Raw genomic sequence first — 115,343 nt, 5'->3', positions numbered from 1 at the left:
GCATTCCTGGCAAAATCATTAGCATATAACGCACACCGAATTGGATTAAAAGAAGTTGTATTCCTGGATAATTCAGAAGAAAACCTGAAAACATTTGGTGAGATTGCCCGTTATATCTTTAATACGATTCGCCCGGATATTGCTTTTTCATTAAGTACCGACCCGGTAACGGCGCTGAAAAACGCGAATTACGTTATCACTACGCTACGTGTTGGCGGTGATGAAAGCCGTATTGGCGATGAACGTATCGCGCTGGATCATAATACCCTGGGGCAGGAAACCACTGGAGCAGGTGGCTTTGCAATGGCGATGCGCTCGATTCCCGCCATTCTGGGCTATTGCCGTCTAATTGAAGAACATGCGGCTGACGATGCCATTCTGTTCAACTTTACTAACCCATCAGGGCTTGTGACCGAAGCCATCATCAAATCTGGTTTCAAACGCCGCGTGTATGGTATTTGCGATGCACCTTCCGAACTGATTCGCGAGTTACCGGCTATTTTGGGATGCGATGAGCAAGATCTGAAAGTCGAATGCTACGGTTTAAACCACTTCTCATGGTTCACTCACTTCACCGTGTGTGGGGAAGACGTTACTGACCGCCTGGTTGCCAGCCCAGAACTGTACAGCAAAACAGCGATGCAATACTTCTCGCCAGAGCTGGTACAGCTATGCGACAAGCAGTTACTGAATGAATACCTCTATTATTACTACTACAAAGAAGAGGCATTGAAGGCGATTCAGGATTCAGGGATCACACGCGGAGAGCAAATTGCTCACATCAACCATGATATGCGTGAAGAACTGAAAACCATTGATGTTAAAGCCAACCCAGAAAAAGCGTTTGATATCTGGATGAAGCACTATCTGCGTCGCGAAAATAGCTATATGCAAAATGAGTCGCAGCAGGAGAAATTCCACACCCGCACGCCACTCACGCTCACACAGTTCATCGAGGAGCCGGATACTGGCGGTTACGCGGGCGTTGCGCTTGATATTCTTGAGGCTGTGAACAGCACCACAACCAAACGCATTGTGGTTTCGATTTCCAACAATGGCACATTAGACTTCCTGCACCCGGATGATGTTATCGAAATTAGCTGCGACCTAAGCAAAGATGGTCTGAAACCGGTAACACCCGTGCATGTGCCAACTGCGCAGAAAAACATGATTTCTTGTGTGAAAGAGTATGAAAGACTGGCGGTGGACGCGATTCTCAAGCAGGACAAAACGTTGGCCGTGCGTGCGCTTATGGCGCATCCGCTGATCGGCTCCTGGTCGCTGGCTGATAAGCTGATTAAGGCCTACTGGAAGTAACCATTACAGGGCGGATGATTCCCATCCGCCCTGCTTTATTTCTGCATAAACCATTGCTTGAGGAGATGTTCAAAACCCAAAATGCAGTAGCCAAAAAACGGATTAGACCAGTAGATATCATCATCAAATTTCTGCGGGTCGTGGATGATAAACGATGTATTTGCCTCCTGCGCCAGAGGGCTTTGGTAATCCCCGGTAAAACAGACGAGGTCGATATCCTTGTTTTCCAGAGCTTTAACCCAGCTCAAAGCGGAACTGCTGCGCCCGGACTTAGAAATAATCCAGATGGAATCAAATTTAGCTGCTGTCTTTTGTTCAAGGATTTCATAGTCAGGCCATAGAGCCAAGCTAGCATTAACGCCAATCACCAGGAATTTGTTATAAATATATTGAGCAATGAGTTGAGAAAAACCACTACCGTGAATAAGAATGCGATCGTGCTGTAGGCTTTTTAATAACGGTTCGAGCTGTTCTTCGGGTTGGATTTTCATAAAATCGACATCATTGGTCACATCTAATTTAGGCATGGTGATGTTAAATTTAATGAAATAGACCATTTCCAGCCAGCCGCTAAATTTCAGTTTCTTAGCTAACCTGACTAACGATGAAGGATTGCTGTAGCAACGTTCTGCTACAGTACGAACGCCTTCGCGAATGCATTGCTCGGGATCATTCTGAATATACTGAAGCACCGTTATTTCTGTTTTGGTTAGTTTTACATCACGGAAAAGATTTTTTAAGTCCATCATTCACTCCTCACACAATATGATGACTTTATCATCTATCCAGGTTTCTGTTTGCGCGTCAGGTCACTTTAGATAAATAACAGGGAAGAAAGACAGGGAAATGAATAAGAATTTAACTACGCTAGGAATGGTCTTCTTTTTGTGGGGGAATATCACCTCGATTAACAGTACACTGATTTTATTTTTTTATCAGTATTTTAAAATATCCTGGCAACAGGCGATTTTAATTAACGTATTATTTTATCTCGCCCCTTTTATCACTTGCCTACCGTGCTCGGCACTCATTTCCCGCTGGGGTTATCGCACCGTGCTACGTGCCTCACTATTCACCACCGCTGTGGGTAGCATGGCGTTAGGTTTTGCGTTGCAAGGCTACTCATTTTCATACTCTTTGCTGGCCGTTTTCGTAGTGGCGGCAGGTGTCTCTGCCATGCAGGTCGTCACTAACCCTTATCTAACGCTGCTTAGTAAGCCGAATAAACGGATAGGTAACCTTAGCCTGGCATCAGCGGTTAATTCTCTGGGTACCACTCTGGCACCTATTGTTATCGCTCTTTTACTGCAACATTATCCGATTGATTTTTCCGCTCACAAAGAACCTATTAGTAGCTTATGGATGGTATTGTCTTTATTTTCAGCGATGCTTATTCTTATTAGCTGTTTCATTAATCTACCAGATCCTAAACACCCAACTCGCTACCATCAGAAATTTTCAGACCTATGGAAACATAAAGGATTCAGATTTAGCGTTACTGCTATTTTCACCTATGTTGGCGTTGAAGTGGCTATTGCCACCAGCGCAGTAAAATATCTCACTACTATCGGCCTGTGGCAAACTGATCAGGCAATATCTTTAGTCTCGATTTACTGGGGTGGAGCATTAATTGGGCGTTTATTGTTTGGTTTATTCGCGCATAAAATAAATACTTACCATGCATTTCTTAGCGCCACATTATTTTGTTCATGCTGTGTAATCCTCGCTTTACTGCTCAACAACTCAGTCGGCGGGGTTTTATTATTACTAACAGGATTAGGTAACGCTATTATGTATCCGGTTATTTTCAGCCGTAGCCTCAGCAAGTTGCCTCATTTAGCTAATATCGCCGCAGCAGTGTTGGTCATGGCTGGGATAGGTGGCGCTATCATCCCATACTTACAGGCAATAATTATCGACGGGGTAGGCCTGCGCTTGAGTTTTATCTTACCGATGGTGTTGTATTTTGTTCTAGCCGTATGGGGGAAATGCAGTTTACGAGAGAGCTGAAAGATATCCTCACACTGGAGGGGCTGCCCCCTCCAAAGAAACTATTATTTGCCCCACAAGCGTCGAGAATTATCTTCGATCTTCCCCAACAGCCGCCGTTTCTGCATCGTCCGCGTCCAGCTGACCGATAGCCCCGCAGCAGAAAGCAACCGGTGATATTGCTCATCATCAAATGGCATATGCCAGGCCGTGGCAATCGCTTCTGCAACCGTCACATCACTGACGCGCGAAACCAGCTCCAGTGGTACTTCAGTCGAAACATTACCCGCCATCACGACCCGATAAAGCCAGCCGCAATAACCCGTTTCCTGCATCAAAGACGACATATCGCTAATGCCAAAATGGTAATTCAGCTTGAAGCACGGCGAACGTGGCTGAGTGACCTGGATAAGCGCCTCACCCCAACGGAAAATATCACCGATATAAACATTTTTTTCCGTCAGGCCTTCGGTCGATAAGTTTTCGCCGTACGCCGGAGCGGTAAACAGTTCTGCCTGTTCAGGGAATTCGCGTTCCCAGTGAGCATAATGTTCACGGGGGTAATGGCATAACGCACGATCAGGCCCGCCATGAATGATTTTTTCAGCCTGGTGGTCGCCTTCCAAACCTAGCTCGGTCAGTCGCATCTCGCCATCCACCTGAACTTTGGCGATTGCACTCGGCCTGCTGCCCACGTATTCGCGGACTTTGCCAATATAAACGTTTAGCGGATAGTGCATCTGATCCTCCCTGCAACAGACATAAAAAAAGCGAGCCATCAGGCTCGCCTCTCAGCAGTTGTAATGCAACTTATTTTTTAGTGGCAAAACGTGCTGCTGCTTCGTCCCAGTTAACAACATCCCAGAATGCTTTGATGTAGTCAGGGCGACGGTTTTGGAATTTCAGGTAGTAAGCGTGTTCCCACACATCCAGGCCCACAATTGGGAAACCGGATACGCCAGAAACAGCTTCGCCCATCAGTGGGCTGTCCTGGTTTGCAGTAGAAACTACAGCCAGTTTGTCGCCTTTCAGAACCAGCCACGCCCAGCCGGAGCCAAAGCGAGTTGCTGCTGCTTTCTCAAATTCTGCTTTGAAGCTGTCAACGCTACCGAAGTCACGCTCGATGGCTGCTTTCAGGTCACCTTGCAGGGTGGTACCCGTTTTCAGGCCTTTCCAGAAGAAGCTGTGGTTAGCGTGGCCGCCAGCGTTGTTACGCAGAACAGTTTTTTTGTCAGCTGGCAGTTGATCGAGTTTAGCGATCAGCTCTTCAACTGGCAGGCTTGCGAACTCTGGCAGAGATTCCAGCGCTGCATTCGCGTTATTCACGTACGCCTGGTGGTGTTTGCTGTGATGGATTTCCATCGTTTGTTTGTCGAAATGTGGTTCCAGGGCGTCGTATGCGTAAGGCAGGGATGGCAGTGTATAACTCATATTCATCATCTCCATTATTATCGAACGGCGAACAAGCTGTTAACGCCGGGTAATCAGTTGGTTCATTATAGTTAATTAAATGATATTGAAAATGATTATCAATGCCGCACTTTTAATAAGGTTATAACTTTTAGTGATGATGGTGAAAATGTGAACGTTGTCAGGTGGATAAATTGTTTTTTGCCACCCACTACAAAATTTGGCATTACCGCAAAGGTAGCACGGTGCAATTCAGGTGATAGTCGGCGCTTCTTTCTACCTGGAGCACCATCATGTCGCTTAATGTCGCCCTTTTCGGTATCGGGCTTGATACTTATTGGCCGCAGTTTTCCGGCCTGGAACAACGCTTAACGGGTTATTTGCATCAGATAGACCAGCGCCTCACGCAGCTTGATGTGTCGGTCATTAATGGCGGCCTCATTGATAGCGTCGCTAAAGCCGATACCTTTACCACTCAACTTCAGAAACAACCCATTGATGCCATCGTGCTTTACATCAGCACCTACGCCCTGAGTTCTACCGTTCTGCCGTTGGTACAAAAGATTAACAAACCAGTGATTATTCTCGCGCTTCAGCCGGAACGCGGCCTGCCCTATGGCAAAATCCGCGATATGACCGATCGCGGCGAACGTACCGGTGAGTGGCTCGCCCATTGCCAGGCGTGCAGCGCACCAGAACTGGCGAACGTGTTTAATCGAGCAGGGATTCGTTACCAACTTCTTGTCGGCGCATTACAAGGCGATGACTATGTCTGGCAGCAAACAGAACAATGGCTACAAGCGCTCGAAGTGCAGAAAGGGCTGGCGGCCTGCCAGGTGGGTGTTCTGGGCCACTATTACGACGGAATGGTGGATGTTTACAGCAACATGACCAACCTAAGCGCCAAACTCGGCGTACGCTTCAAGCCACTGGAAATGTGCGAACTGACTGAATATCGCGAGCAGGTCACTCCGGCCACTAGCGCGCAAAAATGGCAGGATGTAGAAGCGTCTTTGCAAATTGACCCTACCTGTGAAAAAGCGGAGCTTGCTCGTGCAGTGCAAACCGCTTGCGCCATGGATAAGCTTATCGAAAAAAATCACCTCGGTGCGCTGGCCTATTACTACGAAGGGCGCAATGGCAACGCCTACGAAAACATCATTACGTCGATAATTCTCGGTAATACATTGCTGACTCAGCGCGGTATTCCGGTCGCGGGCGAGTACGAGATCAAAAACGTGCTGGCGATGAAAATCCAGCAGCTTCTTGGCGCAGGTGGCTCGTTCTCCGAGCCATACGGTATTGAGTTTGCTGATGACGTTGTGCTCTGGGGACACGATGGCCCGGCGCATCCGTTAATGGCGCAAGGTCACGTTCACCTCGTTCCGCTGCCGGTTTACCACGGCAAGCCAGGTAAAGGAGTGTCGATTCAGATGACGGTCAAACCTGGCCCCGTCACGTTCCTTTCCATTGTTGAAGACGCGCAAAATGGTGTGTGTTTACAGTATGCCGAAGGGGAAGCCGTTCCTGGCGAGGTATTGGATATTGGCAACACGAACAGCCGTTATCGTTTTCCGCTTTCAGCCCGTGACTTCACTACTCAATGGTGCCTCGGCGGGCCTGCTCACCATTGCGCGATTGGTCTCGGGCATCAGGGGGCTGTTTTGGAAAAACTCGCCTGGCTGCTTGGCGTGAAAACCTCGAAAATCTGTTAATTAAAAAGTGACTGTCGCTGATGCTATTACACCCTACCACGGCATTTCGTGGGTTGGATTAGCGTCAGCGGTATCCGACACAATGCAAAAATCTCGATATAAAGAACTGTGACCCGCGTCAATCACACCCCCTGAATTTTGCCAGTTTTACCCTCGTCACGGCAGCACATGGAAGGTTAGATCTTCGCTCACTCTTTAGACTCTGTGGCATTGGGGTAACTGGCTGTAGCCCCTGCGTTCTTTAGTTAAAACAGAGGGATGGATAATGAGTAACGCAATAACAATGGGGATAATTTGGCATCTGGTAGGCGCCGCCAGCGCCGCCTGTTTTTACGCCCCTTTTAAGAAAGTACAGCAGTGGTCATGGGAAACTATGTGGGCAATTGGCGGTTTCGTCTCCTGGATAATCTTGCCATGGCTGGTTAGCTACATTCTGCTTCCTGATTTTTGGGCTTACTACGGTTCGTTTAACGCTTCCACCTTGCTGCCAGTATTTTTATTTGGCGCGATGTGGGGTATCGGAAACATTAACTACGGCCTGACAATGCGCTATTTGGGTATGTCGATGGGTATCGGTATCGCGATTGGCATCACGCTGATTGTCGGCACGCTAATGACACCAATTATTGCCGGGAAATTTGACGTGCTAATCGGCACGCCAGGTGGGCGCATGACGCTGCTGGGCGTGCTGGTCGCGCTGGTTGGTGTGGCGATTGTTACCCGCGCAGGCCAACTTAAAGAGCGCAAAATGGGCATCAGAGCCGAAGAGTTCAGCCTGAAAAAAGGGCTGATACTGGCAGTGATGTGCGGCATTTTCTCAGCGGGTATGTCTTTTGCGATGGACGCAGCAAAACCTATGCATGAAGCAGCCGCAGCGCTGGGGGTAGATCCTCTCTACGTTGCCTTGCCAAGCTACGTGATTATCATGGGTGGCGGTGCCGTAATAAACCTGGGTTATTGCTTCATTCGTCTGGCAAAACTCAAGAACCTGTCGATAAAAGCCGACTTCTCGCTGGCAAAACCACTTATCATCAGCAACGTGCTGTTTGCCGCACTCGCCGGTTTGATGTGGTATCTGCAGTTCTTCTTCTACGCCTGGGGCCACGCCAAAATTCCTGCGCAATATGACTACATGAGCTGGATGCTGCACATGAGTTTCTATGTGCTGTGTGGTGGGCTGGTTGGTTTGATTATGAAAGAGTGGAAAGCGGCAGGCACCCGACCGGTTGGTGTACTGAGTGTGGGTTGTGTGGTGATTATTATTGCCGCAAATATTGTCGGTTTAGGTATGGCGAACTAATTAAGTTTCTATCGCGTACCGTTGACGCCACATTCGTGGCGTCATTCCCGTTTCTTTGGTGAACACCACCGAAAAATAGTTACTGTCCTCAAAGCCGCAGCGCGTGGCGATATCACCAATCAGCATCTCACTGTGGCGCAATAGATCCTGCGCCTGGCAAATCCTTAACTGACGCAAATACTGGCTGATAGACATGCCAGTTTGCTGGCGAAAAAGCTGGCGTAAATAGCGGTCTACGACCTTATTTTGCTGACAAAAATGCTGCAAATCGAACGGTGCATGGAAGCTATTCCCAAGCGTTGCCAGTAACAGATCCAGCGTTTCACCACTATCGGGTGCCCCAGTTTCGTGCGGCTGATAACGGTGGCGACGCAGGAGAATACAAAGTTGCAGGAATAGGCTTTCAGTCAGACACAACGACAACGCGTCCGATTTCACACTTTCGTGTTCCAGTTGGCCAATGAGCTGACGCGCTTGCGCCATGCCGTGGCTGCTAAGGCGCCAACGCGGATCTTTTCCCGAAGCCCCAGCACTTTGCAGTAAATCACGCCAGTCTACATTGAGTTTCAGGCGTTCCGGACAGTAGATAATGTTATGCAGGACCAGGTCGTTGACTGATTCGTAACTGTGGCGGTCTTCAGCACGGATGTAAAACAGATCACCGCAGGTAATGCGGTACGGGCGGTCGTTGAGTATATGCAATCCATTGCCGCGCCACACCAGCACCAGCTCGCAAAAATCGTGGGTATGTTCGGCAAAAACGTTTTGCGGATAGCGGTCTGCCACCGCCACAGGTTGCGTGGCAGATGCGAAGAAATCTGTTTTTTTGAGAATTAAATGGTTAGCCACCGCAAGTGCCTCAAAACCAGAACAGTCGGAAATTATTGGCTTTTTCGGCGCAAAAAACGGTGATTGCCTTCGCGATTACTGAAGTTGCGTATCACGCCCCTGGCGAATCTCACGCGGTGACCAGGAAAATTCACGCTTAAAAAGCGTCGAAAAATGGTTACTGTCGCCAAAACCACACTGGAAGGCGATATCCGTGACGCTCTCTTCGCCATGACGCAGTAAGTGGCGGGCTTTCATCAAGCGTAAACGGTTAAGATAACGCTGCGGTGTCATACCGGTTTGCTGTTTTAACTGGCGATGCAGAGTACGTAATGAAAGTGTGAATTGCGAAGCCAGTTGCTCCCAGCAAATATCCTCGGCGAAATGATCTTCAAGCCACGCCATTAGCTGATTCAAGCGCCCTTCTGAGTGTGCCGCTCCTTCCATCATGCTGCCTTTACGCAGCAACACGAGTAACTGCATAAACAGAATTTCGCGGTTGGCGACGGTATGGGTATCAGCCGCTTCGCCAATCTGCTCAAACTGGTCGATTAACCCGCGCACTTGCTGCAACACTGACTGATTTACACGCCAGTGCGACGGATATTTACCGTCCTGTTCCTGCGGCAGCAGCTTATCCAGCCCGGACAAAAAACAAAACGCATCCGGTGCACGGTAAAGAATATTAGTCAGGCAGAGGTTTTCGGTGTGCTCGTACAAATGGCGGTCGTGATCGCGAACAAAACAGACCGAACCACCGCTTAATGTGTAGGGATGCCCGTTAAAAACATGCGTACCTGTGCCATGCTCAACAATAACAATTTCATAAAAATCATGATTATGCTCAGGGAATGCAGCCTGGGGCAAACGAGGTTCAATCGCTACAGATGCGTTTCCCGAGGGGAAAAAATCAAAACCATGTAATACCGTCATCATTACCCCCAAGCGTCATTAACTGTTGCCTGATAGTAGGTAACGATTCTCATCTGCACCTTAAACTTTCGACACAAAATCCATTAAAAACGGTTCATTTTTTAAGAAACAGTCGGAATTATCAGGAAATGCGGGAAGCGTCACAAGCCGGGTTTTTGGGTGATAAACATGGATTTGTGACATGACTCACGTTCATCTTTGCTTCTTTGCCAGCGGCAGATACGCGTTGTCAGTATCAAGAAGGTGGCCGACAGCGTTACTTTTTAGAGTGGGGTCAATTAATTTAGCAAGGACCCCCAAAATGACTTTACGCCATAGTGTTGCGGTAGACCTCGGCGCATCAAGCGGTCGTGTCATGCTGGCGCGCTTTGAACGTGATTCCCGCAGCATCTGCCTGCGAGAAATTCATCGTTTCACCAACGGATTAAAACAGGTAGATGGCTCGACCGTCTGGGATGTAGATGCGCTGGAGCATGAAATTCGCACCGGCCTGCAAAAAGCCTGCGATGAAGGCATCGCCATCGACAGTATCGGCATCGACACCTGGGGTGTTGATTATGTGCTGATTGGCCGCGGCGGTAATCGCGTTGGGCTGCCTGTTTCTTACCGTGACAGCCGTACCGACGGTGTAATGGATACTGCTTTTAACCAGCTAGGCCGTGAAGAAATTTACCGCCGCACCGGCATTCAATTCCTGCCTTTCAACACACTTTACCAACTCCGTGCCCTGATTGAACAACAGCCCGAATTGGTTGATAACGTTGAACACGCGCTGCTGATCCCAGACTATTTTTGCTACCGCCTGACCGGTGTTCTGAACTGGGAATACACCAACGCCACTACCACACAGTTGGTCAATATCAACAGCGACAACTGGGATGAAACGCTGCTCGACTGGGCGGGCGTACCACACAAATGGTTCGGTAAACCGACTCATCCAGGCAGTGTTATCGGCCAGTGGATATGCCGCGAAGGTAACAAAATCCCTGTGGTTTCGGTTGCTACTCACGACACCGCAAGCGCGGTGATTGGCGCGCCACTCCAGGACAAAGACGCTGCATATCTTTCTTCCGGCACCTGGTCGCTTATGGGTTTTGAAAGCAAAACACCGTACGCCAGCTGCGCAGCATTAACCGCCAACATCACCAATGAAGGCGGTGCAGAAGGCCGTTATCGAGTGCTGAAAAATATTATGGGGCTGTGGCTGTTGCAACGTGTCACCAAAGAACTTGGCATTACTGACTTGCCCGACCTTATCGAACGCACCCAAAACACTCCCGCCTGTCGTTTTGTCATTAACCCAAATGACGATCGTTTTATTAACCCTGAAAGCATGAGCCGTGAGATTCAGGCTGCTTGCCGCGAAAGCAACCAGCCCGTTCCGTTCACCGATAACGAACTTGCTCGCTGCATTTTCGACAGCCTGGCGCTGCTGTATGCCAAAACGCTCGAAGAACTGGCTGTCGTTCGTGGTCGTCCATTTAGCTGTCTGCACATTGTGGGCGGCGGTAGCCAGAACGAATTGCTCAACCAGCTTTGTGCCGACGCCTGCGGTGTTCCAGTGCTTGCCGGGCCAATTGAAGCGTCAACGCTTGGCAATATCGGCTGCCAGTTGATGGCACTGGACGAAATCACCGACGTCGACGACTTCCGCAAAATAGTCGCCGCCAGCTACGAACTGAAATCTTTTACGCCCCATTCCGAAAGCGAAATTGCTCGTTATATCGCGCAATTTCCGTTCAATATTCAAACACGTAAGGAGTTTTGCGCATGACCACATCTCTTGAACAAGCCTGGGAACTGGCGAAACAGCGCTTTGCTGCTGTCGGTGTTGATGTTGAAGCCGCACTGCAACAACTAGACCGCCTGCCGGTTTCTATGCACTGCTGGCAAGGTGATGACGTTGCCGGATTTGAAAACCCGGAAGGTGCACTGAGCGGTGGGATTCAGGCTACGGGGAATTATCCGGGTAAAGCACGCAACGCTTCTGAATTACGTTCTGACCTGGAACGCGCACTCAGCCTGATTCCCGGGCCAAAACGCCTGAATCTTCATGCTATTTATCTTGAATCAGAACAACCTGTTGCACGTGACAAAATCAAACCAGAACACTTTAAAAACTGGGTTGAGTGGGCGAAAACTAACAAGTTAGGGCTGGATTTTAACCCGTCTTGCTTCTCACACCCGCTAAGCGCCGACGGCTTTACGCTCTCGCACACCGACGATGAAATCCGACAGTTCTGGATTGACCACGTTAAAGCCAGCCGTAAAGTTTCCGCATACTTTGGCGAGCAGCTTGGCACCCCGTCGGTCATGAACATCTGGATCCCGGATGGCATGAAAGACATCACGGTTGACCGCCTGGCTCCGCGCCAGCGCCTGATGGCGGCACTGGATGAAGCGATGAGCGAAAAACTCAACCCGCAACACCATATCGATGCAGTAGAAAGCAAACTGTTTGGCATTGGTGCGGAAAGCTACACCGTGGGTTCCAACGAGTTCTATTTCGGTTACGCCACCAGCCGCCAGACCGCCTTGTGCCTGGATGCAGGCCACTTCCATCCGACCGAAGTTATCTCCGACAAAATCTCCAGCGCCATGCTGTATGTACCGCGCCTGCTGTTGCACGTAAGCCGCCCGGTTCGTTGGGACAGTGACCATGTGGTGCTGCTTGATGACGAAACTCAAGCGATTGCCAGCGAAATTATCCGTCACGACCTGTTCGACCGCGTTCACATCGGCCTGGATTTCTTCGACGCCTCAATTAACCGCATCGCAGCGTGGGTTATCGGCACACGCAACATGAAGAAAGCCCTGCTGCGTGCACTGCTGGAACCTACCGAAACCCTGCGCCAGCTGGAACGTGAGGGTGATTACACCGCGCGTCTGGCATTGCTGGAAGAACAAAAATCGCTGCCGTGGGCGGCTGTCTGGGAAATGTATTGCCAGCGTAACGACACACCGGTTGATGCCCAGTGGCTGAAAACGGTACGGACATATGAACAAGACGTTTTGAACAAACGCGGGTAACCACCCACATCCCAACCTTCTCCCTAAAGGAGAAGGTGAAAAATGGAAACAGGAACACAAGAATATGCAGAACATCCTCAAAGCCTGGTTTGTAGAAGGCATGATCAAAGCAACAAGCGATGCCTGGCTGAAAGGCTGGGACGAGCGTAACGGCGGTAATATCACCATGCGCCTGGATGAAGCCGATATCACGCCATTCCAGGCTGATTTCCATGCCGCACCGCGCTATATCGCATTAAGCCAACCGATGCCTGAACTGGCGAACACGCCGTTTATTGTCACAGGTTCCGGCAAGTTCTTCCGCAACGTACAACTCGACCCAGCTGCAAATATCGGCGTGGTGAAAGTGGACAACCGCGGTACGGGCTACCACATTTTGTGGGGGCTGGAGAACGAAGCGGTACCAACATCTGAACTTGCGGCACACTTCCAGTCGCATAGTGTTCGTATCAAAACTACTGGTGGCCGCGATCGCGTGATCATGCACTGCCACGCCACCAACCTGATTGCCCTGACTTACGTGCTGGAAAACACCACGGATGTCATTACCCGCAAATTGTGGGAAGGCAGTACCGAATGTCTGGTCGTATTCCCGGATGGCGTCGGTATTTTGCCGTGGATGGTGCCAGGTACCGATGAAATTGGAACAGCAACCGCTGGCGAGATGCAAAAACACTCGCTGGTGCTGTGGCCGTTCCACGGGGTGTTCGGTAGCGGCCCAACGCTTGATGAAGCGTTTGGTCTTATCGATACCGCCGAGAAGTCTGCTGAAGTGTTGGTAAAAGTCATTTCGATGGGCGGCATGAAACAAACCATCAGTCGTGACGAACTTATCGCGCTCGGTAAACGTTTCGGCGTGACCCCATTAGCCAGTGCTTTAGAGCTCTAAGTCGAATGGTTTTGGTGGGTGTCGCTAACGCTAACCCACCCTACACAACATCCGACAAAAAAATAAAAAAACACCTGCAAACTGAACCCTACATACATCGGAGTACAAGCAATGAAAACTAAAGCAATATTAGGTTGTACGCTTACCGTTGTTGCACTAGCACTGTCCAGCTCTGCTCTTGCTGAAGTGAAAATCGCCCTGGTAGCAAAATCACTTGGCAATGGATTCTTTGAAGCCGCGAACGTGGGCGCTCAGGAAGCCGCCAAAGAGCTAGGAGATGTGAAGGTCATTTATACCGGCCCAACCACGACTACCGCTGAAGCACAAATTGAAGTTCTCAACGGCTTGATCGCTCAAGGTGTTGATGCCATTGCTATTTCTGCTAATGACCCTGACGCGCTGGTTCCGGTGCTGAAAAAGGCTATGCAGCGCGGCATTAAAGTCGTGTCATGGGATTCAGGCGTGGCCAAAGAAGGCCGACAAATTCACCTTAACCCGTCCAATAACGCGTTGATTGGCGAAACCAACGTCAAACTGGCTGCTGATGCGCTAAAAGCCATGAACCTCGAAAAAGGTGATGTGGCAATTCTCAGCGCAACACCGACTTCAACCAACCAGAACACCTGGATTGCGGAGATGAAAAAGGTGCTGCCAAAGTACCCTTCCATCAATCTGGTGACCGTCGCTTATGGCGATGATCTTTCTGATAAAAGCTACCGTGAAACCGTAGGCTTGCTGAAATCTTATCCTGATCTAAAGGTCATCATTTCACCTTCCTCTGTCGGTATTGTCGCGGCGGCTCAGGCAGTGAAAGACCAGGGAAAAATTGGCAAAGTTTACGTGACTGGTCTCGGCCTGCCGTCTGAAATGGCGGGCGCAGTGAAATCGGGTGCATCGAAAAGCTTCGCCATCTGGAACCCAATCGATCTGGGCTATGCCGCAACTTATCTTGCTGATGATTTAGTGAAAGGTACAGCGACTAAAGACGAAGCCAGCATGGGTAAACTGGGCAAAGTGAAACTGGATGCTGACGGCAGCGGCGCAATGGCTGAGCCGTTTGTTTACGATGCCAGCAACATTGATAAATTCTCCAAAATATTCTGATTTGGTTTTTGGTAACACCCTCACCCTGATTCATCTTTCTCCCTTTCCTGGGGGAGAGGCTCGGGGTGAGGGCGACCCGATCGAACGAAAAAAACCATGGGGAATTTATCATGAGCACTACACCCTTGCTGTCCCTGAAGGGGATAACGAAAGTCTTCCCCGGCGTTCGCGCCCTCGAAAATGTCCACCTTGATTTGTGGCCGGGAAAAGTCACGGCGCTGATCGGCGAAAACGGCGCAGGTAAATCCACACTGGTTAAAGTCATGACCGGGATTTATCAGCCGGAAGAAGGGGAACTGCTTTATAAAGCGATTCCGATTACGCTGCCCAACCCGGAAGCGGCGCACAAAGTCGGGATCACGGCGATTCATCAGGAAACGGTTCTGTTCGATGAACTGACTGTTACCGAAAATATTTTTGTCGGCCACTATCTGTATCGCGGCTTTTTCAAAAAGCTCGACTGGCCTGCCATGCACCAAAAAGCGCTGGAAATCCTCACGCGTCTTGAAGTTCAGATTAATCCACGTTCCACACTCAAAACGCTCAGCATTGCCCAACGTCATATGGTGGCGATTGCCCGCGCGCTGTCGTTCGAAGCCCAGGTAGTGATTCTGGATGAACCAACCGCCGCACTCTCGCAACATGAAATTATCGAGTTTTATCAAATCGTTGAACGTCTGAAAAGCGAAGGAAAAGCGATTCTATTTATCTCGCACAAATTCGACGAGATCTTTGCCATTGCCGATCACTACACCATTCTGCGCGACGGGGTGTACATCAGCTCTGGGCAGATTAACGAGATAACCGCAGAACGCATGGTCACCATGATGGTAGGGCGAGAAATCACGCACGCATTCCCGAAAGTGAGCTGCGAGCTCGGCGACGTGGTGCTAGAGGTGAAAGATCTCTGCCATCCAACCGAATTTGCCCATATCGATTTCACGCTTCGGAAAGGGGAAATCCTTGGGTTTTATGGCCTGGTCGGTGCCGGGCGCACCGAACTCATGCAGGCATTATCTGGCGTCTCGCGCCCGTCACACGGTGAGATTCTATTGAATGGCCAGACGGTGCAATTCCGCCAGCCTGCCGATGCAATTAAAGCTGGAATTGTCTGCGTACCCGAAGAGCGCCAGAAACAGGGCGCGATCATCGAACTGCCTATCTCTCAAAATATTAGTTTGCCGCAACTCAGCCGGCTCAATCCCCGTGGTGTTTTAAACGATGCGCGTGAATGGGCGCTGGCCGACGAATACGCCAAACGTTTGCAAGTGAAAGCCTTTAGCTGGAAACAACCGGTTGAAACACTGTCAGGTGGCAACCAGCAGAAAGTGGTGATCGGCAAATGGCTGGCGACACAACCTGACGTCATCATCCTCGATGAGCCGACCAAAGGTATTGATATCGGCTCGAAAGCGGCTGTGCATCAGTTTATGTCCGAGTTGGTCAGCCACGGCCTGGCGGTGATTATAGTGTCGTCAGAATTACCGGAAGTCATGGGCATGGCCGACCGCATCATCGTGATGCACGAAGGGCTGATAGTTGCTGAATATAACGCAGGCGCTGCCAGTGCAGAAATGATCGTTAGTGCCGCCAGCGGTTCACGTGAGGAGGCAGCATAATGTGGCAAACACTGCTGAAACATCGTGAGTTTCTTCTCGGTGGCGTCATCTTATTGATGGTGCTGGCGATTGGCAGCCGCGTGCCGTCATTCCTGGCACCAGGCAATCTGGTTGAGATGTTCAACGACACCTCGATTCTTGTCATTCTCGCCCTCGGACAGATGATGGTGCTACTCACTAAAGGCATTGATTTGTCGATGGCGGCGAACCTTGCACTCACCGGTATGATTGTCGCGTTACTTAATTTCCACTACCCGCAAATCCCTGTCTGGGCTCTGCTTTTACTGGCAACCGTGCTTGGCCTGGTGATGGGTGTGATCAACGGTTTGCTGGTCTGGAAACTCGGTATTCCGGCGATTGTTGTCACGCTGGGCACCATGAGTATTTATCGCGGCATCATCTTCCTGCTTTCTAACGGTGGCTGGATTAACGCCCATCAGATGAGCGACAGCTTCCTGGGTTTGCCGCGAACGGTCGTTCTGGGCATGCCGTTGTTGAGCTGGTGCGCCGTTGCCGCACTCTTACTGGTCGGTTATTTCTTGCGCTATAGCCGCACCGGACGGGCGATGTACACCGCTGGCGGCAACGCCACAGCCGCTTATTACACCGGAATTAACACCGGAAAAATGCAGTTCATCAGTTTTAGCCTTTCAGGTGCGCTGGCAGGGTTCTGCGGTTATCTGTGGATTTCACGTTTTGCCGTTGCGTATGTCGACGTGGCTAACGGTTTTGAGCTGCAAATCGTCGCAGCCTGTGTGATTGGCGGAATCAGCACCATGGGCGGTATCGGGCGCGTGCTCGGTTGCCTGCTGGGTGCGCTGTTCCTGGGCGTAATCAACAACGCGCTGCCGGTGATTGGCGTTTCGCCGTTCTGGCAAATGGCGATTTCTGGCGCGGTAATTGTGATAGCCGTATTGCTGAACGAACGCGGCAACAAACGTAAAGGGCGGCTGATTCTGCGCGATGTTGCGCTCTCCAGACAAAAGGAGGTAGTGAGCCATGAATAAAACGCTGATTTCTGAATCTGTGCCACCGCAAATCACTACACCTCCACTGTTGCGCCGCTTGCTGTGCTGGGAGTCGTTTTTACTGGCCGTGACGCTGGTCGTCTTTGTAGTCAACTCGCTGGCTTCACCCTACTTCCTGAACATCTGGAACTTGTCGGACGCAACATTCAACTTCACCGAAAAAGCGATCATCGTGCTGCCAATGGCGATGCTGATTATCGCCCGTGAAATTGACCTGTCTGTGGCATCGACCATTGAGCTCAGCTCAACTGTAATGGGCTTTTGTGCTCAGGCAGGCGTCGATACCGCAGGGCTTGTGTGTGTAGGATTGGGCGTTGGGTTGCTATGCGGCTTATTCAACGGCCTGCTGGTTACCCGCTTCAACCTTTCGTCGATTGTAATCACTATCGGCACCATGAGTTTGTACCGCGGTATCACCTACATTTTGCTCGGCGATCAGGCACTAAACCATTATCCGGAAAGCTTCTCCTGGTTTGGCCAGGGTTATGTCTGGGGCGCGCTATCGTTTGAATTTGCGCTGTTTATTGTGTTGGCGGCGGTATTTGCTTTCTTGCTGCACAAAACCAACTTTGGCCGCCGAACTTACGCCATCGGCAATAACCCAACGGGTGCCTGGTATTCCGGCATCAACGTGAAACGCCATAACTTGCTGTTGTTTGTGCTGGTCGGTGTGATGGCGGGGCTTGCGTCGGTGTTATTGACCTCACGTCTTGGTAGTACGCGCCCCACTATCGCAATGGGTTGGGAATTAAGCGTGGTAACCATGGCGGTGCTCGGAGGCGTCAATATTCTTGGCGGTTCTGGAAGCATGGCAGGTGTGATTATCGCTGCTTTCCTGATGGGGCTAGTCACTTTCGGCCTGAGTCTGCTGAATGTGCCGGGTATCGTAATGTCGATTATCGTGGGCGCGATGCTGATTACCGTAATTTCTCTACCCATTATTACCCGCCGCATTATGCAACGGACACGGCGCTGAATACCGAGGCGGTGGCCGGGTGGCCATCGTCGTAATATTAAGGAGCATGACGATGAGTTTTATGTTGGCCTTACCAAAAATTAGCCTTCACGGCGCAGGTGCAATCGGCGATATGGTGAAATTGATTGCGGCTAAACCCTGGGGAAAAGCATTAGTTATCACTGATGGGCAGCTCGTGAAAATGGGGCTGCTGGACAGCCTGTTTAAGGCACTCGATGAGCATCAACTTTCTTACGAACTGTTTGATGAAGTGTTCCCGAATCCGACAGAAGAATTGGTGCAAAAAGGTTTCGCCGCATATCAGGCGGCCGATTGTGACTACCTGATTGCTTTTGGCGGCGGCAGCCCGATTGATACTGCCAAAGCAGTAAAAATCCTCACCGCGAACCCTGGACCATCAACGGCTTATTCCGGCGTTGGCAAAGTCACCAATCCAGGCGTTCCGCTAGTGGCGATTAACACCACTGCAGGCACCGCAGCAGAGATGACCAGCAACGCGGTTATCACCGACTCCGTGCGCCATGTTAAAGAAGTCATTATCGATACCAATCTGATTCCGGATATTGCCGTGGATGACGCGAGCGTGATGCTGGATATTCCGGCCAGCGTCACCGCTGCCACGGGCATGGACGCGCTGACTCACGCCATCGAAGCCTACGTTTCCGTCGCTGCACATCCGCTGACCGATGCCAACGCGTTGGAATCTATCCGCTTGATTAGCCAGTGGTTACCAAAAGCAGTCGACGACGGACATAACCTTGAAGCGCGTGAAATGATGGCTTACGGGCAATATCTGGCAGGCATGGCGTTCAACAGTGCCGGGCTTGGCCTGGTGCATGCGCTGGCACACCAACCGGGAGCCACGCACAACCTGCCACACGGTGTCTGCAATGCCATTTTATTACCCGTTATCGAAGCGTTTAATCGCCCGAATGCGGTGGCGCGTTTTGCAAGTGTTGCCGCAGCTATGGGCGTAAATACCCTGGACATGGGCGAAGAGGAAGCCAGCTTCCAGGCAATCCTCGCCATTCGCACCCTTTCTACTCGCGTAGGCATTCCATCAGGCTTTAGCCAGCTTGGTATTAAAACTGCGGACATCGAAGGCTGGCTGGATAACGCGCTTGCCGACCCATGCGCGCCATGCAACCCACGCGTTGCCTCGCGTGAAGAGGTACGCGAGCTTTACCTGGAGGCACTATGATCCGCAAAGCCTTTGTGATGCAGGTGAACCCTGAAGCACATGAAGAATACCAACGTCGTCATACGCCGATTTGGCCAGAGCTGGAAGCCGTGCTTAAACAGCACGGTGCTCATCACTACGCTATTTATCTTGATGAAGCGCGCCATCTGCTTTTTGCCACGGTAGAAATTGAGTCCGAAGCGCGCTGGAACGCAGTGGCACAAACAGAAGTTTGCCAACGCTGGTGGAAGCATATGAGCGACATTATGCCAGGCAATGCCGACAACAGCCCGGTGAGTACCGAATTGAAAGAGGTGTTTTATTTAGAGTAAGACTGAGAGCGGGTGGCATTGAGCTACCCGCCTTTTTTGAACCTAACCGAATAACTAAAGCACCGCTCCATCCAAAGCTTTATGAATCACCTGGGAAAGCTCCTTCACATCAAACTTCGCGACATAACCATTCGCACCCACTTTACGCACGTGGTCTTCATTGGCGCTGCCTGATAAAGACGAGTGAATCACTACTGGAATCTGCTTTAACACGATATCCGATTTGATATTTCGCGTCAGGGTAAATCCGTCCATTTCCGGCATTTCAATGTCGGTTAACACCATTCCAATACGGTCGGTGATGGGCTGACCTGCGGCTTTAGCTTCTGCAGCAATAACTTTGATTTTCTCCCAGGCTTCGAGACCCGTGGAATGCATCATCACCGGGATACCCATACCTTTCAGGCCTTGCTCAAGCATCTGGCGGGCGACTCTTGAATCTTCCGCAACAATGGCAACCGCGCCGGGTTTGAGTGGGTTCGTTGTGCTTTCAATGGCTGCCACATCGACATTGCGACCGGAAGGAATAATGTCGTAAAGGATCTGCTCAACATCGAGGACCAGCGCAAGCTCGCCTTTGTATTCGTCACTATTAAGCGAAGCGATGCTTGTGATATTGCGGCTACTTACCCCGGACTCGGCTGCGTGAACCTGGCTCCAGTCTAGACGGATAATATTTTCCACCGACTCCACCGCAAATGCCTGCGTGCTGCGGGCATATTCGGTGATCAATAAAAGATTTAAGCCCGTTTTTGGGGTACAGCCGGTAACGGCAGGCAGGTCGATAACCGGAATAAACTGGTCGCGAATATTTGCCATGCCCAATAGAGGCGACATCATTCCTGCCGCGCGATTAATTTTCGGCATGGGTACAATTTCACGCAGTTTAAAGACGTTGATGCCGTACAGCTCAGACTTATCACCGTGCTGGCCTTTACCTAAGCGAAACAATAACAGCTCAAATTTGTTGGATAACGCCAGGTTAGCCCTTTCATCAATATCTTTTTGAAAATTATCCATTTTAACCTCTGGTTATAACCCGGCGGGTCATCGTTGCCCTATTTCCTGTTTACGTTATCGGCAGATGGGACAAAAAGTGGAGTCTGTCAGGAGGAAGAAAATCCTCCTTTGCTTCACCCGACGCCTTGCCCTACTATTAACCCCTTGTAGGGACGGGATAGAAAAATGAAAAAGCCGCTAACAATCAAGGATATTGCTGAACTGGCCAATGTATCTATTGCGACAGTTTCCCGTGTTCTGAATAACAACAGCTGGGTGGCGGATAAAACCCGCGCCAGGGTCGAGAAAGTTATTCAGGAACAGCAATTCAGCCCAAATTTGTTGGCGCGAGGCATGATCTCCAAGAAAACCCAGACGTTGGCGATTGTCGTTTCCGATATCAGTAATCCTTATTTTGTAATGCTGGTTGCGCAGATCGAAAATGAAAGTTTGCGTGCTGGTTATAAAGTCACACTCTACGATACGCAGTCTGCGAATAAATCCTCCTCGCAGGGTGAAATTATTCCCGAAGAAAATATTTTTAACTCGATTACCGATAGCCAGATTGACGGCGTTATTATTCTCGGCGGTAATATTGACTATAACAATGTGCCTGACTCTTATTTGCAGGAATTAAAAAAACTCTGCGCGGCAATCCCGGTGATTGTGGTTGGCCGTCAACTGGCAGATGTAGATTATTCCTGTGTAGAACGCGATCAATCTGGTTGTGTTGCGCTTGCAACTAATCATCTGATAAGCAAGGGTTATAAAACCATCGGATTTATTGGTGGTTCTAAAAGTGTTTATATCACCCAGCAACGTATCGACGCCTTTAAAAAAACACTCCAGCAAGCAAATATAACAGTTGAAGATAATCATATCGTATTAAATAACTTCTACTTGCAACATGGCTATGAAGCGGTAGAGAAATTACTCTCGCAGAGTGAAGAATTACCCGAAGCTATTGTGGCAATTAATGACCATGTAGCAAAAGGCGCTATCAGGGCGTTAAAAGACCGGCAGATTTCTGTACCTGATAATATTGCGATTGTCAGCTGTGAATATTTCCCCGGCAGCGAGTATTTTATCCCACGCATTACCACCGTAAACCACCACAATGAACTTATCGGCAAAACGGTCATGCAGGCTTTAATGACTTTGCTGAAAGATGAAGCGCAAGCAGTCACCCCTGAAAAAATCCGACTGAGCCTGATGCCAGGTGAGTCCTGCTAATCCCATTTCGTTCTTAACGCCTGGCTTATAACGCCAAAAATCCCAACTTACGATATTTTTTGATCCCCGCCACAATTGCTGAAAACTGGATTGACAACTCCACTCATGCTCCTCTAGCCTAAAACCTGAAAACGTTTTCAGGTTTTGATTTCAGGAGGGCCAATGAAGCCGACAATGATGACTTACATTCACGAAGAGCAAGCGACACTTTCAGCAATGCTTGATCGTTATCCACATGATCTACCGAAGATTAAAGGAAAGAGCACGTGGTTGATTTTGGCTACTGGTTCAAGTATTAACGCCATCAAAAGCGCGAAATACTACGTTGAAAACCTGGCGAACGTGCGCATTACCGTGGAAGAACCATTCCACTTCCAGCACTATGAAAAAATGGATACTTCAATCGATTTGGTGCTCGGTGTTTCGCAAAGTGGCGAAAGCACCTCGACCATCAACGCGATAAAACATATCGGCAAAAGTTTCCCGGTTGCCACCTATGGCTTAACCAGCAAACTTTCCAGCGAACTGGCGCAAACTGTTGACCACGCCATCGATATTGAAATTGGCGAAGAACGCGTGGGTTATGTCACTAAAGGTTATGTAGCGACTATTTTTAAATTCATGCTGTTAGGCGTTTATACCGCACGTTGCAATGGCTTAATTAGCGAAGCTCAGGAAGTTGAAGAACTGGCGAAACTGGCAACAGCGGTGAAATCTATTCCTGATATTATTAATACGACTGAAGTTTTCTTCGAAAAATGGAAAGATGAGTTAACCGCTTCTCCACGATTCACCGCTATTGGCTATGGACCAAGCGTAGGTGTAATTAAAGAAATGGAGACCAAATTCGCGGAGACTATACGCGTACCGTCTCAAGGGGTAGAGCTAGAAACTTTTATGCACGGCCCTTATTTTGAAGTGAACGGCAACCACCGTATGTTTTTTCTGGACACACCGGGTGAGGCTCGCGAGCGTTTATTACTGCTTAAAGCCTATGAACAAAAATATACTGATTATATTTATACCGTGAAGTTAGGTAAAAGTGATGACGAGCGAACCTTATCCATTAATACTGATACAGACATTTTTATCGCACCGTTATTGATGGTTATTCCATTCCAGATTCTGGCTCATCATATTGCAGAAGAAAAAGGCAACAATTTACCACAGCGTATTTTTACTGACTTTGGCATTTCCGTTAAAAGCAAAACAAAACCTGGCAATTACGCCTGATTATTACTTTATAACTGAATTACCCTACTGCGTTGCCTGATTTCCTTATCGGGCAATAAATATAGCGCAAACCTTGAAACTAAGGAAATACCATGACGACATATAGTCAGCTTGCTCAGCAGATAATTAAACATGTTGGTAAGCCCGGGAATATTGCACATATTACTCATTGCGCAACACGTTTACGTTTCACGCTGAAAGATAAAAATAAAGTGAATCAGGATGCGTTATATGAACTTCCTGAAGTCGTAAAATTGGTTGATAACCCGAGCCAATTCCAGATTGTTATTGGCCCGAAAGTTGACCAGGTTTTCGCTGCTATTAAAGAGATCCTTGGCGAGCAGACAGTAGCGCCTGAGGAAACAGTGCCACAAGGCTCATGGGCAAACCGCTTGCTGGCAACGCTATCCGCCATTTTCACGCCTTACATCGGCGTGCTGGCGGGTGTCGGTGTCGTAAAAGGGATTGTGGTTCTGTTGCAAACTATGAACCTGGTGGATACGCATTCGTATGTTTTCACTGTATTTAATGCACTTTCGAGTGGCGTGTTCGTCATGCTGCCGCTGTTTATTGCGGTAACAGCCGCTGAAAGATTCAAAGCGAATAAATTTACCGCACTGGCGCTCACCGCCGCGATGATATTCCCATTAACCGATGCCAGCGTTCCGGGCGCATTCCATATTATGGGGCTGGCGCTAAACGTGAAAATATACGGTGGTGCGGTCATTCCAGCGGTATTTGCCGTGTTGTTCCTGAGTTATGTCGAACGTTGGCTGAAAAAGATAGTCCCGGAACTCGCCGCATTCGTCTTCGTCCCTTGCTTATCACTCATCATCTGCGGATTCGTGGTATTCACTTTTATCGGCCCCATTGCGGATTACGTTGGCGTAGGCATTGCTAACGGTTACGCATGGCTCTACAACCTCAGCCCGGTAATTTCTGGCGCATTACTGGCAGGTATCGGCCAACTGTTTGTGGTATTCGGTGTGCATTGGGGCATCATCCCGCTGGCGCTGATTAACATTCAGGTCAATGGTTATGACACAATCATGGCGATGTTTATGTCAGCAGTTATGGGCCAATTTGGTGCGGCATTCGGCGCTATCTTTATTGCCCGCAACATCAAAGATAAACAAATTGCGATTTCTGCCTCCATTTCTGCTTTCTTTGGCATCACCGAACCTGCGCTTTACGGTGTGAATCTGAAATATAGAATGTTGTTTGTCTTCGGCTGCATCGGTGCAGCATTGGGCGGTGGCATTACCGGTTTGCTGGGCGTTAAAACCTACAGCTTCCTTCCAGTGTTGAACGTCTTCGAATTAGGTTTATTCAGCGGCCCAGATTCAAAAATGATTTATGAAGTGTTTGCGATAATCGTCGCATTTACCGTCCCAGCTGTGCTGACCATTATTTATGGCAAGACTCGCAAATTGGTTGCTTCACCCGCTTCTTGACTGTTGACCAGACGCCCTCTCGGATAGAGAGGGCATTTTGCTAAGCGGTGATTTCTCGCAGCACCCGGCAAGGCGCTCTTCTGATAGTTCTCCACAGTTTCTATGTACAGCCTGCCAAATTCAGACCGGCACAGAAATAGAAAATATTTTGTTGTTGGGAAAATTACTTAATCGCAGTGATGAGAATACTTCGGAATTACGCGAGGTTTATGGCTTTACTTTAGTGAAAAAAACACCCGGCAAGCCGGGTGTTTTTAATAATGAGGATGCTCAGATTGCAGACTTACGCAGCTGGTTTAACCGCTGGTTTTGCTGCTGGCGCTACTGGGGTAGCCGCTTTTTTGTGGTGCTTTTTGGCAGCCTGGGCTTTCTGAGGAGCAGCCGGGGTTGCTGATGTAGTTGCTTTTTTGTGGTGCTTTTTAGCCGCTTGCGCTTTCTGGGCTACAGGGGCTGCTTTGTGGTGTTTCTTATGGTGCGTAGTAGTGGTGTGTTTTGCTGGAGCAGGCGCTGCGGTGGTATCAGCGGCGAAAGCGACAGAAGACAGACCCATTACAGCGACAGCAATCAGAGTTAATACTTTTTTCATTTTAATAGTCTCGTATTTGTTTATGAGTGGCCGGTCGGCCCGTTGAAATAACTCTATTCCAATAAACAAATACCTTCCGTGAGTGATTGGTGTCGGCACGTAACGATATGTACAAAGCGTGTATTTTTACGCTTTCAACCGCTCCGGATGCGTATAAACCGTCGCACGGCCAGGTTTACTAAAGCCCACCAGCGTCAGATTGCAGCGCTGTGCGACTTCTACCGCAAGCGTTGTAGCCGCAGAAACAGCAAACAAAATTTCTACACCGCACTGGGCCGATTTTTGCACCATCTCATAGCTTGCGCGGCTTGAGACTAAGACCGCACCGTTATGCCAGCCACTGCGGGCTCGCGCCCCGAGCAGTTTATCCAACGCCACATGGCGGCCAATGTCTTCTTTGCCATCCAGAATAGTGCCGTTTTCGTTAAGCCAAAGTGCGGCATGCGTACAACCGGTGAGTTGCCCAACCGGCTGGTAATCACGCATCTGGATTAAGGCTTCATCCAATTTGTTCAAATCAAAAGTTTGTGTGAAAGGCAAAGGTGTAATAGGGCGGCCAATATCATTGAGTTGTTCAACGCCACACACGCCGCAACCGGTACGGCCAGCAAGTGAGCGGCGGCGTTCTTTCAGCCCCATAAAGCGACGGCTCGAAAGCTCGATGTGTACTTCTAAGCCGTTACAAACGGCCGAGACATCAATACCGTAAATGTCTGCGGGGGATTCAATGATTCCTTCAGATAAGGAAAAACCTAACGCAAACAGTTCCAGATCTTTAGGCGAGGCCATCATGACCACATGCGAAATACCGTTGTAGACCAACGCCACCGGGACTTCTTCAGCCAGCCAGTCGCCTTTAGCCTGGAGTAAATCGTGGCGCTGCCACAACTCTATTGTCCGCGCGCCAGTGACGGCGTTCACAATTTTGTCCTGATTTGGGTCTGATTTGTTCACTTTGTCTTAACCTGATTGGAACAGCCTTAATTCTAATGTGGTATTCTGAAGCACTACCCCTTTGGGATGAGGGGTTATTACCAGTTTCGCTTTGATTGTGAACCTTTGCGGCATAGACCGCAAAAAATACACCAAAATAAGTCATGTGAAAAATGTCGAAAAAAGGAGCACCCATGCAGGTCAGCAGAAGGCAGTTCTTTAAGATCTGTGCTGGCGGTATGGCAGGGACTACGGCAGCGGCTCTGGGTTTTGCCCCAGGCGTTGCGCTTGCGGAAACTCGGCAGTACAAACTACTGCGAACCCGTGAAACCCGTAACACCTGCACATACTGTTCCGTCGGTTGTGGGCTATTAATGTACAGCCTCGGTGACGGCGCGAAAAATGCCAAAGCATCCATCTTCCATATCGAGGGCGACCCGGACCATCCGGTAAACCGCGGTGCACTTTGCCCTAAAGGCGCTGGTCTTGTGGATTTCATTCACAGCGAAAGCCGCCTGAAATTCCCGTCATACCGTGCGGCCGGATCCGATAAATGGCAGCAAATCAGTTGGGAAGATGCCTTTGACCGCATCGCCAAACTGATGAAAGCAGACCGCGACGCTAACTTTATTGCCCAGAACGAACAGGGAACCACGGTAAACCGCTGGCTCTCTACCGGCATGTTGTGCGCCTCTGCATCCAGTAATGAAACCGGCTATTTAACCCAGAAATTTTCCCGCGCCCTCGGCATGCTTGCCGTGGATAACCAGGCGCGTGTCTGACACGGACCAACGGTAGCAAGTCTTGCTCCAACATTTGGCCGCGGTGCGATGACCAACCACTGGGTTGATATTAAGAACGCCGATCTTGTTATTGTCATGGGTGGGAACGCAGCTGAAGCGCATCCAGTCGGATTCCGCTGGGCGATGGAAGCCAAAATCCACAATGGCGCGAAGCTGATTGTTATCGATCCGCGCTTTACGCGTACCGCTTCGGTGGCGGATTTCTATACTCCAATTCGCTCCGGTTCTGACATTGCCTTCTTGTCAGGCGTACTGCTGTACCTGATAAACAACAATAAATTCAACCGCGAATACGTTGAGGCTTACACCAACGCCAATCTGATTGTGCGTGGGGATTACAGCTTCGACGACGGTCTGTTCTCAGGCTACGACGCGGCGAACCGTAAATATGACAAAACTACCTGGAACTATGAGCTGGATGAGAAGGGCTTCGCCAAACGCGACCTGACCCTGAGCCATCCACGTTGCGTGTGGAATCTGCTAAAAGAGCACGTTTCCCGCTACACACCAGACGTAGTTTCCAATATTTGCGGCACCCCAAAAGACGATTTCCTGAAAGTTTGTGAATACATCGCAGAAACCAGCGCAAAAAATAAAACTGCGTCGTTCTTGTATGCACTGGGCTGGACGCAGCACTCCGTGGGTTCGCAAAACATTCGCACCATGGCGATGATTCAATTGCTGCTCGGCAACATGGGAATGGCAGGCGGTGGCGTAAACGCCCTGCGCGGTCACTCTAACATTCAGGGGCTGACCGACCTCGGCTTGTTGTCACAAAGCCTGCCTGGCTACTTGACGCTGCCAAGCGAAAAACAGCCAGATCTCCAGACTTATCTTGCCGCCAACACGCCAAAACCGCTGCTGGAAGGCCAGGTAAACTACTGGGGTAACTACCCGAAATTCTTCGTTTCGATGATGAAAGCCTTCTACGGCGACAAATCCACAGCAGAAAACAGCTGGGGTTATGACTGGTTGCCGAAGTGGGACAAGGGCTACGACGTCCTGCAATATTTCGAGATGATGAACCAGGGCAAAGTGAACGGCTACCTGTGCCAGGGCTTTAACCCTGTTGCATCGTTCCCGAACAAAAACAAAGTCATTGCGTCACTGTCGAAGCTGAAATTCCTCGTGACCATCGACCCGCTGAACACAGAAACCGCGAACTTCTGGCAAAACCACGGCGAGTTTAACGATGTTGACCCGTCGAAAATCCAGACCGAAGTGTTCCGCTTACCATCGACCTGTTTCGCCGAAGAAAACGGTTCTATCGTTAACTCCGGCCGCTGGTTGCAGTGGCACTGGAAAGGTGCGGACGCTCCAGGGGAAGCGCTGAACGACGGCGAAATTCTCTCCGGTATCTTTACCCGTCTGCGTCATATGTACCTGAGCGAGGGTGGTGCAGCACCTGAGCAAGTGCTGAGCATGTCCTGGAATTATCTGACACCCGATAACCCAGCGCCAGAAGAAGTGGCCATGGAGAGCAACGGTAAAGCGTTGCAAGACGTGGTTGATCAGGCAACCGGCGCGGTGCTGGTGAAAAAAGGTCAGCAGCTTAGTTCGTTCGCCCAACTGCGCGATGATGGCACAACCTCAAGTGGCTGCTGGATTTTCGCCGGTAGCTGGACGCCAGAAGGCAACCAAATGGCCCGTCGTGATAACGCCGATCCGTCTGGTCTTGGCAACACGCTGGGCTGGGCCTGGGCGTGGCCGCTCAACCGTCGCATTCTGTATAACCGTGCTTCCGCTGACCCTCAGGGTAAACCGTGGGATGAAAAACGCCGCCTGATTTCCTGGGATGGCGCGAAGTGGAGCGGTGCGGATATTGCAGACTATAGCACTGCGGCACCGGGCACCGACGTTGGGCCGTTCATCATGCAGCCAGAAGGTTTAGGGCGTCTGTTCGCTATCGACAAAATGGCAGAAGGGCCGTTCCCGGAACACTACGAGCCGTTTGAAACGCCGCTGGGTACCAACCCGTTGCACCCGAATGTGGTTTCCAACCCGGCTGCACGCGTGTTTAAAGGTGATCTGGAAGCGATGGGCAAGCCGGACTTATTCCCATATGTCGGCACCACTTATCGTCTGACCGAGCATTTCCACTACTGGACCAAACACGCGGTGTTAAACGCCATCGCGCAGCCAGAGCAGTTTATCGAGATTGGCGAAAAGCTCGCGAACTCACTCGGTATTGCTCACGGCGATACGGTGAAAGTCTCCTCCAACCGCGGCTTTATCAAAGCCAAAGCAGTGGTGACCAAACGTATTCGCCAGCTTGATGTGAACGGCCAGAAAGTGGATACCATCGGGATCCCAATTCACTGGGGTTACGAGGGTGTTGCGAAGAAAGGCTTTATCGCCAACACTTTGACGCCGTTTGTCGGTGATGCCAACACGCAAACGCCTGAATTTAAGGCGTTCCTGGTCAACGTGGAAAAGGTATAACGGAGACGAATTATGGCTTATCAATCTCAGGATATTATCCGTCGTTCCGCCACCAACGGCCTTACTCCCGCGCCTCAGGCGCGGGATCACCAGGAAGATGTCGCGAAACTTATCGACGTCACCACCTGCATTGGCTGCAAAGCTTGCCAGGTGGCGTGCTCGGAGTGGAACGATCTACGCGATGAAATCGGCAGCAACGTCGGGGTGTATGACAACCCGGCGGATTTAACCGCCAAATCATGGACGGTAATGCGATTCTCGGAAGTCGAACAGAACGACAAACTGGAATGGCTTATCCGCAAAGACGGCTGTATGCACTGCGCAGATCCAGGCTGCCTGAAGGCGTGTCCGGCTGAAGGCGCAATCATTCAGTACGCTAACGGCATTGTCGATTTCCAATCAGAACAGTGCATCGGCTGCGGTTACTGCATCGCCGGTTGCCCGTTCGACGTACCGCGCCTGAACCCGGAGGATAACCGTGTCTACAAATGCACTTTGTGTGTAGACCGTGTGAATGTCGGCCAGGAGCCAGCATGCGTGAAAACTTGCCCAACAGGTGCCATTCATTTCGGCTCGAAAGAGGATATGAAAAACCTGGCAGGCGAACGCGTTGCTGAACTGAAAACTCGCGGTTACGACAACGCTGGGTTGTACGATCCGGAAGGTGTTGGCGGTACACACGTTATGTATGTGCTGCATCATGCGGACAAGCCGACGTTGTATCACGGCCTGCCGGAGAATCCGTCCATCAGCCCAACCGTGAAATTCTGGAAAGGTGTCTGGAAGCCGCTGGCCGCTATCGGCTTTGCTGCAACCTTTGCCGCCAGCGTGTTCCACTATGTTGGTGTCGGTCCGAACCGTGCCGATGAAGAGGACGATAACCTGCACCATGACGATGACGAGGTGCGCAAGCCATGAAAAAACAAGTGACCATTCAGCGTTATAGCGCGCCTGAACGTATCAACCACTGGATTACCGCTTTCTGTTTTGTGCTGGCGGCGGTAAGCGGGCTGGGCTTCTTCTTCCCATCCTTCAACTGGTTGATGAACATTCTTGGCACGCCGCAGCTGGCGCGCATCCTCCACCCGTTCGTCGGTGTGGTGATGTTTGCATCGTTTATCATCATGTTTTTCCGTTACTGGCACCATAACCTAATCAATCGGGATGATATCTTTTGGGCGAAGAATATTCGTAAGATCGTCGTCAACGAGGAAGTGGGTGATACCGGGCGTTATAACTTCGGCCAGAAATGCGTATTCTGGGCGGCGATTATTTTCCTGGTGCTGTTGTTAGTGAGTGGCGTGGTTATCTGGCGTCCTTACTTCGCGCCTGCTTTCCCAATCCCGTTGATTCGTGTCGCCCTGATGGTGCATTCATTTGCCGCAGTGGCATTGATTGTGGTTATTATGGTCCACATCTACGCCGCCCTTTGGGTGAAAGGCACGATTACTGCGATGGTGGAAGGCTGGGTCACAACGTCCTGGGCGAAGAAACACCATCCGAAATGGTATCGTGAAGTTCGCCAGAAACAGGAAAAACGATCGGAATGAGTATTCGCATAATCCCGCAAGACCAGCTTGCGACGAGCGATAAACGTACGGCGGAGATGATCCCGCCGTTATTGTTCCCCCGGCTGAAAAATCTCTACAACCGCCGCGCAGAACGCCTGCGCGAGCTGGCTACCGATAATCCTCTGGGCGATTTTTTGCGTTTTGCCGCACTTATCGCCCACGCGCAGGAAGTGGTGCTGTACGACCACCCGCTGCAAATGGATTTAACCGGGCTGATTCAGAAATCCTCTGAAACCGGCAAGCCACCGTTGGATATTCACGTTCTGCCGCGCGATCCGCACTGGCAGCGCCTGCTCAATTCGCTAATTGCCGAGCTGAAACCAGAAATGGACGGCCAGGCGCTGGCAGTTATCGAGAACCTCGAAAAAGCGTCTTCGTTTGAGCTCGAAGAGATGGCAACCGCTCTGTTCAACGCAGATTTTGCGTTAGTAAGCAGCGATAAAGCGCCATTCATTTGGGCTGCGCTGTCGCTCTACTGGGCGCAAATGGCAAGCATGATCCCAGGTAAAGCGAAAGCAGAATACGGTGAACAACGCCAGTTCTGCCCGGTTTGCGGATCGATCCCGGTTTCCAGCGTTGTGCAAATTGGCGGCACCAGTGGCCTGCGTTATTTGCACTGCAACCTGTGCGAAACCGAATGGCACGTTGTGCGTGTGAAATGCAGCAACTGCGAGCAAACCCGCGATTTGAACTACTGGTCGCTGGACAGCGAGCAGTCAGCGATTAAAGCGGAAAGCTGTGGCGACTGCGGCACTTACCTGAAGATTTTATATCAGGAAAAAGATGCCAAAGTGGAAGCCGTAGCCGACGATTTAGCCTCGCTGGTACTGGACGCACGCATGGAACAAGAAGGCTTTGCCCGTAGTAGCATCAACCCTTTCCTGTTCCCAGGTGAAGGGGAGTAAGTTATTAGCGGTGGATGTCGCTTGCGCTAATCCACCCTACAATTTCGGCTTTGTAGGTCGGATTAGCGTTAGCGACATCCGACATTTACATGACGTTCAAGCCAGTAGCTACTCAGTCTCTTTACCTATAGCGTTATATTCAAAGGAATCATCCCGGTCGAATTCCGCACAAACCAAATGCACTATCCCTGGCGGTTTTAGCTGACTCTTCTTTCGACAAATTTCGTTCCATGGCATCTCCTGTTAGAGCTATCAAATAGCATCCCTGGTTTTAATTCCGTCTAAATTTCAACCTCACCTCGCCCCAAAGAATACATCTATCACTCGAAATTAAAATGGTTTGATTTACCAACATTTCATTTCTTCGAGGCTCTTTCCAGAATCTTCAATTGGTGAAAAAACCAGCTTCACCAGGTGCTGAAATCGGCGTATAACTGGTTATTCATACAGTAAAAGGAATTCATTATGGCACTCGAACCTGCTATTGCCGACTTGGTAGAAAAGTTTATCGCCGCCGGACGTTCTTCTTCACGAGAACAGTCTATGGACGAGCGCCGTGCTGGATATATCGCCAGTGCCGTATTGGCTGGAGGCGCAGAACAACGCGTTAATGTCGAAGAACGAGAACTCGAAGGTATAACGTTGCGAGTGGTTTCGCCGTTAAAGGCTAGAGGGATATTACCGACCGTTATTTATTATCACGGCGGCTGTTTTGTCAGTGGTGGCTTTGCCACGCATGAAAAGCAACTACGCCAGCTGTCGTTTTTCAGCGGCTGCCGGGTGATTGCGGTGCAGTACCGTCTGGCACCCGAACATATTTACCCAGCAGCACACAACGATGCGGAACTAGCCGCAAATGCTATCTGGCAGCACGCTCAATTGTTGGGTGTCGATCGCGAAAAGGTGACATTGGCTGGCGACAGCGCAGGCGGTCATATTGCACTGGTTACGGCACTGCGCCTAAAAGCTGCCGGGAACTGGCGGCCTGCAAACCTGATGCTGATTTACCCAATGCTGGATGCCAGTGCACAATCGGCTAGTTATCAGCAACATGGTGATGACTATGTGATTACACGGGACACGCTCTTGAGCGGGTTTGAAGCCTATTTACCGCACGTGGATAAACTACACCCAGAAGCCAGCCCGTTATGGCGTGAAGATTTTTCCGGGCTTCCACCCGTTCACATCATCACAGCCGAGTACGACCCGCTGAGAGATGAGGGTGAGTTGCTTTATAACCGGTTGACACATCAAGGCGTGCCTTGCACCTGCCAGCGTTACCTCGGCGTAATTCATGGTTTCTTTCAATTAGGTGGCATCAGCCAAACAGCGCGGGATGCTATGCGGGATATTGCGTGGCGAGCAAGTCATTCTGAAGAGTGATTCCAGCCAACATACGCTGGCTGGTATTTTAGCAGGAAGAGTCAGTCTTTCTTAATCATATGCATGATTTCATTGCTGTTGATCTGCCGCTCATTACCTTGTTCATCAGTGTAGCTCGTCATACCCGTGTCTTTGTCTATTTCCGGTTTACCCTGGGTAACAATCATGTCGCCACGTTTGGTGGACATAATGTAGCTACTTGAACAAGCTGTGGTCGTCAGCGCAACGGCGGCTAGCAGCAGTATGGATAAGATTTTTTTCATAGTATTACATCCCTTTTTTAATGGGCGGGATTGTATCTCTTTGAAGCAAGACAGATTGTTAATGAGTATTGCGAGGAGTAATGACAAGTATTTGGCTCCCCCCTGAATGGAAAGGAGCCTGGGGATAAATATTACAGCTCAATCACCAAACGCGATTCGTGCGAATCTGGTGCAATCACCACTCCCTGCTCACCCACAATGCTGCGGCCTTGCTTAACGCTCTGCACCTTGCCGATATTGCGCAAGCACAGCGTCCAGTTTTTCGCCTGGCCTTCACCTTGCACCGTCAGTGAGTTGCCTTCTCGCTTAACTTTCAGCGTGTAGATAATTGAACCGTCTGTTGCCGGGACTTCGCAGATAGCCTCGCGTCCATTGTCCAAATTAAACAACTGGAAGGCGGTACCTTCGTGCCATGCGTAATCCGGTTTTTGGTCGTTGTTGCCCAACGCTAACAGCGTGTTGTCACGCACGTACACTGGCAGGCTTTGGAAATCATGTTTCTCTTTATGCCAGCGGCTGCCTTGTGCCTCAGCATTGTTGAACAGATGCGTCCAGCGGCCTTCTGGTAGATAAAATTGCACATCGCCCGCTTCAGTGAACACCGGTGCAACCATCACCGAATCGCCCAGCATGTACTGGCGGTCGAGATAATCGCAACCAGGATCGTCCGGGAACTCCAGCATCATGGCACGCATCATCGGCGTACCGAATTCTGCTGCTTGTGCCGCCTGGCGATACAGATACGGCATCATGCGTGATTTCCACTGCGTGAAGTGGCGCACCACATCGCAAGCTTCATCGTCATACGCCCATGGCACACGGTACGATTTACTACCATGCAGACGGCTATGGCTGGAGAGCAGCCCAAACGCACACCAGCGTTTATAGACATGGGCTGGTGCAGTATTTTCAAAGCCGCCGATGTCGTGGCTCCAGAATCCGAAACCAGACATCCCCAGTGACAACCCACCGCGCAGGCTTTCCGCCATGGATTCATAGTTGGCGTAGCAGTCACCGCCCCAGTGAACTGGGAATTGTTGCGCGCCAACCGAAGCCGAACGAGCAAACAGTACCGCTTCTTCGTCGCCAAGTTCTTGTTTGAGCACGTTCCACACCAGTTCGTTATAGATGAACGCATAATGGTTGTGCATTTTCTGTGGGTCGCTGCCGTCGTGCCACACCACATTCGTTGGGATGCGCTCACCGAAGTCGGTTTTAAAGCAATCCACACCCATGCGTACCAGGCGTTTCAAGTGTCCTGCATACCATTCGCACGCCGCCGGATTAGTGAAATCAACAATCCCCTGCCCTGGCTGCCATTTATCCCACTGCCACACCGCGCCGTTCGGGCGTTTGAGCAGATAACCTTTTTCCATGCCTTCGCGGAATAGTGGGGATTTTTGGCCAATATACGGGTTAATCCACACGCAAATTTTCAGACCACGCGCTTTCAGGCGTTTCAACATGCCTTCCGGGTCCGGGAAAGTCACCGGATCCCACTCAAAATCGCACCACTGGAAGGCTTTCATCCAGAAGCAGTCGAAGTGGAAGACGTGCAGCGGCAAATTACGCTCGGCCATGCCGTCGATAAAGCTGTTTACCGTCGCTTCGTCGTAATTGGTGGTAAATGAAGTGGTGAGCCACAGGCCAAAAGACCACGCTGGCGGCAATGCCGGGCGGCCAGTGAAGCGGGTATAACGGTCAAGCACCGCTTTTGGTGTCGGCCCGTCAATCACAAAGTATTCGAGGTATTCGCCTTCCACACTGAACTGCACTTTGGAAACTTTTTCGGAACCCACTTCAAAGGAAACACATTCGGGATGATTAACCAGCACACCGTAACCACGGTTGGTGAGGTAGAACGGGATGTTTTTGTAGGATTGCTCAGTGCTAGTACCACCGTCGCGGTTCCAGGTTTCTACCGTTTGGCCGTTTTTCACCAGTGCAGTAAAACGTTCGCCGAGGCCATAAACAGTTTCGCCAACACCTAAATCCAGGCGCTCGAACATATGCGTATTACCGCTGTTACCGTCCTGTACGTAGCCGTTGTTTTTGAATGCACTACCAGTGATGCGCACGCCGTCACGCAGGAAATCCAGCGCCCAGTCGTTGCCCTTGGTCACACGCACAGCCAGGTTGCCACTTTTCAGCTCAGCGAACTCAGCGGTGTTTTGCATTGTGACTTTCACGTCTTGCAAGACGTTGAGCGGGTAATGTGGGCCGTTATTCACCGCCCCCTGGAAGTGTTCAATACGCACACCGACAATACCTTCCTGCGGTGAGAGGAAGCGCAACGTAAACAGTGGTGTATCAAGCTGATTGCCACGTTCGCTGACATCTTTCGTGCCCGCATACACCACCATCTCGTTGCCGTTTTGCTCCACGTCGAACACCTGAATCGGGTGAATCAACGCAAGCCCAGGCTGGATGAGCCAGTTACCGTCACTAATTTTCATTATGCAGTCCTTTAAATGCTGAAATTCTTTGGAGGTGGCGGGCCAACTGAGCGGATAACCGGCTGGCGCGGCACACCTGGCAAGAATGAGCGTGATATTTTGATGTATGCCCTAACTCATTCGACCTGCATCGCGGCGGCAAATGAACGATTCCCGATAAGCTTACATAGGTAAGTGATTCGGGTGAGTGAGTGCAGCCAACTAAGATGCAGCTCGAATGAGGACGGGCATAACGGTTGTAAAGCATCAGGAGAAAGGTCGGAATTCTAATTTCTGGTTATCAGATTACGTTTCTTGATAAGTGTGAGCGGAGTCGCTCTCTTTGCAGGCTAAGATTTGCTAAACGAGTGGTTTGTGAACGATTTAATTGATCCGGCTAATAGTATTGGAGGAATCATTGGGGAAACGGGAAAGCATTGTTTGGTAAGCGCAAAAAACTCGGTATACTGCGCACCGCCTCCATGTAGCAATCGAGGCTAGGAAGATCGTCGTCTCCGGTGAGGCGGCTGGACTTCAAATCCAGTTGGTGCCGCCAGCGGTGCCGGGCAGGTTCAACTCCTGTGATCTTCCGCCATTTTGTTAGCAGCGCTTCAATTACCGGTCAAATAGCATACCAGGAGAAATTATCAGTGCATCCAAATAGGATATATGCAATTTTAATTGCATAATGTCTGAAGCTACTTACCAGGATGACACCCTTCATTAGTAATATTATCTATATCTAATTAAAAGTTCATTTGTAGTTATGCTAATTACCCCCAATCTTTATCTATAAATAAACCTAACTTGCTACAACTATAAATTTTATTATCAATAAATATTAAAAAACAATAAATATTACAAAAAAGACTATAGCACCCCATAAATACCTACTAATAATTATATTAGCTCATGATTTAGCTAATAATAAAACAACCATTAGTCAGCGTTCAAAACTCACATCGGCGGCGTCAATCCGTCTTTGCCAACCGAAACACCGCGGGCGACCAGTTTGCCGTTATCGTCTTTCACCGTGTGCAGCACGACTTTAGCTCCCGCCTTCAATAGCGATTTATCACCTGGGGTAATCAGCACCACCGGTACGTCATCCGGCACGATCACCGTTTTCTCCTGGTCTTTAACCTTCACTGTCATGGTACGGCCCTTGCTGTTCACCAGTTTACCGACAGTACCGTTGGTCATGGTGTTCACGTTGCCATCAGCCGACTCAAAGGGGTTGAACCCTTCACCAGAGCCACGCAGGCTTGGTGCAAACACATGAACTTCCAGCGCTTTTAGCGTGCCATCAGACTGCACTACAGCCGCGGTTCCAATAAAACTATCAGGCTTGATGTCACTCATTTTCGCCTGGCTGACGCTATTCACTTTCGTGCTGTCTGTAAGCCCAACAGAAAGCTTTTCACCCTGCCGCGTGGTGATTTCGAGCGAATTGCTAGTCACGGCATCAATGGTGCCGCGTGTCGGTTTAATCACATTATCAGGTGCAGCCATGGCCCCAACGCTCAGCAACAGCGCGCTCAGTAACAAGGCGGAAAAACGATGCTTAATCATGTTTCTCTCCAGGATTCAGTTCACGAATGATTAGCAAGCTCATTAAGGGTAATCCGCAAATGAAAGCTCGCGAGAAAAGTGGTTGGAAAGAGTGTGTTTAAACATTTCGTCGAATTGAGTTGCGGCATACAGTCGCAGGAATATTTTCCGTGCTACGCTGCATATTCACCGTCTTCAATCGCGCTGTTTCAGGAAGAAATATGGCTTACAAATATGCTCTGATGTTGCTTATCCCGCTCGCTATTTCCGGCTGTTCTTCGGATACCTCAGGTTACGACGGGCATCGCACACATAGCCCATCTGAAGCAGACGACGCGTTTATCCGCACACAACACCCTGATCCCTACTACAACCGCGAAAATTTAACCACAGAACAGCGTCGGGCAATAAGTGAGCAAATGCGCGCGGATAGGTTGGAAGCCAGAGGACGCATGGATAACAGCACCGACAGCGGCGATGGTTTTGGGCAGTCAGTTCCACACGGCTATTTTAATTAGCGCAACGGCTGGCAATTCAGCGCCCTTTTTCCAATAAACTCGAAATATCTCCTGAAACGATATCTTTCAGATGCTGGCTAATTTTTTCGACCGGCCAGTCCCACCAGGCTAATGCTTCTAGCCCTTCAATATCTTGCTGCGGGAAGCGCGTCTTAATCACTTTCGCTGGGTTGCCACCCACAATACTGTAAGCCGGTACATCAGCTGTGACTACCGCTCGGGAAGAGATGATTGCACCATTGCCAATTTTCACGCCCGGCATAATCAGCGCTTCGTAGCCAATCCACACGTCATTGCCAATCACCGTGTCGCCTTTGTAGGGCAAGTCATCCGGCGCGGGCATGACCTGTTCCCAGCCATTGCCAAATATTTGAAACGGATAAGTAGAAATGCCGGAAAGCTTATGGTTCGCGCCATTCATAATGAACTGTACACCTCTAGCGATGGCGCAGAATTTGCCAATGATCAGTTTGTCGCCAAGAAAGGGGAAGTGATAGAGCACATTGCGCTCAAAATTTTCTGAATCTTGCAGATCATCATAATAGGTGTAATCGCCGACGATGATGTTCGGATTGGTGATCGTATTTTTAATAAAACAAACCTGCGGAAAACCTTCCATTGGATGCTTATTTTTAGGATCGGGTCCGTGCATTCAATGCTCCTGTTCAGAAAATTTAATATCCAATTTATATACAGCGAACGATGTGCAGTTTCTGCGAGGCAGGCACAAAAACAAAAAACCCCGCTGGTGAGGCGAGGTCTTTTGTTTTACTGCAAAGTGCCGGTTTCTGCATTGCACATCTAGAAACATCAACCCCCAAAATATACGACGAAACCCACAGCGGTGCAAATACTTGCTGCTATTGTGAGCAAATCATAAATATTCTGCTTGCGAAGTTGTTCGCACTTTCATCATTATACTGTTTATTTATACAGCATAATGAGTATACTGATGATGTTGATAGAGATGTGACTTGAGGCCGCAATCCGCCGCGAAATACAAGTCCTGGCTGAAACGGGTGGTGCCGTCAGTGCCTTAACCTCAGAGAGCACATCTAGAAATATCAACAAATTCAGCGGACTACAGGCAGCGGAAAGGCGCGTACGTTGAAAGTGCTCCTGGCCACAGGAGAAAACGTATGGGATTGATGGAACTGGCTATTTTGTTTCTGAAACTCATGGTTGCGTTGTTGCAACTGCTTGAAGTCGCCATGAAATACTTCAGGTAATTCATCTTCTTTAAGTCGTACCAAAGGAAGGCGGGAAACCGCCTTCCTTTAATAAACCGCTACTGCCGTTTCGCTGGCAACAAAAATTGCCGATCATGCTTTACATGCTGCCATTTTATCCCTCGATCAAAAAGCATTACGCCATAGGGTTACCTCTCTGGATATGGTAGATTCCTCTCGATTTTTTGGCGTAGTCAGTTTTATACACTGACGATTGGCATCTAAATCCCTACAACACACCTGAGAAAATGAAAAAATTAGCCCATATTCATCTGTTGATGATGTTAATTTTGCTGGTTGCCGTCGGGCAGATGACGCAAACCATTTATATTCCCTCGATTCCTGATATGGCTCACGACTTTGGTGTGCGCAGTGGCGCAATTCAGAGTGTGATGGCCGCCTATCTGCTGACCTACGGCATATCGCAACTTTTCTACGGGCCGATTTCAGACCGCATTGGCCGCCGTCCGGTGATTCTGGCGGGTATGAGCATTTTTATTCTCGCCACAATTTGGGCGCTGTTTACCACGAGCCTGTCGGCGCTGGTAATTGCCAGTGCGTTACAGGGAATGGGAACCGGCGTTGCAGGCGTGATGGCGCGAACCATGCCACGCGACCTTTACGAAGGCACATCGCTTCGTTATGCCAATAGTTTGTTGAATATGGGGATTTTGGTCAGCCCACTGCTGGCTCCGGTGATTGGCGGGATGCTCGATTCAGTATGGGGCTGGCGTGCTTGTTACGGTTTCCTGCTGGTGCTGTGTGCCATTGTAGCCTTCTGCATGCTGCGCTGGCTGCCGGAAACTCGCCCGGTCCAGGCTAAACCTCAGCGTCTGGTGGCGAGCTATAAAACATTGCTCGGCAATGGTTCATTTAACTGCTATTTGCTGATGTTGGTCGGCGGGCTTGCGGGCGTTGCGGTGTTTGAAGCCTGCTCCGGTGTGTTGATGGGCGGCGTGCTGGGGCTAAATGGCGTGGTGGTGAGTATTCTGTTTATTCTGCCAATTCCTGCGGCGTTCTTTGGTTCCTGGTATGCCGCCCGCCAGAGCGTACGGTTTTCATCGCTGATGTGGCAGGCTGTGTTGAGTTGCCTGTTTGCTGGCATTTTAATGTGGATCCCAGGTTGGTTCGGCGTGATGAATATCTGGACCCTTCTGGTGCCTGCCGCGCTGTTTTTCTTCGGTGCCGGAATGCTGTTCCCACTGGCAACCAGCGGTGCAATGGAACCGTTTCCGTTCCTTGCAGGTACTGCGGGCGCGTTGGTTGGCGGGCTGCAAAATATTGGTTCAGGGGCGATGGCCTGGTTTTCCGCGTTGCTGCCGCAAACCGGGCAATTCAGCTTAGGTATGTTGATGACGGCAATGGGCGTGTTGATTTTATTCTGCTGGCTGCCGCTGTCGCATAAGTTTCAGCAGTATGAAGAAGCGGTTTAATTTTTACCTTCATCCTCTCCCTAAAAGGGAGAGGATGAAGGGGGTGTACAGGGCTAAAGCACCTTACTCAAAAACTCTTTAGTACGTGGGTTGGTCGGGTTACTGAATAGCTGCGACGGTGGTCCCTGTTCCTGAATCACGCCCTGGTCTATAAACACCACGCGGTCAGCGACTTCACGGGCAAAACCCATTTCGTGCGTCACGATAACCATCGTCATGCCTTCCAGTGCCAGCTGCTTCATTACTGCCAACACTTCACCCACCAGCTCCGGGTCTAAGGCAGAAGTCGGCTCATCAAACAAAATGATCGACGGTTCCATTGCCAACGCTCGGGCAATCGCAACTCGCTGCTGTTGCCCCCCAGAAAGACTCGACGGCCAGGCATCGATTTTGTCTATCAGACCAACTTTTTGCAGCAGTTTTTCCGCGCGCGTTACGGCTTCGGCTTTCGACAAACCTTTAAGCGACATTGGTGCCATCGTCAGGTTTTCAAGTACCGTCATATGCGGGAATAAGTTAAAGCGCTGGAACACCATGCCCACGCCAGCACGCAGCGTATTCAGGTTGGTTTTCGGATCGTGAACCGCAAAACCGTTCACCAAAACTTCACCGCCATCTGGCTTTTCTAGCGCGTTTAAACAGCGCAGAAAGGTACTTTTACCGGAGCCAGATGGGCCAATCACACACACGACTTCCTGCGGCGCGACATCACATGAAATGCCACGCAGGACATGGGTTTTACCGAACTGTTTCTGTAAATCCTTAACGTGAATCACTTTTGCCAAACCTCTTTTCCATGTGTTGTACCATCAGCGAAAGCATGAACGTCAGCACCCAGTAAACCAGTGAAATCGTCAGGTACGGTTCCCAATAGGTAGCATAAGCGCCCGAAACGGTACGTGCTGCGTAAACCAGGTCAGCCAGACCAATCGCCGAAGCTAGCGAGGAATCTTTTACAATGGCAATAGCGTTATTGCCCAGCGGCGGCAGAATGCGGCGGAACGCCTGCGGCAAAATCACTTTACGCATCGTTTTGCCCCAACCCATACCCAGCGCACGGGAAGCTTCCATTTGGCCTTTGTCGATAGACTGAATGCCCGCACGGAAGATTTCCGAAACGTAAGCCCCCGCGTTAAGCGTAATCGCCACTACGCATGAGAGAAACGCGCCGTATTCAGAGCGGAGTTCGCGGGCAAAATCTGTCGACATCAACCCACTAGTCACCAACATGCCATCTCGCGGGTTGATAAACAGTGGCACCAGTGCGAAGTGAACCACCATAATTTGTACAAACAGCGGTGTGCCACGGAATGCACTCACGTAAACGCGCACCGGCCACTGCACGGCAAAGCGCAATACATGTTTCCATGGGCCATCTTCGGCGTGAGCCATACGACCCAACCCGAGCAGCAAGCCCCAGGTCGTACCTAAAATAACGCAAATGATGGTGCACTTGATGGTCATGAGCGCGCCCTGCATAAAAAGGGGCGCGTATTCTGAGATTATCTCCCAGCGAAATCCGGTCATACCTGTCCTTGTTGGGGCCGAAACGGCCCCAAGTCATACGAAATTATTCAGCGGGGAGGGTTGGAACGTTGCTATCAAACCAGGTGGAATAGATTTTTGCGTAAGTCCCGTCAGCAACGATTTTCTTCAGGCCTGCGTTGATTTTACCCAGCAGCTCCTGGTTGTCTTTCGCCACTGCGATACCGAAATACTGGCGTTCAAATTTATTGTCTTTAACCGCTTTCAGCGCTTTTTCCGGATGGGATTTGATGTAGTACTTCACGACGCCTACATCGCCCACTGCTGCATTAATACCGTCTTCGGCCAGCTCTTGCAGCATCAACGGTGTGTTATCAAAACGTTTGATGTCGGTACTGTTTTTACCTAGCGTGTCGGAAACCACAGTGTCGCCAGCGCTTGAGTTCACCACGCCCACTTTCAGGCCTTTGAGCGCGTCAACGGAATCTACTTTGGAATCGTTCGGCACCACGATGGACTGCTCTGCTGGGAAATAGGGTGCCGAGAAATCGACCATCGCTTTACGTTTATCGGTGATTGTGATGCCAGAAATGATGATGTCGCGGTCACCGGAATTCAGCGTGGCGAAAATACCTTCCCATGGCGTGTTAACCAGTTTGATGTCAAAACCTTCTGCTTTAGCGATGGCTTTGATGATGTCGATATCAAAACCTTCCAGTTGCTTCTGGCTGTTTTCAAATTCAAACGGGCGGTAAGTCCCACCTGATCCCACAACATAGGTTTGTTGTGCGGCATAAGCGGATGAAAGAACGGCGGAAACCACACACCCGGCGAAAACCACTGATTTTGCAAACTTCCTGAACATTTTGCGCTCCGTTAAATTATTTATGCACTTTATTTGCATAAAAATACATAAATTGACGAGCCGCTTCAACTGAAAGTTACAACTAACTCGTTTTTTCGGAATGTGATTGAAGGTGTTGCACTACCAAAATCAAATCTGAGATTGCAGCCATTGAATAAACGCTTCAATTTTTGGCCATTGCCGCCCCGGGAGCGTGGTGGCGTAATAATGCTGATGGCACTTCAATGTCTTTTCGCCAAAAGGCGCGACCAGATCACCGCGATCCAACCATTTTTGCACCAACCTTTTTCTCCCCATAGCCACACCCACCTGGTTTACAGCGGCAATCACCGCTAAATCTGAGCGATCGAATCCAATGCCTGATGAAGAGGGCAAACTGACTGAAAAGTGTTGCGCCCAACTGTGCCATTCGTCGGTACCCGAATCGTTACTCCATGCCTGCCTGTCATGCAGCAGCGTGCAATTTCGCAAATGTGCGGGTTTGTTTTTTAACTCAAAACGCCGTGCGTATTCCGGGCTACAAACCGGCAAGATAGCTTCATCCATCAAAAAATGATGGGTTAAGTGCGATGAAGGTTCATCGTCAAAATAGAGCGCCAAATCAACACCTGCACGCTGTAAATTCACGTTGTCGTTGCCAGTGAGAATGGTCAGTGAAATGGAAGGATATTGCCGCGTAAAATCCCCCAGCACGGGCACCAGCCAACACTGAGCAATGGAAGGACGCGAATAAATAGTCAATAAACCCGATAGCTCCTGGTTTTTGATATCCAGAATTTCCTGGTTGAGCGTATCCAGTGAAGATTTTAATGCCCAGAAAACACGCTTACCTTCATGAGTCAGTTCCACTTTGCGATGCGAACGCACAAATAACTGGATCCCCAACTCCTGCTCAAGCTGATTAATTCGGTGGCTGACCGCGCTCGAACTTAGTGAAAGTTCTTCTGCCGCCAGGGCGAAGGATTGATGCCGCGCAGCAACTTCAAACGTATAGAGTTTGGATAACTGCCAGCCATTGAGTAAGCGATTTCTGACTTCACGAAGCGGGTCCATAGCGGCCTTTGGGTAAGTTAACCTGGCTCATATTGTAAAAAGATTCACGGTGATCCTCAGTTTTAAGATGCAAAAAATTGAACCAAAGTCTAATTTCAGCTCCATTTTACAACCTGAATCACTCTTTTGAATCAATCCACATCATCTGAAAGGCTATTTATATCGTTTGTCAGCCCGTGGCGATTTTTATCCAATAGCGGCAGATAAATCGCTCAACGAGGTGGGATATGGAATCTCAGATCTGGGTTGTAGGTACGCTGCTTAGTAGCATCATTTTGATTGTGTTAACCATCGTAAAACTGAAGTTTCACCCTTTCCTCGCATTACTGCTGGCCAGCTTTTTTGTCGGCACGATGATGAGCATGAGCCCACTGGATATGGTCAACGCCATTGAAAGCGGCATCGGCAGTACCTTAGGGTTCCTCGCCGCGGTTATCGGCCTGGGTACAATTTTGGGCAAGATGATGGAGGTCTCCGGCGGGGCCGAACGTATTGGTCTGGCATTACAGCGCTGTCGCTGGTTGTCTGCAGACGTCATCATGGTTCTGGTGGGGTTGATTTGCGGTATCACGCTGTTCGTGGAAGTGGGCGTGGTTCTGCTGATCCCACTGGCGTTTTCTATCGCGAAAAAGACCAATACCTCTCTGCTGAAACTGGCGATACCATTGTGTACTGCATTAATGGCCGTGCATTGCGTTGTTCCACCACATCCGGCGGCACTCTACGTCACCAACAAGCTGGGGGCGGATGTCGGCACCGTGATTGTTTACGGTTTGCTTGTAGGATTGACCGCATCTCTGGTTGGCGGGCCGTTATTCCTGAAATTAATTGGCAATCGTCTGCCGTTTAAAGCCGTACCTGCCGAATTTTCTGACCTAAAAGTACGTAATGAGGAATCATTACCTTCACTTGGTGCGACGCTATTTACCGTTTTGCTGCCCATCGGCCTGATGCTGGTCAAAACCGTCGCCGAGCTGAATATGGTGAAAGGCGGGACTTTGTATACGGTACTGGAGTTTATCGGTAACCCGATTACCGCCATGTTTATCGCCGTATTTGTCGCCTATTACGTCCTTGGATTACGCCAGCATATGAGCATGAGCACAATGCTGACGCATACGGAAAATGGCTTCGGTTCTATCGCCAATATTTTGCTGATTATCGGTGCTGGCGGGGCGTTTAACGCCATCCTTAAAACCAGTGGTCTGGCGGATTCGCTAGCGGTGTTGCTGTCTAACTTGCACATGCATCCCATTTTACTGGCATGGCTGGTCGCTTTGATTTTGCACGCCGCAGTAGGCTCTGCAACTGTTGCGATGATGGGGGCAACCGCGATTGTCGCTCCAATGCTGCCTCTGTATCCCAACGTTAGTCCGGAAATTATCACGATTGCTATCGGCTCCGGTGCAATTGGTTGCACCATCGTGACTGATTCACTGTTCTGGCTGGTGAAACAGTATTGCGGTGCAACACTCAACGAAACATTTAAATATTATACAACGGCGACATTTATCGCCTCTCTGCTGGCACTGGGCGCTACGTTCCTGCTTTCATTTATCATCTAAGCGCAAAGAGATTGTCTTATGAAAAACGCTGAAATAAATACTTTAATTCAACAGTTTCCACTGGTTAGCGAGCTCGTTGCTCTGCAAGAAACTCGTTGGTTCAATCCAGCAACCACAACGTTTGCCGAAGGCTTGCCTTATGTCGGTCTGACAGCTGAAGATGTGCAGGATGCCCATGATCGCCTGACTCGTTTTGCCCCTTATCTGGCGAAAGCATTCCCGGAAACGGCAGCAACTAAGGGTATTATCGAGTCAGAACTGGTGGCCATTCCGGCAATGCAAAAACGCCTGGAAGCAGAGTATCTGCAAAAAATCCGCGGCCAATTGCTGTTGAAAAAAGACAGCCATTTACCCATTTCAGGCTCGATTAAAGCACGCGGCGGAATTTATGAAGTCCTGACACACGCCGAAAAACTGGCTCTGGAAGCCGGGCTGCTCACAACCGAAGATGACTACAGCAAGTTGCTGACACCTGAATTTAAAGACTTCTTTAGTCAGTACAGCATCGCCGTTGGCTCAACCGGCAACCTGGGCTTATCCATCGGCATCATGAGCGCCCGCATTGGTTTTAATGTCACCGTGCACATGTCCGCTGACGCCCGCGCATGGAAAAAGGCAAAATTGCGCAGCCATGGCGTTATCGTGGTTGAGTACGAGCAAGATTACGGTGTGGCCGTTGAACAAGGCCGCAAAGCAGCCGAAGCCGATCCCAACTGTTTCTTTATCGATGATGAAAACTCCCGCACGCTGTTCCTTGGCTACTCAGTTGCAGGCCAGCGCCTGAAAGAGCAGTTCGCACAGCTTGGGCGCATTGTTGATGAGCAACACCCGTTGTTTGTCTATCTACCGTGTGGAGTAGGCGGTGGGCCTGGTGGCGTGGCATTTGGCCTGAAAATGGCATTCGGCGATAACGTTCACTGCTTCTTTGCCGAACCAACTCACTCACCTTGTATGCTGCTTGGGGTTTATACCGGCCTGCACGATGCGATTTCCGTACAAGATTTAGGTATTGATAACGTTACTGCTGCCGATGGCCTGGCGGTAGGGCGCGCTTCTGGGTTTGTAGGAAGAGCAATGCAACGCCTGCTCGACGGTTTCTATACCCTTGAAGACCAGACGATGTACAGATTGCTCGGCTGGCTGGCAGAAGAAGAAAACATTTACCTGGAGCCTTCTGCACTAGCCGGTATGCCTGGCCCACTGCATGTTAGTGCTGATGCGAGTTACCATCAGATGCACAACTTCACCGCTGAACAACTGCAAAACGCGACTCATATCGTTTGGGCGACAGGCGGCGGGATGGTGCCAGAAGAAGAGATGGCACAGTACCTGGCGAAGGCTAAATAGCGCTTTCTGGAAACGCAAACGAGGGTGAGGATACATCACCTCACCCCAACGTGATTCCCTGGTCTTTGATTACATCCAGAACATAACGGCTAATAATTGCGGCGTGATAATGCGCAAGAACATCACCAGTGGATAAACGGTAGCGTAAGACAAGGCTGCTGCACCGCTGGTAGCATGCAAACCGTTAGCGAAGGCCAGTGCAGGCGGATCGGTCATCGAACCTGCCAGCATGCCGCAAAGCGTCAGGTAGTTCATTTTGGCCAGCAATCTTGCCAGCAATGCTGTGACCAGCAATGGAATACCGGTAATCAGAATGCCGTAACCAATCCAGCTAACACCGTCACCATGTAGCAAGGTGCCAACAAAATCGCCACCAGATTTCAGGCCGACAACCGCCAGGAACAGCACAATTCCCAGCTCACGCAACGCGAGGTTAGCGCTCGGTGGCATAAACCAGTACAGCGTGCCGATGCTGCCAATCCGCCCAAGTATTATCGCCATAATGAGCGGGCCGCCCGCTAACCCAAGGCGCAATGCAACCGGGAATCCTGGAATGAAAAGTGGAATAGAACCCAGCAGCACACCCAGCCCGATACCAATAAATACCGGTAGCATTTGCACTTGCTGGAGTTTTTGTTGCGCGTTACCCACTTCAGCTGCAACGGCTTCTATTGATTCAGGACGACCGACCAGATTTAGGATGTCACCAAATTGCAGATTGGCATTGCTGCTGGCAACCAGTTCGATACCCGCACGATTCAGACGAGAGATAACCACGTCATACTTTTGCTTGAAATGCAGATCGCGGATTTTCTTGCCGAGCACTTTCTCGTTGGTCACCACCACGCGCTCCACACGCAAGTCGGTACCGCGGGTGGACAGCGAGGTATCCACTTGCTGACCGATCACCAACAGAGCAGAGTGCAGATCTTTTTCCTGGCCAACCAGGTGCAGTAAATCTCCGGTTTGTATGACGGTGCCGGGTGCGGGCACCATCAGCAGTTCACCGCGTTTCAGGCGTGAACAAATAATGGTGTCGCTATTAAGGACCGGCACGTCCTGAATGGGCAAGCCGTTGAGGTTAGGGTTGGCGACGCAAATATTCATGGTCTGCAGTTGGGGGTGATACTGACCAGAACTGCTATCAAAATGCTTCGCTTCTTGATCGACGTTAATACGAAATGCCATGCGAATCAGCCACATGGTAAAGAGGATTCCGCAAATACCGAAAGGATATGCCATCGCATAGCTCATCCCCATTTTATCGACCAATTCCGAAGGTGTGCCAAGATCCGTCAGAATTTGCTGGCCCGCCCCTAATGCCGGAGTGTTGGTTACAGCACCCGAGAAAATGCCCAGAACCACCGGCAGCGGAACATCGAATATTTTATAGATGAGAGCAGTGACCAGCGCACCTATCACCACAATGAGGATGGCAAAGAGGTTGAGGCGCAAGCCGGAAACGCGTAAGGAAGAGAAGAAACCAGGCCCGACTTGAATACCGATGGTGTAGACGAACAGAATCAGGCCAAATTCCTGAATGAAGTGGAGCATGTCGCCATTCAAGCTAACACCAGCCTGATTGATGAAGTGGCCGACGATAATACCGCCGAATAACACGCCGCCTATGCCAAAGCCAACCCCGCGAATTTTGATGTTGCCAATCCACAAGCCGACGACCGCGACCAAAGCCAACATACTGACTGTTAACGCTATTCCACTCATCGAAGCATTCCCTGTGAATAACATTATTGTTATCAGGGATTCTGGCAGACAGCGCAGAGAGTTACTGGGGTACAGAGCACAAAAAAGGCCCCATAAAATGGGGCCTAAAGAGCAGTAGTGACAATTAGCTATCCAGTGCTGGACGCTCACTGATTGCGATGCGCTTCGGTGCAACCGCTTCAGGAATCTCACGTACCAGGTCGATATGAAGCAGACCATTGGTAAAGGTCGCTCCAGACACTTTCATGTATTCCGCCAGGGTAAAGCTTAAGCTAAATGGCTGAGTCACTAACCCTTGATGCAACCAGGTTGTTTCTTTCTCTGATTTTACCGGTGTCCCTTTTACATGCAGACGTGTTCCTTCCAGTTCAATCTCAAGGTCTTCCTGGCGGAACCCTGCCAGCGCAAGTGTAATGCGGTAGTGGTTATCATCGCCTTTTTCAATGTTGTAAGGCGGGAATGACTGGCCTTCGTTGCTGGTTTGTAAGGCATTAGCCAGTTTGTCAAAACCGATCCACTGACGCAGCAGAGGTGATAAATCATGATTACGCATAAGTTTTCTCCTTCTTTGAAGCGAGTTAAGTCTTACCAGTATGCGAACTGGTATCGGCTCCCTTACGGCGAGCCCATCTTTTGGGTATATCGTGGGCCGCTTATGCGACCCACAGAATTAGTTGATTTCGATACGGCGCGGCTTCATTGATTCCGGAACCACACGCTCCAGATCGATATACAGCAGGCCGTTAACCAGGTTAGCGCCACGGATGTGGATATGTTCCGCCAACTGGAATTTACGTTCGAAATTACGCTCGGCAATCCCCTGATAGAGATAAGTGCGCTCTGGTTGCGGGTCTGCGTGCGCGCCTTTTACAACGAGTAGGTTATCCTGGGCTGTAATTTCCAGTTCGCTTTCCGCGAATCCGGCAACAGCAATCGCAATGCGATAGTTATTTTCGTCAACCAATTCAACATTGTATGGAGGATACCCACCGTTGCTTTGGCTTTGGTTATTTTCCAGCAAGTTAAACAAACGGTCAAAACCAATTGCTGAACGATAAAGCGGGGATAAATCGAAATTACGCATAAATTAAAACTCCTGAAATCAGCGAGAATCAAACATTGCCTTCCATCATGGACAGGCTTCGAAAACCAAGTACCCTTGCGGCGTACTTCTTCAGACTACATCCCTAAAATCGGTCCTCATTCACGCTTTTCAAGGCCACAAATGGAAATTTTTTGCGGCTTCAGCTGTCAGCACATAGACTGACTACGTAGTAAACCGGATTTATCTGCGATAACCACCACAGAGTGGTAACAGCAATATATTAATTCTCTGTATGGGTGATATAACCCCCATGCAACCAGGCCAGAAAAGGCCCTTAAAAACGAAAATTAACAGTGATGATGAAAAGCTATCTTCCAACAATAATTCTGGGCAGCGGGTTACTCACTGTGAGCGGATGCTCAAGCGTTATGACGCACACAGGTGGGCAAGAAGGGTACTATCCAGGCACTCGCGCAAGTTACGAAATGCTGGCTGACGGCGAGACAAGCTGGGGATACAAACCCTTTGTGGCACTGGATATGCCGTTTACCGCAGTGATGGATACTGTGCTATTGCCGTGGGATATGTTACGCAACGACAAGTCACTGAAATCTCAAGTAGAAGCTAGCGAGAGCAAGAATCTGGCAACCAATTCTGTGATCCCACCAGTTCAGTAATTAATTACCTGTTTCCGTCATAAACAATTGGCGGAAACCGTCAATATCCTGCATCCACGCAATGTGTTTTCCATCAGGTGAAAACACCACGGCATCTGCTGAAGGCGCGCTATCATTTGGCTGCGTTAGCATCATCACTTTCCCGCTACTCGCCTCACACAATACAATCTGATTACTCTGCACAAATCCCAATGCTTTCCCGGACGGATGCCAGTTAAATGCAGACTGGATATCGTCTTTCCCATGCGTAAGTTGGCGTGGCTCGCCACCATTAGGTGACAGCAGATACATTTGTACTACCCCAGCATCATCGCGCATCAAGAACGCCAGCAAACTGCCATCCGGGCTGCTACGTACCCAGTGTCGTGGCTGAGTGGTTAAACCTGGGTATCGGCGCTGATGAGTAAACGTAAGGCGCCGTTGCTCCACGCCCGCAGGCGGTGCAGGTAACGTGGTTTGTGTACCTTCAATAGGTTCGGCACCCGCCTGGAAATAAGCTTCTTTGTTATCCGGCAAATCAACAATAAACAGTTCCGGTACTTTATTACCAGTCACTGAAAGCGTGTCACCAATAAACGCTAGCGCCCAACGCTGCTGGTTGCCATCCGGTTTTCGATAACCGCTGTTACCCACCCAGCCTTCTTCGTACGCACGATTAATCTCATCACTACCCGGCTTTGGTGATGGCGTGGTGCGGCTAACCAGCACACAATAATGGCTGCCGTCATATTCACGAGGATGTTGTTTTACCGGAATGACAGGGCCAAAAGGTAGCGCAACGCCAACGTTACGCAAATCTTTCGCCGCATCGTATTCATGCATTACATGGTCGTTATAAGTGAAGCTCAGACGCGAACCGTCCGGGCTCCAGACATGAACATGGCTGCCGCCTCGCAATGCACCAGGGGTAAATGGCGGGGTAAGAGACATCGCATCCAGATTGGTTGCTATTCCGTTTGCGACCACCACACCACGGCGATGATGAAAGTCGTACTGCCAATCAGAATCTGGGTTTTCCGGGCCATGAATAAAGACAAAACGCTCGGGTTGCTGAGGGTTCACCGTCACAACACCAACATGTGCACTTTGTGAAGCGCGATATACGACCTCAACTTCGCCAGTATGTATATTCACACGTTCAATGGTTTCGCTGGTAAATGACGCACCAGATGGGCGCACGTCAAACACCAGCCATTGGCTGTCTGGGGTCCAGGTATTGATGTTGGTGAGTTGATGGTTGCGTGGTGCAAAGGTGATTTGTTTAGTCATGGCTTTACCCTAAGACGATGATAAAGATAGATGTTCTTTGAACATGCGTACCACCAGCATGATCACAGCCAGAACCAGTACGCCCACCATGGTTCCATAAAATAGCAGCATGGCCACATGCGGATCAGCAAACCAGTAATGAGGTTGGATGAAAATCATGATCCACGCCATGGTGAACTGGGTGCCTGTATAGCTGACGCTCTCGCAGCCCAGTTGTAAGTGGCAGCCCAACCACAGTCCAGCGGACAATGTCAGGAAAGGCATCACAAATGTCTAAGGGATATGATTCGATGAGTATCAATATATAAGCCTCAGCAATGACAGATGCCAAGGCTCATATTTTATTGATCGTTCAGAACAAACTTCTCAATCGCGTACGCAACGCCATCTTCAAGATTGGATTTAGTCACAAAGTTACTGACTTCTTTCACTTTATCGATAGCGTTTTCCATCGCAACACCCATCCCGGCGTATTCCAGCATCGCAATATCGTTTTCCTGATCGCCCAGCGTCATCACTTCTTCTTGCTTGATGCCGAGTGTTTCGGCCAGCGCTTTCACGCCAGTGCCTTTGTTGACACGCTTATCGAGGATCTCGAGAAAGTAAGGGGAGCTTTTCAGCAGTGTATAGCGCTCATACACATCATCTGGAATTTTAGCGATGGCTTTATCCAGAATTGCAGGCTCATCGATCATCATCACTTTCAGGAATGCGCCATTTCTATCCATATTTTCTGGCTCGCTGAACACCAGAGGGATGTTGGCGATAAAAGATTCATGAACGGTGTAGTAGCTGATGTCACGGTTAGCGGTGTACAACGTATGGCGGTCCAACGCATGGAAGTGAGAACCGACATCACGGGAAAGTTGTTCCAGGAAGCGGTAATCATCGTAGCTCAGCGCAGTTTGCGCCACAGTGCTACCGTCGCTTGCCTTCTGAACCAGTGCACCATTGTAGGTAATGCAGTAATCGTTCGGCTTATCCATATGCAGTTCTCTGAGATAGCTCTCAACACCTGCAAAAGGGCGTCCGGTACACAAAACAACGTTTACACCGCGTTCGCGCGCGCTGGCGATTGCTGCTTTGACGGCTGGAGAAATGGTGTGGTCTGGCAGCAACAATGTGCCGTCCATATCAATAGCAATGAGTTTTATAGTCATAGGATTTTCTGAGGTAATGAGTTTAACTCATGCTAACGCGATTAAGCTCTCAAAAATAGCGCTACGTTTCTCGCAAAAAAGTCCCCTTTAAATAACAAACGCCACCCGTAAAGAGTGGCGTTTTTCTCTTAGCTAAAGAATTTATCCTTCAGCATATGGAAGCCTTTGGTCAGCAAGTCTTCGTCGTGAGCGACTTCACCTGCTGGGGATAAGGTATCGACAATTTTCGGGAACTGCTCTGCCAGCAGTTGAGATGCGCTTCCCACATCAATCCCGAGTTTTTCAGCCAACTCGCTGATTGCGGGCGTGCCCATTACCTCTTGTATCTGCTCAGGGTTAACGCTTTGATTATGCGCACCACTCAGCCAGGAGGTGACAACATCAGAGAAACCCTTTTCCCTGAACCGTTCAAGAATTGCCTGAATGCCGCCTTGTTCATTAATCCATGTAAGGATGACTTTGAATTTACCTGCATCGCCACCCCCCATCATGCCAGTAACTTGATCGAATAAACCCATGATCCTGTCCTCTTTGCAATCACGAAGTGTGCAATAGAAGTGTAGTCAATCACGAGCGGGTTAAGACGATTTTGCCAAATGGGCCACGGTCGAGATGCTCCAGCGCCTGCGGCAGTTCGTCAAAGCGGTAGCAAGTTTCGATGACCGGTTTGATACCACTTGTGTCGATAGCACGAACAAAGTCTTCAAGCGCGCGGCGATGCCCGACCATAATTCCTTGAATGGTTGCAGTTTTCGTTAATAAATCGCCTGCCGAACCAGAGATATCAAAACCGTCGAGAACACCAATTACCGAAATACGGCCCTGCACCGCAACCGCACGCAGGGAATTTGCGAGATTCGCGCCGCCAACCGTCTCAATAATATGGTCGATTCCTTGTTCCTGGGTCAGTTCATAAACTGCATCGACCCAATCACCGCGCAACCGGTTAATCCCGTAATCAGCCCCCAGTTCTTTGGCGCGAGCCAGTTTTTCATCGCTGCCCGAGGTGACAAAGACTTCAGCACCGTGGGCTTTGGCAATTTGCAGAGCAAACATCGACACACCGCCGGTTCCCTGCACCAGTATGGATTGACCGGCACGAACACCACCGCGCTCCACAAGTGCACTCCAGGCTGTAAGACCTGCGCACGGCAGCGTGCTGGCTTGCATATCATCAAGACTGGCAGGCGATGAAACCAACCAACTTTCATTCATCACGACGAATTCCGCCATCATACCCTGGTAAATTCCACCCAGAGTGCGATACGACGGGGTACGGGCGTTGCCGTTTAGCTTGCCGTCTATCCAGTCGGGCGAAAACGTTGAGATAACGCGGGAACCAGGATTAAAACGGGTAACACCTTCGCCAATGCTTTCCACCACCCCGGCCATGTCTGATGCGGGAGTGAAAGGAAAGGGAAGCGCTAATGGCATATTTCCGTCGATAACCATTTTGTCGCGATAGTTGAGTGAAACCGCGTTTACCCGAACCAAAACCTCACCAGGGCCGGGAGCGGGAATCGCGTCTGTTGAAAGCATCAAATTTTTGCGCCCAACGGCGTTCATAGACCAGCGTTGCATTGTTTGACTCATCATTCTTTCCTCTGGATAGGGTTAATTCACACCATCGAAAGTATATCTTTGACCTGCACTCACCAGTGGCGATAGATTCTCCAGACATTGATTCCAAAATGGATACAAACGATGAGCGAGCAGCTGAAGGGGATTTCTGTTTTTGTTACGGCGGTTGAAGCAGGTAATTTCTCACTTGCGGCGTCACGCCTGCACCTTTCACGTTCAGCAGTCGGGAAAACGATTTCTCAACTCGAGCAAAGACTGGGCGTTCGGCTTTTTCAACGCACCACGCGCAGCCTCGCACTAACTGATGACGGCGCATTGTTCTACGAGCACTGCCTGCGCGCCCTGGAAGAAATTCAAACAGCTGAAGCGCTGCTCGACAGCGGAAAACAGACTGTTCGCGGGCGGTTGAGAGTCTCAATGCCAATGCTGTATGGGAGAATGTGCATCGCACCGTTGCTGACAGAGTTTGCAAGCCAGCATCCTGAACTGAAAATGGAATTACTTTTTAGCGACAGAGTTTCTGACTTGATTGAAGACGGGCTGGATTTGGTGATCCGTAACGGAAAATTACCGGACAGTAGTGGCCTGATTGCTCGTCGCATTGGTTCGCACCGCATGATGATTTGTGCGTCACCAGACTACCTGGCCCGGCGCGGCGAGCCGCAAACCATAGACTCTCTTTCACAGCATGAAGTGATTAACTATATCAATGCCGGTGTAACGCACCGTTGGGTTATTCCCCAGGATAACGGCAAAACAATAGAGTTCGTTCCCAAATCACGTTTGCTAATGGATGAATTACAGTCCATTTCCGCTGCGGCGATTTCAGGGTTTGGCATTGCGTTACTGCCATGCTGGCTGATTGGAGAAGAGTTGCAGAATGGGAAACTGGTGAGGATATTGCGAGGCTATCGGGAAAATGTGTATGAAACTCATGCGCTATGGCTTCAGACACCCCATCTGCCGCTAAAAGTCCGGCTGGCAGTGGATATGCTGGTGAGCAGATTGCCCACCAGCATTATCTGACTTAGATATCGATGTTCGCCGCTTTCAGGGCGTTTTCTTCGATAAATGCACGACGAGGTTCAACCGCATCGCCCATTAGGGTAGTAAACAGCTGATCGGCTGCAATCGCATCTTTAACAGTAACGCGAAGCATACGACGGCTTTGTGGATCCATTGTGGTTTCCCACAGCTGATCCGGGTTCATTTCGCCCAAACCTTTGTAACGCTGAATAGACAGGCCACGACGGGACTCTTTCACCAGCCATTCCAGCGCCTGCTCGAAGCTGGCAACTGGCTGACGACGTTCGCCACGTTCGATAAACGCGTCTTCTTCGATAAGCCCACGCAGCTTTTCGCCAAGAGTACAGATACGGCGGTATTCGCCACCGACGATAAACTCGTGCTCCAGCGGGTAGTCAGTATCGACACCGTGAGTACGAACACGAATCACTGGCTCGAAGATGTTGCGCTCGCGATTTTCGCGAACCAGAGAGTTCCAGGTGCTGCCGTGCTGCTCGTTTTCGTTCAGCGCGGTAACCAGTGCAGTAACCCAACCGCTCACTTTGCTTTCGTCAGCCAGATCAGCCTCTTCAAGTGTTGAGTGGTAAACCAGGTTATTTAGCAAGTTACGCGGGTAACGACGTTCCATACGGCCAATCATTTTCTGGCAAGCATTGAACTCAGACACCAGTTTTTCCAGCGCTTCGCCAGCAATCGCTGGTGCACTGGCATTGGCGTGCAGCGTTGCGCCATCCAGTGCGATTGAAATCTGATACTGGTCCATCGCTTCATCGTCTTTGATGTATTGCTCTTGCTTGCCTTTCTTCACTTTGTACAGCGGTGGCTGGGCGATATACACATGGCCACGTTCAACGATTTCAGGCATTTGACGATAGAAGAAGGTCAACAACAGGGTACGGATGTGTGAACCATCGACGTCCGCATCCGTCATGATGATGATGCTGTGGTAACGCAGTTTGTCCGGGTTGTATTCGTCACGGCCAATGCCGCAACCCAACGCGGTAATCAGCGTGGCCACTTCCTGAGAGGCGAGCATTTTATCAAAGCGCGCTTTCTCAACGTTCAGAATTTTACCTTTCAGCGGCAGGATCGCTTGGTTCTTACGGTTACGCCCCTGTTTTGCAGAGCCACCCGCAGAGTCCCCTTCCACAAGGTACAGTTCGGAGTGAGCCGGGTCGCGTTCCTGACAATCAGCCAGTTTGCCAGGCAAGCCCGCCAAATCCAGCGCGCCTTTACGACGAGTCATTTCACGTGCACGACGTGCTGCTTCACGAGCACGAGCCGCATCAATAATTTTACCGACGACGATTTTCGCGTCAGATGGGTGTTCCAGCAAGTATTCAGACAGCAGTTCGTTCATCTGCTGCTCAACCGCGGTTTTCACTTCAGAAGAAACCAGTTTGTCCTTGGTCTGAGAAGAGAATTTAGGGTCTGGTACTTTTACAGAAACAACAGCAATCAGGCCTTCACGGGCATCGTCACCGGTGGCGCTAACTTTCGCTTTTTTGCTGTAACCTTCTTTTTCCATATACGCGTTCAGCGTACGCGTCATCGCCGAGCGGAAACCGGCCAGATGAGTACCACCATCGCGCTGAGGGATGTTGTTGGTAAAGCAGTAGATGTTTTCCTGGAAACCGTCATTCCACTGCAACGCCACTTCTACGCCAATGCCGTCTTTTTCAGTGCTGAAATAGAACACAGTTGGGTGAATTGGGGTTTTGTTTTTGTTGAGATACTCAACAAACGCACGGATACCACCTTCATAATGGAAGTGGTCCTGGCGGCCATCACGCTTATCAATCAGGCGGATAGAAACACCAGAGTTCAGGAACGACAGTTCGCGCAGGCGTTTAGCCAAAATGTCGTATTCAAATTCAATCACGTTGGTGAAGGTTTCGTGGCTTGGCCAGAAACGAACTTCTGTACCGGTTGCATCTGTATCGCCCGTTGCCGCCAGTGGTGCCTGCGGCACACCGTGAACGTAAGTTTGCTTGTGCACTTTGCCTTCGCGGCGAATCAGCAGTTCCAGCTTCTGAGACAGGGCGTTAACAACAGAAACACCCACGCCGTGCAAACCGCCAGAAACTTTGTAGGAGTTGTCATCGAACTTACCACCGGCGTGAAGCACGGTCATAATAACTTCGGCTGCAGACACACCTTCTTCCGGGTGGATGCCGGTAGGAATACCACGGCCATCATCGGTTACTGAGACAGAGTTATCAGCATGAATGGTGACAACGATGTCTTTACAGTGACCGGCAAGTGCTTCGTCGATAGCGTTATCTACGACCTCAAATACCATGTGGTGCAGACCGGTGCCGTCATCCGTATCACCGATATACATTCCCGGGCGCTTACGTACCGCATCCAGCCCTTTGAGGACTTTGATACTGGAGGAGTCATAAGAATTCGACATCAACGTTTCTCGCTCATTTATTCTTGGGTTAATCCGTTATTTTACCCTGATCCACGGCGAACATCTTCGAATTTTTGTCCGCCATATCCATCACATGTTCTGCGCTTATCGCGCTAACAAAAACCTGTGATTCCGTCGCCTTTAACCGGCTGGCTAATAGACCACGACGTGCATCATCTAGTTCAGAGGCAAAATCATCTATCAGATACAGGCAACGCCGCCCGTTCTGTCGGGTGAGAAACTCACCCTGCGCCAGTCGTAAGGCGCACATCAGTAATTTAAGCTGCCCGCGCGACAATGTATCTTCTACCGGCGCACCGTCAGCACGGATCCGAAAATCAGCTTTGTGGGGGCCGTGGGCGGTGTAGGTCAACATTCGATCGCGTTCGAAGTTGCGTTCCAGCAGCTCGCCATAGTCACTCTCTTTCTCCCAGCCGCGCTGGAAGGAGAAGTTAAGCGAGAATTCCGGTAGAAATTGCGCACAGGTATCAGCCATGTCATCGGCAATGGCTGCACTGTACTCGGCACGCCAGCGGCTAATTTGCTCCGCTAGTGGGATAAGCTCTTGATCCCATGGCCGCAGTTGCGCATAGCGCGTTACCTGTCGCAACGCAGCGTTACGTTGCTTTAGTAGGCGCTTGAGATTGCTCCAGGCGACAAAAAATCCTGGTTCGTTGTGGAAACATCCCCAATCGAGGAAAGCTCTACGGTATTTAGGGCCACCGTTGAGCAGGGTAAATCCCTCGGGGGTAATGAGCTGCATGGGCATCAGCAGTGCAAGTTCAGCCACTTTGTGGCCGTCACTGCCGTCAATGCGCACTTTGCTATCGCCCGCACGGTCTTTAGTCAGGCCGACTGCGGTTTCTCGCTCGCCAATTTGTATACGCCCGTGCAGAACAAAGGATTCTTGTTCATGACGAATAACGCGCTCAATTTTCAGACTACGAAAAGCGCGCCCGTGCCCGAGGGTATAAATCGCCTCCAGCACGCTCGTTTTACCACTTCCGTTGGCTCCCACCAGGAAATTAAAGCCAGGAGAGAGAGCCAAGTCCGCATTTTCTATATTTCGAAAATCTTTAATTAACAGCCTGTTGAGCGACATCTACAGTCTCATTGGCATCACAACATACGCCGCGGCCTGAGAGGCTGCATCTTCAATCTGCACGCTGGAAACAGAGTCGGTCAGCAAAATGCGTACGTTCTCGCACTTCAGCGCGTTCAGAACGTCCAGCACATAGCTGACGTTAAAACCAATTTCCATATCTGTGCCGTCGTAGGTGACGTCCAGAATTTCTTCGGCTTCTTCTTGTTCCGGGTTGTTGGCTGTGATTTTCAACTGATTTGCAATCACCTGAAGGCGAACACCGCGGAACTTCTCGTTCGACAAAATAGCTGCACGTGAGAACGCCTGTTTCAGCAAATCACAACTGGCATCCAGATGTTTGTCCGGATTCTTCGGCAATACGCGGCGATAATCAGGGAAACGGCCATCAACTAGTTTAGAGGTGAAGATAAAGTCGCCGACGTGCGCACGAATATTGTTGCTGCCAATTTGTATGCGCAGCGGTGTATCTCCACCGTCGAGCATACGCATCAGCTCAATCACGCCTTTACGCGGCACGATCACCGAATGGTTAGGCAAAGTCTGGCCAACTGGCATAGAACATACCGCCAGACGGTGACCATCGGTCGCTACCGTGCGCAATTCTTCACCTTCGGTTTCAAACAACATGCCGTTCAAATAGTAGCGAACGTCCTGATGCGCCATTGAAAACTGCGTGGCTTCAATCAGGCGCTTCATGGTCGCTTGCGGGAGCGTAAATTCAACTTCGCTCTGCCAATCGTCCAGATTTGGGAAATCCGCCGCCGGTAGCGTTGAAAGCGAGAAACGGCTACGCCCAGAGCGCACCAGCATACGGTCGCCTTCAAGCTGAACAGCTATTTCCGCGCCTTCTGGTAAACCACGACAGATGTCGAAGAATTTACGCGCAGGCACCGTTGTAGAGCCCGGCTCATGCGGTTGCACTAAAGCGACACGCGCCACCATCTCCATTTCCAGGTCAGTACCTGTTAATGAAAGCGTTCCTTCCGCGACTTGCAACAGCAGGTTGCCGAGAATCGGTAACGTCGGACGGCCACCTAATGGGCCACTCACCTGTTGCAGCGGTTTTAATAAAGTTTCACGTTCAACGGTAAATTTCATAGCGTCACGAAGATAATGTTCTGATTAAGTTGGAGAAATCTTCTTTGATGTCGTGGCTTTCTTCACGTAACTGCTCAATCTTACGGCAGGCGTGCAGAACCGTAGTATGGTCGCGGCCACCAAAGGCGTCGCCGATTTCTGGCAAGCTATGGTTTGTCAGTTCCTTCGCCAGAGCCATAGCCATTTGACGTGGACGGGCAACAGAGCGGGAACGACGCTTGGACAACAGGTCAGCAATCTTGATTTTATAATACTCTGCCACCGTCTTCTGGATATTATCGATGGTGACGAGTTTCTCTTGTAGCGCGAGCAGGTCACGCAATGCTTCACGCACGAAGTCGATGGTAATTGCCCGGCCAGTAAAGTTGGCGTTGGCAATGACACGGTTCAATGCCCCTTCAAGTTCACGCACGTTTGAACGCAAACGCTTAGCAATAAAGAAAGCGACTTCACCCGGCAGACGAATATCGTTTTCATCTGCTTTTTTCATCAGGATCGCAACACGCGTTTCTAATTCTGGCGGCTCGATGGCAACGGTTAACCCCCAACCAAAGCGGGATTTCAGACGATCCTCAACTCCGTTGATCTCTTTTGGATAACGATCCGAAGTCAGAATAATCTGTTGGTTGCCTTCAAGCAGGGCGTTGAAGGTGTGGAAGAATTCTTCTTGTGAGCGCTCTTTATTAGCAAAGAATTGAATATCATCAATTAGCAGCGCATCAACAGAACGGTAGTAACGTTTGAACTCTTCAATAGCGTTGTTTTGCAGCGCTTTAACCATGTCCTGCACAAAGCGTTCGGAGTGCATATACACCACTTTCGCATTCGGCTTGCGCGCAATAATGCCGTTACCAACAGCATGCAACAGGTGCGTTTTACCCAGACCTGTGCCGCCATAAAGGAATAAAGGATTATACGCACCGCCTGGGTTATCAGCCACCTGACGCGCCGCCGCGCGAGCCAGTTGGTTAGACTTACCCTCAACGAAGTTATCAAACGTATGCTTTACGTTGACGTTAGAGCGATATAGCTGTTCAGCCGGAGCCGGGAGGTTATCCCAGCTTGGGCGATGATGCATTGTAGGGCGTGCAATGTGCGCTGGGGCGGTAGTAGCAACAGTCTGCTGGCTCAATACCTGGCTAACCGGTTTACTGCCTACTTCAAAACGCAGTACGGGTGCATCGTTACCACAAAAATCATTGAGCAAGCCATTGATGTTATTGAGGTATTTGTCTCTCACCCAGTCGAGGACAAAACGGTTTGGCGCATACAAGGCCAGCGTGTTATCGCTAAGTTCCGCCTGTAGGGGGCGTATCCACATACTAAATTCTGTGGCTGGTAACTCATCCTGCAATCGGGCAAGACACTGCTGCCAAAGCGAAAGTGACACGGCGGACTCCACTCGAACAAAGTCGATAAAATGACGAAGACTGAAAGTTTATATTCATGATTGTTGACACACGCCGACTCTTCCTTATCGGAACCCCGGTACGGGAAGCGTGCGAACCGCTATCTGCGGTTTACCCCAGGGTGAACGCTAAAGGATCACGATCGGGACCGCGGATCATAGCCTAAAGTGCGCCAGAGATCTTCTGTTTCTCACAGTTTCTTCCCGATTTATCCACAGGGCTATTTTGTGGAGTCTAAGTGTAAACGATCCTGCCAAACGCGCAGTGCGTTACATTCCTATATTGGAAAATTTACTGACTCGCGCACAAAATCGTCTTAACAGATCTAAGTAAGATCCCCAACGATCCTTGCGCTTTACTAGGGACGCCGTATAATTCCCCACCCGTTGCGTGTCACCACGACTTTATTTTGGTCAGATCCTGGTCGTTTTAAGGGTCAAAAAGCGAATAAAGGTGCGGGAATTAAGGAAAGAGAATTGACTCCGGAGTGTACAATTATTACAATCCGGCCTCTTTAATCAGCCACACTGAGGCGTTGGTCGTTTGCAGTTCATGCAAGGCTTTGCGCTAACCCAGTGAAATTTATCCAAGTTTAGGTAGAAATCGCCATGAAACGCACTTTTCAACCGTCTGTACTGAAGCGCAACCGTTCACACGGCTTCCGTGCTCGTATGGCTACAAAAAATGGTCGTCAGGTACTGGCACGTCGTCGTGCTAAAGGCCGTTCTCGTCTGACCGTTTCTAAGTAATAAAAGCTAACCCCTGAGTGGTTAAGCTCGCATTTCCCAGGGAGTTACGCTTGTTAACTCCCACTCACTTCACTTTCGTCTTCCAGCAACCTCAACGGGCTGGCTCGCCGCAAATCACCATCCTCGGCCGCCTAAATTCGCTGGGGCATCCCCGCATCGGTCTTACAGTCGCTAAGAAAAATGTTAAACGTGCACACGAACGCAATCGGATTAAACGTCTGACGCGTGAGAGTTTCCGTTTGCGTCAGCACGATCTTCCTCCAATGGATTTCGTGGTAGTGGCTAAGAAAGGGGTTGCAGACCTGGATAACCGGGCTTTATCGGAAGCATTGGAAAAGTTATGGCGCCGTCACTGTCGCCTGTCTCCCGGCTCTTGATAGGCCTGATAAAGGTCTATCAGCGCCTGATAAGCCCGCTTCTCGGGCCGCATTGTCGTTTTACTCCAACCTGTTCTCACTACGGAATTGAGGCATTGCGCAGGTTTGGGGTGTTAAAAGGCAGTTGGTTGACAGTGAAACGCGTATTAAAATGCCACCCTTTGAACCCCGGTGGAGACGATCCCGTCCCACCTGGACCTTTTGATACCAGAGAACACTAACGATGGATTCGCAACGCAATCTTTTTCTCATCGCTTTGTTGTTCGTGTCTTTCATGATCTGGCAAGCCTGGGAGCAGGACCACGCTCCAAAATCTCAGGTGCAGCAGACCACGCAGACTACGACCACCGCAGCAGGTAACGCCGCAAGCCAGGGTGTGCCGACCAGTGGCCAAGGGAAAATCATCACGGTTAAAACTGACGTCCTTGAGCTTTCCATCAACACCCGTGGTGGTGATGTTGAGCAGGCACAGTTGCTAACCTACCCGAAAGAGCTCAAATCCAATGAGCCGTTCCAGTTACTGGAAACTACGCCAGAGTTTGTCTATCAGGCGCAAAGTGGCCTGACCGGTCGCGATGGCCCGGATAACCCAGCTAACGGTGAGCGTCCTCTATATAGCGTTGATAGCGATAGCTTCGTCCTGCCAGAAGGCCAGAGCGAACTCGTTATTCCAATGACTTATACCGATGCGGCGGGCAATACCTTCACTAAATCCTTCACCCTGAAACGCGGCGAGTTCGCGGTAAGCGTGGATTACAATGTGAAGAACGCCGGTGAGAAACCGCTGGAACTGGCTACCTTTGGTCAGTTGAAGCAGTCCATCAATTTGCCGTCACACCGTGATACCGGAAGCAACAACTTTGCGTTGCATACCTTCCGCGGTGCTGCGTACTCAACGCCAGAAGCGAAATACGAAAAATATAAATTCGATAAAATCGCTGACGGTGAGAACCTGAACGTTAATGCCAACAATGGTTGGGTAGCGATGTTGCAGCAGTATTTTGCAACAGCCTGGGTTCCACATGGTACGGGTACTAACAACTTCTACACCACCAAACTGAACAACGATGTGGCAGCGATTGGTTATAAATCTGCTCCGCAACTCGTTCAGCCAGGCCAAACAGCTCAACTGGGTAGCACCCTGTGGGTTGGCCCGGAAATTCAGGACAAAATGGCTGCTGTTGCGCCACACCTTGACCTGACTGTGGATTATGGTTGGTTGTGGTTCATTTCTCAGCCGCTGTTCAAGTTGTTGAAATTTATCCACAGCTTCATCGGTAACTGGGGCTTCTCCATTATCGTTATCACCTTTATCGTTCGTGGCATCATGTACCCGCTGACTAAAGCGCAGTACACCTCCATGGCGAAAATGCGTATGTTGCAGCCGAAACTGGCGGCCATGCGTGAACGTATTGGTGACGACAAGCAACGCCAGAGTCAGGAAATGATGGCGCTGTATAAAGCTGAGAAGGTTAACCCGTTGGGCGGTTGTCTCCCGCTGGTTATCCAGATGCCAATCTTCCTGGCGTTGTACTACATGCTGATGGGTTCTGTGGAATTGCGCCATGCGCCGTTCGCACTGTGGATCCATGACTTGTCTGCACAAGACCCGTACTACATCCTGCCGATCCTGATGGGTCTGACGATGTTCTTCATTCAGAAGATGTCGCCTACCACTGTGACCGACCCGATGCAGCAGAAAATCATGACCTTTATGCCGGTCATCTTTACGGTGTTCTTCCTGTGGTTCCCGTCAGGCCTGGTACTGTACTATATCGTCAGTAACACAGTGACCATCATCCAGCAGCAGCTGATTTATCGCGGTCTTGAGAAACGTGGCTTACACAGCCGCGATAAGAAAAAGACCTGATAGAAATTAGCTAAAAGCTTACGAAAGGCGGTCATTAGACCGCCTTTTTCTTTTCTACTCAAAGTCTGAGAGAGAACAATGAGCCATAACGAGACAATCGTTGCCCAGGCGACACCGCCGGGACGTGGTGGGGTCGGTATCCTGCGCGTCTCAGGCCTTCATGCTCGCGATGTCGCACAGGCGATTCTGGGCAAACTCCCTAAACCACGTTACGCCGATTACCTGCCATTCCGTGATGCGGACGGCAGTGTGTTGGATCAAGGCATCGCACTGTGGTTCCCAGGTCCCAATTCCTTCACCGGTGAAGACGTGTTGGAATTTCAGGGTCACGGTGGCCCTGTTATCCTCGACTTGCTGTTAAAGCGTATCCTGGCTCTCCCAGGCCTGCGTATCGCAAGACCTGGTGAGTTCTCCGAGCGTGCATTTCTGAATGACAAACTGGATTTGGCTCAGGCCGAAGCCATTGCCGATCTGATTGACGCCAGTTCCGAGCAAGCAGCCCGTTCCGCATTAAATTCGCTTCAGGGTGCATTTTCTGCACGCGTAAACCATTTGGTTGAAGCTCTAACCCATCTGCGCATCTACGTCGAAGCGGCGATCGATTTCCCTGATGAAGAAATTGATTTTCTGTCTGACGGGAAAATTGAAGCGCAACTGAACCAGGTGATTGACGATCTGGACGCAGTACGCGCCGAAGCACGCCAGGGCAGTTTGCTGCGCGAAGGGATGAAGGTTGTGATTGCCGGGCGACCAAATGCCGGAAAATCGAGTCTGTTGAACGCCCTTGCCGGACGTGAAGCCGCGATTGTGACAGATATTGCCGGAACAACGCGCGACGTGTTACGCGAACATATCCACATTGACGGTATGCCACTGCACATTATTGATACTGCCGGTTTACGTGAAGCTAGCGACGAAGTTGAACGCATCGGCATCGAACGTGCATGGAACGAGATCGAACAAGCCGACCGCGTACTGTTTATGGTTGATGGCACAACAACTGATGCCACTGACCCTGCAGATATTTGGCCCGACTTTATTGCCCGCTTACCCGCACGTTTGCCGATTACTGTGGTGCGTAACAAAGCCGATGTTACTGGCGAAACGCTGGGTCTAAGCGATGTGAATGGTCACTCACTTGTGCGCCTTTCTGCGCGTACCGGTGAAGGCGTAGATGTACTGCGCGATCATCTAAAACAGAGCATGGGCTTTGAAACTAATATCGAAGGCGGTTTCCTGGCGCGTCGCCGTCACCTGCAAGCACTGGAGCAGGCGGCAACTCACCTGCAACAAGGCAAAGCACAGCTTCTGGGTGCATGGGCCGGAGAATTGCTGGCAGAAGAGCTACGTCTTTCCCAAATGAGTCTGAGCGAAATCACCGGTGAATTTACCTCTGATGATTTGCTCGGTCGCATTTTCTCGAGCTTCTGTATCGGTAAATAAGCTCATATCCGTATTTGTGGGTGGGTGTTCACTAACCCGCGTTAACGTTATGTTGATGCGGGTTTTTATTGTCCGTCGTGGTCCATTTGTGCCCAAATTCCTGGATGTTCTTTAATTCTCTCTTCGATACATCGGCCAGCAGTCACAATACATTTCGGTGTAATTCAATCGTGAAATCATAATAGTCATTCAGACACCACGTCCGTGTATGCTCGACCGGCTTGTCGTTATGGGTGTAACCGGTGCGTGTCACCAGCAAAATAGGCTCATGCTCACGAATATTTAGATAGTGTGCCAATCCGTTATCCGCCCCCACAGCGTGAAAGCGCTGACTCGCCCGTAATACTGGCGCACCTTTGCTCTCCAGATGCTGATAAAGCGATTCATCCAGTTCATTGATTTTACTAAGAAGACAAGCCGGAAGGATGGCCTTTTGCAGTGAAACAGCGATGCCGTTAATTTTGCGCAATCGAGTCAGTTCCACCACCTCGTTTTTTCCTTCCTGCAATTGCAGAATGCGCTGCTCTTCCAGAGTCGGCGCCCGGCGAAGGTAGCCAACCAGTTCACTTTGCGCCTTCCCCCCGCAGGCGTCGGCCATCTCGCTGAAGCTTTCGAGCAACGGCAACGACTGACGTACGTGTGGCGCAATAAAGGTACCCGAGCCCTGGTTGCGAATAATCACCCTTTCTTCCAGCAGTTTTTGCAGCGCCTTACGTGCCGTCCCACGCGCGATCTTCAGCATATCGACCAACGCACGTTCAGATGGCACGGCATCTCCGGGACGCATTTTTCCCGCTGCAATCTCAGCCTTAATGGCGTTGACCAGTTGCATGTACAGCGGCATCGCGCTGGTGTCGTCCAGATGAAATACGGGAATCTGTGCTGAGGACATTTCCCCCCTCCTTATGTTCTTTTAAGCTCGACTGCATATGGACCAATTCTTATCCACCTGCCTTCACATGTCACCATTGCAACTCCATGAAATACATAAATAGCGAAATTTCGACCACAAAATAATCTTTTATTTATGGTAAATCACATCAAGGATCACTTAATGTACACATATGGTTTATAAATGGTACATAGTTAGTACTAAAAGATATCAGTGAATTCGTGAATGAGTTAATAAATAGGAGGATGTCGTTTTATGACACATAAACGTTTACTGGACTGCTGCGCCTCTGACTTCACATGTATGGATAAAGCTGCGCTGCTGTATGCGATTCGTGCCAGTGAAGGCCGCATCATGGTTAGTGAAACTATCGCGGTTACCCAGCCGCTGCTGAACAATGTCACTAACGCAGAACTTGCCGCCTCGCAGGGGGCAGATATTCTGCTGATCAACATGTTTGATAGCGAAAACCCACAGATTCAGGGAATGCCTGCCGGCATCGCTGCGGATCAGACGCTGCATGAACTGCAACGCCTGACCGGACGCATCATCGGCGTTAACCTGGAGGCGGTCGATCCTCAATTCGCTGTTGAACATGACGATATCTGGAAAATGAAACCAGGCCGTGCCGCCACAGCAGAAAATGCCCGTAGGCTGGTAGAGATGGGAGCAAAAATTCTGGTACTGACAGGCAATCCCAACAACGGCGTCAGTAACCAGGCTTTGGGTTTGGCAGTGAGCGAAATAAGTGAAGCCGTGGGCAACGATGCGGTGATTATCACTGGCAAAATGCACGGCGCAGGTGTGGTGAGGGAAAGCGGTAGCGCGATTATCAGCGAGGAAGATGTGCGCTGGTTCGCCACGCAAGGGGCTGATATCGTGCTAATCCCCGCCCCAGGCACGGTGCCGGGAATGAGCCAGCAAAAAGTCACGTCACTTATCGAGTGCGCCCATGCTCACGGCGCGCTAGCGATGACGGCGATCGGCACATCTCAGGAGGGTGCAGACGTTGGTACAGTTCGCCAGATTGCCTTGATGAGTAAAATGGCGGGGGCGGATCTGCATCATATTGGCGATACCGGCTATATGGGGATGGCGCTGCCGGAGAATATTATGGCCTACAGTGTGGCAATTCGTGGCGTCAGACATACCTATTCGCGTATTGCACGCTCAGTTAATCGCTAAAGCCATCATGTCATATCGCACTTTTTCACCCTTAAATATGCCCAGGGTGAGATGCGGCCACATTAATAATCAACGATGTTATGAATTAAGTAGATTTGATAGCTTCTGAATCGCTTTTTACACATCCCGCAACACGCATTGTGTTGCGGGATTTTTTACCCGTTACGGTAATTTAAAGCCGGAAATTTTTGCTATTAAAATGGCTAAGCTTGATGAGCATTAAAACCAAAACATTCATACAGTTGATAACGCTGATGGTTTTTTACACACTCCTGGCCGTGCGTTTCCCCCCTAAAAAACCTACAATCGAGAACTAAGTACATTGCCGATTATCAAGGAGAGACAAATGGCAACGCATTTCGCAAGATGGACTATCAACCCGAAATCCCCCTTTTCGAGCCGGCTGAATGAAGAGTGTCACGCCCAGGCTCGCCAAATGCCAGAGCATCGCCGCTCACGATTTTTAGCTTCTCGCAGCCTGCTGGCCGAATTACTGCACAGGCTGTATGGCATTCAACAGCTGCCGAAAATTACGACTACGGTCGCAGGACGCCCGTACTTTGCTGACTCTTCACTGATGGATTTCAGCATTTCTTATGCTGGGAACAAAGTTGGCGTGTTGGTCACAACCGAAGGCCGCTGCGGGTTAGATATCGAGATTAATCAATCTTTTGGTTATCTTCCTTCCGTTGCTTCAGGTTCAACTTTCCGCAGCAATGAATCCATCTGGATAAGCAATCAAAAAAATCCGGATGAGGCGAAAGCACAGCTGCGCACGCTACATCAAAGCGCATTTAAACTCACTGGCCGCGAAGAAAATTTACAGCTTCTGCCAGAAGCCGGGCGTATTCGCGTTAGCGATCAATCGGAAATTGAAGCAATCAGCGACGTGGAGGGGTTGCTGGTATGGGGATGCGTGGTATCGCCTGCGATCGAAAAACTTAGCTTGTGGGAGTTTGAAAGCCCGCAAAATTGGCATAGCCTGTGGGATGTAAAAGCTCGTTATCGGGATCCCAATGGCAGCATTATTCGCTTAACCAGTATGTCGTCAGAAAAAGCGGTACACCAAAGCTGATCTTTCCTAAATGTCCTGACAAAAAGGAGTTTCTATGTCCGACACGTTAAAGATAGTCACGTTATTAGGTAGCCTTCGCCAGGGTTCGTTTAACGCCATGGTTGCCCGCACCTTGCCAAGAATCGCTCCCGCAGGAATGAGAATTGACGCGTTACCGTCCATCAAAGACATCCCGCTGTATGACGCAGATATGCAGCAAGAAGAAGGTTTCCCCGCAACAGTTGAAGCGATTGCCGAACAAATTCGCGCCGCAGACGGTGTCGTGATTGTTACGCCGGAATATAACTACTCGGTGCCCGGTGGGCTGAAGAACACTATCGACTGGTTGTCACGTTTACCGGAGCAGCCACTGGCCGGTAAGCCAGTACTGATTCAAACCAGCTCGATGGGCGCTATTGGTGGCGCACGTTGCCAGTATCACCTGCGCCAGATTCTGGTGTTCCTCGACGCGATGGTAATGAACAAACCTGAATTTATGGGTGGCGTGATTCAGAACAAAGTAGATACGCAAACGGGTGAAGTAGTCGATCAAAGCACACTCGACCATCTGACTGGGCAACTCACCGCTTTTGGTGATTACATTCAACGCGTTAAAGCCTGACGCAAATATGGCGCGTATGCTATCTCGCTAGTGCGCGCCACATCGACTCAAACCCCAGCGCCTTAAAATCGCTAGCCCGTTCCGGTTCACGGCTGGCGAATTCCATCGTCGTTTCTGCCAATGAAGCAAAAATTGCATCGCTAAAAGCTCGATATGGGCCACTGCTAAAATCTTTCAGGATAGATTGCGAGCAGACCTCATGCATTTCCGGGAACATTTCCGTCACTTTTTGTTTGGTTTCTTCGCCTATCTTGTCACTCACCGCTAACTGGCGAATTGCCCGATGTGCCTGAGGATTGTGGATTGCCCAATCGATGTAACTGTTCCAGATATAACGGGTATATTCTTTCGGATCTTTCAAAGACCTCTCAAGGTTAGCCAGCATCGACTCGCATAAGCCTTGTTTCAGATGGAGATAGAGGTCATTGAGCAAATCATCCTTAGTAGCAAAATAGCGAAACAGAGTACCTTCCGCCACACCAGCACCACGAGCAATCTGGGCAGTAGACGCAACGATCCCGGACTGGGCAATGGCGATAGTCGCCGCTTCCAGTAACGCTAGTTTTTTATCTTCACTCTTCGGACGAGCCACAACGCTTTACCCCATACATACTGAAAGCCGAATTGAATCATGCTAACTACACCACTGCAACGCTGAATATCAGAGTTTGAAAAGCAACTTGACGGTAATCACTTCCCACTTATAATGAGTGCTTACTCACTCATTATCAAGTTTGTTAGCATCGTGCCATTGGATGGGACGAATATGCGGGCCAGGATATGAAACGTCTCTCGTTATGCGCGGTTATTATTATGTTGATTGCAACAGCAGCCAGTTTACCTTTTGTCCTGAACGCCGGGTTTGGTCAGGCTCCGCAAGGGGAAGGTCTAAGTTTAATAGAACGGTCTGCCAATTACGTGGATGGGCAGTTCCGCAACCAGGTTCCAACTCTTGGATATACCGGGCAGAAAAGTAAGCTGGCAGCAATGTGGGAGTTTTTAACCGCTCGACGTGAAAATTCACGCCCACAGCAACCGTTACCGTTGGTAAAAACCGACCTCGCCAATCTGCCACTAGAGCAGGACACGATGGTCTGGCTCGGCCACTCCTCGTGGTATATCCAGCTCGCCGGAAAACGCATTCTCATTGACCCGGTGTTCAGTAATTACGCCGCACCTTTTTCGTTTCTGAATAAAGCCTTTCCAGGGGATTACCCATGGAGCGCAGAGACAATGCCAGAAATAGATCTGCTGATTATTTCCCACGACCATTACGATCATCTGGATTACGCCACTATCAAGGCGTTGAAACCGAAAATTCGCCAGATAATTACGCCGCTTGGAGTCGGTTCACACCTGCGTTACTGGGGTATAAATAGCGACATCATTCATGAGAAGGATTGGAATCAGTCGGCAAAAGTATCGAATGAGCTAACCGTGTATGTTTTACCTGCTCGCCATTTCTCAGGCCGCAGCCTGAAAAGCAATCAAACGTTATGGGCGAGTTTTATGTTCGTGACCGATGAACACAAAGTGTATTACAGCGGTGACACTGGCTACGGGCCGCATTTCAAAGCGATTGGCGAACAGTTTGGTTCTGTGGATTTGGCAATCATGGAGAATGGCCAGTACGACGAGGACTGGAACAACATTCATATGATGCCGGAAGAAACAGTACGGGCAGCCGTTGAGCTTAATGCTCTCGCCATATTGCCAGGTCACGCGGGTCGTTTTGTACTGGCAAAACACACATGGGATGCACCCTACAAAAGCCTGGCTGAAGCGAGTGCTGGTAAAAACTTCCGCCTGTTAACACCTAAACAGGGTGAGCCTGTTCGGGTGAATGACACTGCACAGCAATTTAGTGCCTGGTGGGAATCTACCAGTGCCATGTAAGCAAAGCGCGTAGGGGGACAAATGACAATTTCCGCTCAGGTTATCGACACGATTGTTCAGTGGATTGACGATAATTTGCATCAACCATTACGCATTGATGATATTGCCGATCATGCGGGTTATTCGAAGTGGCACTTGCAGCGATTGTTTATGCAGTACAAAGGCGAGAGTCTCGGGAAGTACATCCGTGAGCGTAAATTACGGCTGGCAGCGCGTGATTTACGCGACACCGACTATAAGGTTTACGATATTGGCCTGAAATATGGTTTTGATTCACAACAGACGTTTACGCGCATTTTCACGCGAACATTTCATCAGCCGCCAGGGGCATATCGCAGACAAAATAATAGCCAGTCGCAATGACTGGCTATTTTCTTTTAACGCATCACAACATCAACTAGTGTGCGTCGATAAACACAATCTTCAGGATGAATAGCAGCGCCACAACAATCACGCATGGGCTGATTTCACGCCAGCGACCGGTGCCGAGTTTCATCACGCAGTAAGAGATGAAGCCCAGTGCGATACCTTCGGTGATTGAGAAGCTAAATGGCATCATCACCGCGGTAATAAACGCCGGAACAGCTTCGGTCAGGTCATCCCATTTCACGCGAGACAGGCTGGAAGTCATCAACACCCCAACGTAAATCAGAGCGCCCGCTGCAGCATAAGCAGGAACCATACCGGCCAGCGGAGACAGGAAGATAACCAGCAGGAATAGCAGACCAACGATAACCGCAGTCAAACCAGTACGCCCGCCCACAGACACACCAGAAGTACTTTCGATATACGCGGTAACCGATGACGTCCCGATAAATGCGCCAGCAACAGAAGATACGCTATCAACGTACAGCGCTTGCTTCATACGGGGGAATTTACCTTTTTCGTCGGCCAAACCCGCTTTATCAGTCACGCCAATCAACGTGCCGGATGAGTCGAACAGGTTAACCAGCATGAAGGAGAAAATTACACCTGCCAGTCCAATGTTCAGGGAACCGGCTAAATCTACCTGGCCCACAACTGAAAGTACGCTTGGTGGTGCAGAGACAATACCGTGGTATTGCACATCACCCAACAACCAGCCCAGAAGCGTCGTCACCACAATGGAAACGAGCACAGCGGCGTGAATATTGCGCGAAGCCAGGATTGCGATGATAAAGAAGCCCAGTGCACCCAACAGCACACTGTGCGAAGTCAGGTTACCAATAGTCACCAGTGTGTCTTTGTTGGCAACAATAATCCCTGCGTTTTTCAAGCCCATCATGCCGATGAACAGACCAATACCGCTGGTAATACCCACACGCAAGCTCATCGGGATATTCGCAATCATCCAGTAGCGAACGCGGAAAATGGTCAGCAACAGCAGGCCTGTGGCACCCCAGAAAATGGCACCCATACCGACTTGCCATGAGATACCCATTGCTCCAACAACCACAAAGGCGAAGAACGCATTCAGGCCCATTGCTGGAGCCAGTGCTACTGGCAGGTTGGCAAAAATACCCATCAGGATGCTACCCAATGCGGCAATCAAACAAGTGGTGACAAAAACGGCCTGGGTATCCATACCAGCGGCGCCAAGGATCTGCGGGTTGACGAAAACGATATACACCATCGTCAGGAAGGTCGTTAGACCGGCGATCACTTCAGTGCGGGCCGTGGTGCCGTGTTCGCGCAGTTTAAACACGCGCTCGAGCAGCCCCGGATTTGCGGCCGGAGTAGATTGTGGTTGGCTCATTAGTCTTAATTCCGAACATTGAGAGGGAAAATCCGTCGCTATCCTATACCAAAAATTACAAAACATAATGACTCACGCACATTTTTTTTCATTGAATTTTCTTATACGGCAACGATTGCGTGCCGCAAAAATTGCGCAAATTGGGTAAGATGGCCATTCACTTTAATAAAAGGAAGCGGTATGTCCCGGATAGATGCAGTGTTCTTCGACTGCGATGGAACGCTGGTTGATAGTGAGGTTATTTGCTCCAAAGCCTACGTGCATATGTTTGCGCAATACGGCATTGAACTTGCGCTCGAGGAGGTATTCAAGACCTTCAAGGGGATTAAGCTCTACGAGATAATCGACACTATCAATGCCCGATATGGAGTGAACCTGGCAAAAGAAGAGCTGGAGCCCATTTATCGCGCAGAAGTTTCACGCCTGTTCGATAGTGAGCTGGTGGAAATTGAAGGCGCTGCTGCGTTAATTGCGCAAATCAAGGTGCCGATGTGTATCGTTTCCAACGGCCCGGTGAGCAAGATGCAGCATTCTTTGGGCAAAACCGGCATGCTCGACCATTTCCCGGACAAACTGTTCAGCGGTTACGATATTCAGGCGTGGAAACCCGATCCGGCATTAATGTTCCATGCCGCCGACGCAATGCGTGTGGATGTAAAAAACTGTGTGCTGGTGGATGATTCAATGGCTGGTGCGCAATCTGGTATCGCCGCAGGAATGGAAGTTTTCTATTTTTGCGCCGACCCGCATAACAAGCCGATTGAACATCCTAATGTGACAACATTTACTGACTTAGCTCAGTTGCCGGTGTTATGGCGCGCGCGTGGCTGGGATATCACCAATTAATTTATCAAGCGGGTAAGGAATCATTACCCGCCTTTTAAAGCTTATGTACTCTGACGTAATTCAATCTGGTAATTGAATAGCTCAATGCGAGACTCTTCTAATTCATCATCCTGGTTGTCATTCAACAGCTCAATCAGCAACTTACCCGCCTCTTTCCCCATTTTTTTATAATCTATACGAATAGAAGTCAGCGTCGGATGCGTTTGATCACAACTGTCAGAACCGTCGAGACAAGCCACCGCAAGGTTGCCAGGGATTTTCAGCAATCGCCGCTGGCACTCAAACATCATTCCCAGCGCAATTTCTTCATGACTGCATATCACTGCATCCAGTTCTGGCTGGCGCAGCAGCATTTCCGATAACGCATAACGACCAAACTGTAAGCTGGCGGCATCCGGCGTGGTCATCACTTGATCAGAGTTTTGATAACGGCTGAGCATCGCTTTGTGCCAGCCATTCAGTTGCTGGCGTTGCAGGCGGTTGTCCATATGCGCCCCGATAAAACCGATATTTTTGTAGCCTTGATCCAGCAGGTGTTCGGTCAGCTTATGTGCTGCCTCAAAAAATGCAGTCTCGAGGGTAATCTGCGCCTGATTGAAAGGAGATCCCACCACGTTAATGGTCGGAATGTTCATCCGCTCGAGTATTTGATAGGTCTTTTCAGCCAGTTGTGAACCAAAAATCACCAACGCGGCGGGGTTGCTTTGCAGCAACGTCATCAGGATTTCAGCTTCTTTATGCTGATTATGCTCATGGCAGCCCAGCAGTAGCTGAAATTCATTTTTATTCAGCACTTGCTGCAACGACTGCATAAAGCGTGAACTGGCTTTGTCGGTCAAAGAAGGAATCAGCACGGCAACGGTATCGCTGTGCCCGGAAGCCAATGCTCCCGCAGCCCGGTTAGGGATATACCCCAACTCTTCCACTGCTTGCTCTATCTTCTCCCTCAACTTGTCAGAAACCTGCTCCGGCGTTCTGAGCGCTCGGGAAACTGTCATGGTTCCGACGCCCGCAAAGTTGGCGACTTCTTGCAGTGTGACTCGCCCGGTACCACGGCGCTTACGCGTTTTTTCCATCCCGGCTCCCAGGTAAATTACAACTAGCTGTTTTCATTGTTTTTATTTCACCATCTTTCTTTCCGATCTTTGCCCACGGTAGCAAATATCCTATCGCATTGTATATGCGGGAACCGGATATAGCCAAAGCACGACGACAGAGAAATGATAGCGCTATCACAAAGCTTGATAGCGCTATCAGGTAGCGCTATCAAATGAGACAATCATCACATTAATTGATGCGTAAAATATCTACTCTCCTGTTAATTATCATCGGGAGTCATCAATCGCATGTTAAAAAATCTATTAAATGCAGAGGTCGTTCAGATAGTAGAACAGGCTAAAGATTGGCGCGAAGCCGTGGCGATTTCATGTCGTCCATTGATTGAAAATGGTTCGATCGAGCCTCGTTATGTTGATGCTATCTACCGCTCTCATGAAGCTATCGGCCCGTACTATGTAGTTGGCCCTGGCATTGCGATGCCTCACGCACGACCAGAAGAAGGGGCTAACAAGCTATCACTATCGCTGACCCTGATTACTTCAGGTGTGAATTTTGATGCCGATGAAAACGATCCCGTGAAATTACTGATTGTGTTGGCTGCGACTGACAGCACCAGCCACATTGAAGCTATTTCTCAGCTCGCCCAATTATTCGATAACGAACAAGACATTCAGGCCATTTTGACGGCCAAAACGACGCAAGACATTTTGTCCGTCATTGCGCGCTATTAATCCAGGGGAACAATTATGAAAATTACAGTGGTTTGCGGTAACGGTTTAGGCACCAGTCTGATGATGGAAATGAGCATTAAAAGCATCCTAAAAGATCTGTCAGTCAACGCTGACGTTGATCATGTCGACCTCGGTTCTGCCAAAGGGACGCCGAGTGATATTTATGTCGGCACCAAAGACATCGCCGAGCAATTAGTCGCGCAGTCTGTAGCAGGCAAAATCGTCGCTCTGGAAAACATGATTGATAAGAAAGCCATGAAAGAACGTTTGTCCGTGGCATTAACCGAATTAGGCGCACTGTAAGCAGGGGTCGATATGGATTTCTTTCGTTTTTTGATGAGCGATGTGCTTTCCGAGCCGGCGGTGCTGGTCGGTTTAATCGCCTTAATTGGTCTGATTGCACAAAAAAAACCGGTGACCGAGTGTATTAAAGGCACCGTCAAAACCATCATGGGTTTTGTGATTTTAGGCGCGGGTGCGGGTTTGGTAGTGTCGTCACTGGGTGACTTCGCAAACATTTTCCAGCACGCCTTTGGTATTCAAGGTGTCGTGCCGAACAATGAAGCCATTGTTTCCGTTGCGCAGAAAAGCTTCGGTAAAGAAATGGCGATGATTATGTTCTTCGCGATGGTCATCAACATTTTGATTGCCCGTTTCACACCGTGGAAATTTATCTTCCTGACCGGTCATCACACGTTATTTATGTCGATGATGGTGGCGGTGATTCTGGCAACTGCAGGCATGAGCGGCGTTACGCTTATCGCCGTCGGCTCTCTGGTTGTTGGCGTGGCAATGGTCTTTTTCCCAGCCATTGCACATCCGTACATGAAGAAAGTTACCGGTTCTGACGACGTCGCAATCGGCCACTTCTCAACGCTATCTTATGTACTGGCCGGTTTCATCGGCAGCAAGTTCGGTAATAAAGAACATTCGACTGAAGACATGAATGTGCCGAAAAGTCTGCTGTTCTTGCGCGACACGCCGGTTGCTATCTCCTTTACCATGAGTATCATCTTCCTGGTGACGTGCTTGTTTGCTGGTGCGGATGTGGTGAAAGAGCTCAGCGGTGGTAAAAACTGGTTCATGTTCTCGATCATGCAATCCATTACCTTCGCGGCTGGCGTGTACATCATTCTGCAAGGTGTGCGCATGGTGATTGCCGAGATTGTCCCAGCATTCAAAGGCATTTCTGACAAACTGGTTCCGAATGCCAAGCCAGCGCTCGATTGCCCGGTCGTCTTCCCTTATGCACCTAACGCAGTATTGGTTGGCTTCCTGAGCAGCTTTGCCGCAGGTTTAATCGGTATGTTCGCGTTATATCTGCTGAATATGACAGTGATTATCCCAGGTGTGGTGCCGCACTTCTTCGTGGGTGCAGCGGCAGGGGTATTTGGTAATGCAACTGGTGGGCGTCGTGGGGCAATTTTGGGTGCCTTCGCTCAAGGTTTACTGATTACCTTCTTGCCAGTATTCTTGTTACCAGTGCTGGGTGATATCGGTTTTGCTAACACCACCTTCAGCGATTCTGACTTTGGTGCGCTAGGTATTTTGTTAGGGATTATCGTTCGTTAATATTTTGGCCTAACAACGCACCAACAAAAACGCCAGCTTAATGCTGGCGTTTTTGTTTATTCAAATCGTGTATCACTCTTTCGGGTCTTTCCCGGCAAGCAGTTTATCCAGCTCATCGCCGCCGACATGACGGAAGTCCTGCCCTTTGACGAAGTAGAAAATAAACTCGCAGATATTCTGGCAACGGTCACCGATACGCTCGATAGAACGCGCACAGAACAACGCGGTCAACACACTTGGAATGGTGCGCGTGTCTTCCATCATATAGGTCATCAACTGGCGCACGATGCCTTCATATTCCTGGTCAACTTTCTTATCTTCACGATAGATACGAATAGCTTCGTCGAGATCCATACGCGCGAACGCATCCAGCACGTCATGCAGCATTTGCACGGTGTGGCGACCCAATGATTCAAGGCTAACCAACAGTGGTTGATGCTGTTGGGAGAATTTCTCCAACGCCGTACGGCAGATTTTATCTGCTACGTCACCAATACGTTCCAGCTCAGAAATCGTTTTGATAATCGCCATTACCAGGCGCAGGTCGCTGGCGGTTGGCTGACGCTTAGCGATGATGCGCACACAGGCTTCATCAATCGCCACTTCCATCATATTGACCTTCTGGTCACCTTCGATGACTTGTTTGGCAAGCTCGCCATCCTGGTTGTGCATCGCGGTGATCGCATCAGAGAGCTGTTGTTCCACCAGCCCGCCCATGGTCATTACCTGGGTACGAATGTATTCGAGCTCGGCATTAAACTGGCCGGAAATGTGTTTGTTGAGATTGAGGCTATCCATTGTATTCTCCCGGATCAACCGTAGCGGCCAGTAATGTAATCTTCAGTCTGCTTCTTCGCAGGTGTAGTAAACAGCGTGTCGGTTTCGCTATATTCAATCAGTTCACCCAGGTACATAAACGCTGTGTGATCTGAACAACGAGCCGCTTGCTGCATGTTGTGAGTCACGATGACTACGGTGTAATCCTCTTTCAGCTCGGTGATCAACTCTTCGATACGACCGGTAGAGATAGGATCCAGCGCTGAACATGGCTCATCAAGCAACAACACTTCCGGGCGAATCGCAATACCACGCGCAATGCACAGACGCTGTTGCTGGCCACCAGAGAGACTGTATCCGCTCTGGTGTAATTTATCCTTGGTTTCATTCCACAATGCGGCCTTGGTCAAAGCCCATTGCACACGCTCATCCATATCGCTGCGTGAGAGCTTTTCGAACAAACGCACACCAAAAGCGATATTGTCATAAATCGACATTGGGAATGGCGTCGGCTTCTGGAACACCATACCTACTTTGGCACGTAGCAGGGCGATGTCCTGGTTCTGGGTGAGGATGTTTTCCCCATCCAGCAAGATTTCACCTTCGGCACGCTGCTCAGGGTAGAGCGAGTACATTTTGTTGAATGTACGCAACAAGGTGGATTTACCACAACCTGACGGGCCAATGAACGCGGTAACCTGGTTTTTAGCGATATCCAGATTGATGTCTTTCAGGGCATGGAATTTGCCGTAAAAGAAGTTCAAATCGCGAACCTGAATTTTGCCTGAGGCGGTATCGACCATACTCATCTGTTTCTTAATCTCCATCCGACGCCGCCGTTGCCGCGTCGCAAAATTTAACCGTGTTTACTCTTTGCAAAAATCACGCGCGCCATAATGTTCAGCAGCAGCACACAAAGCGTAATAATCAGAACGCCAGCCCAGGCTAACTGTTGCCATTCGGCAAACGGGCTCATAGCAAATTTGAATATAGTGACCGGCAAGTTAGCAATTGGCTGCATCATGTCCGTGCTCCAGAACTGGTTGGAGAGCGACGTGAACAGCAGAGGGGCCGTTTCACCCGCGATACGTGCAATCGCCAGCAATACCCCAGTAATAATCCCGGAAACAGACGCCTTGAGCGTAATCGCAGAAATCATTTTCCACTTTGGCGTGCCCAGCGCGTAAGCCGCTTCACGCAGGCTATCTGGCACCAGTTTCAGCATGTTTTCCGTAGTACGAATGACGATTGGCACCTGCAACAACGCCAGCGCGATAACCCCGGCCCAGCCAGAGAAATGCTGCATTTTCGCAACCACGATGGTGTAGACGAACAACCCCACCACGATTGACGGAGCAGAAAGCAGGATGTCGTTAATAAAACGAATGATTTCCGCCAAAACAGATTTGCGACCGTACTCAGCCAGGTAAATACCCGCCATGATGCCCAGCGGCGTACCGAATACAGTCGCCCACAGGATTAACAGGCCACTGCCCGCAAGGGCGTTAGCTAAACCACCACCCGCAGTATTTGGCGGTGGCGTCATTTCGGTAAACAGTGCAATCGACATGCCGTCGATACCGCGAGTCACCGTTGAGAACAAGATCCACACCAACCAGAACAGGCCAAACGCCATCGTTCCCATTGAAAGTGTCAGAGCAATGCGGTTTTTGAACCGGCGCTTAGCCTGCATTTTGCGGCGAGATTCAGCTAACTCAGCGCGGCTTTGCATTTCCATTGTCGTCATGATCGCGCTCCTTCATTCTTCGCCAGACGCATAACCATGAACTTAGAGATAGCCAGCACGATAAAGGTAATAACAAACAAAATCAGGCCAAGTTCCATCAAGGCTGCGGTGTGCAGGCCAGATTCCGCTTCAGCAAATTCGTTCGCCAGGGCCGAGGTTATACTGTTGCCCGGCATATACAGAGAGGCGCTGTCGAGCTGATAGGTGTTACCGATGATAAAGGTCACCGCCATGGTTTCACCCAGAGCACGACCCAGACCTAACATCACACCACCAATCACACCATTTCGGGTAAACGGTAAAACGATACGCCAGATAACCTCCCATGTGGTGCAGCCGATACCGTAGGCCGACTCTTTCATCATCACAGGGGTTTGTTCGAATACATCGCGCATTACTGCCGCAATGTAAGGGATGATCATGATTGCCAGTATCACGCCAGCTGCGAGAATACCGATACCGAATGCAGGGCCTGAGAACAGCTCGCCAACAATCGGTACTGAAGAAAGCACGTTGCCGACCGGTTCCTGAAAGTACTTTGCAAACAGCGGAGCAAAGATGAACAAGCCCCACATGCCGTAAACAATACTTGGAATAGCAGCCAACAGTTCGATGGCAATACCCAGTGGGCGGCGCAACCAATTGGGTGCCAGCTCAGTAAGGAACAGCGCGATACCAAAACTCACGGGAACGGCGATTAACAGCGCAATGAAAGAGGTCACCAACGTACCGTAAATCGGAACCAGCGCACCGTAAATGTCGTTTGGAGCATCCCATTCTTTGGTCCACAAGAACGAGAAACCAAACTTTTGGATGCTCGGCCAGGAAGAGATGATCAGGGAGATGATAATTCCACCCAGCAGAAATAGCACAATCAGCGCAGCCAGTTTTACTAGCGCGCTGAAAATGACATCACCTTGTTTGCCAGGGGCTTTGAACACCGGCTTACTCACTGCCATAAATTACTCTTTGTCGTTTAGGATTTACCCAGCGTAAGTTACTCTATACGCTGGGTTTTATCACTCAAGCTTTTATATAATTAGTACAGCGCCTTACCGGAGCTATCTTTCACGTTGGTTTTCCAGGCTGCACGAACTTGCTCAACAACGGTGTCTGGAAGGGCAGCATAATCCAGTTCACTAGCCTGTTTTGCGCCATCTTTGTAAGCCCAGTCGAAGAACTTCAGCACTTCAGCACCTTGCTCTGGATTTTTCTGCTCTTTATGAACCAGGATGAAGGTTGTTGACGTGATTGGCCACGCACCATCACCTTTCTGGTTAGTCAGATCCTGAGCAAAAGACTTGCTCCAGTCGGCGCCCTTCGCCGCATTGGCAAAGTTTTCTTCTGTCGGGCTAACTGGCTTGCCATCAGCTGAAATCAGTTTGGTATAAGCCAGGTTGTTCTGCTTAGCATAAGCATATTCAACATAACCGATTGAACCTGGCAGACGCTGAACGAATGCGGCGATACCGTCGTTGCCTTTACCGCCCAGACCAGTTGGCCAATTTACAGTAGAGCCCGAACCGATTTTAGATTTCCACTCTTCGTTCACTTTCGCCAGGTAGCTGGTGAAGACGAAGGAAGTACCGGAACCATCAGCACGACGCACAACCGCGATGTTCTGTTGTGGCAGTTTCATACCTGGGTTGAGTTTAGCGATAGCTTCGTCATCCCATTTCTTGATTTTACCCAGGTAGATATCACCCAGCGTTTTACCGTCAAGCACTAGCTCACCGGATTTTACGCCTGGCAAGTTTACAGCCAACACCACACCGCCGATGACTGTCGGGAACTGGAACAGCCCTTCTTGATGCAGCTTTTCATCAGACAACGGAGCATCGGATGCGCCGAAATCAACGGTGTTAGCAATAATTTGTTTAACGCCACCGGAGGAGCCAATACCCTGGTAATTCACTTTGTTACCAGTTGATTTATTGTAGGTATCTGCCCATTTGGCATACACTGGCGCTGGGAAGGTTGCACCAGCGCCAGTCAGGCTTGCAGCGGCATATGCGCCGAAAGCACTCAGGGATAAGGTCGCGGCGACAACAGTTGCGACAGTGGTACGCATAACTTTCATAATGTCTCCTGCAGAGGTGAACGTAAATCGTTGTTTAGTGAATGCAGGATAGAAAATAGGACAGTTTAGTGACAGTTAAATGTACGAAATATGACAGTTTTATGACAACCTTCACTGCAAAACACGATACAGAATAAATCACTTATCATTCAAAGTGTTATAGATATTGTCGGTAATGATATTGCGTGAATATTTTCTGCTTTTGATACTTAACAGCGTAGCTGAAGATGACAGTTTGTCATAAAAGCGGAGAACCATTTTTCTATGGCTGCCAACCCGCTGGTGAGCAGTAAAGACAAAGGGCCGCTCTCAGGCAGCCCTTGTTGCATATCTGACATCCAACCCAATCTAGTTACTACGGTACACCTGCTGGCCTTCAAACATTGTCCACAGAACCTTCGCATCCCTGAGGCTCTCAATACTGACCTTCTCAAGGTTACGATCAAAGAGCACAAAATCCGCACTCTTCCCGACTGTGATAGAGCCAATCTCTTTATCACGACCAATCACTTTGGCCGCATTTATCGTATACGCCTGTAACATCGCAGACCGGCTGATCTTCTCACTATCTGGAGGAAGCTCACCTAGCTCTCCTTTGCGTGTGACCGCCGTGTAAATTGCCAGCAGTGGGTTAGGGCTGGAAACAGGCCAGTCGCTGGCACCCGCAATCAGAGCATGATGGCGATACAAATCACCTGCTGGGTAAAGATGTGTTAATAACGGTGCTGGCACTTTTCCTTCCAGCATCGTAGTGGTCGCGCCATCGCTATCTTTGCCGGCCCACAACAACTGCATCGATGCAGCAACGTTCAATTCCTGGAAACGCGGATAGCTTTCCGGGCTCACCACTTCAAGGTGGGTAATACTGTGCAATATCGCGCTATTGCCATTCGCTTTGCGGGTGCAGGCAATAGCATCCAGCGATTCCTGCACGGCGCGATCGCCGATTGCGTGAAAATGTACAATCATGTTTTCGGCATCAGCCTTAGTAATCAGCTGGCAAAACTTCGCTTTGTCGAGCGAATCACTACCACTATACCCAGGACGATTAAGATAAGGCTGGCTCAGCTTCGCCGTTTGAGAGGGATATTCGATGACACCGTCCTGGAAGATTTTAATCCCCATCAGTTTGATGTCTGGCTCTTGCGAGAATTGTGTTCTAAGTGCGGCTACATCATCAATGGTAGCAGGGGATGCGTTGATGTTGACCAACGCCAGTCCGGTGACGTGCCCGGTTAATTTCCCATTTTTTGCCAATGAAGTGTAAGCAGGAAGTACCCCCACATCGTTACGCCCAGGACTGACACCAAACATCGGTGACAACGGACGAAGATTGCTCAGCGGTTCCATCCACGCCGTCAGACCAAAGCTGTTCATCACATCCGCGCCCGCGATAATGGCGCTGGCAATTTTATCGTCATCCACAGGGGGAATCGCACCCAGAACGTGGTCCCACGCCCCTTCCGTCAGGAAACCGGTTATTTTGCCGTCCGGAGCTAATACAGTCCCTGCTTTAATACCGCTATCTGTTTTCTCAAGGTTTTGGGGAGTAATACCGGCTTTAAGTAGCATTGCCTGATTGGCCCAGCCGGTATGAGCATCAGCCCCAGCCAGAGCAACGGGAATATTTTTATATTCTGGCGAATTAAATACGCTGTCCAACAGCGCAATATTGTCCCAATAATTTAAAGGAACATTACTGTAGAACTGAACACCGTGGAGATCGCGTTGTGGGTTATTCTTATTTTTATCGACAAACGCCCGAATGGTATCAGCATCTTTCATACCATCAGGAAACTCCAGGGTAACCGTCTGGAAACCTGCATAGGCTACATGTGCGTGGCTATCGATTAGCCCGGGCATCAGGTATTTTCCTTTTAAATCGACGATCTCCGCATTTTGCCCTAACTGCTTAAGTACATCCTGATACTTACCCACAGCAATAATATTCTTTCCTTCAATACCTATCGCTTCAGGATGAGGGTTATTGGGATCTGAACTATATATATCCCCACCATATATAAGTGTTTTATTATTTTGCTGGGAATGTACAGAAAAAGAAGAAATAGCGAGAGCACACACCAGATAAAGTACCGAGCGTTTCATTATTAACTCCATTGCGTTGCGATAAAATACAACCGTTATTGTTATAAATAATTAAATTGCAGGTGTGTTTTTTAAAGGGATAAAAATATCAAAAACATAATAATCCAGGGCAACATCTGTTTCGTTATAATATTTTTCATAGCATGGGAAATCACTTCTCGTTAATCCCCGCGCTTTTATCCAGGCAAAAGCATTGTCCCATGCGGCATCCAGGTATTCACCACAGACAGCAAATTTACACACGGCGTAGGCTCCACCAGTCATCGTCTGTATCGCAACGCCTCTGCCTGGTTTCTCCCCGCGGTGGAGTTCAACACAGACATCCGTACGGCATCGCGAATCAGGCGTCACCAGGGGCGCATCCCAATATACGCAAACCATCCCAGCCGGTTGAGGAGGTATCCTGTCGGGAAATGAGGTAAACAAATCCTGATGCGCCAGCCAGCACGTTTCTTTCCCATAAGCTCCGAACCTTCGCATATAAGCGACCCGACGTTCAGGCACCGGAACGATACTGGCAGAGATAAAACGGCCATCTGTCCAGCCAGTGGGTATATCTTCATTCGTTTGAGAATAGGTGCTTTTTTCAGTTGTGACGTTTCCTGTCTTGCTTTTTAGCGCTATCACATGCTGGCGTCGAAATTCCCCTGGCGAAACAGAAAAATGCTGACGGAACGCTTTAGCAAAGTTTTGCGAACTTGAAAACCCCACACGTAAAGCAAGGTCAGTAATATCACTTCGAGGAAATTCAACTAACCACATTGCCGCTCTTTCCATTCGCAAACGGCGGGTGAATCCAGCGATAGTTTCCCCTATCTGAGCCTTAAAAATACGATGAAAATGAAAACTGGAAACGGCGACAGCACAGGCTATCTCTTCTAATGTTGGGTTAAAGCAAAGGTTTTGGCTGATGTAGTCCATCGCCTTAAATACCGGTATTCGATAATCCTGAGGCATAGTGTTAACTATCTTCCGAATAGCACGAGTTCATCCAGATAATTTACGGGCAGAGTACTATTTAGTGAATGCGTAAATAGATAACGTGTGACTCAAGCATAAAAAAATCCGGTGTGCCTTTTTATTAGCATCACCGGATTTATTAATTAGCGACGATTCTGTTAAGTGAATCGTCTCAGCTAATTCGCTTTACTCTACCGTTACTGATTTCGCCAGGTTGCGCGGCTGATCAACGTCGGTGCCTTTAATCAGCGCAACGTGATAAGACAGCAACTGCAACGGTACGGTGTAGAAGATAGGTGCGATAACTTCTTCTACATGCGGCATCTCAATAATGTGCATGTTTTCGCTGCTGGTAAAACCAGCGTCCTGATCAGCGAAGACATAAAGATGACCGCCACGAGCACGCACTTCTTCGATGTTCGATTTCAGTTTTTCCAGCAGTTCGTTGTTTGGTGCCACAACGATAACCGGCATATCTGCATCAATCAGCGCCAACGGGCCATGTTTCAACTCACCTGCGGCATAGGCTTCAGCGTGTATGTAAGAGATCTCTTTAAGCTTCAGCGCACCTTCCATTGCGATTGGGTACTGATCGCCACGACCTAAGAACAATGCGTGATGCTTGTCGGAGAAATCCTCAGCCAGCGCTTCAATACGTTTGTCCTGGGACAGCATCTGCTCGATACGGCTTGGCAGCGCCTGTAAACCATGAACAATGTCTTGCTCAACAGAAGCATCTACCCCTTTCAGGCGGCTCAGTTTCGCCACCAGCATCAGCAGCACGGTAAGCTGAGTGGTAAACGCTTTGGTAGAGGCCACGCCAATTTCAGTACCCGCATTGGTCATCAGCGCCAGGTCTGATTCACGCACCAGAGAGGAACCTGGAACGTTACAAATCGCCAGCGAGCCTAAATAACCCAGCTCTTTAGATAAACGCAGCGCCGCGAGGGTATCAGCCGTTTCACCAGATTGTGAAAGGGTGATCATCAGGCTGTTACGGCGAACTGCTGATTTGCGGTAACGGAATTCAGAGGCAATTTCTACGTCACACGGTACGCCAGCCAGTGATTCGAACCAGTAACGTGAAACCATCCCGGAGTTATAGGAAGTCCCACACGCGACAATCTGGATGTGCTCAACCTGAGAAAGCATTTCGTTGGCTTTCGAGCCAAGCTCAGAAAGATCCACTTCACCGTGGTTAATACGCCCGGTCAGAGTATTTTTAATCGCGTTCGGCTGTTCGTAGATCTCTTTTTGCATGTAGTGGCGATAAATACCTTTGTCGCCTGCGTCATACTGCAAATTAGATTCGATGTCAGGGCGCTTAACCTGCTCACCTTTGGTATCAAACACAGTAACGGAACGACGAGTCACTTCTGCGATGTCACCTTCTTCAAGGAAGATGAAGCGACGCGTTACCGGCAACAATGCCAGTTGGTCGGATGCGATAAAGTTTTCACCCATACCCAAACCGATAACCATTGGGCTGCCTGAACGGGCGGCCAGCAGGACGTCAGGATTGCGGGTGTCCATAATAACGGTGCCGTACGCACCGCGCAGCTGAGGAATAGTACGCAATACCGCTTCACGCAGAGAACCACCTTGCTCCAGTTCCCAATGAACCAGATGAGCAATAACTTCAGTATCTGTTTGCGAAACGAATGTGTAACCACGACCTTGTAGCACTTCGCGCAGCGGTTCGTAGTTTTCGATAATACCGTTGTGTACGACCACAATATGGTCGGAAACGTGCGGGTGAGCGTTAACTTCTGATGGTTCACCGTGCGTCGCCCAACGAGTGTGAGCAATACCGGTGCCGCCATGCAGCGCAGTTTCTGCGGCAGCTTCTGCTAATTTATTCACTTTACCCAGACGGCGCAGACGAGTCATATGACCTTTTTCGTCAACAACAGCCAGCCCCGCAGAGTCATAACCACGGTATTCCAGACGGCGTAATCCTTCGAGAAGGATTTCAGCGATATCACGTTGCGCGACCGCGCCAACAATTCCACACATAAGATTAGATTCCTGATAATGGCTTTATGCCATGTGTTGTCGCTGACCTGTATGTTCCCGGTTATCCGGGGCCCCGAGCCTTGTAGAGAGTGGGGTTATAGTTTTGGTACTGCTGCGGGACGGGTCATTTTCGAGAACAACCTTCATCCCAACCCTCTCCCGAAAGAGAGGGAGAAAAAATACTTACTTCTTCTTAACCGGGCGCTGCCAATCCTGAATATGGGTTTGCTTCACACGGCTTATAACTAATTCATCTTCTGCAACGTTACGAGTGACTGTAGTGCCTGCGCCGATTGTTGCACCACGAGCAATGGTGACCGGAGCAACTAATTGGCTGTCAGAACCCACAAAAACATCATCGCCAATGATAGTTTTGAATTTGTTCGCACCATCGTAATTACAGGTAATGGTACCAGCACCGATATTCACGTTATCGCCAATTTCGGCGTCACCGAGATAGCTCAAATGGCCCGCTTTAGAGCCTTTACCGAGGCGCGCTTTTTTCATTTCTACGAAATTGCCAACGTGTGCGCCATCTGCCAGCTCAGCACCGGGGCGCAAACGGGCGAATGGACCGATGGTGCAGGCTACGGCGAGCGTTGCATCTTCTACAACGGTGTACGGACTGATTTCACAGTCATCACCAATCACACTATTCTTGATTACGCAGCCGGTTCCGATTTTGACGCGGTGACCTAACGTCACTGAGCCTTCAATAATGACATTAGTATCAATTTCAACATCACGCCCGTGAGTCAGTACGCCACGCAGGTCGAAACGAGCCGGATCGCGCAGCATAACACCCGCTAGCAAAAGCTTATCGGCCTGCTCGCATTGATAGACGCGCTCCAAACGAGACAGTTGCAGACGGTTATTCACGCCTTCAACTTCACTTAAACGATCTGGATGAACGGCGCTGATTTCACGCCCTTCATGATGCGCCAGCGCGATAATATCGGTGATATAGAATTCACCCTGAGAGTTGTTGTTATTGAGTTTAGCCAGCCAACGTTTCAGATCCGCGCCATTTGCCACCAGAATACCGGTGTTGATTTCGTCTATTTTACGCTGCTCTTCAGTTGCATCTTTATGCTCAACAATTCCGACAACTTTGCCATTTTCGCGAGCAATACGGCCATAACCGGTTGGATCGTCAAGTTTTACCGTTAGTAAACCAATGCCGCCCTGCGGTTTCGCATCACGTAGACGTTGCAGAGACTCAACGGAAATTAGCGGCACGTCGCCATAAAGCATCAGAATGTCTTCGTCGTCAGCAAAGAAAGGTGCCGCTTGCTGCATCGCATGTCCGGTGCCTAGCTGTTCAGCCTGTAATACCCAGTTAAGGGAACTATCGCTGAGTGTGTTTTTCAGCAAATCACCACCGTGGCCATAAACCAGATGCACGTGCTGTGCGCCTAATTTATTAGCCGCATCAATAACATGCTGAACCATCGGTTTCCCGGCAAGGGTATGCAATACCTTCGGGAGGTCTGAATACATGCGGGTCCCTTTGCCTGCGGCTAGGATAACCACGCTCATCGCACTGTTTGACATACGCGTCCTGACTTAAATTTGTGAGAGAAGTAAAACGATTTCACGTTGAAAATTCTACATATTTTGCAACAAAAAACGCGATGCCTAAAAAACAGGCTTCGACTGTGCTTTTTGATTGCCCATGCGCTCAATTGTAGGTGGATAAGTACGGAAAAAGTACATCTGAAATGATAAAAGCCATAGATCTCTGTGGATTAACACTTCTTTTCATCGGTAAACAAAGCTACCCCACATGTTTGGTAGTTCGCGTTTTAAAAATTAGCCTTTGCGATAAAGTTGCTCCCGCCCAAGACCCTATGGCAGTGCTGAAACTCAGGGCAAGTTCACTGATAACATTTCACTACGCAGTTCTGAAGGAAAATATGATGACGGTATTTCCGGGCTCGCTGATAGCAGCAACTATTTCATTAGGGATGGCAAAACAAAGAATAACGAAGGGAAACAACTGAGTGTGAAGGATTATCAGTCTTTAACCTTGCCAGTACCTTTGCAACGTATCGCAGATGGCTCGATTAAAACTGGTGAGTTTCTGGCAAAACAGTAAAAGAGTTCAGGCGAAAAAAATGCCAGTCAGGTAAACCTGGCTGGCATTTGTCTTTTCAAGCAGGTAGTTACATCGCTTTTCTGGTCAACTCGATAACACGAAGTTTCGCGATCGCTTTAGCCAGTTCAGCAGAAGCCTGAGCGTAGTCCACATCACCGTGGGAGCTGTGGATGCGCTCTTCCGCTTTACGCTTCGCTTCCAGGGCTCGAGCTTCGTCGAGATCCTGGCCACGAATTGCGGTATCGGCCAGCACGGTTACCGTGCCAGGCTGCACTTCCATCACACCACCAGACAAGTAGATATATTCTTCTTGTCCGTGCTGTTTAACGATGCGGATCATACCAGGCTTAATGGCGGTGAGCAGCGGGGCGTGGCCAGGATAAATACCCAGCTCACCTTCGCTACCCGTTACCTGGATCTTCTCGACCAGACCGGAGAACATTTGGCTCTCCGCACTGACGACGTCCAGGTGATAAGTCATTGCCATGTCACCCTCCGATTAAGGCGTTAAAGTTTTTTAGCTTTCTCAACGGCTTCGTCGATAGTACCAACCATGTAGAACGCCTGCTCTGGCAGATGGTCATATTCGCCGTCCATGATGCCTTTAAAGCCACGGATAGTATCTTTCAGCGATACGAACTTGCCCGGAGAACCGGTAAAGACTTCTGCTACGAAGAATGGTTGAGACAGGAAACGCTGGATCTTACGCGCACGAGCTACAACCAATTTATCTTCTTCAGAAAGTTCATCCATACCAAGAATGGCGATGATATCTTTCAGTTCCTGGTAACGTTGCAGAATAGACTGCACGCCACGCGCGGTGTCGTAGTGTTCCTGACCAACAACCAGTGGATCTAACTGACGGCTGGTGGAATCCAGTGGATCTACCGCAGGGTAGATACCCAGAGACGCGATATTACGGCTCAGTACCACTGTTGCATCCAAGTGCGCAAAGGTGGTTGCTGGAGATGGGTCAGTCAAGTCATCCGCTGGTACGTATACCGCTTGAACAGAAGTGATTGAGCCCGTTTTGGTGGAGGTAATACGCTCCTGCAAAACACCCATCTCTTCTGCCAGAGTTGGCTGGTAACCTACCGCAGATGGCATACGACCCAGCAGTGCAGATACTTCTGTACCGGCCAGGGTATAACGGTAAATGTTATCAACAAACAGCAGAACGTCACGACCTTCGTCACGGAACTTCTCAGCCATGGTCAGACCGGTCAACGCTACGCGCAGACGGTTACCTGGTGGCTCGTTCATCTGGCCATAAACCAGTGATACTTTGTCCAGAACGTTGGAGTCGGTCATTTCGTGGTAGAAGTCGTTACCCTCACGAGTACGCTCACCCACGCCTGCAAACACAGAGTAACCGGAGTGCTCGATCGCGATGTTACGGATCAGCTCCATCATGTTTACAGTTTTACCAACACCCGCACCACCGAACAAACCTACTTTACCGCCCTTAGCGAACGGGCAAATCAGGTCCATTACTTTGATGCCGGTTTCCAGCAGGTCTTGGGAGCTAGACAATTCTTCGTAGCTTGGAGCTGGACGGTGAATAGCCCAACGCTCTTCTTCGCCGATATCGCCTTTCATGTCGATAGGCTCGCCCAGGACGTTCATGATACGGCCCAGAGTTGCTTTACCTACCGGCACTTCAATTGGGTGATCGAGGTTAGAAACTTCCAGACCACGACGTAAACCATCAGAAGTACCCATGGCAATAGTACGAACTACGCCACCACCTAACTGTTGCTGAACTTCCAGCACCAGACGGTCATTACCATTTGTAACCTCAAGAGCGTCGTACACTTTTGGTACGGCATCCTGAGGGAACTCGACGTCCACCACGGCGCCGATTACCTGGATAATCTTTCCAGTAGCCATCTCGAATCCTCTAAATACGTAAACCTGGTTATACCGCGGAAGCGCCACCGACGATTTCGGTGAGTTCCTGAGTAATGCTGGCCTGACGAGCTTTGTTGTATACCAACTGCAGCTCTTTAATCAGGCTGCCGCCATTGTCGGTAGCGGCTTTCATCGCCACCATACGTGCGGCCTGCTCGCTGGCCAGGTTTTCTACGACGCCCTGATAAACCTGAGATTCCACATAACGGCGCAACAAGGTGTCCAGCAGCGCTTTAGGATCAGGTTCATACAGATAATCCCAGGATTTCTTCTTCAACTCGCCGTCATCTGCTGGCGGTAACGGCAGCAGTTGGGTGAGGGTAGGAACCTGAGACATTGTGTTAATAAATTTGTTGCTGACAACATACAGCTTGTCCAGACGGCCTTCATCGTAAGCCTGCAACATCACTTTCACCGGGCCAATCAACTCGGACAGGGAAGGGTAATCACCCATACCAGTCACCTGAGCAACAATATTGCCGCCTACAGAGTTGAAGAAAGAAACGCCCTTAGAGCCGATCATTGCGATTTCGCTTTGAACGCCTTTATCGGACCACTCTTTCATGTCAGCCAGCAGCTTTTTGAACAAGTTAATGTTCAAGCCACCACACAGACCACGGTCAGTGGACACCACCAGGTAGCCCACGCGTTTGACTTCGCGTTCATCCAGGTAAGGGTGTTTGTATTCAAGATTACCCAGAGCAAGGTGACCAATCACTTTACGCATGGTATCTGCGTAAGGACGGCTGGCTGCCATGCGTTCCTGCGTTTTACGCATTTTGGACGCGGCGACCATTTCCATTGCTTTGGTGATCTTCTGCGTGTTCTGGACGCTTGCGATCTTACTACGTATCTCTTTTGCGCCGGCCATGAGCTTCTCCTCAATGCCTTGCGGCTTGCCCTAAGACAAGCCGCCAGACTTTACCAGGACTGAGTTGCTATGAAGGAATCGAGGATGCCTTTCAGCTTGCCTTCGATTTCATCGTTATAGCCACCAGATTGGTTGATTTCTTGCATCAGTGGAGCATGGTCACGGTCAACATAAGCCAGCAGAGCGGCTTCGAAGCTACCGATTTTAGCCAGTTCCACATCTTCGAGGTAACCACGTTCAGCAGCGAACAGAACCAGAGACTGCTGCGCAACAGACATCGGCGCATACTGTTTCTGTTTCAGAAGCTCGGTCACTTTCTGACCGTGGCTCAATTGCTTACGGGTCGCATCGTCAAGGTCAGATGCAAACTGAGAGAACGCAGCCAGTTCACGATACTGTGCCAGAGCGGTACGAATACCACCGGACAGTTTTTTCATGATCTTGGTCTGAGCTGCACCACCAACACGAGATACGGAGATACCCGGGTTAACCGCAGGACGAATACCGGCGTTAAACAGGTTGGATTCCAGGAAGATCTGACCATCGGTAATAGAAATTACGTTGGTCGGAACAAACGCGGAAACATCACCAGCTTGAGTTTCGATAATCGGCAGAGCTGTCAGGGAACCGGTTTGACCTTTCACTTCACCTTTAGTGAATGCTTCAACGTAGTCGGCGTTTACACGCGCAGCACGTTCCAGCAAACGGGAGTGAAGATAGAAAACGTCGCCTGGATAAGCTTCACGACCTGGTGGACGACGAAGCAGCAGGGAAATCTGACGGTAAGCAACAGCCTGTTTAGACAGGTCATCATAAACGATCAGTGCGTCTTCGCCGCGGTCACGGAAGTATTCACCCATTGCGCAACCGGAGTACGGTGCCAAGTATTGCAGTGCAGCAGATTCTGATGCAGTTGCAACAACAACGATGGTGTTTGCCAGTGCGCCGTGCTCTTCCAGTTTACGAACCACGTTAGAAATGGTGGACGCTTTCTGGCCGATAGCCACATAGATACATTTGATGCCGGAATCACGCTGGTTGATGATGGCATCAATCGCCAGAGCAGTTTTACCTGTCTGACGGTCACCGATGACCAGTTCACGCTGGCCACGACCGATTGGGATCATGGCATCAACGGACTTATAGCCTGTCTGCACAGGTTGGTCTACGGATTGGCGTTCGATAACGCCTGGTGCGATCGCTTCAACAGCTGAGAAGCCGTCATGGTCCAGAGGACCTTTACCGTCGACGGGTGCACCCAAGGTGTTCACCACACGACCCAGCAGGCCACGGCCAACTGGTACTTCAAGAATACGGCCAGTACACTTAACTTTCATGCCTTCGGCAAGGTCAGCGTACGGACCCATTACTACTGCACCTACAGAGTCGCGCTCGAGGTTCAGTGCAATGGCGTAACGGTTTCCCGGCAGGGAAATCATCTCACCCTGCATTACATCGGCCAGGCCATGTACGCGGATGATACCGTCACTTACAGAAACAATTGTACCTTCGTTGTGAGCTTCACTCACAACACTGAACTGAGCAATGCGCTGCTTGATCAGTTCGCTGATTTCGGTGGAATTCAGTTGCATGCTCCAGTCCCCTTAAGACTGCAAGACGTCTGTCAGGCGATCCAGACGGCCGCGTACGCTGCCATCAATGACCATATCACCCGCACGGATAATGACACCTGCCATTACAGACTTATCGATTTTGCAATTCAGCTTAACTTTGCGTGACAGACGTTTTTCCATCGCGGCGCTGATTTTCGAAAGCTGGGCTTCGTTTAACGCGCTAGCAGAAGTCACTTCGACTTCAACTGTAGCCTCGCGGGCTGCACGCAGTTGAACGAATTGCTCAAGTACATCAGGAAGAACCCTCAAACGACCGTTTTCAGCCATCACCTTAATCAGGTTCTGGCCGTTGGCGTCTAACTGGTCACCACAAATAGAGATAAACGACTGAGAGAGCGTTTCCGGAGCTAAAGCACCAGAAAGAAGCTCTACCATTTGTTCGTTTTTAGACACCTCGGCGGCGAAAGCTAGCATGGACTGCCAGTTATCAATGCTTTGGTGTTCGACGGCAAAGTCAAAAGCTGCTTTGGCGTAGGGGCGAGCTACAGTTACAAATTCAGACATCAGCCCCTCCCTCCTTACAGTTCAGCGACCAGTTTATCAACGATGTCGCTGTTAGCAGCTTCATCCACGGAACGTTCAATGATCTTCTCGGCACCAGCAATAGCCAGCAGAGCCACTTGCTTACGCAGTTCTTCACGAGCGCGTTTACGCTCTGCGTCGATTTCTGCCTGAGCCTGTGCAACGATTTTGTCACGTTCCTGCTCTGCCTCTGTCTTCGCTTCGTCAAGGATCTGAGCACGGCGTTTGTTTGCCTGTTCAATGATCACTTGAGCTTCGACTTTAGCTTTTTTCAGCTGGTCGGTCGCGTTGGCCTGTGCAAGGTCAAGGTCCTTATGTGCACGTTCTGCAGAAGCGAGACCGTCAGCAATTTCTTTTTGACGTTTCTCGATGGCTGCCATTAATGGCGGCCATACGTACTTCATACAGAACAGAACAAACAGGACAAACGCGATGGCCTGGCCGAGGATTGTTGCGTTAAGATTCACAGCACAATGCCTCTTTGTTAGTTAACGTTCTGATATTGCTAAAGATATTCAGCAATGCTTACTACGCGACGGCGAACATCACGTACAGACCCAGACCAACAGCGATCATCGGGATAGCATCCACCAGACCCATAACGATAAAGAACTGAGTACGCAGCAGAGGAATCAGATCAGGTTGACGCGCTGCGCCTTCCAGGAATTTTCCACCGAGGATGCCGATACCGATCGCCGCACCGATTGCCGCAAGGCCCATCATAATCGCGGCAGCCATGTACAGCAGATCCATATTCAGGTTTTCCATGACAGTCTCCAGTTTGTTTCAGTTAAAACGCAGTAGTGGTAAGTAAAATCAATGCTCTTCAGATGCCATCGACAGATAGACAATCGTCAGAACCATGAAAATGAAGGCTTGCAGCGTAATGATCAGGATGTGGAAAATGGCCCAAGGCACACTCAGAATCCACTGTGACCACCACGGCAACAGACCAGCAATCAGAATGAAAATCAATTCACCGGCATACATGTTGCCGAACAGTCGCAGACCAAGTGATATAGGCTTGGATAGCAGGCTTACCCCTTCAAGGATTAAGTTGAACGGAATAAATGCCCAGTGATTGAACGGCTGCAGCGTCAGCTCTTTCGTGAAGCCGCCAATGCCTTTCATTTTGATGCTGTAGAAAAGAATCAGGATAAACACGCCAAGCGCCATAGATAGCGTGATGTTCACGTCCGCAGACGGCACCACACGCAGGGCTGGCAAGCCAAAGATGTGTTCGCCGATAAACGGCAGGAAATCGATTGGCAACAAGTCCATCATGTTCATCAGTAATACCCAGACAAACACTGTCAGGGCAAGCGGAGCAATGACCTTGCTTTTGCCATGGTACATGTCTTTGACACTGTCATTAACAAAGCCGATTACCAACTCAACTGCTGTCTGGAATTTACCTGGTACACCACTGGTAGCCGTTTTTGCTACTTTACGGAACAGAACCAGGAACAAGAGACCCAAGACCACTGAGAAAAACATGGAGTCAATATTGAGCGTCCAGAAGGTGGCCGGGGGGTTATGCGGATCCACCAGCGAGAAAGTACGCAGGTCCAGCTGAAGGTTATTCAGATGGTGGCCTATATACTCCTGCGGTGTAGAGATTTCTCCTGCAGACATGATGCCTCTTACCCTTTGTTGTTAATTACAGCTGGTGCGAGTATCTGCACAACCAGCACCGAAACCCACGTCACAATAAGCGGCAACAAGACCGCCTTAAAACCAGCCAACGCCACCACCAGTATGGTAAAGCTCGCAATCACCTTCAACACTTCGCCAATAGCGAAGGTCCAGGCCATGCGGCCTTTTGACGGTGTGTGCACCTGGTGACGCCAGGCGAAATTCATAAATATTGCATTTGGCAACCAGGCTGCCAAGCCTCCGCCAAAAGCAGAAGCACCCCATGTGAGGTCTTTGAGGCAAAACAGCAATCCAATTGCTATCAGTGCAAGTAGCTGAAGGAACAGAAGCTTACGAGCAACGTTTCTACTCAATAGCGACATAGACATGGCGTATCCTAACTCCTGCTCCCTTCGGGGTATGTCGCGCTGGTATAAAACTGCCTTTACGACTTTGAGTCAAGCCTCAAAAAGCGAGCAAATTATACGGTGCGCCCCCGTGATTTCAAACAATAAGTAGCAAAAAGGTGAACAAATGTTTAAATATTTTCCTGCGCACTTATTTTTCAACTTTTGCTGAATACGGGTTATTTTCCTAAAAAGCGTCAACAACCGAAATAGCCGCATAATAAAGCGTGCACTAGATCACAAATCAAACATCTCATAGCCATTATGAATTTGTCTGTCTCATAAAGTGCGAAACACAGATGTCTGATAAATAAGCTGATTACTGTCTACTCTTTTTAAAATAACTCGAAACACCATTAAAACATTTCATTGACATTTTTATTAATATTTTAACAACCATATCAGTCTGATTTCTGCATAATATTTAGCAGGGTTATATTTTCATAGTTGACTACTTTCAAAAACAATAATGCTCTTGGCGTTAACATTACTGTGATTAAAAGTTAAATTTACGTTAAATGTAACCAGAAGTGTCAGTGTTTTCCGGTTGTATTTTTAACGTTAAAGAAACAATCCTTTTTCGCCTTTTTTTGATAAATATTAATTTTTGTTTGTCTTAATCATCACCAAATGGCGTTCACCATCAAGCTCAGGCACCTGTAAACGAATCACTTCTTCAACACTAAAGCTCGCAGGCAACACTGCTATTTCATCATCCGGGCGTAAACCCTTGAGTGCATAGAAGCGGCCATTCTCAGCTGGCAAGTGCTTACACCAGGTAACCATGTCGGTAAGAGAAGCAAAAGCACGGCTGATCACACCATCAAAAGGCGGTTCTGCCGGGAACTCTTCCACACGACTCTGAACCGGCGTGATGTTTTCAAGGTGAAGCTCATGTTGAACCTGCCGCAGGAAGCGAACACGCTTACCTAAGCTATCCAGTAACGTGAAATGAGAGTCAGGACGAACAATCGCCAACGGAATGCCCGGTAATCCAGGTCCGGTACCAACATCGATAAAACGCGACCCCTGCAAATGCGGCTCCACGACAATACTGTCGAGGATATGGCGCACCAACATTTCCTCGGGACGACGCACAGAGGTCAGGTTATACGCTTTGTTCCACTTATGGAGCAGTTCAATATATCCCACCAGCTGCTGTTTCTGGTTTTCCGGCAGCGTAATGCCCGCGCTTTCCAGCAGGCGATTCAGTTTGTTAAGCACGGCAATCAATACCCATCAAAAAAACGGGCCAGGAATTCCTGGCCCTGAAAATATGTGAATCAGGCACTACGACGTAGCAGGCCTTGTTTTTTTAACCAGACTAACAGAATGGAAATCGCCGCAGGGGTAACCCCTGAAATACGCGATGCTTGCCCAATTGAGACTGGTTTATGATCGTTAAGCTTAGCGATCACTTCATTAGAAAGACCACTAACTTGTTGATAATCTAGCGTTGCTGGCAACAACGTATTTTCGTTACGTTGCTGTTTTTCAATCTCTTCTTGCTGACGCGCGATATAGCCTTCGTATTTGACCTGAATTTCTACCTGCTCCGCAGATTGTGGATCTTCAAGTCCTGGCGCGAATACGGACAATTGCATCATCTCAGCATAGGTCATTTCTGGCCGACGCAGCAGATCTTCGCCGTTTGCTTCACGCGAAAGTGGCGCACTCAGTTTCGCATTCACTTCCTCAACACTTTCAGAGTGTGGATGCAGCCAGATGTCTTTCAAACGCTGACGTTCGCGCTCAATGCTTTCGAGTTTTTCGTTGAAACGCGCCCAACGTTCATCATCCACCAGGCCCATTTCACGGCCTGCAGCGGTTAAACGCAAATCGGCGTTGTCTTCACGCAGCATCAGGCGATATTCAGCGCGAGAGGTGAACATGCGGTACGGTTCTTTGGTACCGAGAGTACAAAGATCATCAACCAGCACGCCCAGATAAGCTTGATCACGGCGTGGAGCCCAACCCTCTTTCTCAGCAGAGAAACGCGCTGCGTTTAGACCTGCCAACAGGCCTTGTGCTGCAGCTTCTTCGTAACCGGTGGTGCCGTTAATTTGGCCCGCGAAGAACAGCCCTTGGATATATTTACTTTCCAGTGTCGGTTTGAGATCACGAGGATCGAAGAAATCGTATTCGATAGCGTAGCCCGGACGCACGATCTTCGCGTTCTCCATGCCTTCCATCGAACGAACGATCTGCATTTGAACATCAAACGGTAAGCTGGTGGAGATGCCGTTCGGATAAATTTCGTTGCTGGTTAGCCCTTCAGGCTCAAGGAAAATTTGATGCTGGTTACGGTCAGCAAAACGCATCACTTTGTCTTCAATTGACGGGCAATAACGTGGGCCAATCCCTTCGATAATGCCTGCGTACATAGGGCTGCGATCGAGGTTGTTACGAATCACGTCATGCGTTTTTTCGTTGGTGTGCGTGATGTAACACGGTACTTGCGTAGGATGTTGATTCACATTCCCCATGAACGAGAACACAGGCGTCGGGTTATCACCATGCTGTTGGGCAAGTACGCTAAAATTGATGGTACGAGCGTCGATACGTGGAGGTGTGCCTGTTTTCAGGCGGCTGACACGAAGTGGCAGTTCACGCAAGCGACGCGAAAGCGAAATAGACGGCGGATCGCCTGCACGGCCACCGCTGTAGTTATCCAGACCGATATGAATTTTGCCATCCAGGAAAGTCCCTACGGTCAGTACCACGGATTTAGCGCGGAACTTCAGGCCCATTTGTGTGACAGCACCAACGACACGATCGTTCTCGACAATCAGATCCTCAACCGCCTGTTGGAAGATCATCAGGTTTGGCTGGTTTTCCAGTGCAGTACGTACCGCCTGGCGATACAGCACACGGTCAGCCTGAGCACGAGTTGCCCGTACAGCAGGCCCTTTGCTCGCGTTTAGTATCCTAAACTGGATACCTGCCTGATCGATAGCTTTCGCCATCAAACCGCCCAGTGCGTCCACTTCTTTAACCAGATGTCCCTTGCCAATACCGCCGATAGCAGGGTTACAAGACATTTGTCCCAGCGTATCGATATTGTGTGTCAGGAGAAGGGTCTGCTGACCCATCCGTGCAGCGGCCATAGCAGCCTCGGTGCCTGCATGACCCCCGCCAATGATGATGACGTCAAAAGGATCTGGATAAAACATGGTACTGCCTCACGGTTTTGCAAATGGGGGATGACTGATTCCCAGAGTTGGCGATTCTACTTAACTTTAGCCTTTCGAGAAAGCATGGGGATCGTCGGTAATTAAAAGAAGATCTTTTTTATTTAAAGATCTCTTTATTATGATCTCTTATTAGGATCGGCATGTTCTGTGGATAACCGCTTTTATGGTAAAGAGATCAATTGATTAAGAAGGATCGTTAGCTGTGAATGAACGGTGATCCCACAACGTATAAGCTGGGATCAAAAGCGGTACTTATGCACAACTCAAAAAGTGTACAGGAGTTGTTATGGGGATAAACACTGCTTAACCCAAGCTTTTAAGCATACTTATACACAGATAAAAGTGAGATCTTTACAAATCTTGGAGTAAATTCTTCCATGATCCGACCCAAACCTCGGCTGGATCTTCAGGAATATCGTGATCAAGGATGTTCACTTTCAATAAAGAGCCCACTCTTTTAGCGCCACATTCCGTCAGAAGGGTGTCCAGTTTCTCAATTGCACCGCAAAAAGTGTCGTATTCACGACTACCAATCCCGACAGCACCATAATGAAGAGCACTTAGATCCGGACGTTGTTCATCTATTGCATCAAACAACGGTTGCAGGTTGTCTGGAAGATCCCCAGCACCATGTGTCGAGGAGACAATTAGCCAGATTCCGCTGGTTTGCAGCTCTTCAAACTGTGGACCATGTAGCGTTTGGGTAGAAAAACCCGCTTCATCCAGCTTTTCAGCTAAATGTTCAGCCACATATTCGGCACTGCCCAGGGTACTGCCGCTAATCAGAGTAATGTCTGTCATTGCGATCCCAACTTTTCGAAACGACGGGCATTGTACGCTGTGTAAGGCCTGCGATCTACCTGTGGATAATATGGGTATTAAAAATAACCGTCAGGGCTTAATTGTACGCATGATCGGGTTCTGGAGGGAGATCAGTGTTTCCGTGGACTGAATTTCATCAATTGTTTGGATCTTGTTGATAAGTACTTGCTGGAGTGCATCGATAGATCGACACATCACCTTAATAAAGATGCTGTAGTGGCCCGTGGTGTAATACGCCTCGGTGACTTCTTCCAGGCTTTCGAGTTTTGCCAGTGCGGAAGGGTAGTCTTTTGCACTCTTTAATATGATGCCGATAAAGCAGCAAACGTCGTAACCCAACTGCTTTGGGCTGATGTCTATTCGTGCACCGGTAATAATTCCTGCCTGCTTCATCTTCTCTACGCGAACGTGAATGGTGCCGGGGCTTACGCCAAATTGTTTGGCAAGTTCAGCATAAGCAGTACGTGCATTTGCCATTAATGCTTCGAGAATGCCGCGATCGAGATTGTCGATCTGATAATTATCCATCACTTTTTCCTATGATTAATAACGATAGTTCATCTTTTATAGCCTTAAATTAGTCGATTAAAAACAGCTAAGGCTTTTTTATTGTTGATTATTGAATGTTATGCCGTGTTTGTTGCTTAATCATCGTCAGTAAAACAACACAATAAAGAGAAAGCCATGAAAACTGCCTACATCGCTAAACAACGCCAGATTAGTTTTGTTAAGTCCCACTTCTCCCGTCAGTTGGAAGAAAAGCTTGGTCTTATGGAAGTCCAGGCCCCAATTCTTAGCCGCGTGGGAGATGGTACTCAGGACAATCTGTCTGGTTGCGAAAAAGCGGTGCAGGTTAAGGTGAAAACCTTGCCGGATGCGCAGTTTGAAGTGGTGCATTCGCTGGCCAAATGGAAAAGAAAAACACTCGGTCAGCACGACTTCAGCGCGGGCGAAGGGATTTACACGCACATGAAAGCTCTTCGCCCCGATGAAGACCGTCTAACCCCAATTCACTCTGTGTATGTTGATCAGTGGGATTGGGAGCGCGTTATGGGTGAGGGAGAGCGTCATCTCGGAACGCTAAAGCAAACTGTTGAAAGCATCTGGGCTGCAATGAAAGCCACAGAAGCCGCAGTTAGCGAGCAATATGGTTTGACACCTTCTCTACCGGAACAGATCCATTTTGTTCACAGTGAAGAGTTACAACAGCGTTTCCCGGATTTAGATGCTAAAGGTCGCGAACGTGCGATTGCAAAAGAGTTGGGTGCTGTTTTCCTGATTGGTATTGGCGGCAAGCTGGCAGATGGTAAGCGTCATGATGTTCGTGCACCAGATTACGATGACTGGTCAACTCGCAGCCCAGGTGATTTCAAAGGCTTGAACGGCGACATTATAGTGTGGAACTCGGTGCTGGAAGACGCGTTTGAGCTTTCTTCTATGGGGATCCGCGTGGATGCCGAAGCACTAAAACGCCAGCTGGCTGTGACCAATGATGAAGATCGTCTGCAACTTGAATGGCACCAGTCACTGTTGAAGGGCGAAATGCCGCAAACTATCGGTGGCGGTATCGGTCAGTCTCGTTTGGTTATGCTGATGCTACAACAGCCTCACATCGGCCAGGTTCAGTGCGGCGTGTGGCCTTCTGAAGTCCACACTAAGGTTGAATCACTGCTGTAAGAATTAACGCCGCCAGCGACGCAGCAGGCGGCTACGCATCCCGGTATCAAAGCGCCAGATATGATCGAATATGCGCATAATGCCGGGTTTGCCATGTCCGGACATGGCAACAGCATGAAAACGGTGCTGGTGGATACGCTGTAGATCCTTCACCTGAGTCACCACTTCATCTGGTAAGCGCTGGGCAATAAAGTCAGAAATCACCACTGCATCAGCATCATGCCATTCGCTTCCCTGCATTTTTTCCGCAATTGCCCGAAAACAGCTGGCGAGATCAGTGCCGCCGCGAAAGCGCTGGCTCAGAAAACGAATCGCTTGTTCAATGCCATCCGCACCACAGACCTCGTAGCGCACAACTTCGCTGGAAAACAGCATAATGAAGCAGCGGCGGTTATCTGCCAGGGCCACGCGCATCAGGGCCAGGCAGAAGGCTTTGGCGCATTGCTCGTTAAAGCCTCCCATGGAACCTGACGTATCGACGCAAACAATAAACGGCCCACGAGGTTGCTCATCAAAATCCTGATGAACAACAGGACGTTCGATGACTTTCTCGCGCCAGGAATCACCGTGCAGACGATAAGTCAGCAGTTGTTTTTCCACCAGCCGACGATAGAACTCAAATTCCAGCTCGCTAATGCCAAGCGTTGCCAGTTCCGGAGGTAACAAACGCAGAATGTCATCGCTACGTTGTAGACCGTCGACTTGCTCTGGCACCGTTGCGGGCTCACGTACCATCATGCGCCAGGTTTCGGTGGGGGCGTCCTTTCGCGGCACCGCTTTGGCTTCTTTAGAACGACCTAGCTGCTCGGCGAGTTTCAACAATTCAGGCTGACTGGCAAGAAAATCACCGTACTGGACAATAAGCTGGTAATCGCCACGTTTAAGCGAGCCCGCGCTCATATCCCACAACCGACCTGCAGCGTTATCACTGTCCACCAGAACCGGTTCAAGTTGGCCGCTTAATGCCAGACGCTGCTGAACTTCAGCCAAAAGTTGATCTCGCTCGTCTTCCAGCAATTGTTGGTTAAGCGATGTGGTCTGCACTACCAGGCTAAGACGCCAGCGTTGCAGAAACAGCGTTTGCTGCGCAGGCGTCAGGCGAGGGGTTTCAGCCACCAGCGTTTGTGCTTGTCCATAAAACGGGGAGTCGACACTTTTCAGCAGACCTAAAATTTCAGGAAGTTTTGCGGATAACTGGCTGGTGGTGAGTAGTTGGCTTTCCCGATAACACAGAACTTCGCGGGCTAATTCTTGGGGGACGTTAGTATCGTGTAATCGGGCTTTGAGTAACTCTCGCCAGCGTGGGATGTCTTTCGCCACAGCTTTTTTTAGGCGCGGGAATTTTTCAAAAAACACTGCCAACTGCGGGGCAGTCAGCAGTGTGATAATTATCCCTTCAATTAATTCACCCTCGCTAATGGCAAGGATGACATCGAGTGCTTCAACGCTGAGCATTAATGGCGCGCCTGTTTAATTTGTTCTGCCACGTCTTGCAGGCTGGCTTCAATCTTCCCTAGCCATTCGTTATGGATAAACAGGCATTTTTGCTGATCGTTAAAAAGTTCATGCTGCTGGTGGAGAGTGGATTCCAGATCGTCGAATTGCTGTTTGATCTCCTCAGGCATCCCTTGCTGTTGTTTGCCAGGCATAACCAGGCGCGTGCCTTGCAGGCTAATATCACGTAGAACCAGATGTTGGCTGCTATCGACTTCCATATTCAATACTTGGGCAAAGCCAATCCCGTTGAGTTTGCCACGCAGTTCTCCTCCTTTTATTAGCCATTGCGCACAGGCTTCACGAGAGATAGATACGTGGATAACTTCGATATCGTGCAGTTTCAGCGGCTGCTGGAGTAGTAACGTTAGCGTTTCACCAGCCAAATAATCTGGTAACTGGTATTGCGGGCGACGGATAAACATCCCACCTTGTTTGGTCACGGTGATAGCTTCACGGTCGCTATGCTGTTGTTGCAATTGGATTCGACGCTGAACAATTGCACCCAATTTGCTGAGTATCGCGTGTTGTTGCCAGGCGTGTCCGGTCATCAATACTTCCAACTGGTGTTGCATCAGATTCATGGCTGCGCTGTCATGCCACAGGCAATCTTTTAGCAGGATCAAATCAATAGGAGCAACGGTACTGCGGCCATTAAAGAAGGCGCTGGCTTGCAGTAGGCGAATGGCTTTCTTCCAGCGGCGGTCAGAAACATAAGGTGCGCCTGGAGCGTTTTCGAGCTGTTGACGTAGCGTGAAGATCAGCTCAAAGACGTTATCCGGCAGCGCAACAGTGCCAATTTCCTGCTGCCATTTGAAATATTCATCGTCGGTGACTTGCAGATTTTCAGGAACCGGATTGTGGTTCTCATCATGCTGACTGGTTAGCATTGAACGGAAATTGCCTTTGTCCTGCACTTTGTCGAGCCACAGGCGAATCAGCATGCGGTCATACAGCGCTTCCAGGCTGCTGTCTGCCTCTGGAAGTTCGTTGGAGGCTGCCACCAGCAAACGCATTGGGATTTTTTCTTCGTAGGCTCCGTTACGGAAACGGCGTTCATTTATGGCGGTTAGCAGAGTGTTCAGAATGGCAGGGCCCGCCTTCCAGATTTCATCGAGAAAGACGATTTCAGCTTCCGGCAGATAACCGGCGGTCAGACGCTCATAGCGGCCTTCATCTTTTAGGGCCTGAATTGATAACGGGCCAAACACTTCTTCAGGCGTGGAGAAGCGTGTCATCAAGTATTCAAAGGCACGGGCATGCTGGAATGCAAACTTCAGGCGGCGGGCAATCAAACTCTTAGCGATACCCGGCGGGCCAAGCAAGAAAACACTTTCGCCGCTCAACGCTGCCAATAGACAAAGACGCACCGCGTGCTGCCGTTCAAACAATCCTTTTTCCAGTGCCTGGCTAAGTCGTGAAATTCTTTCAGCCAATAAATGTGATTGAGCCATAATTAGCGTTGCATCCTTACGCGGTTATCACTAAGCAGTATCGCGAGTATATCGTTCATCTACATTATCGTTAATGGTTTGATGAGCGGCTCTTTTTTCCCTGACATAAGTTAAGCCTGGTGTATTTAGGGGTACGATTTACTTGATTATCGTGCATACTGTGCGCCTTTTTGTGGGCCAAGGGACTAAGCACACGCTTTCGGGATTCCAACAAAAGATTAGTCTATGAGCGCTGATAATAAACAATCATTGCCTGCGATAACGCTGGCTGCAATTGGGGTGGTATACGGTGATATCGGTACTAGCCCGCTTTATACCCTTCGTGAATGTCTGTCTGGTCAATTTGGGTTTGGCGTAGAACGCGACGCCGTATTCGGTTTTTTGTCTTTGATTTTTTGGTTGTTGATCTTAGTCGTCTCTATTAAATATCTGACCTTTGTTATGCGTGCGGATAACGCAGGCGAAGGGGGTATTTTGACGCTAATGTCTTTGGCTGGGCGAAATACGTCGGCGAAAATGACGTCGGTGCTGGTGATCATGGGATTGATCGGCGGCAGCTTCTTCTATGGCGAGGTAGTCATCACCCCGGCAATATCGGTTATGTCGGCCATTGAAGGGCTTGAGATAGCTGCACCGCAACTCGATGCCTATATCGTTCCGCTGTCGATAGCGGTACTGACTCTGCTGTTTATGATTCAGAAACACGGGACCGGCCTGGTGGGCAAACTGTTTGCTCCAGTCATGCTGTTGTGGTTCCTGGTGCTGGCCGTTTTAGGTGCGCGCAGTATCATGGCGAACCCTGAAGTCCTTCAGGCGCTGAACCCTGCATGGGCGGTGCATTTCTTCCTCGAATACAAAACAGTTTCGTTCTTTGCTCTGGGCGCTGTGGTGCTCTCTATTACGGGCGTCGAAGCGTTGTATGCGGATATGGGGCACTTCGGTAAGTTCCCAATTCGTATTGCGTGGTTCTCAGTAGTTCTGCCATCACTGGTGCTGAACTATTTTGGCCAGGGAGCGTTGTTGCTTAAAACCCCTGAAGCCATTAAGAACCCGTTCTTCTTGTTGGCTCCAGACTGGGCGCTAATTCCGCTGATGATTCTGGCGACACTGGCAACGGTTATCGCTTCTCAGGCGGTAATTTCAGGCGTGTTCTCACTGACTCGCCAGGCTGTGCGTTTGGGTTATCTGTCGCCAATGCGCATCATCCACACTTCGGAAATGGAATCCGGCCAGATTTATGTTCCAGCTATTAACTGGATCCTCTACATCTCTGTGGTGATTGTGATTATCGGCTTTGAGCACTCCAGTAATCTGGCTGCGGCCTACGGGATTGCGGTGACCGGCACCATGGTGCTGACGTCTATTCTCTCTTGTACCGTTGCGCGTAAAAACTGGCACTGGAACAAAATTGGTGTGGTGTTGATGGGGATTGGCTTCCTGTGTATCGACATTCCACTATTCTCAGCAAACGCCGTCAAAATCTTCTCCGGTGGTTGGCTGCCGCTTAGCCTGGCGCTGGTGATGTTTGTCATCATGACAACCTGGAAAAGCGAGCGTTTCCGCCTGCTGCGCCGTATGCATGAGCATGGAAACTCACTGGAAGCGATGATTGCCTCGCTGGAAAAATCGCCGCCGGTACGCGTCCCAGGAACAGCGGTTTATATGTCCCGCGCACTGAACGTGATTCCTTTTGCGATGCTGCACAACCTTAAGCACAACAAAGTGTTGCATGAGCGCGTGGTGCTGCTGACGCTGCGAACCGAAGATGCGCCATACGTTCATAATGTTAAGCGTGTGACTATTGAACAGCTTTCGCCAACCTTCTGGCGTGTGGTAGCAAGCTACGGCTGGCGTGAAACACCAAACGTCGAAGAGGTGTTCCACCGATGCGGTCTGGAAGGGCTTAGCTGTCGAATGATGGAGACATCGTTCTTTATGTCGCACGAGTCGCTTATCATCGGCAAACGGCCGTGGTATTTGCGGTTGCGTGGCAAGCTATTCCTGGCTCTGCAACGCAACGCCTTACGCGCGCCTGACCAATTCGAAATTCCGCCAAACAGGGTTATCGAGTTAGGAACGCAAGTCGAGATTTAACACCAATGCCTCTTCAGTCGAAGGGGCATTTTTTCATCTGCCAGATGTACGCGCTCTCATTTCTCCGTTTTGAACCAGAACAGCGAAACGTTTCGATGCTGATCACACTTCTGTAACTCGCTGGTTGTTTTACCACCACAACATTTCCTACACTTTATCTCAGCGAAACGTTTCGCTAGTGGAGTAAGAAAATGAAGAAAGGCACAGTTCTCAACGCTGATATCTCGTCCGTTATATCCCGTCTTGGCCACACCGACACACTGGTGATTGCCGATGCTGGGTTGCCCATTCCACGCAACACACCGCGTATTGATTTGGCTCTGACTCACGGCGTACCGGGTTTTATGCAGGTCGTTGAAGTCGTAACACAAGAGATGCAGGTTGAAGCCGTGATCTTAGCTTCGGAAATTAAACAACATAATCCCCAACTCCACGAAACGTTGCTCAGCTACATCGAGCAACTGCAACAACACCAGGGAAACACCATTTCTATTCGTTACATCAGTCACGAGCAGTTCAAGCAACACACCGCCGATAGTCAGGCGGTTATTCGCAGCGGGGAGTGTTCCCCGTATGCGAATATCATTCTCTGTGCTGGCGTGACCTTCTGAGGCCGGCATGGAAACGTTACTGCAATTAAAAGGGATTGATAAATCGTTCCCTGGCGTAAAAGCCCTTTCTGGCGCTGCGCTGAATGTTTACCCAGGCCGCGTGATGGCGCTGGTGGGCGAAAACGGTGCGGGAAAATCCACCATGATGAAAGTGCTGACCGGCATTTATCAACGTGATGCGGGTTCGCTGTTATGGCTTGGCAAAGAAACGACTTTCAATGGCCCTAAATCCTCACAGGAAGCGGGGATCGGTATCATTCACCAGGAACTCAACCTGATTCCGCAGCTTAGCATTGCGGAAAACATCTTCCTTGGCCGTGAATTCGTAAACCGCTTTGGCAAAATCGACTGGAAAACGATGTATGCCGAGGCTGATAAATTACTAGCAAAGCTGAATTTGCGCTTTAACAGCCAACGGCTGGTGGGCGATTTGTCGATTGGCGATCAACAGATGGTCGAAATCGCAAAGGTTCTGAGCTTCGAGTCGAAAGTCATCGTCATGGATGAACCTACCGATGCGCTGACTGATACTGAAACAGACTCTTTATTCCGTGTTATCCGCGAGCTGAAAGCTCAGGGGCGCGGCATTGTTTATATTTCCCACCGTATGAAAGAGATCTTCGAGATTTGCGATGACGTAACCGTGTTCCGCGATGGGCAGTTTATTGCCGAGCGTGAAGTCGTGACGCTGACAGAAGATTCGCTGATTGAAATGATGGTCGGGCGCAAACTCGAAGATCAATATCCTCGTCTGGATAAAGAACCTGGTGAAACTCGCCTGCGTGTCGACAACCTTTCAGGTCCTGGCGTACATGACGTCAGCTTCACTTTGCGTAAAGGTGAAATTCTCGGTGTTGCGGGTTTGATGGGCGCTGGTCGCACCGAATTAATGAAAGTGCTTTATGGCGCATTGCCGCGTACTGGCGGTTATGTTGCTCTGGATGGCCGTGAAGTGGTGACGCGTTCGCCGCAAGATGGTCTGGCAAACGGTATCGTTTATATATCTGAAGACCGTAAGCGCGATGGGCTGGTGCTTGGCATGTCGGTAAAAGAGAACATGTCTCTGACCGCCCTACGCTATTTCAGCCATAAAGCTGGCAGCCTGAAACACAAAGATGAGCAGCAGGCGGTTCAGGACTTTATCCGTTTGTTCAATGTTAAGACTCCGTCAATGGAACAGCCAATTGGTCTGCTTTCTGGTGGTAACCAGCAAAAAGTGGCGATTGCCCGTGGCCTGATGACACGTCCAAAAGTGCTGATTCTTGATGAACCTACTCGCGGCGTGGACGTTGGGGCGAAGAAAGAGATTTATCAATTAATCAATCAGTTCAAAGCCGATGGGTTGAGCATCATCCTTGTTTCGTCTGAAATGCCGGAAGTCCTCGGTATGAGCGATCGAATTATGGTGATGCACGAAGGGCATCTCGGCGGGGAATTTACCCGTGAAGAAGCCACCCAAGAAATCTTAATGGCGGCGGCCGTCGGCAAGCTAAATCGCGTGAATCAGGAGTCTGTAAAATGAGTACCCAGTCTATTCCTACCCGTCGCTGGTTCACTAAAGCGTGGCTGTTAGATCAAAAATCACTTATCGCTCTGCTGGTGCTGATTGCGATTGTGTCGAGCCTTAGCCCGAGCTTTTTCACCGTTAATAACCTGTTTAACATCCTGCAACAAACCTCTGTGAACGCCATTATGGCGGTCGGTATGACGTTGGTCATTTTGACTTCCGGGATCGACCTGTCCGTCGGGTCATTGTTAGCGTTGACCGGAGCGGTGGCCGCTTCGATTGTTGGTTTAGAAGTGAATGCGTTGGTGGCAGTAGCTGGGGCTCTGGCGCTGGGTGCTGCAATCGGGGCCGTGACTGGTGTAATTGTCGCGAAAGGGCGAGTGCAGGCATTTATTGCCACTCTGGTTATGATGCTTCTGCTTCGCGGTGTGACGATGGTGTATACCAACGGCAGCCCGGTAAACACAGGGTTTTCTGATAACGCCGATGTATTTGGCTGGTTTGGTATTGGCCGTCCGCTGGGGATCCCAACACCTGTGTGGATTATGGGCGTTGTATTCCTGGCCGCGTGGTACATGCTGCATCACACGCGTCTGGGTCGTTATATTTATGCGCTGGGTGGTAACGAATCGGCGACACGTCTTTCAGGTATCAGCGTCAATAAAGTCAAAATTATCGTTTACTCACTTTGCGGTCTGCTGGCGTCTTTGGCCGGGATCATCGAAGTGGCGCGCCTTTCTTCTGCACAACCGACAGCAGGTACTGGCTATGAGCTGGATGCCATCGCCGCAGTAGTGCTTGGCGGTACAAGCCTTGCGGGCGGGAAAGGGCGGATTATCGGGACGCTGATCGGTGCGCTGATCCTCGGCTTCCTGAACAACGGGCTGAATTTATTAGGTGTTTCTTCTTATTACCAGATGATCGTCAAAGCAGTGGTTATTTTACTGGCGGTGCTGGTGGACAACAAAAAGCAGTAACAATCATAACCCTACAGGACATCTGACTATGAATATGAAAAAACTGGCTACTCTGGTTTCCGTTGTTGCACTGAGCGCCACGGTCAGCGCCAACGCGATGGCTAAAGATACTATCGCGTTGGTCGTTTCCACGCTGAATAATCCGTTCTTTGTTTCACTAAAAGACGGTGCACAAAAAGAAGCAGACAAACTGGGCTACAACCTGATTGTTCTGGATTCGCAAAATAACCCAGCGAAAGAGCTGGCAAACGTGCAGGATCTGACGGTTCGTGGCACCAAGTTGATGCTTATCAACCCAACTGATTCCGATGCCGTGGGCAATGCGGTGAAAATGGCGAACCAGGCTAAAATCCCTGTGATTACGCTCGACCGTATGGCAAATCAGGGGACGGTGGTCAGCCACATCGCGTCTGATAACGTAGCTGGTGGGAAAATGGCGGGTGACTTCATTGCTAAGAAACTGGGTGAAGGCGCGAAAGTTATCGAATTGCAGGGTATTGCTGGTGCGTCTGCGGCCCGTGAACGTGGTGAAGGTTTCAAACAAGCAACTGCTGCACACAAATTTACCGTTTTGGCCAGCCAGCCAGCTGACTTCGACCGAACTAAAGGTTTGAACGTCATGCAGAACCTGCTGACTGCACATCCTGACGTGCAGGCTGTATTTGCTCAGAACGACGAAATGGCATTGGGTGCACTGCGTGCGCTGCAAACTGCCGGTAAATCTGACGTTCTGGTCGTTGGCTTCGATGGCACCGCTGATGGTGTGAAAGCCGTAGAGAATGGCAAGTTGGGCGCGACAGTTGCCCAAATGGCTGACCAAATCGGTGTTATCGGTGTAGAAACGGCCGACAAAGTATTGAAAGGCGAGAAAGTCGACTCCAAGATCCCGGTTGACCTGAAGCTGGTTACAAAATAAGCCAATAATAGAAAAGCAGGGCAACGCGCCACTCTGGCTCTGGAGTGGCGCACTTAACTGGACTGATAAAAATGAAAACTAAAGGTAATCTCGTCGTCCTTGGTAGCATTAATGCTGACCATATCCTTAACCTCGAACACTTTCCAACACCGGGTGAAACGGTAACCGGGCAAGAGTATCAGGTGGCTTTTGGCGGGAAAGGTGCGAACCAGGCAGTAGCTGCCGGACGCAGCGGCGCAGACATTGCCTTTATTGCCTGCGTGGGCGACGACGATACCGGCAGCCGCGTCTGCAAGCAGTTAATCAGCGACAAAATCGACACATCTCCAATCAGTACTATCAAAGATGCTTCAACTGGCGTTGCGCTGATCTTTGTTAATAGTGCTGGGGAAAACGTTATTGGTATTCATGCCGGTGCGAACGGAGCATTAACGCCCGCGCTTGTGGCGGAGCAGAATCAAAAAATCGCACAGGCATCTGCGCTTTTAATGCAGCTAGAGTCACCGCTGGAAAGTGTGCTGGCCGCAGCAAAAATAGCCCATCAGAACAAAACCAAAGTGGTGCTCAATCCTGCACCTGCTTGTGAGCTATCCGACGAACTGCTCGGGCTGGTGGATATGATCACCCCAAATGAAACCGAAGCGGAAAAACTGACTGGCGTGCGGGTCGAAAATGACGCCGATGCGGCAGTTGCGGCTCAAGCACTTCACGCGAAAGGGATTGCAACCGTCATTATTACTCTGGGTAGCCGTGGTGTTTGGCTGAGTGAAAATGGTAAAGGGCAGCGCGTGCCTGGCTTTAAGGTAAAAGCTGTGGATACCATCGCCGCTGGTGATACTTTTAATGGTGCGTTGGTCACAGCATTACTAGAAGATAAACCTATGGCCGATGCGGTTCGCTTTGCGCATGCTGCTGCCGCTATTGCCGTGACTCGTAAAGGTGCACAGCCTTCCGTGCCGTGGCGTCATGAAATTGACGAGTTTTTGCAACAGCAAGGATAATCATGGCCACCATGAAAGATGTCGCGAAAATGGCAGGAGTTTCGACTTCTACTGTATCGCACGTCATTAATAATGACCGTTTCGTGAGTGATACCGTTCGGGCAAAGGTCGATGCGGCAATCAAAACGCTTAACTATGCCCCCTCCGCACTGGCCCGCAGCCTCAAGCTCAATCAAACGCATACTATTGGAATGTTAATCACCGCCAGTAGTAACCCGTTTTATTCGGAATTGGTGCGAGGCGTTGAACGAAGCTGTTTTGAACGTGGTTATAGCTTGGTGCTGTGTAATACCGAAGGCGATGAGCAACGTATGAATCGCAATCTGGAGACGTTGCTGCAAAAGCGCGTCGACGGACTTTTGTTGTTGTGTACCGAAACCCATCTTCCTTCGCCAGCCATTATGAGCCGCTATCCTTCTATTCCAACAGTCATGATGGACTGGGCACCTTTTGAAGGCGAAAGCGACGTCATTCAGGATAATTCGTTACTGGGGGGCGAGACTGCCACGCAGTATCTTATTGATAATGGATATACCCGTATCGCCTGCATTGCTGGCCCACAGGATAAAACACCCGCTCGATTGCGCCTCGAAGGTTATAGAAACGCAATGAACCGTGCAGGGCTGCTTATTCATAAAGGTTATGAAATCATTGGCGACTTTGAGTTTCAGGGCGGATTCACTGCCATGAATTCACTTCTTGCACTGGAACAACCACCGCATGCTGTATTTACCGGTAATGATGCAATGGCTGTAGGCGCCTATCAGGCGTTGTATCAGGCAGAATTGAAAGTCCCGCAAGATATGGCCGTGGTGGGTTATGACGATATCGAACTCGCGCGCTATATGACGCCACCGCTTACCACTATTCACCAGCCTAAAGATGAACTGGGTGAGTTGGCCGTTGATGTATTGATACATCGAATGGCACAACCCACATTGGATCAACAGCGCCTGTTTCTGACACCAGAGTTGGTGGTGCGTGGCTCGGTCTAGCGTTTAATCATGTTGCGCCCATCTTTAGGGTGCAACAGCAAGAAGACCAAAGCTGAAACCAACGTTACTGCGCCCATCGTCAGGAACGTATAATGGAACTGCTCGACGGTATTAATACTTTCGATACCCTCATATAGACGAAGTACCGCAGCACTCATCGCAACACCAAGACTGATAGAAAGCTGCTGTGTCACGGCCAATACGCTGTTACCGCTGCTGGCATTTTCATCGGTGAGGTCGGCAAGCGTAATGGTGTTCATCGCTGTGAATTGCGTGGACATCGCCATTCCCAGAATAAACAACGGTAATATCAGTAGCCATACTTCCATACCCGGTGATTGCAATGAGAATTGTCCAATCAGCAAGCCGATAACCAGCGTGACACCGACCAACGTTTTTCTATAGCCCAGACGGCGCAATATTTGTGTGACGGTTGATTTCGCCAGCAGTGAGCCCATCGCTGTCGGTGCCATCATGCACCCGGCGATCAACGCGGAATAACCAAAACCGACCTGCAGCATTAAAGGCATAAGGAAGGGAACACAACCGGTTCCGAGTCGTGAGGCAAGATTCCCCACAATCCCTATAGAGAAGGTTCGTGTGCGAAACATAGGGAGGGCGATAAGAGGCGTCGGGTGTCTGCGCGCATGCCAAATATAAGTTGCCAGAAGAAGGAGGCCGCCGAGAATAGTCAAGATGCCTATATAGCTGGCAACGATACGCTCGCCGAACAACTCCATCCCGCTTGAGATAAGCACCAGGCTTAAACCAAATAAAAGAAAACCCGTCATATCAAAGCTACGGCGCGGAGTCGTAAAGTTCGGCATGTATTTGCGAGCGTAGATAAGCCCGAGAATGCCAATAGGTATATTAATGAGGAAAATCCAGTGCCAGCTCGCCCATGTAACCAAAACACCGCCAAGAAGCGGGCCTAAGATTGGGCCAACAAGTCCTGGCATGGTGACGAAGTTTAAAACCGGTAATAACTCACTGCGTGGATAGGCGCGTAATAATGCCAGGCGGGCAACCGGCATCATCATCGCACCACCAATCCCTTGTATTACTCGAAACACAACCAATTGGGTTAGTGAGTCTGACATCGCGCAAGCAAACGAGCCGAGAGTAAAGAGGGATACTGCGATCATAAACACGCGACGAGTGCCAAAGCGGTCGGCGAGCCAGCCGCTGACCGGGATCAACATAGCAACGGTAAGGGTGTAACTGATAATCGCGGATTGCATTGCCAGCGGTGAGTGCCCAAGACTTTTGGCAATTGCGGGTAACGCAGTGTTCAGAATCGTGGCATCCAGTGCCTGCATAAAGAAAGCCATCGCCGCAATCCACGGTAACCCAGCCATACTACGAGCAGTTTTGGTCATTTTTATCCTGATGTTTTAACGCATCCAGGAAATGTGCGACCACTTACCCGTGGGCGAAAGGTTCTTTTAACAATGCCTGGCCCGCGATTAATGCGGCCTGGCTGTCACCCAAGGTAATGGCATCAACGATTGCCTGATGCAAATCGAGCTTAATAACTTCGTTATTGGTTATCGCGGTAAAGTAATTGTAATAAATAGAACGGAATAAGTTAGCGAAAGAACAAAGGAAAGGGTTACCACTCATTGCATAGATTTGTTCGTGGTAAGCCATATCGACTTCTATCCAACGTTGCCGGTCAAATGCGCCTTTCAGCTTTACCATCTCCGACATCTTCTCATTAAGAAATGCTCTCTGCTCTTGAGTGCCGTTTATAGCGGCCATCGCACAGGCTTGAGGTTCCAGGCTATTGCGCATAACAAGGAAGTACTCCACCACGTCATTAAAGTTTTCCTCAGTCATCCACCAGGTCAGCAGTTCCTTATCCAGGAAGTTCCAATGGCTGCGAGGCATAACGCGCGTGCCAATACGCGGGCGAGGTAAAACCATTCCTTTTGCTGTTAATGTCTTTACCGCTTCTCGTACAGCTGTGCGACTAACACCGAAGAGCTCACCCAATTCAATTTCACCAGGCAAGATGCTGCCAGCTTCGTACTCACCCTTAAGAATGCGTTGTGCTAGTTTTTCCGCAAGAACATAGGAAAGGTTCTTTTGAGCCGCGAGTTGTTGAGCTGATAGAGACATAAATACAATTCCTGTAGCGTTGCTTCTATTAGTAGTATGCCACCAGGTCTCCTTTTCTGATGCTTAAAACAGCAAATATCCCGTGCTACATTACTTTTTCAGTGGTTTTGGCGAAAAAAAAGACGCTTGGTAATTTGTTTGCAATAAACGCTTGTCAGCTTCCAGAAAATCCCTATACTGCGCCTCCACTGACACGGCACAACGGCTTACAAACCGGCCCGTCAGCCAGATGAAAAGC

General features: G+C 49.7%; 108 protein-coding genes, 1 tRNA gene and 1 other annotated feature (1 of these 110 running past the window's edge). Of the genes, 51 read left to right on the top strand and 58 right to left on the bottom strand.

All coding sequences use genetic code 11. The annotated features are described in order from the left end of the window. Positions 1 to 1,317 carry the 3' portion of a glycoside hydrolase gene (locus FH968_RS07135; protein WP_139878450.1) on the top strand. The gene continues 39 nt to the left of window position 1, outside the view, so the window shows 1,317 of its 1,356 coding nt (coding positions 40-1,356); its start codon lies beyond the left edge, outside the window; its stop codon occupies positions 1,315 to 1,317. Positions 1,318 to 1,352: 35 nt separating this feature from the next. Here the strand turns inward: FH968_RS07135 and FH968_RS07130 are convergent, their stop codons facing one another. Further along, entirely contained in the window at positions 1,353 to 2,063 is a 711-nt protein-coding gene (locus FH968_RS07130; RefSeq protein WP_139878580.1) for a MurR/RpiR family transcriptional regulator, read from the bottom strand. A gap of 100 nt (positions 2,064 to 2,163) precedes the next feature. On the opposite strand from FH968_RS07130, the gene FH968_RS07125 reads away from it, so the two are divergent. Next, entirely contained in the window at positions 2,164 to 3,327 is a 1,164-nt protein-coding gene (locus FH968_RS07125; protein WP_139878449.1) for an MFS transporter, read from the top strand. Between the two features lie 44 nt (positions 3,328 to 3,371). Here FH968_RS07125 and yiiM read toward each other — a convergent pair whose 3' ends face one another. Further along, positions 3,372 to 4,046: a 6-hydroxyaminopurine reductase gene (gene yiiM / locus FH968_RS07120; RefSeq protein WP_139878448.1), complete on the bottom strand. Its 675-nt coding sequence runs from the start codon at positions 4,044 to 4,046 to the stop codon at positions 3,372 to 3,374. Between the two features lie 70 nt (positions 4,047 to 4,116). Next, positions 4,117 to 4,737 carry a superoxide dismutase [Mn] gene (gene sodA / locus FH968_RS07115; RefSeq protein WP_139878447.1) on the bottom strand — a complete coding sequence of 207 codons (621 nt, stop codon included), beginning with the start codon at positions 4,735 to 4,737 and terminating at the stop codon, positions 4,117 to 4,119. A gap of 272 nt (positions 4,738 to 5,009) precedes the next feature. Here sodA and FH968_RS07110 point away from each other — a divergent pair, with 272 nt between their 5' ends. Both FH968_RS07110 and rhaT read left to right on the top strand, forming a co-directional pair. Next, positions 5,010 to 6,431, top strand: a complete 1,422-nt coding sequence (locus FH968_RS07110; protein ID WP_139878446.1) for an L-fucose/L-arabinose isomerase family protein — start codon at positions 5,010 to 5,012, stop codon at positions 6,429 to 6,431. 265 nt (positions 6,432 to 6,696) lie between these two features. Beyond that, positions 6,697 to 7,731 carry an L-rhamnose/proton symporter RhaT gene (rhaT, locus tag FH968_RS07105; RefSeq protein ID WP_139878445.1) on the top strand — a complete coding sequence of 345 codons (1,035 nt, stop codon included), beginning with the start codon at positions 6,697 to 6,699 and terminating at the stop codon, positions 7,729 to 7,731. Here rhaT and rhaR read toward each other — a convergent pair whose 3' ends face one another. Together rhaR and rhaS (FH968_RS07095) are read right to left on the bottom strand one after the other, a co-directional pair. Then, positions 7,732 to 8,580: an HTH-type transcriptional activator RhaR gene (gene rhaR / locus FH968_RS07100; protein WP_139878444.1), complete on the bottom strand. Its 849-nt coding sequence runs from the start codon at positions 8,578 to 8,580 to the stop codon at positions 7,732 to 7,734. 75 nt (positions 8,581 to 8,655) lie between these two features. After that, complete coding sequence (rhaS, locus tag FH968_RS07095; RefSeq protein WP_139878579.1) at positions 8,656 to 9,492, bottom strand: HTH-type transcriptional activator RhaS; 837 nt, start codon at positions 9,490 to 9,492, stop codon at positions 8,656 to 8,658. Between the two features lie 301 nt (positions 9,493 to 9,793). Between rhaS (FH968_RS07095) and rhaB the strand changes: the two genes are divergently transcribed. The 9 genes from rhaB to rhaM all read left to right on the top strand — a co-directional run bounded on the left by rhaB (position 9,794) and on the right by rhaM (position 19,650). Further along, the gene (gene rhaB / locus FH968_RS07090; protein ID WP_139878443.1) at positions 9,794 to 11,266 is read left to right on the top strand and encodes a rhamnulokinase; all 1,473 of its coding nucleotides are present in this window, start codon (positions 9,794 to 9,796) and stop codon (positions 11,264 to 11,266) included. Continuing rightward, on the top strand, positions 11,263 to 12,522 hold the full coding sequence (gene rhaA / locus FH968_RS07085) for an L-rhamnose isomerase (RefSeq protein WP_139878442.1): 1,260 nt from the start codon (positions 11,263 to 11,265) through the stop codon (positions 12,520 to 12,522). The genes rhaB and rhaA overlap by 4 nt, the downstream gene beginning before the upstream one ends. 64 nt (positions 12,523 to 12,586) lie before the next feature. Next, positions 12,587 to 13,411 carry a rhamnulose-1-phosphate aldolase gene (rhaD, locus tag FH968_RS07080; RefSeq protein WP_139878441.1) on the top strand — a complete coding sequence of 275 codons (825 nt, stop codon included), beginning with the start codon at positions 12,587 to 12,589 and terminating at the stop codon, positions 13,409 to 13,411. A gap of 111 nt (positions 13,412 to 13,522) precedes the next feature. Beyond that, entirely contained in the window at positions 13,523 to 14,515 is a 993-nt protein-coding gene (gene rhaS / locus FH968_RS07075) for a rhamnose ABC transporter substrate-binding protein (protein WP_139878440.1), read from the top strand. A 107-nt stretch (positions 14,516 to 14,622) separates the two neighbouring features. After that, positions 14,623 to 16,134: a sugar ABC transporter ATP-binding protein gene (locus FH968_RS07070; RefSeq protein WP_139878578.1), complete on the top strand. Its 1,512-nt coding sequence runs from the start codon at positions 14,623 to 14,625 to the stop codon at positions 16,132 to 16,134. Next, the gene (locus FH968_RS07065; RefSeq protein WP_139878439.1) at positions 16,134 to 17,141 is read left to right on the top strand and encodes an ABC transporter permease; all 1,008 of its coding nucleotides are present in this window, start codon (positions 16,134 to 16,136) and stop codon (positions 17,139 to 17,141) included. The genes FH968_RS07070 and FH968_RS07065 overlap by 1 nt, the downstream gene beginning before the upstream one ends. Beyond that, complete coding sequence (locus FH968_RS07060; protein ID WP_139878438.1) at positions 17,134 to 18,138, top strand: ABC transporter permease; 1,005 nt, start codon at positions 17,134 to 17,136, stop codon at positions 18,136 to 18,138. The genes FH968_RS07065 and FH968_RS07060 overlap by 8 nt, the downstream gene beginning before the upstream one ends. Positions 18,139 to 18,190: 52 nt before the next feature. Then, positions 18,191 to 19,339 carry a lactaldehyde reductase gene (gene fucO / locus FH968_RS07055; RefSeq protein WP_139878437.1) on the top strand — a complete coding sequence of 383 codons (1,149 nt, stop codon included), beginning with the start codon at positions 18,191 to 18,193 and terminating at the stop codon, positions 19,337 to 19,339. Next, entirely contained in the window at positions 19,336 to 19,650 is a 315-nt protein-coding gene (gene rhaM, locus FH968_RS07050; protein WP_139878436.1) for an L-rhamnose mutarotase, read from the top strand. The genes fucO and rhaM overlap by 4 nt, the downstream gene beginning before the upstream one ends. 54 nt (positions 19,651 to 19,704) lie before the next feature. Here rhaM and FH968_RS07045 read toward each other — a convergent pair whose 3' ends face one another. Beyond that, a complete protein-coding gene (locus FH968_RS07045; protein ID WP_139878435.1) occupies positions 19,705 to 20,670 on the bottom strand; it encodes a chemotaxis protein in 966 nt (321 codons plus the stop codon). A gap of 165 nt (positions 20,671 to 20,835) precedes the next feature. On the opposite strand from FH968_RS07045, the gene FH968_RS07040 reads away from it, so the two are divergent. From FH968_RS07040 to FH968_RS07030, 3 genes are all read left to right on the top strand, one after another. Continuing rightward, positions 20,836 to 21,882, top strand: coding sequence for a LacI family DNA-binding transcriptional regulator (locus tag FH968_RS07040; protein ID WP_139878434.1), 1,047 nt, complete (start codon positions 20,836 to 20,838; stop codon positions 21,880 to 21,882). A 162-nt stretch (positions 21,883 to 22,044) separates the two neighbouring features. Then, positions 22,045 to 23,115, top strand: coding sequence for an SIS domain-containing protein (locus tag FH968_RS07035; protein ID WP_139878433.1), 1,071 nt, complete (start codon positions 22,045 to 22,047; stop codon positions 23,113 to 23,115). A gap of 92 nt (positions 23,116 to 23,207) precedes the next feature. Beyond that, the gene (locus FH968_RS07030) at positions 23,208 to 24,569 is read left to right on the top strand and encodes a PTS transporter subunit EIIC (protein ID WP_139878432.1); all 1,362 of its coding nucleotides are present in this window, start codon (positions 23,208 to 23,210) and stop codon (positions 24,567 to 24,569) included. 283 nt (positions 24,570 to 24,852) lie between these two features. Here FH968_RS07030 and asr read toward each other — a convergent pair whose 3' ends face one another. Together asr and fdhD are read right to left on the bottom strand one after the other, a co-directional pair. Continuing rightward, positions 24,853 to 25,155, bottom strand: coding sequence for an acid resistance repetitive basic protein Asr (gene asr, locus FH968_RS07025; RefSeq protein WP_139878431.1), 303 nt, complete (start codon positions 25,153 to 25,155; stop codon positions 24,853 to 24,855). 126 nt (positions 25,156 to 25,281) lie between these two features. Then, entirely contained in the window at positions 25,282 to 26,109 is an 828-nt protein-coding gene (gene fdhD, locus FH968_RS07020; RefSeq protein ID WP_139878430.1) for a formate dehydrogenase accessory sulfurtransferase FdhD, read from the bottom strand. Between the two features lie 173 nt (positions 26,110 to 26,282). Between fdhD and fdnG the strand changes: the two genes are divergently transcribed. The 5 genes from fdnG to FH968_RS06995 all read left to right on the top strand — a co-directional run bounded on the left by fdnG (position 26,283) and on the right by FH968_RS06995 (position 33,192). Further along, positions 26,283 to 29,333 (top strand): formate dehydrogenase-N subunit alpha, encoded by a 3,051-nt coding sequence (gene fdnG, locus FH968_RS07015; protein ID WP_139878429.1) that lies wholly within the window; start codon positions 26,283 to 26,285, stop codon positions 29,331 to 29,333. A 12-nt stretch (positions 29,334 to 29,345) separates the two neighbouring features. Continuing rightward, the gene (gene fdxH / locus FH968_RS07010; RefSeq protein WP_139878428.1) at positions 29,346 to 30,251 is read left to right on the top strand and encodes a formate dehydrogenase subunit beta; all 906 of its coding nucleotides are present in this window, start codon (positions 29,346 to 29,348) and stop codon (positions 30,249 to 30,251) included. Continuing rightward, positions 30,248 to 30,883, top strand: a complete 636-nt coding sequence (gene fdoI / locus FH968_RS07005) for a formate dehydrogenase cytochrome b556 subunit (RefSeq protein ID WP_139878427.1) — start codon at positions 30,248 to 30,250, stop codon at positions 30,881 to 30,883. The genes fdxH and fdoI overlap by 4 nt, the downstream gene beginning before the upstream one ends. After that, positions 30,880 to 31,809, top strand: a complete 930-nt coding sequence (gene fdhE, locus FH968_RS07000; RefSeq protein WP_139878426.1) for a formate dehydrogenase accessory protein FdhE — start codon at positions 30,880 to 30,882, stop codon at positions 31,807 to 31,809. Before fdoI ends, fdhE begins: the two co-directional genes overlap by 4 nt. A 465-nt stretch (positions 31,810 to 32,274) precedes the next feature. Next, positions 32,275 to 33,192, top strand: a complete 918-nt coding sequence (locus FH968_RS06995; protein WP_139878425.1) for an alpha/beta hydrolase — start codon at positions 32,275 to 32,277, stop codon at positions 33,190 to 33,192. A gap of 41 nt (positions 33,193 to 33,233) precedes the next feature. On the opposite strand, the gene FH968_RS06990 is transcribed toward FH968_RS06995, so the two are convergent. Together FH968_RS06990 and yicI are read right to left on the bottom strand one after the other, a co-directional pair. Next, positions 33,234 to 33,455 (bottom strand): YgdI/YgdR family lipoprotein, encoded by a 222-nt coding sequence (locus FH968_RS06990; RefSeq protein ID WP_139878424.1) that lies wholly within the window; start codon positions 33,453 to 33,455, stop codon positions 33,234 to 33,236. A 131-nt stretch (positions 33,456 to 33,586) separates the two neighbouring features. Continuing rightward, a complete protein-coding gene (gene yicI, locus FH968_RS06985; protein ID WP_139878423.1) occupies positions 33,587 to 35,911 on the bottom strand; it encodes an alpha-xylosidase in 2,325 nt (774 codons plus the stop codon). 479 nt (positions 35,912 to 36,390) lie between these two features. On the opposite strand from yicI, the gene FH968_RS06980 reads away from it, so the two are divergent. After that, positions 36,391 to 36,485, top strand: a tRNA-Sec gene (locus FH968_RS06980). Positions 36,486 to 36,847: 362 nt separating this feature from the next. On the opposite strand, the gene FH968_RS06975 is transcribed toward FH968_RS06980, so the two are convergent. Further along, positions 36,848 to 37,462 carry a hypothetical protein gene (locus tag FH968_RS06975; protein WP_139878422.1) on the bottom strand — a complete coding sequence of 205 codons (615 nt, stop codon included), beginning with the start codon at positions 37,460 to 37,462 and terminating at the stop codon, positions 36,848 to 36,850. Between the two features lie 200 nt (positions 37,463 to 37,662). On the opposite strand from FH968_RS06975, the gene FH968_RS06970 reads away from it, so the two are divergent. Further along, positions 37,663 to 37,959, top strand: a complete 297-nt coding sequence (locus tag FH968_RS06970) for a hypothetical protein (RefSeq protein WP_139878421.1) — start codon at positions 37,663 to 37,665, stop codon at positions 37,957 to 37,959. Positions 37,960 to 37,975: 16 nt separating this feature from the next. Here the strand turns inward: FH968_RS06970 and FH968_RS06965 are convergent, their stop codons facing one another. Further along, positions 37,976 to 38,611: a Vat family streptogramin A O-acetyltransferase gene (locus FH968_RS06965; RefSeq protein ID WP_139878420.1), complete on the bottom strand. Its 636-nt coding sequence runs from the start codon at positions 38,609 to 38,611 to the stop codon at positions 37,976 to 37,978. A gap of 487 nt (positions 38,612 to 39,098) precedes the next feature. On the opposite strand from FH968_RS06965, the gene tisB reads away from it, so the two are divergent. Beyond that, entirely contained in the window at positions 39,099 to 39,188 is a 90-nt protein-coding gene (gene tisB, locus FH968_RS06960) for a type I toxin-antitoxin system toxin TisB (protein ID WP_139878419.1), read from the top strand. 248 nt (positions 39,189 to 39,436) lie between these two features. Further along, positions 39,437 to 40,621 (top strand): multidrug efflux MFS transporter EmrD, encoded by a 1,185-nt coding sequence (gene emrD, locus FH968_RS06955; RefSeq protein ID WP_139878418.1) that lies wholly within the window; start codon positions 39,437 to 39,439, stop codon positions 40,619 to 40,621. A gap of 53 nt (positions 40,622 to 40,674) precedes the next feature. On the opposite strand, the gene FH968_RS06950 is transcribed toward emrD, so the two are convergent. The 4 genes from FH968_RS06950 to dsdC form a co-directional block, all read right to left on the bottom strand. Beyond that, positions 40,675 to 41,397, bottom strand: coding sequence for an amino acid ABC transporter ATP-binding protein (locus tag FH968_RS06950; protein ID WP_139878577.1), 723 nt, complete (start codon positions 41,395 to 41,397; stop codon positions 40,675 to 40,677). Beyond that, positions 41,384 to 42,148, bottom strand: coding sequence for an amino acid ABC transporter permease (locus FH968_RS06945; RefSeq protein ID WP_139878417.1), 765 nt, complete (start codon positions 42,146 to 42,148; stop codon positions 41,384 to 41,386). The genes FH968_RS06950 and FH968_RS06945 overlap by 14 nt, the downstream gene beginning before the upstream one ends. Positions 42,149 to 42,191: 43 nt before the next feature. Next, positions 42,192 to 42,971 (bottom strand): basic amino acid ABC transporter substrate-binding protein, encoded by a 780-nt coding sequence (locus FH968_RS06940; protein WP_139878416.1) that lies wholly within the window; start codon positions 42,969 to 42,971, stop codon positions 42,192 to 42,194. Between the two features lie 129 nt (positions 42,972 to 43,100). After that, on the bottom strand, positions 43,101 to 44,024 hold the full coding sequence (gene dsdC, locus FH968_RS06935) for a DNA-binding transcriptional regulator DsdC (RefSeq protein WP_139878415.1): 924 nt from the start codon (positions 44,022 to 44,024) through the stop codon (positions 43,101 to 43,103). Positions 44,025 to 44,251: 227 nt separating this feature from the next. Between dsdC and dsdX the strand changes: the two genes are divergently transcribed. Together dsdX and dsdA are read left to right on the top strand one after the other, a co-directional pair. After that, positions 44,252 to 45,589 (top strand): D-serine transporter DsdX, encoded by a 1,338-nt coding sequence (gene dsdX / locus FH968_RS06930; protein WP_139878414.1) that lies wholly within the window; start codon positions 44,252 to 44,254, stop codon positions 45,587 to 45,589. Between the two features lie 18 nt (positions 45,590 to 45,607). Continuing rightward, positions 45,608 to 46,936, top strand: a complete 1,329-nt coding sequence (gene dsdA / locus FH968_RS06925; RefSeq protein ID WP_139878413.1) for a D-serine ammonia-lyase — start codon at positions 45,608 to 45,610, stop codon at positions 46,934 to 46,936. 69 nt (positions 46,937 to 47,005) lie between these two features. Here dsdA and FH968_RS06920 read toward each other — a convergent pair whose 3' ends face one another. The 3 genes from FH968_RS06920 to ibpA all read right to left on the bottom strand — a co-directional run bounded on the left by FH968_RS06920 (position 47,006) and on the right by ibpA (position 49,745). Continuing rightward, positions 47,006 to 48,661 carry a putative transporter gene (locus tag FH968_RS06920; RefSeq protein WP_139878412.1) on the bottom strand — a complete coding sequence of 552 codons (1,656 nt, stop codon included), beginning with the start codon at positions 48,659 to 48,661 and terminating at the stop codon, positions 47,006 to 47,008. A gap of 124 nt (positions 48,662 to 48,785) precedes the next feature. Then, entirely contained in the window at positions 48,786 to 49,214 is a 429-nt protein-coding gene (gene ibpB / locus FH968_RS06915) for a small heat shock chaperone IbpB (protein ID WP_139878411.1), read from the bottom strand. A 117-nt stretch (positions 49,215 to 49,331) separates the two neighbouring features. Beyond that, a complete protein-coding gene (gene ibpA / locus FH968_RS06910) occupies positions 49,332 to 49,745 on the bottom strand; it encodes a small heat shock chaperone IbpA (protein WP_139878410.1) in 414 nt (137 codons plus the stop codon). Next, positions 49,739 to 49,815, bottom strand: a sequence feature (ROSE (Repression Of Heat Shock gene Expression) occurs in the 5'-region of heat shock genes and acts as an RNA thermometer to modulate expression.). Its footprint overlaps the gene before it by 7 nt. 247 nt (positions 49,816 to 50,062) lie before the next feature. Between ibpA and FH968_RS06905 the strand changes: the two genes are divergently transcribed. After that, complete coding sequence (locus FH968_RS06905; protein ID WP_139878409.1) at positions 50,063 to 50,383, top strand: YceK/YidQ family lipoprotein; 321 nt, start codon at positions 50,063 to 50,065, stop codon at positions 50,381 to 50,383. Here the strand turns inward: FH968_RS06905 and FH968_RS06900 are convergent, their stop codons facing one another. The 5 genes from FH968_RS06900 to FH968_RS06885 form a co-directional block, all read right to left on the bottom strand. Next, on the bottom strand, positions 50,384 to 51,652 hold the full coding sequence (locus FH968_RS06900) for a DUF3748 domain-containing protein (RefSeq protein WP_139878408.1): 1,269 nt from the start codon (positions 51,650 to 51,652) through the stop codon (positions 50,384 to 50,386). 9 nt (positions 51,653 to 51,661) lie between these two features. Next, positions 51,662 to 51,811, bottom strand: coding sequence for a hypothetical protein (locus FH968_RS23650; RefSeq protein WP_189389026.1), 150 nt, complete (start codon positions 51,809 to 51,811; stop codon positions 51,662 to 51,664). A 182-nt stretch (positions 51,812 to 51,993) separates the two neighbouring features. Beyond that, positions 51,994 to 52,812, bottom strand: coding sequence for a sugar-phosphatase (gene yidA / locus FH968_RS06895; RefSeq protein ID WP_139878407.1), 819 nt, complete (start codon positions 52,810 to 52,812; stop codon positions 51,994 to 51,996). A gap of 128 nt (positions 52,813 to 52,940) precedes the next feature. Next, entirely contained in the window at positions 52,941 to 53,330 is a 390-nt protein-coding gene (locus tag FH968_RS06890; RefSeq protein WP_139878406.1) for a YidB family protein, read from the bottom strand. 49 nt (positions 53,331 to 53,379) lie between these two features. Beyond that, complete coding sequence (locus FH968_RS06885; protein ID WP_139878405.1) at positions 53,380 to 54,405, bottom strand: NAD(P)-dependent alcohol dehydrogenase; 1,026 nt, start codon at positions 54,403 to 54,405, stop codon at positions 53,380 to 53,382. A gap of 111 nt (positions 54,406 to 54,516) precedes the next feature. Here FH968_RS06885 and FH968_RS06880 point away from each other — a divergent pair, with 111 nt between their 5' ends. Further along, positions 54,517 to 55,419 (top strand): LysR substrate-binding domain-containing protein, encoded by a 903-nt coding sequence (locus tag FH968_RS06880; RefSeq protein WP_139878404.1) that lies wholly within the window; start codon positions 54,517 to 54,519, stop codon positions 55,417 to 55,419. A 1-nt stretch (position 55,420) separates the two neighbouring features. Here FH968_RS06880 and gyrB read toward each other — a convergent pair whose 3' ends face one another. The 4 genes from gyrB to dnaA are packed head-to-tail and all read right to left on the bottom strand — an operon-like array spanning position 55,421 to position 61,428. After that, positions 55,421 to 57,835, bottom strand: a complete 2,415-nt coding sequence (gene gyrB / locus FH968_RS06875; protein ID WP_139878403.1) for a DNA topoisomerase (ATP-hydrolyzing) subunit B — start codon at positions 57,833 to 57,835, stop codon at positions 55,421 to 55,423. A gap of 28 nt (positions 57,836 to 57,863) precedes the next feature. Beyond that, complete coding sequence (recF, locus tag FH968_RS06870; RefSeq protein ID WP_139878402.1) at positions 57,864 to 58,937, bottom strand: DNA replication/repair protein RecF; 1,074 nt, start codon at positions 58,935 to 58,937, stop codon at positions 57,864 to 57,866. Then, the gene (gene dnaN / locus FH968_RS06865) at positions 58,938 to 60,038 is read right to left on the bottom strand and encodes a DNA polymerase III subunit beta (RefSeq protein WP_139878401.1); all 1,101 of its coding nucleotides are present in this window, start codon (positions 60,036 to 60,038) and stop codon (positions 58,938 to 58,940) included. It abuts the gene before it with no gap. 4 nt (positions 60,039 to 60,042) lie between these two features. Then, entirely contained in the window at positions 60,043 to 61,428 is a 1,386-nt protein-coding gene (dnaA, locus tag FH968_RS06860; RefSeq protein WP_139878400.1) for a chromosomal replication initiator protein DnaA, read from the bottom strand. A 627-nt stretch (positions 61,429 to 62,055) separates the two neighbouring features. Between dnaA and rpmH the strand changes: the two genes are divergently transcribed. The 5 genes from rpmH (at position 62,056) to mnmE (ending at position 65,886) form a co-directional block, all read left to right on the top strand. Continuing rightward, the gene (gene rpmH / locus FH968_RS06855) at positions 62,056 to 62,196 is read left to right on the top strand and encodes a 50S ribosomal protein L34 (RefSeq protein WP_003849659.1); all 141 of its coding nucleotides are present in this window, start codon (positions 62,056 to 62,058) and stop codon (positions 62,194 to 62,196) included. A gap of 17 nt (positions 62,197 to 62,213) precedes the next feature. Continuing rightward, positions 62,214 to 62,573, top strand: a complete 360-nt coding sequence (rnpA, locus tag FH968_RS06850) for a ribonuclease P protein component (RefSeq protein ID WP_139878399.1) — start codon at positions 62,214 to 62,216, stop codon at positions 62,571 to 62,573. Then, positions 62,537 to 62,794, top strand: coding sequence for a membrane protein insertion efficiency factor YidD (gene yidD / locus FH968_RS06845; RefSeq protein WP_074388504.1), 258 nt, complete (start codon positions 62,537 to 62,539; stop codon positions 62,792 to 62,794). The genes rnpA and yidD overlap by 37 nt, the downstream gene beginning before the upstream one ends. A 2-nt stretch (positions 62,795 to 62,796) precedes the next feature. Next, positions 62,797 to 64,443 (top strand): membrane protein insertase YidC, encoded by a 1,647-nt coding sequence (gene yidC, locus FH968_RS06840; protein ID WP_139878398.1) that lies wholly within the window; start codon positions 62,797 to 62,799, stop codon positions 64,441 to 64,443. Positions 64,444 to 64,521: 78 nt separating this feature from the next. Continuing rightward, positions 64,522 to 65,886, top strand: coding sequence for a tRNA uridine-5-carboxymethylaminomethyl(34) synthesis GTPase MnmE (gene mnmE, locus FH968_RS06835; protein WP_139878397.1), 1,365 nt, complete (start codon positions 64,522 to 64,524; stop codon positions 65,884 to 65,886). A gap of 142 nt (positions 65,887 to 66,028) precedes the next feature. Here the strand turns inward: mnmE and FH968_RS06830 are convergent, their stop codons facing one another. Further along, the gene (locus FH968_RS06830; protein WP_139878396.1) at positions 66,029 to 66,778 is read right to left on the bottom strand and encodes a GntR family transcriptional regulator; all 750 of its coding nucleotides are present in this window, start codon (positions 66,776 to 66,778) and stop codon (positions 66,029 to 66,031) included. 255 nt (positions 66,779 to 67,033) lie between these two features. Between FH968_RS06830 and FH968_RS06825 the strand changes: the two genes are divergently transcribed. The 3 genes from FH968_RS06825 (at position 67,034) to FH968_RS06815 (ending at position 69,639) form a co-directional block, all read left to right on the top strand. Further along, entirely contained in the window at positions 67,034 to 67,963 is a 930-nt protein-coding gene (locus FH968_RS06825) for a haloacid dehalogenase-like hydrolase (protein WP_139878395.1), read from the top strand. 346 nt (positions 67,964 to 68,309) lie between these two features. Next, positions 68,310 to 69,038 carry a 4'-phosphopantetheinyl transferase superfamily protein gene (locus tag FH968_RS06820; RefSeq protein ID WP_139878394.1) on the top strand — a complete coding sequence of 243 codons (729 nt, stop codon included), beginning with the start codon at positions 68,310 to 68,312 and terminating at the stop codon, positions 69,036 to 69,038. Between the two features lie 34 nt (positions 69,039 to 69,072). Beyond that, positions 69,073 to 69,639, top strand: coding sequence for an NADPH-dependent FMN reductase (locus tag FH968_RS06815; protein WP_139878393.1), 567 nt, complete (start codon positions 69,073 to 69,075; stop codon positions 69,637 to 69,639). A 19-nt stretch (positions 69,640 to 69,658) separates the two neighbouring features. On the opposite strand, the gene FH968_RS06810 is transcribed toward FH968_RS06815, so the two are convergent. Further along, entirely contained in the window at positions 69,659 to 70,231 is a 573-nt protein-coding gene (locus tag FH968_RS06810; RefSeq protein ID WP_139878392.1) for a TetR/AcrR family transcriptional regulator, read from the bottom strand. A gap of 188 nt (positions 70,232 to 70,419) precedes the next feature. Between FH968_RS06810 and FH968_RS06805 the strand changes: the two genes are divergently transcribed. After that, complete coding sequence (locus tag FH968_RS06805; protein ID WP_139878391.1) at positions 70,420 to 71,535, top strand: MBL fold metallo-hydrolase; 1,116 nt, start codon at positions 70,420 to 70,422, stop codon at positions 71,533 to 71,535. A 21-nt stretch (positions 71,536 to 71,556) separates the two neighbouring features. After that, positions 71,557 to 71,898, top strand: coding sequence for a RamA family antibiotic efflux transcriptional regulator (locus FH968_RS06800; RefSeq protein ID WP_139878390.1), 342 nt, complete (start codon positions 71,557 to 71,559; stop codon positions 71,896 to 71,898). 34 nt (positions 71,899 to 71,932) lie between these two features. Here FH968_RS06800 and FH968_RS06795 read toward each other — a convergent pair whose 3' ends face one another. After that, positions 71,933 to 73,270 carry an NCS2 family permease gene (locus FH968_RS06795; protein WP_139878389.1) on the bottom strand — a complete coding sequence of 446 codons (1,338 nt, stop codon included), beginning with the start codon at positions 73,268 to 73,270 and terminating at the stop codon, positions 71,933 to 71,935. Between the two features lie 180 nt (positions 73,271 to 73,450). Between FH968_RS06795 and yieH the strand changes: the two genes are divergently transcribed. Beyond that, a complete protein-coding gene (gene yieH, locus FH968_RS06790) occupies positions 73,451 to 74,116 on the top strand; it encodes a 6-phosphogluconate phosphatase (protein WP_139878388.1) in 666 nt (221 codons plus the stop codon). A gap of 41 nt (positions 74,117 to 74,157) precedes the next feature. Here the strand turns inward: yieH and FH968_RS06785 are convergent, their stop codons facing one another. Continuing rightward, complete coding sequence (locus FH968_RS06785) at positions 74,158 to 75,192, bottom strand: LacI family DNA-binding transcriptional regulator (protein WP_139878387.1); 1,035 nt, start codon at positions 75,190 to 75,192, stop codon at positions 74,158 to 74,160. Positions 75,193 to 75,462: 270 nt separating this feature from the next. Here FH968_RS06785 and FH968_RS06780 point away from each other — a divergent pair, with 270 nt between their 5' ends. The 3 genes from FH968_RS06780 to FH968_RS06770 are packed head-to-tail and all read left to right on the top strand — an operon-like array spanning position 75,463 to position 77,478. Then, positions 75,463 to 75,906: a PTS sugar transporter subunit IIA gene (locus FH968_RS06780; RefSeq protein ID WP_139878386.1), complete on the top strand. Its 444-nt coding sequence runs from the start codon at positions 75,463 to 75,465 to the stop codon at positions 75,904 to 75,906. Positions 75,907 to 75,921: 15 nt separating this feature from the next. Further along, complete coding sequence (locus tag FH968_RS06775) at positions 75,922 to 76,209, top strand: PTS sugar transporter subunit IIB (RefSeq protein WP_139878385.1); 288 nt, start codon at positions 75,922 to 75,924, stop codon at positions 76,207 to 76,209. A gap of 12 nt (positions 76,210 to 76,221) precedes the next feature. After that, positions 76,222 to 77,478, top strand: a complete 1,257-nt coding sequence (locus tag FH968_RS06770; RefSeq protein WP_139878384.1) for a PTS ascorbate transporter subunit IIC — start codon at positions 76,222 to 76,224, stop codon at positions 77,476 to 77,478. Between the two features lie 72 nt (positions 77,479 to 77,550). Here FH968_RS06770 and phoU read toward each other — a convergent pair whose 3' ends face one another. The 22 genes from phoU to asnC all read right to left on the bottom strand — a co-directional run bounded on the left by phoU (position 77,551) and on the right by asnC (position 100,786). Next, positions 77,551 to 78,276 (bottom strand): phosphate signaling complex protein PhoU, encoded by a 726-nt coding sequence (gene phoU, locus FH968_RS06765; protein ID WP_139878383.1) that lies wholly within the window; start codon positions 78,274 to 78,276, stop codon positions 77,551 to 77,553. Between the two features lie 14 nt (positions 78,277 to 78,290). Continuing rightward, the gene (pstB, locus tag FH968_RS06760) at positions 78,291 to 79,064 is read right to left on the bottom strand and encodes a phosphate ABC transporter ATP-binding protein PstB (RefSeq protein WP_223271296.1); all 774 of its coding nucleotides are present in this window, start codon (positions 79,062 to 79,064) and stop codon (positions 78,291 to 78,293) included. Between the two features lie 47 nt (positions 79,065 to 79,111). Continuing rightward, positions 79,112 to 80,002 (bottom strand): phosphate ABC transporter permease PstA, encoded by an 891-nt coding sequence (gene pstA, locus FH968_RS06755; protein ID WP_139878381.1) that lies wholly within the window; start codon positions 80,000 to 80,002, stop codon positions 79,112 to 79,114. Then, positions 79,999 to 80,961 (bottom strand): phosphate ABC transporter permease PstC, encoded by a 963-nt coding sequence (pstC, locus tag FH968_RS06750; RefSeq protein ID WP_139878380.1) that lies wholly within the window; start codon positions 80,959 to 80,961, stop codon positions 79,999 to 80,001. The genes pstA and pstC overlap by 4 nt, the downstream gene beginning before the upstream one ends. Positions 80,962 to 81,041: 80 nt before the next feature. Then, on the bottom strand, positions 81,042 to 82,082 hold the full coding sequence (gene pstS, locus FH968_RS06745; protein ID WP_139878379.1) for a phosphate ABC transporter substrate-binding protein PstS: 1,041 nt from the start codon (positions 82,080 to 82,082) through the stop codon (positions 81,042 to 81,044). A gap of 348 nt (positions 82,083 to 82,430) precedes the next feature. Beyond that, positions 82,431 to 84,188, bottom strand: coding sequence for an amidohydrolase (locus tag FH968_RS06740; protein WP_139878378.1), 1,758 nt, complete (start codon positions 84,186 to 84,188; stop codon positions 82,431 to 82,433). Positions 84,189 to 84,239: 51 nt separating this feature from the next. Further along, positions 84,240 to 85,109 (bottom strand): GyrI-like domain-containing protein, encoded by an 870-nt coding sequence (locus FH968_RS06735; RefSeq protein WP_223271294.1) that lies wholly within the window; start codon positions 85,107 to 85,109, stop codon positions 84,240 to 84,242. Positions 85,110 to 85,334: 225 nt separating this feature from the next. Next, entirely contained in the window at positions 85,335 to 87,164 is a 1,830-nt protein-coding gene (glmS, locus tag FH968_RS06730) for a glutamine--fructose-6-phosphate transaminase (isomerizing) (RefSeq protein ID WP_139878376.1), read from the bottom strand. A 183-nt stretch (positions 87,165 to 87,347) separates the two neighbouring features. Next, positions 87,348 to 88,718 (bottom strand): bifunctional UDP-N-acetylglucosamine diphosphorylase/glucosamine-1-phosphate N-acetyltransferase GlmU, encoded by a 1,371-nt coding sequence (glmU, locus tag FH968_RS06725; protein WP_139878375.1) that lies wholly within the window; start codon positions 88,716 to 88,718, stop codon positions 87,348 to 87,350. Between the two features lie 611 nt (positions 88,719 to 89,329). Then, complete coding sequence (locus FH968_RS06720; protein WP_034460692.1) at positions 89,330 to 89,749, bottom strand: F0F1 ATP synthase subunit epsilon; 420 nt, start codon at positions 89,747 to 89,749, stop codon at positions 89,330 to 89,332. Between the two features lie 20 nt (positions 89,750 to 89,769). Beyond that, on the bottom strand, positions 89,770 to 91,152 hold the full coding sequence (gene atpD, locus FH968_RS06715) for a F0F1 ATP synthase subunit beta (protein WP_139878374.1): 1,383 nt from the start codon (positions 91,150 to 91,152) through the stop codon (positions 89,770 to 89,772). Between the two features lie 28 nt (positions 91,153 to 91,180). After that, entirely contained in the window at positions 91,181 to 92,044 is an 864-nt protein-coding gene (gene atpG / locus FH968_RS06710) for a F0F1 ATP synthase subunit gamma (protein WP_139878373.1), read from the bottom strand. Between the two features lie 50 nt (positions 92,045 to 92,094). Further along, positions 92,095 to 93,636, bottom strand: coding sequence for a F0F1 ATP synthase subunit alpha (gene atpA, locus FH968_RS06705; RefSeq protein WP_139878372.1), 1,542 nt, complete (start codon positions 93,634 to 93,636; stop codon positions 92,095 to 92,097). Positions 93,637 to 93,648: 12 nt separating this feature from the next. Next, positions 93,649 to 94,182 (bottom strand): F0F1 ATP synthase subunit delta, encoded by a 534-nt coding sequence (atpH, locus tag FH968_RS06700; RefSeq protein ID WP_139878371.1) that lies wholly within the window; start codon positions 94,180 to 94,182, stop codon positions 93,649 to 93,651. A gap of 14 nt (positions 94,183 to 94,196) precedes the next feature. Continuing rightward, a complete protein-coding gene (gene atpF, locus FH968_RS06695; RefSeq protein ID WP_139878370.1) occupies positions 94,197 to 94,667 on the bottom strand; it encodes a F0F1 ATP synthase subunit B in 471 nt (156 codons plus the stop codon). Positions 94,668 to 94,728: 61 nt separating this feature from the next. After that, complete coding sequence (gene atpE, locus FH968_RS06690; protein ID WP_004393045.1) at positions 94,729 to 94,968, bottom strand: F0F1 ATP synthase subunit C; 240 nt, start codon at positions 94,966 to 94,968, stop codon at positions 94,729 to 94,731. Between the two features lie 48 nt (positions 94,969 to 95,016). Continuing rightward, complete coding sequence (atpB, locus tag FH968_RS06685) at positions 95,017 to 95,835, bottom strand: F0F1 ATP synthase subunit A (protein ID WP_139878369.1); 819 nt, start codon at positions 95,833 to 95,835, stop codon at positions 95,017 to 95,019. 8 nt (positions 95,836 to 95,843) lie between these two features. Continuing rightward, entirely contained in the window at positions 95,844 to 96,224 is a 381-nt protein-coding gene (gene atpI / locus FH968_RS06680; RefSeq protein WP_139878368.1) for a F0F1 ATP synthase subunit I, read from the bottom strand. A 618-nt stretch (positions 96,225 to 96,842) separates the two neighbouring features. Beyond that, a complete protein-coding gene (gene rsmG, locus FH968_RS06675) occupies positions 96,843 to 97,466 on the bottom strand; it encodes a 16S rRNA (guanine(527)-N(7))-methyltransferase RsmG (RefSeq protein WP_139878367.1) in 624 nt (207 codons plus the stop codon). 59 nt (positions 97,467 to 97,525) lie between these two features. Next, on the bottom strand, positions 97,526 to 99,415 hold the full coding sequence (gene mnmG / locus FH968_RS06670; RefSeq protein WP_139878366.1) for a tRNA uridine-5-carboxymethylaminomethyl(34) synthesis enzyme MnmG: 1,890 nt from the start codon (positions 99,413 to 99,415) through the stop codon (positions 97,526 to 97,528). Between the two features lie 372 nt (positions 99,416 to 99,787). Continuing rightward, positions 99,788 to 100,237, bottom strand: a complete 450-nt coding sequence (gene mioC / locus FH968_RS06665) for an FMN-binding protein MioC (RefSeq protein WP_139878365.1) — start codon at positions 100,235 to 100,237, stop codon at positions 99,788 to 99,790. 90 nt (positions 100,238 to 100,327) lie between these two features. Next, complete coding sequence (asnC, locus tag FH968_RS06660) at positions 100,328 to 100,786, bottom strand: transcriptional regulator AsnC (RefSeq protein ID WP_124025046.1); 459 nt, start codon at positions 100,784 to 100,786, stop codon at positions 100,328 to 100,330. A 156-nt stretch (positions 100,787 to 100,942) separates the two neighbouring features. Between asnC and asnA the strand changes: the two genes are divergently transcribed. Then, a complete protein-coding gene (asnA, locus tag FH968_RS06655) occupies positions 100,943 to 101,935 on the top strand; it encodes an aspartate--ammonia ligase (RefSeq protein ID WP_139878364.1) in 993 nt (330 codons plus the stop codon). Between the two features lie 3 nt (positions 101,936 to 101,938). On the opposite strand, the gene viaA is transcribed toward asnA, so the two are convergent. After that, positions 101,939 to 103,390 carry an ATPase RavA stimulator ViaA gene (gene viaA, locus FH968_RS06650; protein WP_139878363.1) on the bottom strand — a complete coding sequence of 484 codons (1,452 nt, stop codon included), beginning with the start codon at positions 103,388 to 103,390 and terminating at the stop codon, positions 101,939 to 101,941. Next, complete coding sequence (ravA, locus tag FH968_RS06645; protein WP_139878362.1) at positions 103,390 to 104,883, bottom strand: ATPase RavA; 1,494 nt, start codon at positions 104,881 to 104,883, stop codon at positions 103,390 to 103,392. The genes viaA and ravA overlap by 1 nt, the downstream gene beginning before the upstream one ends. 225 nt (positions 104,884 to 105,108) lie before the next feature. Between ravA and kup the strand changes: the two genes are divergently transcribed. The 7 genes from kup to rbsR all read left to right on the top strand — a co-directional run bounded on the left by kup (position 105,109) and on the right by rbsR (position 112,984). After that, the gene (kup, locus tag FH968_RS06640; RefSeq protein WP_139878361.1) at positions 105,109 to 106,977 is read left to right on the top strand and encodes a low affinity potassium transporter Kup; all 1,869 of its coding nucleotides are present in this window, start codon (positions 105,109 to 105,111) and stop codon (positions 106,975 to 106,977) included. A 191-nt stretch (positions 106,978 to 107,168) separates the two neighbouring features. Then, positions 107,169 to 107,588 (top strand): D-ribose pyranase, encoded by a 420-nt coding sequence (rbsD, locus tag FH968_RS06635; RefSeq protein WP_139878360.1) that lies wholly within the window; start codon positions 107,169 to 107,171, stop codon positions 107,586 to 107,588. A 7-nt stretch (positions 107,589 to 107,595) separates the two neighbouring features. After that, positions 107,596 to 109,110: a ribose ABC transporter ATP-binding protein RbsA gene (gene rbsA, locus FH968_RS06630; RefSeq protein ID WP_139878359.1), complete on the top strand. Its 1,515-nt coding sequence runs from the start codon at positions 107,596 to 107,598 to the stop codon at positions 109,108 to 109,110. After that, the gene (rbsC, locus tag FH968_RS06625; protein WP_139878358.1) at positions 109,107 to 110,072 is read left to right on the top strand and encodes a ribose ABC transporter permease; all 966 of its coding nucleotides are present in this window, start codon (positions 109,107 to 109,109) and stop codon (positions 110,070 to 110,072) included. The genes rbsA and rbsC overlap by 4 nt, the downstream gene beginning before the upstream one ends. A gap of 28 nt (positions 110,073 to 110,100) precedes the next feature. After that, on the top strand, positions 110,101 to 110,988 hold the full coding sequence (gene rbsB, locus FH968_RS06620; RefSeq protein ID WP_139878357.1) for a ribose ABC transporter substrate-binding protein RbsB: 888 nt from the start codon (positions 110,101 to 110,103) through the stop codon (positions 110,986 to 110,988). A 71-nt stretch (positions 110,989 to 111,059) separates the two neighbouring features. After that, positions 111,060 to 111,989, top strand: coding sequence for a ribokinase (rbsK, locus tag FH968_RS06615; protein ID WP_139878356.1), 930 nt, complete (start codon positions 111,060 to 111,062; stop codon positions 111,987 to 111,989). A 2-nt stretch (positions 111,990 to 111,991) separates the two neighbouring features. Continuing rightward, entirely contained in the window at positions 111,992 to 112,984 is a 993-nt protein-coding gene (gene rbsR, locus FH968_RS06610) for a ribose operon transcriptional repressor RbsR (RefSeq protein ID WP_139878355.1), read from the top strand. Here the strand turns inward: rbsR and mdtD are convergent. After that, complete coding sequence (mdtD, locus tag FH968_RS06605; RefSeq protein ID WP_139878354.1) at positions 112,981 to 114,363, bottom strand: multidrug transporter subunit MdtD; 1,383 nt, start codon at positions 114,361 to 114,363, stop codon at positions 112,981 to 112,983. The two genes, rbsR and mdtD, sit on opposite strands and share 4 nt — an antisense overlap. 43 nt (positions 114,364 to 114,406) lie before the next feature. Continuing rightward, positions 114,407 to 115,105 carry a FadR/GntR family transcriptional regulator gene (locus FH968_RS06600; RefSeq protein WP_139878353.1) on the bottom strand — a complete coding sequence of 233 codons (699 nt, stop codon included), beginning with the start codon at positions 115,103 to 115,105 and terminating at the stop codon, positions 114,407 to 114,409. Positions 115,106 to 115,343: the final 238 nt, after the last annotated feature.

Origin of the sequence: Buttiauxella sp. B2, assembly GCF_006376615.1 — a bacterium.
Taxonomy (GTDB): Bacteria; Pseudomonadota; Gammaproteobacteria; order Enterobacterales; family Enterobacteriaceae; genus Buttiauxella.
This window is presented reverse-complemented; position numbering and strand designations above follow the sequence as displayed.

What these genes read in the sequence shown, in the direction of transcription:
- FH968_RS07130 (WP_139878580.1), bottom strand. Translation starts at nt 2,063, where the DNA reads ATGGACTTAAAAAATCTTTTCCGTGATGTAAAACTAACCAAAACAGAA.
- FH968_RS07125 (WP_139878449.1), top strand. Translation starts at nt 2,164, where the DNA reads ATGAATAAGAATTTAACTACGCTAGGAATGGTCTTCTTTTTGTGGGGG.
- yiiM (WP_139878448.1), bottom strand. Translation starts at nt 4,046, where the DNA reads ATGCACTATCCGCTAAACGTTTATATTGGCAAAGTCCGCGAATACGTG.
- sodA (WP_139878447.1), bottom strand. Translation starts at nt 4,737, where the DNA reads ATGAGTTATACACTGCCATCCCTGCCTTACGCATACGACGCCCTGGAA.
- FH968_RS07110 (WP_139878446.1), top strand. Translation starts at nt 5,010, where the DNA reads ATGTCGCTTAATGTCGCCCTTTTCGGTATCGGGCTTGATACTTATTGG.
- rhaT (WP_139878445.1), top strand. Translation starts at nt 6,697, where the DNA reads ATGAGTAACGCAATAACAATGGGGATAATTTGGCATCTGGTAGGCGCC.
- rhaS (WP_139878579.1), bottom strand. Translation starts at nt 9,492, where the DNA reads ATGACGGTATTACATGGTTTTGATTTTTTCCCCTCGGGAAACGCATCT.
- rhaB (WP_139878443.1), top strand. Translation starts at nt 9,794, where the DNA reads ATGACTTTACGCCATAGTGTTGCGGTAGACCTCGGCGCATCAAGCGGT.
- rhaA (WP_139878442.1), top strand. Translation starts at nt 11,263, where the DNA reads ATGACCACATCTCTTGAACAAGCCTGGGAACTGGCGAAACAGCGCTTT.
- rhaD (WP_139878441.1), top strand. Translation starts at nt 12,587, where the DNA reads ATGCAGAACATCCTCAAAGCCTGGTTTGTAGAAGGCATGATCAAAGCA.
- rhaS (WP_139878440.1), top strand. Translation starts at nt 13,523, where the DNA reads ATGAAAACTAAAGCAATATTAGGTTGTACGCTTACCGTTGTTGCACTA.
- FH968_RS07065 (WP_139878439.1), top strand. Translation starts at nt 16,134, where the DNA reads ATGTGGCAAACACTGCTGAAACATCGTGAGTTTCTTCTCGGTGGCGTC.
- FH968_RS07060 (WP_139878438.1), top strand. Translation starts at nt 17,134, where the DNA reads ATGAATAAAACGCTGATTTCTGAATCTGTGCCACCGCAAATCACTACA.
- fucO (WP_139878437.1), top strand. Translation starts at nt 18,191, where the DNA reads ATGAGTTTTATGTTGGCCTTACCAAAAATTAGCCTTCACGGCGCAGGT.
- rhaM (WP_139878436.1), top strand. Translation starts at nt 19,336, where the DNA reads ATGATCCGCAAAGCCTTTGTGATGCAGGTGAACCCTGAAGCACATGAA.
- FH968_RS07045 (WP_139878435.1), bottom strand. Translation starts at nt 20,670, where the DNA reads ATGGATAATTTTCAAAAAGATATTGATGAAAGGGCTAACCTGGCGTTA.
- FH968_RS07040 (WP_139878434.1), top strand. Translation starts at nt 20,836, where the DNA reads ATGAAAAAGCCGCTAACAATCAAGGATATTGCTGAACTGGCCAATGTA.
- FH968_RS07035 (WP_139878433.1), top strand. Translation starts at nt 22,045, where the DNA reads ATGAAGCCGACAATGATGACTTACATTCACGAAGAGCAAGCGACACTT.
- FH968_RS07030 (WP_139878432.1), top strand. Translation starts at nt 23,208, where the DNA reads ATGACGACATATAGTCAGCTTGCTCAGCAGATAATTAAACATGTTGGT.
- asr (WP_139878431.1), bottom strand. Translation starts at nt 25,155, where the DNA reads ATGAAAAAAGTATTAACTCTGATTGCTGTCGCTGTAATGGGTCTGTCT.
- fdxH (WP_139878428.1), top strand. Translation starts at nt 29,346, where the DNA reads ATGGCTTATCAATCTCAGGATATTATCCGTCGTTCCGCCACCAACGGC.
- fdoI (WP_139878427.1), top strand. Translation starts at nt 30,248, where the DNA reads ATGAAAAAACAAGTGACCATTCAGCGTTATAGCGCGCCTGAACGTATC.
- fdhE (WP_139878426.1), top strand. Translation starts at nt 30,880, where the DNA reads ATGAGTATTCGCATAATCCCGCAAGACCAGCTTGCGACGAGCGATAAA.
- FH968_RS06995 (WP_139878425.1), top strand. Translation starts at nt 32,275, where the DNA reads ATGGCACTCGAACCTGCTATTGCCGACTTGGTAGAAAAGTTTATCGCC.
- FH968_RS06990 (WP_139878424.1), bottom strand. Translation starts at nt 33,455, where the DNA reads ATGAAAAAAATCTTATCCATACTGCTGCTAGCCGCCGTTGCGCTGACG.
- yicI (WP_139878423.1), bottom strand. Translation starts at nt 35,911, where the DNA reads ATGAAAATTAGTGACGGTAACTGGCTCATCCAGCCTGGGCTTGCGTTG.
- FH968_RS06975 (WP_139878422.1), bottom strand. Translation starts at nt 37,462, where the DNA reads ATGATTAAGCATCGTTTTTCCGCCTTGTTACTGAGCGCGCTGTTGCTG.
- FH968_RS06970 (WP_139878421.1), top strand. Translation starts at nt 37,663, where the DNA reads ATGGCTTACAAATATGCTCTGATGTTGCTTATCCCGCTCGCTATTTCC.
- FH968_RS06965 (WP_139878420.1), bottom strand. Translation starts at nt 38,611, where the DNA reads ATGCACGGACCCGATCCTAAAAATAAGCATCCAATGGAAGGTTTTCCG.
- tisB (WP_139878419.1), top strand. Translation starts at nt 39,099, where the DNA reads ATGGGATTGATGGAACTGGCTATTTTGTTTCTGAAACTCATGGTTGCG.
- emrD (WP_139878418.1), top strand. Translation starts at nt 39,437, where the DNA reads ATGAAAAAATTAGCCCATATTCATCTGTTGATGATGTTAATTTTGCTG.
- FH968_RS06945 (WP_139878417.1), bottom strand. Translation starts at nt 42,148, where the DNA reads ATGACCGGATTTCGCTGGGAGATAATCTCAGAATACGCGCCCCTTTTT.
- FH968_RS06940 (WP_139878416.1), bottom strand. Translation starts at nt 42,971, where the DNA reads ATGTTCAGGAAGTTTGCAAAATCAGTGGTTTTCGCCGGGTGTGTGGTT.
- dsdC (WP_139878415.1), bottom strand. Translation starts at nt 44,024, where the DNA reads ATGGACCCGCTTCGTGAAGTCAGAAATCGCTTACTCAATGGCTGGCAG.
- dsdX (WP_139878414.1), top strand. Translation starts at nt 44,252, where the DNA reads ATGGAATCTCAGATCTGGGTTGTAGGTACGCTGCTTAGTAGCATCATT.
- dsdA (WP_139878413.1), top strand. Translation starts at nt 45,608, where the DNA reads ATGAAAAACGCTGAAATAAATACTTTAATTCAACAGTTTCCACTGGTT.
- FH968_RS06920 (WP_139878412.1), bottom strand. Translation starts at nt 48,661, where the DNA reads ATGAGTGGAATAGCGTTAACAGTCAGTATGTTGGCTTTGGTCGCGGTC.
- ibpB (WP_139878411.1), bottom strand. Translation starts at nt 49,214, where the DNA reads ATGCGTAATCATGATTTATCACCTCTGCTGCGTCAGTGGATCGGTTTT.
- ibpA (WP_139878410.1), bottom strand. Translation starts at nt 49,745, where the DNA reads ATGCGTAATTTCGATTTATCCCCGCTTTATCGTTCAGCAATTGGTTTT.
- FH968_RS06905 (WP_139878409.1), top strand. Translation starts at nt 50,063, where the DNA reads ATGATGAAAAGCTATCTTCCAACAATAATTCTGGGCAGCGGGTTACTC.
- FH968_RS06900 (WP_139878408.1), bottom strand. Translation starts at nt 51,652, where the DNA reads ATGACTAAACAAATCACCTTTGCACCACGCAACCATCAACTCACCAAC.
- FH968_RS23650 (WP_189389026.1), bottom strand. Translation starts at nt 51,811, where the DNA reads ATGATTTTCATCCAACCTCATTACTGGTTTGCTGATCCGCATGTGGCC.
- yidA (WP_139878407.1), bottom strand. Translation starts at nt 52,812, where the DNA reads ATGACTATAAAACTCATTGCTATTGATATGGACGGCACATTGTTGCTG.
- FH968_RS06890 (WP_139878406.1), bottom strand. Translation starts at nt 53,330, where the DNA reads ATGGGTTTATTCGATCAAGTTACTGGCATGATGGGGGGTGGCGATGCA.
- FH968_RS06885 (WP_139878405.1), bottom strand. Translation starts at nt 54,405, where the DNA reads ATGAGTCAAACAATGCAACGCTGGTCTATGAACGCCGTTGGGCGCAAA.
- FH968_RS06880 (WP_139878404.1), top strand. Translation starts at nt 54,517, where the DNA reads ATGAGCGAGCAGCTGAAGGGGATTTCTGTTTTTGTTACGGCGGTTGAA.
- gyrB (WP_139878403.1), bottom strand. Translation starts at nt 57,835, where the DNA reads ATGTCGAATTCTTATGACTCCTCCAGTATCAAAGTCCTCAAAGGGCTG.
- recF (WP_139878402.1), bottom strand. Translation starts at nt 58,937, where the DNA reads ATGTCGCTCAACAGGCTGTTAATTAAAGATTTTCGAAATATAGAAAAT.
- dnaN (WP_139878401.1), bottom strand. Translation starts at nt 60,038, where the DNA reads ATGAAATTTACCGTTGAACGTGAAACTTTATTAAAACCGCTGCAACAG.
- rpmH (WP_003849659.1), top strand. Translation starts at nt 62,056, where the DNA reads ATGAAACGCACTTTTCAACCGTCTGTACTGAAGCGCAACCGTTCACAC.
- yidD (WP_074388504.1), top strand. Translation starts at nt 62,537, where the DNA reads ATGGCGCCGTCACTGTCGCCTGTCTCCCGGCTCTTGATAGGCCTGATA.
- yidC (WP_139878398.1), top strand. Translation starts at nt 62,797, where the DNA reads ATGGATTCGCAACGCAATCTTTTTCTCATCGCTTTGTTGTTCGTGTCT.
- mnmE (WP_139878397.1), top strand. Translation starts at nt 64,522, where the DNA reads ATGAGCCATAACGAGACAATCGTTGCCCAGGCGACACCGCCGGGACGT.
- FH968_RS06830 (WP_139878396.1), bottom strand. Translation starts at nt 66,778, where the DNA reads ATGTCCTCAGCACAGATTCCCGTATTTCATCTGGACGACACCAGCGCG.
- FH968_RS06825 (WP_139878395.1), top strand. Translation starts at nt 67,034, where the DNA reads ATGACACATAAACGTTTACTGGACTGCTGCGCCTCTGACTTCACATGT.
- FH968_RS06820 (WP_139878394.1), top strand. Translation starts at nt 68,310, where the DNA reads ATGGCAACGCATTTCGCAAGATGGACTATCAACCCGAAATCCCCCTTT.
- FH968_RS06815 (WP_139878393.1), top strand. Translation starts at nt 69,073, where the DNA reads ATGTCCGACACGTTAAAGATAGTCACGTTATTAGGTAGCCTTCGCCAG.
- FH968_RS06805 (WP_139878391.1), top strand. Translation starts at nt 70,420, where the DNA reads ATGAAACGTCTCTCGTTATGCGCGGTTATTATTATGTTGATTGCAACA.
- FH968_RS06800 (WP_139878390.1), top strand. Translation starts at nt 71,557, where the DNA reads ATGACAATTTCCGCTCAGGTTATCGACACGATTGTTCAGTGGATTGAC.
- FH968_RS06795 (WP_139878389.1), bottom strand. Translation starts at nt 73,270, where the DNA reads ATGAGCCAACCACAATCTACTCCGGCCGCAAATCCGGGGCTGCTCGAG.
- yieH (WP_139878388.1), top strand. Translation starts at nt 73,451, where the DNA reads ATGTCCCGGATAGATGCAGTGTTCTTCGACTGCGATGGAACGCTGGTT.
- FH968_RS06785 (WP_139878387.1), bottom strand. Translation starts at nt 75,192, where the DNA reads ATGGAAAAAACGCGTAAGCGCCGTGGTACCGGGCGAGTCACACTGCAA.
- FH968_RS06780 (WP_139878386.1), top strand. Translation starts at nt 75,463, where the DNA reads ATGTTAAAAAATCTATTAAATGCAGAGGTCGTTCAGATAGTAGAACAG.
- FH968_RS06775 (WP_139878385.1), top strand. Translation starts at nt 75,922, where the DNA reads ATGAAAATTACAGTGGTTTGCGGTAACGGTTTAGGCACCAGTCTGATG.
- FH968_RS06770 (WP_139878384.1), top strand. Translation starts at nt 76,222, where the DNA reads ATGGATTTCTTTCGTTTTTTGATGAGCGATGTGCTTTCCGAGCCGGCG.
- phoU (WP_139878383.1), bottom strand. Translation starts at nt 78,276, where the DNA reads ATGGATAGCCTCAATCTCAACAAACACATTTCCGGCCAGTTTAATGCC.
- pstB (WP_223271296.1), bottom strand. Translation starts at nt 79,064, where the DNA reads ATGAGTATGGTCGATACCGCCTCAGGCAAAATTCAGGTTCGCGATTTG.
- pstA (WP_139878381.1), bottom strand. Translation starts at nt 80,002, where the DNA reads ATGACGACAATGGAAATGCAAAGCCGCGCTGAGTTAGCTGAATCTCGC.
- pstC (WP_139878380.1), bottom strand. Translation starts at nt 80,961, where the DNA reads ATGGCAGTGAGTAAGCCGGTGTTCAAAGCCCCTGGCAAACAAGGTGAT.
- pstS (WP_139878379.1), bottom strand. Translation starts at nt 82,082, where the DNA reads ATGAAAGTTATGCGTACCACTGTCGCAACTGTTGTCGCCGCGACCTTA.
- FH968_RS06740 (WP_139878378.1), bottom strand. Translation starts at nt 84,188, where the DNA reads ATGAAACGCTCGGTACTTTATCTGGTGTGTGCTCTCGCTATTTCTTCT.
- FH968_RS06735 (WP_223271294.1), bottom strand. Translation starts at nt 85,109, where the DNA reads ATGGACTACATCAGCCAAAACCTTTGCTTTAACCCAACATTAGAAGAG.
- glmS (WP_139878376.1), bottom strand. Translation starts at nt 87,164, where the DNA reads ATGTGTGGAATTGTTGGCGCGGTCGCGCAACGTGATATCGCTGAAATC.
- glmU (WP_139878375.1), bottom strand. Translation starts at nt 88,718, where the DNA reads ATGTCAAACAGTGCGATGAGCGTGGTTATCCTAGCCGCAGGCAAAGGG.
- FH968_RS06720 (WP_034460692.1), bottom strand. Translation starts at nt 89,749, where the DNA reads ATGGCAATGACTTATCACCTGGACGTCGTCAGTGCGGAGAGCCAAATG.
- atpD (WP_139878374.1), bottom strand. Translation starts at nt 91,152, where the DNA reads ATGGCTACTGGAAAGATTATCCAGGTAATCGGCGCCGTGGTGGACGTC.
- atpG (WP_139878373.1), bottom strand. Translation starts at nt 92,044, where the DNA reads ATGGCCGGCGCAAAAGAGATACGTAGTAAGATCGCAAGCGTCCAGAAC.
- atpA (WP_139878372.1), bottom strand. Translation starts at nt 93,636, where the DNA reads ATGCAACTGAATTCCACCGAAATCAGCGAACTGATCAAGCAGCGCATT.
- atpH (WP_139878371.1), bottom strand. Translation starts at nt 94,182, where the DNA reads ATGTCTGAATTTGTAACTGTAGCTCGCCCCTACGCCAAAGCAGCTTTT.
- atpE (WP_004393045.1), bottom strand. Translation starts at nt 94,968, where the DNA reads ATGGAAAACCTGAATATGGATCTGCTGTACATGGCTGCCGCGATTATG.
- atpB (WP_139878369.1), bottom strand. Translation starts at nt 95,835, where the DNA reads ATGTCTGCAGGAGAAATCTCTACACCGCAGGAGTATATAGGCCACCAT.
- atpI (WP_139878368.1), bottom strand. Translation starts at nt 96,224, where the DNA reads ATGTCTATGTCGCTATTGAGTAGAAACGTTGCTCGTAAGCTTCTGTTC.
- mnmG (WP_139878366.1), bottom strand. Translation starts at nt 99,415, where the DNA reads ATGTTTTATCCAGATCCTTTTGACGTCATCATCATTGGCGGGGGTCAT.
- mioC (WP_139878365.1), bottom strand. Translation starts at nt 100,237, where the DNA reads ATGACAGACATTACTCTGATTAGCGGCAGTACCCTGGGCAGTGCCGAA.
- asnC (WP_124025046.1), bottom strand. Translation starts at nt 100,786, where the DNA reads ATGGATAATTATCAGATCGACAATCTCGATCGCGGCATTCTCGAAGCA.
- asnA (WP_139878364.1), top strand. Translation starts at nt 100,943, where the DNA reads ATGAAAACTGCCTACATCGCTAAACAACGCCAGATTAGTTTTGTTAAG.
- viaA (WP_139878363.1), bottom strand. Translation starts at nt 103,390, where the DNA reads ATGCTCAGCGTTGAAGCACTCGATGTCATCCTTGCCATTAGCGAGGGT.
- ravA (WP_139878362.1), bottom strand. Translation starts at nt 104,883, where the DNA reads ATGGCTCAATCACATTTATTGGCTGAAAGAATTTCACGACTTAGCCAG.
- kup (WP_139878361.1), top strand. Translation starts at nt 105,109, where the DNA reads ATGAGCGCTGATAATAAACAATCATTGCCTGCGATAACGCTGGCTGCA.
- rbsD (WP_139878360.1), top strand. Translation starts at nt 107,169, where the DNA reads ATGAAGAAAGGCACAGTTCTCAACGCTGATATCTCGTCCGTTATATCC.
- rbsA (WP_139878359.1), top strand. Translation starts at nt 107,596, where the DNA reads ATGGAAACGTTACTGCAATTAAAAGGGATTGATAAATCGTTCCCTGGC.
- rbsC (WP_139878358.1), top strand. Translation starts at nt 109,107, where the DNA reads ATGAGTACCCAGTCTATTCCTACCCGTCGCTGGTTCACTAAAGCGTGG.
- rbsB (WP_139878357.1), top strand. Translation starts at nt 110,101, where the DNA reads ATGAATATGAAAAAACTGGCTACTCTGGTTTCCGTTGTTGCACTGAGC.
- rbsK (WP_139878356.1), top strand. Translation starts at nt 111,060, where the DNA reads ATGAAAACTAAAGGTAATCTCGTCGTCCTTGGTAGCATTAATGCTGAC.
- rbsR (WP_139878355.1), top strand. Translation starts at nt 111,992, where the DNA reads ATGGCCACCATGAAAGATGTCGCGAAAATGGCAGGAGTTTCGACTTCT.
- mdtD (WP_139878354.1), bottom strand. Translation starts at nt 114,363, where the DNA reads ATGACCAAAACTGCTCGTAGTATGGCTGGGTTACCGTGGATTGCGGCG.
- FH968_RS06600 (WP_139878353.1), bottom strand. Translation starts at nt 115,105, where the DNA reads ATGTCTCTATCAGCTCAACAACTCGCGGCTCAAAAGAACCTTTCCTAT.